Origin of the sequence: Streptomyces sp. NPDC051018 (assembly GCF_044456085.1) — a bacterium.
GTDB lineage: Bacteria > Actinomycetota > Actinomycetes > Streptomycetales > Streptomycetaceae > Streptomyces.
In genome coordinates this window covers 1-115,343 of sequence record NZ_JBITFN010000013.1, presented here as the reverse complement: position 1 = coordinate 115,343, position 115,343 = coordinate 1, and the positions used below count along the sequence as shown (strand labels likewise).

The 115,343-nt window shown below is 71.9% G+C and carries 87 protein-coding genes, 3 pseudogenes and 1 riboswitch (1 of these 91 running past the window's edge); of the genes and pseudogenes, 44 read left to right on the top strand and 46 right to left on the bottom strand.

Going from position 1 to position 115,343, the window contains the following annotated elements; genetic code table 11:
* The 5 genes in view from cysD to ACIBCM_RS22710 are tightly spaced (at most 12 nt apart) and all read right to left on the bottom strand, a layout consistent with a single transcriptional unit that may run on beyond the window.
* On the bottom strand, positions 1 to 136 hold the 5' end (the start) of the coding sequence (gene cysD / locus ACIBCM_RS22730; protein ID WP_399245928.1) for a sulfate adenylyltransferase subunit CysD. The gene continues 671 nt to the left of window position 1, outside the view; 136 of the gene's 807 nt are visible here — the first part of the coding sequence; it begins with the start codon at positions 134 to 136; its stop codon lies off the left edge, out of view.
* Complete coding sequence (locus ACIBCM_RS22725) at positions 117 to 812, bottom strand: hypothetical protein (RefSeq protein WP_399245926.1); 696 nt, start codon at positions 810 to 812, stop codon at positions 117 to 119. The genes cysD and ACIBCM_RS22725 overlap by 20 nt, the downstream gene beginning before the upstream one ends.
* Positions 809 to 2,152: an alkaline phosphatase family protein gene (locus tag ACIBCM_RS22720; RefSeq protein ID WP_399245924.1), complete on the bottom strand. Its 1,344-nt coding sequence runs from the start codon at positions 2,150 to 2,152 to the stop codon at positions 809 to 811. The genes ACIBCM_RS22725 and ACIBCM_RS22720 overlap by 4 nt, the downstream gene beginning before the upstream one ends.
* Positions 2,152 to 2,439: an acyl carrier protein gene (locus tag ACIBCM_RS22715; protein ID WP_399245922.1), complete on the bottom strand. Its 288-nt coding sequence runs from the start codon at positions 2,437 to 2,439 to the stop codon at positions 2,152 to 2,154. Before ACIBCM_RS22715 ends, ACIBCM_RS22720 begins: the two co-directional genes overlap by 1 nt.
* Before the next feature lie 12 nt (positions 2,440 to 2,451).
* A complete protein-coding gene (locus ACIBCM_RS22710; protein ID WP_399245920.1) occupies positions 2,452 to 3,972 on the bottom strand; it encodes an alkaline phosphatase family protein in 1,521 nt (506 codons plus the stop codon).
* Positions 3,973 to 4,116: 144 nt separating this feature from the next.
* On the opposite strand from ACIBCM_RS22710, the gene ACIBCM_RS22705 reads away from it, so the two are divergent.
* Genes ACIBCM_RS22705 through ACIBCM_RS22695 form a run of 3 tightly spaced genes read left to right on the top strand, consistent with a single transcriptional unit; the run spans position 4,117 to position 6,252 of the window.
* Complete coding sequence (locus ACIBCM_RS22705; RefSeq protein ID WP_399245918.1) at positions 4,117 to 4,800, top strand: HAD family hydrolase; 684 nt, start codon at positions 4,117 to 4,119, stop codon at positions 4,798 to 4,800.
* Positions 4,793 to 5,281 (top strand): type II 3-dehydroquinate dehydratase, encoded by a 489-nt coding sequence (locus ACIBCM_RS22700; RefSeq protein ID WP_399245916.1) that lies wholly within the window; start codon positions 4,793 to 4,795, stop codon positions 5,279 to 5,281. The genes ACIBCM_RS22705 and ACIBCM_RS22700 overlap by 8 nt, the downstream gene beginning before the upstream one ends.
* Positions 5,278 to 6,252, top strand: coding sequence for a PIG-L family deacetylase (locus tag ACIBCM_RS22695; protein WP_399245914.1), 975 nt, complete (start codon positions 5,278 to 5,280; stop codon positions 6,250 to 6,252). Before ACIBCM_RS22700 ends, ACIBCM_RS22695 begins: the two co-directional genes overlap by 4 nt.
* Here ACIBCM_RS22695 and ACIBCM_RS22690 read toward each other — a convergent pair.
* From ACIBCM_RS22690 to ACIBCM_RS22660, 7 genes are read right to left on the bottom strand one after another with little or no spacing between them, the layout of a single operon-like run.
* Entirely contained in the window at positions 6,228 to 7,082 is an 855-nt protein-coding gene (locus tag ACIBCM_RS22690; protein ID WP_399245912.1) for a glycosyltransferase family 2 protein, read from the bottom strand. The genes ACIBCM_RS22695 and ACIBCM_RS22690 overlap by 25 nt on opposite strands.
* Positions 7,076 to 8,248, bottom strand: coding sequence for a Gfo/Idh/MocA family protein (locus tag ACIBCM_RS22685; RefSeq protein WP_399245910.1), 1,173 nt, complete (start codon positions 8,246 to 8,248; stop codon positions 7,076 to 7,078). The genes ACIBCM_RS22690 and ACIBCM_RS22685 overlap by 7 nt, the downstream gene beginning before the upstream one ends.
* A 2-nt stretch (positions 8,249 to 8,250) precedes the next feature.
* On the bottom strand, positions 8,251 to 9,468 hold the full coding sequence (locus ACIBCM_RS22680) for a DegT/DnrJ/EryC1/StrS family aminotransferase (RefSeq protein WP_399245908.1): 1,218 nt from the start codon (positions 9,466 to 9,468) through the stop codon (positions 8,251 to 8,253).
* Positions 9,465 to 10,490, bottom strand: a complete 1,026-nt coding sequence (locus ACIBCM_RS22675; RefSeq protein ID WP_399245906.1) for an ROK family protein — start codon at positions 10,488 to 10,490, stop codon at positions 9,465 to 9,467. Before ACIBCM_RS22675 ends, ACIBCM_RS22680 begins: the two co-directional genes overlap by 4 nt.
* Entirely contained in the window at positions 10,487 to 11,245 is a 759-nt protein-coding gene (locus tag ACIBCM_RS22670; RefSeq protein WP_399245904.1) for an SDR family NAD(P)-dependent oxidoreductase, read from the bottom strand. Before ACIBCM_RS22670 ends, ACIBCM_RS22675 begins: the two co-directional genes overlap by 4 nt.
* A complete protein-coding gene (locus ACIBCM_RS22665; RefSeq protein WP_399245902.1) occupies positions 11,242 to 13,593 on the bottom strand; it encodes an AMP-binding protein in 2,352 nt (783 codons plus the stop codon). Before ACIBCM_RS22665 ends, ACIBCM_RS22670 begins: the two co-directional genes overlap by 4 nt.
* Complete coding sequence (locus ACIBCM_RS22660; protein ID WP_399245900.1) at positions 13,590 to 14,696, bottom strand: radical SAM protein; 1,107 nt, start codon at positions 14,694 to 14,696, stop codon at positions 13,590 to 13,592. Before ACIBCM_RS22660 ends, ACIBCM_RS22665 begins: the two co-directional genes overlap by 4 nt.
* A 274-nt stretch (positions 14,697 to 14,970) precedes the next feature.
* Here ACIBCM_RS22660 and ACIBCM_RS22655 point away from each other — a divergent pair, with 274 nt between their 5' ends.
* The 11 genes from ACIBCM_RS22655 to ACIBCM_RS22605 all read left to right on the top strand — a co-directional run bounded on the left by ACIBCM_RS22655 (position 14,971) and on the right by ACIBCM_RS22605 (position 28,438).
* Positions 14,971 to 16,332, top strand: coding sequence for a helix-turn-helix domain-containing protein (locus tag ACIBCM_RS22655; RefSeq protein ID WP_399245898.1), 1,362 nt, complete (start codon positions 14,971 to 14,973; stop codon positions 16,330 to 16,332).
* 496 nt (positions 16,333 to 16,828) lie between these two features.
* Positions 16,829 to 17,824 (top strand): methyltransferase, encoded by a 996-nt coding sequence (locus tag ACIBCM_RS22650; RefSeq protein WP_399245896.1) that lies wholly within the window; start codon positions 16,829 to 16,831, stop codon positions 17,822 to 17,824.
* A 5-nt stretch (positions 17,825 to 17,829) separates the two neighbouring features.
* On the top strand, positions 17,830 to 18,918 hold the full coding sequence (gene rfbB, locus ACIBCM_RS22645; protein WP_399245894.1) for a dTDP-glucose 4,6-dehydratase: 1,089 nt from the start codon (positions 17,830 to 17,832) through the stop codon (positions 18,916 to 18,918).
* Complete coding sequence (locus tag ACIBCM_RS22640) at positions 18,867 to 19,742, top strand: sugar nucleotidyltransferase (RefSeq protein ID WP_399245892.1); 876 nt, start codon at positions 18,867 to 18,869, stop codon at positions 19,740 to 19,742. Before rfbB ends, ACIBCM_RS22640 begins: the two co-directional genes overlap by 52 nt.
* A gap of 74 nt (positions 19,743 to 19,816) precedes the next feature.
* A complete protein-coding gene (gene rfbH / locus ACIBCM_RS22635; RefSeq protein ID WP_399245890.1) occupies positions 19,817 to 21,121 on the top strand; it encodes a lipopolysaccharide biosynthesis protein RfbH in 1,305 nt (434 codons plus the stop codon).
* Positions 21,122 to 21,183: 62 nt separating this feature from the next.
* On the top strand, positions 21,184 to 22,449 hold the full coding sequence (locus ACIBCM_RS22630) for a nucleotide disphospho-sugar-binding domain-containing protein (RefSeq protein ID WP_399245888.1): 1,266 nt from the start codon (positions 21,184 to 21,186) through the stop codon (positions 22,447 to 22,449).
* Complete coding sequence (locus ACIBCM_RS22625; RefSeq protein WP_399245886.1) at positions 22,446 to 23,876, top strand: NDP-hexose 2,3-dehydratase family protein; 1,431 nt, start codon at positions 22,446 to 22,448, stop codon at positions 23,874 to 23,876. Before ACIBCM_RS22630 ends, ACIBCM_RS22625 begins: the two co-directional genes overlap by 4 nt.
* On the top strand, positions 23,876 to 24,844 hold the full coding sequence (locus ACIBCM_RS22620) for a Gfo/Idh/MocA family protein (protein WP_399245884.1): 969 nt from the start codon (positions 23,876 to 23,878) through the stop codon (positions 24,842 to 24,844). Before ACIBCM_RS22625 ends, ACIBCM_RS22620 begins: the two co-directional genes overlap by 1 nt.
* Positions 24,841 to 26,112, top strand: a complete 1,272-nt coding sequence (locus tag ACIBCM_RS22615) for a DegT/DnrJ/EryC1/StrS family aminotransferase (RefSeq protein WP_399245882.1) — start codon at positions 24,841 to 24,843, stop codon at positions 26,110 to 26,112. Before ACIBCM_RS22620 ends, ACIBCM_RS22615 begins: the two co-directional genes overlap by 4 nt.
* Positions 26,109 to 27,107, top strand: a complete 999-nt coding sequence (locus ACIBCM_RS22610) for an NAD-dependent epimerase/dehydratase family protein (RefSeq protein ID WP_399245880.1) — start codon at positions 26,109 to 26,111, stop codon at positions 27,105 to 27,107. Before ACIBCM_RS22615 ends, ACIBCM_RS22610 begins: the two co-directional genes overlap by 4 nt.
* 113 nt (positions 27,108 to 27,220) lie before the next feature.
* Positions 27,221 to 28,438 (top strand): methyltransferase domain-containing protein, encoded by a 1,218-nt coding sequence (locus tag ACIBCM_RS22605; protein WP_399245878.1) that lies wholly within the window; start codon positions 27,221 to 27,223, stop codon positions 28,436 to 28,438.
* 183 nt (positions 28,439 to 28,621) lie between these two features.
* Here the strand turns inward: ACIBCM_RS22605 and ACIBCM_RS22600 are convergent, their stop codons facing one another.
* Genes ACIBCM_RS22600 through ACIBCM_RS22575 form a run of 6 tightly spaced genes read right to left on the bottom strand, consistent with a single transcriptional unit; the run spans position 28,622 to position 41,594 of the window.
* A complete protein-coding gene (locus tag ACIBCM_RS22600) occupies positions 28,622 to 29,749 on the bottom strand; it encodes a cytochrome P450 (protein WP_399245876.1) in 1,128 nt (375 codons plus the stop codon).
* Positions 29,746 to 30,729, bottom strand: a complete 984-nt coding sequence (locus ACIBCM_RS22595) for a methyltransferase (RefSeq protein ID WP_399245875.1) — start codon at positions 30,727 to 30,729, stop codon at positions 29,746 to 29,748. Before ACIBCM_RS22595 ends, ACIBCM_RS22600 begins: the two co-directional genes overlap by 4 nt.
* A gap of 2 nt (positions 30,730 to 30,731) precedes the next feature.
* Entirely contained in the window at positions 30,732 to 38,087 is a 7,356-nt protein-coding gene (locus tag ACIBCM_RS22590) for an amino acid adenylation domain-containing protein (RefSeq protein ID WP_399245873.1), read from the bottom strand.
* Complete coding sequence (locus tag ACIBCM_RS22585; protein ID WP_399245871.1) at positions 38,084 to 38,656, bottom strand: DUF6875 domain-containing protein; 573 nt, start codon at positions 38,654 to 38,656, stop codon at positions 38,084 to 38,086. Before ACIBCM_RS22585 ends, ACIBCM_RS22590 begins: the two co-directional genes overlap by 4 nt.
* On the bottom strand, positions 38,650 to 39,918 hold the full coding sequence (locus ACIBCM_RS22580; RefSeq protein ID WP_399245869.1) for an FAD-dependent oxidoreductase: 1,269 nt from the start codon (positions 39,916 to 39,918) through the stop codon (positions 38,650 to 38,652). The genes ACIBCM_RS22585 and ACIBCM_RS22580 overlap by 7 nt, the downstream gene beginning before the upstream one ends.
* Entirely contained in the window at positions 39,915 to 41,594 is a 1,680-nt protein-coding gene (locus tag ACIBCM_RS22575) for a non-ribosomal peptide synthetase (RefSeq protein WP_399246088.1), read from the bottom strand. The genes ACIBCM_RS22580 and ACIBCM_RS22575 overlap by 4 nt, the downstream gene beginning before the upstream one ends.
* Before the next feature lie 381 nt (positions 41,595 to 41,975).
* On the opposite strand from ACIBCM_RS22575, the gene ACIBCM_RS22570 reads away from it, so the two are divergent.
* Positions 41,976 to 42,974: a ParB N-terminal domain-containing protein gene (locus tag ACIBCM_RS22570; RefSeq protein WP_399245867.1), complete on the top strand. Its 999-nt coding sequence runs from the start codon at positions 41,976 to 41,978 to the stop codon at positions 42,972 to 42,974.
* On the opposite strand, the gene ACIBCM_RS22565 is transcribed toward ACIBCM_RS22570, so the two are convergent.
* Both ACIBCM_RS22565 and ACIBCM_RS22560 read right to left on the bottom strand, forming a co-directional pair.
* Complete coding sequence (locus tag ACIBCM_RS22565) at positions 42,882 to 44,237, bottom strand: MFS transporter (RefSeq protein WP_399245865.1); 1,356 nt, start codon at positions 44,235 to 44,237, stop codon at positions 42,882 to 42,884. The genes ACIBCM_RS22570 and ACIBCM_RS22565 overlap by 93 nt on opposite strands.
* A complete protein-coding gene (locus tag ACIBCM_RS22560; RefSeq protein WP_399245863.1) occupies positions 44,234 to 45,388 on the bottom strand; it encodes a sulfatase in 1,155 nt (384 codons plus the stop codon). The genes ACIBCM_RS22565 and ACIBCM_RS22560 overlap by 4 nt, the downstream gene beginning before the upstream one ends.
* Before the next feature lie 173 nt (positions 45,389 to 45,561).
* Here ACIBCM_RS22560 and ACIBCM_RS22555 point away from each other — a divergent pair, with 173 nt between their 5' ends.
* Genes ACIBCM_RS22555 through ACIBCM_RS22525 form a run of 7 tightly spaced genes read left to right on the top strand, consistent with a single transcriptional unit; the run spans position 45,562 to position 53,593 of the window.
* Complete coding sequence (locus tag ACIBCM_RS22555; protein WP_399245861.1) at positions 45,562 to 47,226, top strand: B12-binding domain-containing radical SAM protein; 1,665 nt, start codon at positions 45,562 to 45,564, stop codon at positions 47,224 to 47,226.
* 3 nt (positions 47,227 to 47,229) lie between these two features.
* Positions 47,230 to 48,264 carry a sulfotransferase family protein gene (locus tag ACIBCM_RS22550; RefSeq protein WP_399245859.1) on the top strand — a complete coding sequence of 345 codons (1,035 nt, stop codon included), beginning with the start codon at positions 47,230 to 47,232 and terminating at the stop codon, positions 48,262 to 48,264.
* Positions 48,261 to 49,004 (top strand): class I SAM-dependent methyltransferase, encoded by a 744-nt coding sequence (locus ACIBCM_RS22545; RefSeq protein WP_399245857.1) that lies wholly within the window; start codon positions 48,261 to 48,263, stop codon positions 49,002 to 49,004. Before ACIBCM_RS22550 ends, ACIBCM_RS22545 begins: the two co-directional genes overlap by 4 nt.
* Position 49,005: 1 nt before the next feature.
* A complete protein-coding gene (locus ACIBCM_RS22540; RefSeq protein WP_399245855.1) occupies positions 49,006 to 49,470 on the top strand; it encodes a rubrerythrin family protein in 465 nt (154 codons plus the stop codon).
* Positions 49,467 to 51,398, top strand: coding sequence for a methyltransferase domain-containing protein (locus ACIBCM_RS22535; RefSeq protein WP_399245853.1), 1,932 nt, complete (start codon positions 49,467 to 49,469; stop codon positions 51,396 to 51,398). The genes ACIBCM_RS22540 and ACIBCM_RS22535 overlap by 4 nt, the downstream gene beginning before the upstream one ends.
* 13 nt (positions 51,399 to 51,411) lie before the next feature.
* Positions 51,412 to 52,665, top strand: coding sequence for a sulfotransferase (locus tag ACIBCM_RS22530; RefSeq protein WP_399246086.1), 1,254 nt, complete (start codon positions 51,412 to 51,414; stop codon positions 52,663 to 52,665).
* Positions 52,666 to 52,714: 49 nt separating this feature from the next.
* Positions 52,715 to 53,593, top strand: a complete 879-nt coding sequence (locus ACIBCM_RS22525; RefSeq protein WP_399245851.1) for a dimethylarginine dimethylaminohydrolase family protein — start codon at positions 52,715 to 52,717, stop codon at positions 53,591 to 53,593.
* 19 nt (positions 53,594 to 53,612) lie between these two features.
* Here the strand turns inward: ACIBCM_RS22525 and ACIBCM_RS22520 are convergent, their stop codons facing one another.
* Complete coding sequence (locus ACIBCM_RS22520) at positions 53,613 to 54,023, bottom strand: DUF6027 family protein (protein WP_399245849.1); 411 nt, start codon at positions 54,021 to 54,023, stop codon at positions 53,613 to 53,615.
* A 75-nt stretch (positions 54,024 to 54,098) separates the two neighbouring features.
* On the opposite strand from ACIBCM_RS22520, the gene ACIBCM_RS22515 reads away from it, so the two are divergent.
* A complete protein-coding gene (locus ACIBCM_RS22515; RefSeq protein WP_399245847.1) occupies positions 54,099 to 54,230 on the top strand; it encodes a hypothetical protein in 132 nt (43 codons plus the stop codon).
* Between the two features lie 157 nt (positions 54,231 to 54,387).
* Here the strand turns inward: ACIBCM_RS22515 and ACIBCM_RS22510 are convergent.
* A pseudogene (locus ACIBCM_RS22510) lies at positions 54,388 to 54,486 on the bottom strand (hypothetical protein); the annotation flags it as partial.
* A 397-nt stretch (positions 54,487 to 54,883) separates the two neighbouring features.
* Here ACIBCM_RS22510 and ACIBCM_RS22505 point away from each other — a divergent pair.
* Positions 54,884 to 55,111, top strand: a complete 228-nt coding sequence (locus ACIBCM_RS22505; RefSeq protein ID WP_399245845.1) for an MbtH family protein — start codon at positions 54,884 to 54,886, stop codon at positions 55,109 to 55,111.
* A gap of 247 nt (positions 55,112 to 55,358) precedes the next feature.
* Here ACIBCM_RS22505 and ACIBCM_RS22500 read toward each other — a convergent pair.
* Positions 55,359 to 55,750, bottom strand: a pseudogene (locus tag ACIBCM_RS22500) (hypothetical protein).
* An 817-nt stretch (positions 55,751 to 56,567) separates the two neighbouring features.
* Positions 56,568 to 57,560 (bottom strand): ArsR/SmtB family transcription factor, encoded by a 993-nt coding sequence (locus ACIBCM_RS22495; RefSeq protein WP_399245843.1) that lies wholly within the window; start codon positions 57,558 to 57,560, stop codon positions 56,568 to 56,570.
* A 67-nt stretch (positions 57,561 to 57,627) separates the two neighbouring features.
* Between ACIBCM_RS22495 and ACIBCM_RS22490 the strand changes: the two genes are divergently transcribed.
* Positions 57,628 to 58,851 carry an MFS transporter gene (locus ACIBCM_RS22490; RefSeq protein ID WP_399245841.1) on the top strand — a complete coding sequence of 408 codons (1,224 nt, stop codon included), beginning with the start codon at positions 57,628 to 57,630 and terminating at the stop codon, positions 58,849 to 58,851.
* A gap of 173 nt (positions 58,852 to 59,024) precedes the next feature.
* On the opposite strand, the gene ACIBCM_RS22485 is transcribed toward ACIBCM_RS22490, so the two are convergent.
* The 6 genes from ACIBCM_RS22485 to ACIBCM_RS22460 all read right to left on the bottom strand — a co-directional run bounded on the left by ACIBCM_RS22485 (position 59,025) and on the right by ACIBCM_RS22460 (position 71,371).
* Positions 59,025 to 61,568 (bottom strand): DEAD/DEAH box helicase, encoded by a 2,544-nt coding sequence (locus tag ACIBCM_RS22485; protein WP_399246084.1) that lies wholly within the window; start codon positions 61,566 to 61,568, stop codon positions 59,025 to 59,027.
* A 50-nt stretch (positions 61,569 to 61,618) separates the two neighbouring features.
* Entirely contained in the window at positions 61,619 to 62,950 is a 1,332-nt protein-coding gene (brxD, locus tag ACIBCM_RS22480; protein WP_399245839.1) for a BREX system ATP-binding protein BrxD, read from the bottom strand.
* 593 nt (positions 62,951 to 63,543) lie between these two features.
* Positions 63,544 to 66,606, bottom strand: a complete 3,063-nt coding sequence (pglZ, locus tag ACIBCM_RS22475; protein WP_399245837.1) for a BREX-2 system phosphatase PglZ — start codon at positions 66,604 to 66,606, stop codon at positions 63,544 to 63,546.
* On the bottom strand, positions 66,603 to 70,526 hold the full coding sequence (locus tag ACIBCM_RS22470; protein ID WP_399245835.1) for a phage resistance protein: 3,924 nt from the start codon (positions 70,524 to 70,526) through the stop codon (positions 66,603 to 66,605). The genes pglZ and ACIBCM_RS22470 overlap by 4 nt, the downstream gene beginning before the upstream one ends.
* 213 nt (positions 70,527 to 70,739) lie before the next feature.
* On the bottom strand, positions 70,740 to 71,093 hold the full coding sequence (locus tag ACIBCM_RS22465; protein WP_399245834.1) for a hypothetical protein: 354 nt from the start codon (positions 71,091 to 71,093) through the stop codon (positions 70,740 to 70,742).
* A complete protein-coding gene (locus ACIBCM_RS22460) occupies positions 71,090 to 71,371 on the bottom strand; it encodes a hypothetical protein (RefSeq protein ID WP_399245832.1) in 282 nt (93 codons plus the stop codon). Before ACIBCM_RS22460 ends, ACIBCM_RS22465 begins: the two co-directional genes overlap by 4 nt.
* A 187-nt stretch (positions 71,372 to 71,558) precedes the next feature.
* Between ACIBCM_RS22460 and ACIBCM_RS22455 the strand changes: the two genes are divergently transcribed.
* Both ACIBCM_RS22455 and ACIBCM_RS22450 read left to right on the top strand, forming a co-directional pair.
* Positions 71,559 to 72,401, top strand: a complete 843-nt coding sequence (locus ACIBCM_RS22455; RefSeq protein WP_399245830.1) for a helix-turn-helix domain-containing protein — start codon at positions 71,559 to 71,561, stop codon at positions 72,399 to 72,401.
* Positions 72,383 to 72,592 (top strand): DUF397 domain-containing protein, encoded by a 210-nt coding sequence (locus tag ACIBCM_RS22450; protein ID WP_399245828.1) that lies wholly within the window; start codon positions 72,383 to 72,385, stop codon positions 72,590 to 72,592. The genes ACIBCM_RS22455 and ACIBCM_RS22450 overlap by 19 nt, the downstream gene beginning before the upstream one ends.
* Before the next feature lie 66 nt (positions 72,593 to 72,658).
* On the opposite strand, the gene pglX is transcribed toward ACIBCM_RS22450, so the two are convergent.
* The 4 genes from pglX to ACIBCM_RS22430 all read right to left on the bottom strand — a co-directional run bounded on the left by pglX (position 72,659) and on the right by ACIBCM_RS22430 (position 83,397).
* Entirely contained in the window at positions 72,659 to 76,279 is a 3,621-nt protein-coding gene (gene pglX / locus ACIBCM_RS22445) for a BREX-2 system adenine-specific DNA-methyltransferase PglX (protein WP_399245826.1), read from the bottom strand.
* The gene (pglW, locus tag ACIBCM_RS22440; RefSeq protein WP_399245824.1) at positions 76,276 to 81,018 is read right to left on the bottom strand and encodes a BREX system serine/threonine kinase PglW; all 4,743 of its coding nucleotides are present in this window, start codon (positions 81,016 to 81,018) and stop codon (positions 76,276 to 76,278) included. The genes pglX and pglW overlap by 4 nt, the downstream gene beginning before the upstream one ends.
* A 555-nt stretch (positions 81,019 to 81,573) precedes the next feature.
* Positions 81,574 to 81,951 (bottom strand): hypothetical protein, encoded by a 378-nt coding sequence (locus tag ACIBCM_RS22435; protein ID WP_399245822.1) that lies wholly within the window; start codon positions 81,949 to 81,951, stop codon positions 81,574 to 81,576.
* 408 nt (positions 81,952 to 82,359) lie between these two features.
* Complete coding sequence (locus ACIBCM_RS22430; protein ID WP_399245820.1) at positions 82,360 to 83,397, bottom strand: alcohol dehydrogenase catalytic domain-containing protein; 1,038 nt, start codon at positions 83,395 to 83,397, stop codon at positions 82,360 to 82,362.
* Positions 83,398 to 84,488: 1,091 nt separating this feature from the next.
* On the opposite strand from ACIBCM_RS22430, the gene ACIBCM_RS22425 reads away from it, so the two are divergent.
* Positions 84,489 to 85,022 carry a hypothetical protein gene (locus tag ACIBCM_RS22425; RefSeq protein WP_399245818.1) on the top strand — a complete coding sequence of 178 codons (534 nt, stop codon included), beginning with the start codon at positions 84,489 to 84,491 and terminating at the stop codon, positions 85,020 to 85,022.
* A gap of 27 nt (positions 85,023 to 85,049) precedes the next feature.
* On the opposite strand, the gene ACIBCM_RS22420 is transcribed toward ACIBCM_RS22425, so the two are convergent.
* On the bottom strand, positions 85,050 to 85,370 hold the full coding sequence (locus tag ACIBCM_RS22420; protein ID WP_399246082.1) for an IclR family transcriptional regulator C-terminal domain-containing protein: 321 nt from the start codon (positions 85,368 to 85,370) through the stop codon (positions 85,050 to 85,052).
* Positions 85,371 to 85,388: 18 nt separating this feature from the next.
* On the opposite strand from ACIBCM_RS22420, the gene ACIBCM_RS22415 reads away from it, so the two are divergent.
* The 3 genes from ACIBCM_RS22415 (at position 85,389) to benD (ending at position 87,779) form a co-directional block, all read left to right on the top strand.
* Entirely contained in the window at positions 85,389 to 85,682 is a 294-nt protein-coding gene (locus ACIBCM_RS22415) for a hypothetical protein (RefSeq protein WP_399245816.1), read from the top strand.
* A gap of 289 nt (positions 85,683 to 85,971) precedes the next feature.
* Entirely contained in the window at positions 85,972 to 87,006 is a 1,035-nt protein-coding gene (locus ACIBCM_RS22410; protein WP_399245814.1) for a 2-keto-3-deoxygluconate permease, read from the top strand.
* Positions 87,003 to 87,779: a benzoate diol dehydrogenase BenD gene (gene benD / locus ACIBCM_RS22405; RefSeq protein WP_399245812.1), complete on the top strand. Its 777-nt coding sequence runs from the start codon at positions 87,003 to 87,005 to the stop codon at positions 87,777 to 87,779. Before ACIBCM_RS22410 ends, benD begins: the two co-directional genes overlap by 4 nt.
* Positions 87,780 to 87,843: 64 nt before the next feature.
* On the opposite strand, the gene ACIBCM_RS22400 is transcribed toward benD, so the two are convergent.
* Positions 87,844 to 88,509 (bottom strand): TetR/AcrR family transcriptional regulator, encoded by a 666-nt coding sequence (locus ACIBCM_RS22400; protein WP_399245810.1) that lies wholly within the window; start codon positions 88,507 to 88,509, stop codon positions 87,844 to 87,846.
* A 51-nt stretch (positions 88,510 to 88,560) separates the two neighbouring features.
* Between ACIBCM_RS22400 and ACIBCM_RS22395 the strand changes: the two genes are divergently transcribed.
* Entirely contained in the window at positions 88,561 to 89,433 is an 873-nt protein-coding gene (locus tag ACIBCM_RS22395) for an SDR family oxidoreductase (protein ID WP_399245808.1), read from the top strand.
* Between the two features lie 553 nt (positions 89,434 to 89,986).
* Here the strand turns inward: ACIBCM_RS22395 and ACIBCM_RS22390 are convergent.
* Positions 89,987 to 90,454: a DUF2267 domain-containing protein gene (locus ACIBCM_RS22390; protein WP_399245806.1), complete on the bottom strand. Its 468-nt coding sequence runs from the start codon at positions 90,452 to 90,454 to the stop codon at positions 89,987 to 89,989.
* 330 nt (positions 90,455 to 90,784) lie between these two features.
* Positions 90,785 to 91,684 (bottom strand): SigB/SigF/SigG family RNA polymerase sigma factor, encoded by a 900-nt coding sequence (locus ACIBCM_RS22385; RefSeq protein ID WP_399245804.1) that lies wholly within the window; start codon positions 91,682 to 91,684, stop codon positions 90,785 to 90,787.
* 385 nt (positions 91,685 to 92,069) lie between these two features.
* On the opposite strand from ACIBCM_RS22385, the gene ACIBCM_RS22380 reads away from it, so the two are divergent.
* Complete coding sequence (locus tag ACIBCM_RS22380; protein ID WP_399245802.1) at positions 92,070 to 94,031, top strand: N-6 DNA methylase; 1,962 nt, start codon at positions 92,070 to 92,072, stop codon at positions 94,029 to 94,031.
* Between the two features lie 74 nt (positions 94,032 to 94,105).
* On the opposite strand, the gene ACIBCM_RS22375 is transcribed toward ACIBCM_RS22380, so the two are convergent.
* The 3 genes from ACIBCM_RS22375 to ACIBCM_RS22365 form a co-directional block, all read right to left on the bottom strand.
* Positions 94,106 to 94,378 (bottom strand): hypothetical protein, encoded by a 273-nt coding sequence (locus ACIBCM_RS22375; protein WP_399245800.1) that lies wholly within the window; start codon positions 94,376 to 94,378, stop codon positions 94,106 to 94,108.
* Between the two features lie 232 nt (positions 94,379 to 94,610).
* Complete coding sequence (locus ACIBCM_RS22370; RefSeq protein ID WP_399245798.1) at positions 94,611 to 95,528, bottom strand: S1 RNA-binding domain-containing protein; 918 nt, start codon at positions 95,526 to 95,528, stop codon at positions 94,611 to 94,613.
* Positions 95,474 to 95,929: an ATP-binding protein gene (locus ACIBCM_RS22365; RefSeq protein WP_399245796.1), complete on the bottom strand. Its 456-nt coding sequence runs from the start codon at positions 95,927 to 95,929 to the stop codon at positions 95,474 to 95,476. The genes ACIBCM_RS22370 and ACIBCM_RS22365 overlap by 55 nt, the downstream gene beginning before the upstream one ends.
* Positions 95,930 to 96,092: 163 nt before the next feature.
* On the opposite strand from ACIBCM_RS22365, the gene ACIBCM_RS22360 reads away from it, so the two are divergent.
* From ACIBCM_RS22360 to ACIBCM_RS22340, 5 genes are all read left to right on the top strand, one after another.
* Positions 96,093 to 96,947, top strand: a complete 855-nt coding sequence (locus tag ACIBCM_RS22360) for a Scr1 family TA system antitoxin-like transcriptional regulator (RefSeq protein ID WP_399245794.1) — start codon at positions 96,093 to 96,095, stop codon at positions 96,945 to 96,947.
* Entirely contained in the window at positions 96,944 to 97,129 is a 186-nt protein-coding gene (locus ACIBCM_RS22355) for a DUF397 domain-containing protein (protein ID WP_399245792.1), read from the top strand. Before ACIBCM_RS22360 ends, ACIBCM_RS22355 begins: the two co-directional genes overlap by 4 nt.
* A 183-nt stretch (positions 97,130 to 97,312) precedes the next feature.
* A complete protein-coding gene (locus ACIBCM_RS22350) occupies positions 97,313 to 98,281 on the top strand; it encodes an NAD(P)-dependent alcohol dehydrogenase (RefSeq protein WP_399245790.1) in 969 nt (322 codons plus the stop codon).
* A gap of 431 nt (positions 98,282 to 98,712) precedes the next feature.
* A riboswitch (cyclic di-AMP (ydaO/yuaA leader) is annotated at positions 98,713 to 98,871 on the top strand.
* A 4-nt stretch (positions 98,872 to 98,875) separates the two neighbouring features.
* A complete protein-coding gene (locus tag ACIBCM_RS22345) occupies positions 98,876 to 99,358 on the top strand; it encodes a transglycosylase SLT domain-containing protein (RefSeq protein WP_399245788.1) in 483 nt (160 codons plus the stop codon).
* A gap of 411 nt (positions 99,359 to 99,769) precedes the next feature.
* Positions 99,770 to 100,801 (top strand): DNA helicase, encoded by a 1,032-nt coding sequence (locus ACIBCM_RS22340; RefSeq protein ID WP_399245786.1) that lies wholly within the window; start codon positions 99,770 to 99,772, stop codon positions 100,799 to 100,801.
* A gap of 50 nt (positions 100,802 to 100,851) precedes the next feature.
* On the opposite strand, the gene ACIBCM_RS22335 is transcribed toward ACIBCM_RS22340, so the two are convergent.
* Positions 100,852 to 102,234 (bottom strand): MFS transporter, encoded by a 1,383-nt coding sequence (locus ACIBCM_RS22335; RefSeq protein WP_399245784.1) that lies wholly within the window; start codon positions 102,232 to 102,234, stop codon positions 100,852 to 100,854.
* 211 nt (positions 102,235 to 102,445) lie between these two features.
* Here ACIBCM_RS22335 and ACIBCM_RS22330 point away from each other — a divergent pair, with 211 nt between their 5' ends.
* Positions 102,446 to 103,408: a sugar-binding transcriptional regulator gene (locus ACIBCM_RS22330; RefSeq protein ID WP_399245781.1), complete on the top strand. Its 963-nt coding sequence runs from the start codon at positions 102,446 to 102,448 to the stop codon at positions 103,406 to 103,408.
* A gap of 82 nt (positions 103,409 to 103,490) precedes the next feature.
* Positions 103,491 to 104,126, top strand: coding sequence for a class II aldolase/adducin family protein (locus ACIBCM_RS22325; RefSeq protein WP_399245779.1), 636 nt, complete (start codon positions 103,491 to 103,493; stop codon positions 104,124 to 104,126).
* Positions 104,127 to 104,636: 510 nt separating this feature from the next.
* On the opposite strand, the gene ACIBCM_RS22320 is transcribed toward ACIBCM_RS22325, so the two are convergent.
* The 4 genes from ACIBCM_RS22320 to ACIBCM_RS22305 form a co-directional block, all read right to left on the bottom strand.
* Entirely contained in the window at positions 104,637 to 105,647 is a 1,011-nt protein-coding gene (locus tag ACIBCM_RS22320) for an NAD(P)-dependent oxidoreductase (protein WP_399245777.1), read from the bottom strand.
* Positions 105,644 to 107,353, bottom strand: coding sequence for an FGGY family carbohydrate kinase (locus ACIBCM_RS22315; RefSeq protein WP_399245776.1), 1,710 nt, complete (start codon positions 107,351 to 107,353; stop codon positions 105,644 to 105,646). The genes ACIBCM_RS22320 and ACIBCM_RS22315 overlap by 4 nt, the downstream gene beginning before the upstream one ends.
* Positions 107,354 to 108,012: 659 nt before the next feature.
* Entirely contained in the window at positions 108,013 to 109,059 is a 1,047-nt protein-coding gene (locus tag ACIBCM_RS22310; protein WP_399245775.1) for an MBL fold metallo-hydrolase, read from the bottom strand.
* Positions 109,060 to 109,242: 183 nt separating this feature from the next.
* The gene (locus ACIBCM_RS22305; RefSeq protein WP_399245773.1) at positions 109,243 to 110,277 is read right to left on the bottom strand and encodes a LysR family transcriptional regulator; all 1,035 of its coding nucleotides are present in this window, start codon (positions 110,275 to 110,277) and stop codon (positions 109,243 to 109,245) included.
* Between the two features lie 348 nt (positions 110,278 to 110,625).
* Between ACIBCM_RS22305 and ACIBCM_RS22300 the strand changes: the two genes are divergently transcribed.
* The 4 genes and pseudogenes from ACIBCM_RS22300 (at position 110,626) to ACIBCM_RS22285 (ending at position 115,112) form a co-directional block, all read left to right on the top strand.
* A complete protein-coding gene (locus ACIBCM_RS22300) occupies positions 110,626 to 111,369 on the top strand; it encodes an IclR family transcriptional regulator (protein ID WP_399245771.1) in 744 nt (247 codons plus the stop codon).
* Positions 111,370 to 111,819: 450 nt separating this feature from the next.
* A pseudogene (locus tag ACIBCM_RS22295) lies at positions 111,820 to 112,443 on the top strand (acyl-CoA dehydrogenase family protein); the annotation flags it as partial.
* A gap of 185 nt (positions 112,444 to 112,628) precedes the next feature.
* A complete protein-coding gene (locus tag ACIBCM_RS22290; RefSeq protein WP_399246080.1) occupies positions 112,629 to 113,000 on the top strand; it encodes an acyl-CoA dehydrogenase family protein in 372 nt (123 codons plus the stop codon).
* 372 nt (positions 113,001 to 113,372) lie between these two features.
* Complete coding sequence (locus tag ACIBCM_RS22285) at positions 113,373 to 115,112, top strand: citryl-CoA lyase (protein ID WP_399245769.1); 1,740 nt, start codon at positions 113,373 to 113,375, stop codon at positions 115,110 to 115,112.
* The last annotated feature ends 231 nt before the right edge of the window (positions 115,113 to 115,343 follow it).

The following is a 115,343-nucleotide window of genomic DNA, read 5'->3' as shown; positions in this document are numbered from 1 at the left end:
CCTTGCGGATGGCCCAGAGCAGGCTGGTGGAGTCCTTACCCATCGACCAGAGCAGGGCGGGGCGTTCGAAACGCTGGTGCACCTCGCGCAGGATGTGGACGGTCTCGTTCTCGAGTTCACGCAATGCCTGGTGCACCGGCTGTTCCCTCCAGTGAGGTGGTGGTGAGCGGGCTGCCGTCGGCCGGGTGGAGTCCCACCACCAGCGGGTGGCAGCCCCGGAACCGGCCGGGGAATCGGCCGTTGGGGTGGGTGAGACCGACGGCCGCGTAGACCTCCGGGGCCTCGGGGCCGGCGGGCAGGGCGGGCAGCCGGGGAGCCCGGCCGTCGGCACCGAGCAGGCGGACGTCGCGGACGATCCAGTCGAAGCGCTCGCCGCTGCGGTCGGTGAACTCCAGCCGCAGGAAGGTCCGGCCGCCGGTGGAGCGCCGGCGGTACCAGCGCAGCGGGCGAACTGCCACGAGCCCGGCGCTGCGCTCCCCCGCGAAGGCGGTCCCGACGTCCGGGTCGGCCACGGCGGCCAGCAGCGCGGACTGTTCCGCGGGGCCGAGTCCGGGTCCCGCCGACCGGGGGGTCCCGTGCACGGAGCGGTCCTCCGGCCGTACGGCGGGGCCCGCCGCCGGTCCCAGGGCGAGCAGTACGGGCCGGTGCATCGCGTACACGGGGTCGCCGCCCGTGACCTGCCCGGCGGCGACCGGCTCGGGCCGGATCCACCGCCGGTCGGCCCCCACGCCCGCCACGCAGGCCCCGCCCTCGGTGTCGAGGGTGACCGCGAGCGGCACGATCTCCCGCACGGGTGCCGGTGCCGTGGTCATACGGCCTCCAGGGCGCGGCCGGGCAGGTCCGGCAGGGGGTCGCGGCCCAGCATCCGCAGCAGGGTCGGCGCCACGTCCAGGGGCCGCCCGGTTGCCGCGGTTCCGGTGCCGAAGGATCCGCCGAGGCCGCCCCAGTACGACTCCCGGCGGTGCCAGCCGCTCTGCAGGGTGCGGTGCACCTGGGCCGACCAGTGGGTGTCGCCCAGCGGCAGATAGCGCCAGTCGTGGGGGACGAGGATCAGGTCGGGCGCCCGGTCGGCGGCGGGTCCGCGGTGGACGTCCTCGCGGCGCAGCACGTCGGCGAAGAGGGGTGCTCCGGTCAGCGGGTTGATGTGGGCGAGCAGGGCCTCGCGCACCCGGTCGGCGACGGCCTCGCGGCGGTGGGGCTCCACCGTGCCGTGCTTGTAGCGCCCGGCGGTGTTCAGGTTGACGCCCTGGGTGCCCTGGACCGCCTCGAACGCCTCGGTGGCGCTCCAGTCGGGGCGGCCGTCGGGCCCGTGGGTGAGCAGTCCGGCGGCGGCGAGCACCTCGTTGACGGAGCAGTACGCGCGCAGCGGGCCGAAGCCGATCTCGGAGAACGCCAGTACCTCGGTGTGCTCGTCGGCCCGGTCGAGGAAGCCGCCGAGTACGTCGTCGGCGAGGCGGTAGGCCCGTCGTACCGCCTGGTCCTCCTCGGGCACGGGGCTGCCCGGCTCCAGTTCCTGCCAGTAGACGTGGGAGAGCCGGTCGATGGCGGTGAGGTTGAGCACGAGCAGGTCGGGGCGCTCGCCCTGGCCGCCGTCGAACAGGTGGAGGGCGGCGTCGGCGCGCGACCGGTCGGCGTCGAGCACCTTGCCGGTGAACTCCCGCCGGTCCTGGCCGGTGAACCAGATGTTCACGTCGTGGGCCGGGCGGATGCCCTTTCTGCCGAGGCGGACGGGAAGGTCCCGCGGGTGGCAGGCGTGCAGGGTGCGGCGCATCGGGTAGGCGACGCAGGTGCCGTTGAGGGGGCGGACGGGGTGGGTGCCGAAGACATTGACGACCGCGGTGCGCAGGTCGGCGAGTTCGGGCCGCCGCCACAGCAGCGGGCGGCGGGGTGAGGAGCTGTCGAGCACGGCCGGTTCGTAGTCGGGGCTGTGCGCGTCCCAGTACGAGAAGACGCCGTGCTCGGCCGGGCCGTAGCCGGTGAAGGCGCTGATCAGGCCCGGGGGTTCATAGGGCACCTGTTCGGAGTGCATGGCGCCCCAGGCGCCCTCGGTCCGCAGCCTCGCGAACGCCGGCAGGTGCTCCGGGCCCCAGCGGTCGAGGAGTTCGGGCGCCGCCCCCTCGGTGACGAGGACGACGGCGCGGCGCCGGGGCATCAGGCGGCTCCGGCGCTCGGCGCACCCCCGGCGCGGGCCAGGCGCTCCTCGACGTAGTCGCCCAGGACGTTCAGCGAGTCGACGAGGAGCACGCTGAGGTCCTCGTCGTCTATCTGTATGCCGAACTCGTTCTCGACCCAGATGAGCAGTTCCAGGCCGGCCACCGAGTCGATGTCCAGCGCCTGGCGGAGGCCCTCCTCGGGCAGGGTGGCCGGGTCGCGGTCCAGGCGCAGGGCCTCGACGACCACCTTGCGCAGTCGGTCCTTGGTCTCGGCTGTCGCGGTCATGGCACGGTCCTCTCAGAGATAACCCATGGCGCTCAGGGTCCGGGCGGTCAGATCGTCCTCACGCAGGCTGCGTGCGGTGTCCTTCGGGTGCGGCTCGGGTGCGCCCGGATCGGGCAGGGAGGGCAGCGGTCCGTTGCCCGCGTCGAGCAGTTCGGGCAGGGGACGGCCGTGCACGGCGGCCGGGTGGCGCAGGCCGAGGTCGTGCAGCAGCGTCGGGGCGAGGTCGCACAGGGCGGCGGGCTCGTCCCGGCGGCCGGCCGGGACGCGCGGCGAGCGGTAGGACCACAGGCCCGCGTAGCGGTGCATCCCGGTCTGTTCGCTGGGGCGCCAGACTCCGCCGGACAGGCCGGGGTCGGCGAGCACTCCCTCGTCGGCGGGCACGAGCAGCAGGTCGGGTGCCGTGTGGGACATCGCGCCGGGATAGGCCTCCGCGCGGGGCAGCACGGCGGCGAACACCGGGCGGCCGGAGTCCGGGGCCCGCAGGGTGAGGAAGAGATCGGTCAACTCGGCGGTCAGGGCGCCCGTTTCGCCCTCGCGGACGACACCCCGGCGCTGACGGCCGGCGAGGTTGAGGTTGACTCCGTAGCAGCCGGGGGTGGGCATGTAGGCGCGGGTTCGGCCGAAGTCGACAGTGCGGCCGTCGGCGTCGAACCAGCCCGCGTGGCCGCCCTCGCCGGGCCGGGTGGCGAGCAGTCCGGCCTCCTCCAGCACGCTGTTGACGCCGAGGTTGAGCCGTCCCCGGCCGAGGCCGTGGTCGGAGACGAGCATGACCGGGGTGTCGTCCCCGACGATGGCCAGGATCTGTCCGATCACGGCGTCGACGGCCCGGTGGATCAGCTCGACGGCCTCGCCCCACTCGGCCTGTTCGGGGGTGGCGTGGCGTGGATGGCAGTCGTCGGCGAAGTGCAGGTAGTGGTGGCAGATCCGGTCGATCTCGGTGATCACCGCCATCACGACATCGGTCTCGTGACGCTCCATCAGGTAAGCGATGGAGCGGCCGCGGGCCGCGACATTGGCCAGTGCCTTGTCCAGATAGCCGTGGTCGCCCTGGAACATCGCCATGATGTCGGGCATGAACGGCGCTCCGGCCCTGGACAGTTCGCCGAGGAGCGTGGGCGGGCTGCTGAAGCGCAGGGTCCGCTCGAGCGGCCAGGTGACCTGGTAGCCGGGGAGGTCGCGCGGTGGGTGCGACATCGGCACGTTGATGATCCCGGCGCTCCAGCCCTGCCGGGCCAGCCACTCCCACACAGTGCTGCACCCGAAGTCGCCGGTGCCGGTGAGCCGGTCGCCGTAGTCGGTCTCCTGGGTGCCGAAGAACTGGTAGACGCCGTGGCCCCCGGGCCGGCGGGCCGTGACGAAGGTGCTCCATCCCGGTGCGGTGTGGGCGGGCCAGGTCGTCGTGGTGGTGCCGTACATGCTCTGTCCGAGCAGCGTGGCCAGGTGGGGCAGCAGCCCCCGCGCGATGAGCGGTTCCATCATCGCCAGGCTTCCGCCGTCGATCCCCAGGATCAGTGCCTTGGGGCGTGCGGTCACGGTGCCTCCTCCCCTCGGAGGCCACCTCGTGATGTGGGCGGCCGCTCCGGTGTTCGAGACTAGACAGGGGCCTTAACTGGAGTCAATATGAGTCAGCATTCGGCAACTATAGTCGTAAGAACCTGGTTGGTGAACGGAGCACTCATGACACCGTCGACCACCCCTTGGAGCGCCGTCGTCTTCGACCTGGACGGCGTACTGCTGGACACCACCGAGAACATGCGGCACGCGTTCGACGCGGTCTGGGCGGCGGCGGGCCGGGCGGGACCGGCGCCGTTCAGTGAATTCCTGGAGCACATGGGCGCCCCGCTCCACGTCATCCTGGGGACGTTCGGACTGCCCGCCGACTACGCCCCGGTGTACGCCGCGGCCAGCACCGCCCGCCTCGATCTCGTCCGGCCGTACGACGGCGTCGTCGCGGTGCTGCGGGCGCTGCGCGCGGCGGGCGTCCCGGTGGCCGTCGCCACCGGCAAGTCGCACCGGCGGGCCCTGGAGGCGCTGCGCGCCGGCGGGCTGTACGAGCTGCCGGACGTCGTCGTCGGCAGTGACCAGGTCCGCCTGCCCAAGCCCGACGCCGAGATCCTGCACACCGCGCTGTCGCTGCTGCCGGGCTCGCCGGTCCCCGCCGACCGGGCCGTGTTCATCGGCGACAGCGTGCTCGACCTGCGCTGCGGGGGTGCCGCGGGCGTGCCGACGATCGCCGCCGGCTGGGGCCAGAGCACCCGGGAGACCCTGCTGGCCGAGCACCCCGGCGCGTACGCCGAGGGCCCGCAGGACCTGCTCGCGCTGCTGCTGCCCGCCGCGAACCGGGAGGTCTCCGTTGGCTGACCACACCGAACGCGGAGAACGCGGCGGACGCGGAGAGCTGTTGCTGCTCAATGGGCCCAACCTGGGCCGGCTGGGCACCCGCAAGCCGGAGATCTACGGCACCACCACACTCGTCGAGATCGAGCGGGACGTGGAGAAGACCGTGGCCGCGGCGGGCTACACCCTGCGCTGTGTCCAGGACGAGAGCGAGGGCGCCCTGGTACGGGCCGTCCACGAGGCCGGGGACTGTGCCGGGGCGATCGTCAACCCCGGTGCCCTGATGATCGCCGGGTGGAGCCTGCGGGACGCCCTGGAGAGCTACCCGGGACCCTGGATCGAGGTGCACCTCAGCAACGTCTTCGCCCGCGAACCCTTCCGCCACAACTCGGTGATCTCGCCGCTCGCCTCGGGCGTCCTGTGCGGGCTGGGCGCGTACGGGTACCACCTCGCCGCCCTGGCCGTGCTGAACCTGCTCGCCCGCGACGCCGGACCGGCCGGGTGAACCGGCTGCTGCTCGCACCGCACCCCGACGACGCGGTGTGGTCCTGCGGCGGCATGCTGACACGGTGGTGCGCGGAGGGCGAACTGACCGTCGTGACCGTCTTCGACGGTGACACGGCCCACTCGGGGGACGCGGACACCGCGCGGCGGCGTGCGGAGGACGCCGCCGCGCTGGGCCGCTGGCCACTGCGCTCCGTGACGCTGGGGCTGCCCGAGGCGGCGCTGAGGCACGACGCCGAGGGCCGCCCCCTCTACGCGGGCCCCCTCGCCCTGCGCCGCGCCCCACACCCTCTGGACGCCACGCTCATCGGCCGCCTCGCCGCGCTGCTGCGCCCCCTGACCGCGGGCCGCGACGAGATACTCCTCCCCCTCGCCGTACGCACCCACGTCGACCACCAGCTGGTCCGCAGTGCCACCGAAGCGGCCCTCACGGCGGGCGGGGCCGGGGCGAGGGCCCGCGCGACGGGACCCGGCGTGACACGACCCGGCGCGGGAGGGCACGCCGCGGCGGAACCCGGCGCGGAAGGGCCCGGCCCCGCGGGTGCCCGCACCACGGAACCCCGGGTCGGACAGCCCATCGCCGCAGGGCCCGGCGCCGCGGGCACCCACACCGCGGAACCCGGTGCCACGCGGCCCGGCGCCACGCGGCCCGCAGCCGTGGGGGCCGGTGCCACGCGGCCCGGCGTCACAGGGGTCGGCACCACGGGGGCCCGCGCCGCGCAGACCGGGGCCGAGGGACCCCGGGTGCGTTACTACGCGGAGTTTCCGTATGCGCCGCCGTCGCCGGGGGGTGGGTACCGGGAGCACTTCGAGGGTGCCGAGTTCGGTGACTGGTTGCGCGGGGCGCTGGTGTACGAGTCCCAGGTGCGGGGGATGTTCGGCGGCGCCGCCGCCTTCGCTCGCGCGCTGGCGCGCAGGACGGGCCCGCCGCGCCGGTGTACGTGGAACTACTGGACGCAGGCCGCCACATAGGCCCGTACGCCGCCGCCCTCACCCAGCAGCAGCGGCAGCCGCCGCACCGACGGCAGATCGTGCAGGGCGCCGAACCGGCGGAGGTTCGCCTCGTGTTGCTCCCAGCGGTCCGGGCGGGCGTGGGTGAGGTGCACCCCCGCCCCCGCCGCCGGGACGGCGATCCGCGCTCCCGCGCCGCACAGCCGCACGCCCAGCTCCAGGTCCTCGCACCCCCAGCCCACCCCGAACTCCTCGTCGAATCCACCGACTTCCCCGAAGAGCGCCCGGGGCAGCGAGGTGTTGGCGCCCACACAGGCCGCCCAGGGGGCGACGGGCGGCACCTGTCCCACGTCCATGGCGTGGATCAGCGTCTCCAGTGTGTTCCGGACCAGCCGCCCCTCCTCCCCGGCGACCACCCGGGCCGCCGCGGCCGCCAACTCCCCGGCGCCCGCGCCCCCGTACCGGTCCAGCCACCTCCGGGCGCCCGGGAACTCCCGGAGCGGCCCGTGCGCCAGCACCCGCTCCCCACCGTTCTCCTGATGAGCCGTCAGGTGACCGGGCGCCGTAAGGATGTCGTCGTCGAGGAAAAGCAGCCTGTCGCCCCGCGCCGCCCGGGCGCCCGCGTTGCGCGCTGCGGCGCGTCCGCTCGCCGGCCCGGCGACCACGCGCGGCTTCGGCCCGGTGCCGGCCTCGCTCCGCAGCCGGTCCAGCAGCTCCCGGGTGCCGTCGGTGGAGCCGTCGTCCACCACCAGCACCTCGTACGGCCCCGGACAGCGCTGCGCGGCCAGCGCGGTGAGGGTCGCACGCAGCGGGGCCGCCTTGTTCCGGGTGGGGATCACCACGCTCAGCACCGGGTTCCCCCCGTCGTCCGGGCCGGGGTACCCGGCAGCAGGGGGCGGCCGGCGATCCGGTAGGCGTCCTCGAGCAGGCCCAGCACCTCGGCGGTGCCCCGCAGTTCGACCCGCCAGGGGGCGGACCTGCGGACCATGGCCAGGGTCGCGTCGAGCTGGTCGTCGTACTCCTTGCCCGGCACCGTCTCCACGGACCACTCGGTGCTCCGGCTGCCCCGCCACACCCGCAGGACCGGCCGGGTGACGCGGTTGGGGCTGAATCCGAACGTGGTCACCAGCTCCAGACGGCAGCGCTCGCCGTCGGCCGTCGTGCCGCGCACCTCGATCGTGGTGGTGTCGACGGTGACCTCACTGGCCCAGGCCGCGCGCAGGGACAGCACCGACCCGTCGCGGTAGTGGGCGCGGAGCCGGCCGTCGGTCTCCACGTCGAACACGCCGGTGTCCGGGTCCTGCCCGCCGGCCGCCGGACTGTCGCCCCGCCAGCGCGCGGCGCCGCGCGCAGCGTCCGGGGCGGGTTCCCGGAGTTCGGCGGTGAGGCCGGTGCGCTGGGAGCCCGGCAGCAGCCCCTGGGCGACCTCGGCCAGATGCCAGCCGAGGTCGAGCAGCGCTCCCCCGCCGGCCTCGTCGCGCCGGGTGAACCAGGAGCCCGGCCGGGGCACCCCGGCGGCCCGCAGCCACTCCGCGCGCACCTGGACGGGACCCGCGCACATCTGGCGTACGAGGTACTGGAGTCTGGCCACGTCGAGCCTCCGTGGCGAGGGCCGGCTGATCTGGAAGGGGGCCCCGGTGGCCCACGACCGCGCGTTCAGCCGGTCCAGCTCTGCCGTGGACAGGCACAGCGGCTTCTCGATCAGGGTGGCGACTCCGGCGTCCAGGGCGGCTCCGGCGGTCCGCTCGTGGAGGTGGTTGGGCGTCCCCACCACCGCCAGGTCGAGATCCCGCGCCAGCAGGTCGGGCAGCCGCGCCGCGATCGTGTCCGGCGGCAGTCCGGCCGCGGCGGCCGCGCCCGCGGAACCCGCTGAACCGGTGGATCCGGCGGACGCGGTGAGCAGTGGATCGTGCACCCCCACCACCTCGAAGTGCGGATGCGCGCGCAGTCTCGGCAGCCACACCTTTGCGTTGATCCAGCCGAAGCCGACCAGTCCGGTCCGCAGGACGCGGCCCACGGCTAACGCCCGGCCTCGTCCACGGCCGCCGCGATCACGGCGGCGACCCCGCGTACGACGCCGGGTTCGGCGAGCAGGATCCGGTGGTGCAGCCACAGCCCCCGGCTGCCGATGAGTTCGGCCTCGGGACAGCGCTCGGCGAGCTCCTCCACGGTGGCCTGTTCGGTGGGGCCCGTCCAGAAGCCGGCGGTGCGGTAGACGGGCGGGAAGTTGACGCAGGCGGGCACGTTGCGCTGCTTGAGCAGGCCGACGAGCCGGTCACGGGCCGCGGTGTCGAAGCGCTCGGCGTCCAGCGTGAGCAGATACATGTAGTACGGGTTGACGGTGACCCGGGGGTCGCGCTCCTGCGGCGCGACACCCTCGACCGGGGCCAGCAACTCGTCCAGCAGGGCGGCGCGTTCGCCCCGGGTCACCGTCTGTCCCGCCAGCCGGGTCAGCTGGGTGCGCAGGACGGCTCCGGAGAACTCGTTCATCCGCGCGTTCATTCCACCGGTCAGGTGCTGGTAGGTGGTGTCCTCCCGCGGCCTGCCCACGGTGTGCAGCAGATACGCGCGGTCGTACGACTCCCGGTCGGGGAAGGTCAGGGCACCGCCCTCGCCGGCGGTCATGAGTTTGCCGTTCTGGAAGCTGTAGCAGGCGATGGAGGCGTCGGCGCCGACCAGGACGCCGTCCCGGGCCGCGCCCTGGGCGTGCGCGGCGTCCTGGACGACCACGGCACCGAACTCGTCGGCGACCTTGTGCAGCGCGGCGAGATCCGCGACATGGCCGGCCATGTGGACCGGCATGATCACCCGGGTGCGCTCCGTGGCCACCGCACGCACCGATTCCCCGGTCAGACACTGGTGACCCGGGTCCACGTCGGCCGGCACGGGGACGGCGCCGGTGTTCTGCACGGCGAGTGAGGTGCTGACGAAGGTGAACGCGGGCACGATCACCTCGTCGCCGGGGCCGATGCCGTGTACCCGCAGGGCGAGTTCCAGGGCGTCGGTCCCGCTGTTCACCGCAAGGGCGTGGGGAGCGCCGTTGTAGTCGGCGAACTCCCGCTCGAACGAGGTGACTTCGGTGCCGCCTGCCCTCCACCACTGCCCCTGTTCGAGGGCCCGCAGCAGCGCGGTGCGTTCTCCGTCGTCGTACTGCGGCCACGCGGGCAGGTCGGCGGGACCGAGGGAGGGTGCGGGCTCCGTACCGGGGACGGGCGCGAACTCGTCGTTGATCGTCATGGGATGGGGTCTCCTTCTGTGGGGCGGGGACCGGCCTCCCGGCGGACCGGCCCGGCGGTCGGCCGGTGCCGGTCCCGGCCGGTGGCCGCACGGGATTCGGCCAGCAGCAGCGCGCCCTGGAGGGAGGCGCCGGCGCCGTGCACGGCCGGCGTCACCTCGGGCAGTGTGCTGCCGTGACGGATGCGATGGCGCAGCCGCGCGGTGAGCGCGGCGGCCAGGCCCACGGGCGCGGCACCGAGTCCACCGCCGAGCACCACCGCGGCGAACGGCAGCAGTTCGCCGATTCCGGCGACGGCCAGGGCGCAGGCGTCGGCGGCCGCGGCGAGTGCGGCGGTACGGCCGTCGGCCGTGGTGGCGCGGTGCAGCGCGGGGCCGGAGGCGTACGCCTGCAGACAGCCTCGCCGCCCGCAGTCGCAGGGACGCCCGTCGTCCGGGCGCACCACGAGGTGTCCCGCCTCGCAGGGCATGAGCTCGTCGAGGCGGGGCACGGGGGCCCCGGCGTTCCTCGGCGGCAGCCAGGCTCCGCCCACGCCGGTGCCGAGGCCGAGGTAGAGCAGTCCTTCGGTGCGGGGCCGGGCGAGTGCTTCGGCGTAGCCGGCGAGCAGGGCGTCGTCGTGGACGGCGAGTGAGTCTCCCCAGTGGTGGGCCAGTTGGGCGGGCAGCGGCCGGCCCCGCCAGGAAGGACGGCCCGGCCAGCGGCTGATCCGGCCGTGGGCGTCGAGCGTGGCCGGCAGGGCCACCACCGTGGTGCGGGGACGGGCGGCGCCCACGGTCCGCAGCGCGCGGTCGGCCGCCGCGGCCAGCTGCCCGAGATCGTCGTCCGGTGCGGCGTCCGGGGCCCATTCCACCCGGACGACCCCGCTGTCCACGCTGCCGCCGACGACTCCCGCGCCGGTCCGGCGAGCGCGTACGGCCGCCTTGGTGCCGCCGATGTCGACGGCCAGCACGACGTCGGGCCGGGCGGTGCGCGGCGGCGGGATCGGCTCGGGGGCCGGGTCCGGAAGGGGAACGGGGTCCCTCACCACCGTGCCCCGCCGTCCGCGCAGAGGGTCTGACCGGTGATGTACGAGGCCCCCGGCCCGGCGAGGAAGGCGACGGTGTCCGCGATCTCCGCCGCCTCGCCCAGCCTGCGCGCCGCCGTACGGGCGGCCGCCCGGTCGTCCTCCTCCGCGGAGTACACCCCGTCGGCGCCGGGTCGGGCCCGGATCGCGCCGGGGGCGACGACGTTCACGGTCACCCCGAACGGCCCGAGTTCCCAGGCGGCCGACGCCGCCCAGCCGGACAACGCGGCCTTGGTCGCGGCGTATCCCGGCTGCCCCGGCATGCCGGCCGTGCCCGCCCGCGAGCCGAACAGCACGATCCGGCCGTACCGGGCGCGCACCATCCGTTTGGCGGCGGCGGAGGCGAGTTGTTGCACGGAGCCGGTGTTCAGCCGCCACAGGCGGTGTTCCGCCGCGCTGTCGTAGGCACCGCTCAGCACCGGCCGACGAGCGGTGGCGCCGTGAGCGCACACCAGGATGTCCGGGGCGGGCCCCAGTTCCCCGACCCGGCCGAGGAGCGAGGCGGTCTCCTCCGCGTCCGCCAGGTCGGCCCGCAGAAACCTGGTTCCGGTCGCGGTGCCGAGCGGTTCGGTGCGTTCCGAGGGCGTGCGGTGGACGCCGACGACGGTCGCGCCCCGCGCGGCGAGCGCGCGGCAGACGGCTTCACCGAGATGGCCGGTGGCCCCGGTGACGAGGGCGACCCTGCCGTCCAGTTCGGTGGAGTGGTGATCGCTCATGAGGTCCCTCCGTGGCGGCCCGGCGGGGTACGGCCCGGCCCGGCGACGATCAGCGTGACGGCCGGGCTGCCGAGGTGCACCGTGCGGTGCACGGCGAATCCGGCGGCCCCCAGACCCGCGGTCAGCGTGGCCTCGGTGGGCCACGCCGATCCGCCGTGGGTGAGCCAGTCGAGCCGGATCTCCTGGGGCAGCCCGCCCGGGGCGTCGAGGAACACGTCGTCGATGAGCAGACGTCCGCCCGGGGCCAGCCGCGCGGCCAGGGCCCGCAGGTCACTGCCCGCCCCGGGCAGGTGTACGGCGTTGCAGACGACGACGAGGTCGAACAGTTCGCCGTCGGCCGGTGCCGGTACCTCCCCGGGTCCGCCCGGCTGCCCGGCACCGTGCGCGGACTGCTCCGCGAGGGTGCCGACGCGCAGCAGCCGTCCGGTCCTGGGGCCGCCGTGCGCGTGCACGTACCGGCCGGGTCCGCAGGTGATCTCCAGCAACCGTCCGGCGCGGGGGCCCGCCAGCCGGATCCCGATCCGGCTGCGGCTGTGCGCCGCCGGGGTGTGCATGGCCCGCTGGTACACCTCGCGCAGCGCGTCGTCGGGCCCCTCGGTGTCGAACGCGCGTCCCGCCGGTCCGCTCCGCGCGAGGGCGGCGAGCTGTTCCCGCGTGACCCAGGACCGGGAGAGCCGCTCCTCGAGCGTGAGAATGGCCATCACCCCGGCGTCACCGGAACCCGGCGCCGAAGCGTCCGGCCCGGCCGCGACGCCCCGGTCCGAAGCCACCGGAGGCGCCTGAGGCGCCGCGGTCGCCGGAACCACCGGTGGCACCGGAACCACCGGTGCCGCCGGATCCGTCGCAGCCGCCCGCAGCAGACCCGCGCTCTCGGCGACCTGGAGCAGCTGCTCGCAGACGTCCGCGTCGAGCCCCAGCTCCCCTGCGATACGGGCGGAGTCGGCGGGCCCCTGCCCGAGCAGTTCCACGACTCCCAGGTTGAGCAGCGCGAAGAGCAGTTCGCTGCGCTTGTGCGCCTGCGCGCACGCCACGAGTGCGGACTCGTCACCCAGGACGAGACGCCGCGCGGGCAACGGCTTGCCCGACCCTCCGCGCGGCAGTTCCCCGACCGCCCGGATGCGGTCCGGCACCTTGTACGGGGCGAGGTGGGCCTGCGCGTGGGTCCGCAGGACTTCGCCGTCGGCGCCGGTGCCGCGCAGGCTCACCACCTCGGCGCGCAGCCGGGTGGTGGGCCCGGTGGCCGTTCGCACGGCCACCGAGGTGATCCGCGCGTCCAGCACGTCCTCGTGGGACCGCAGTACGCTCTCCACCTCCTCGGGCGCGACCCACCGGTCGCCCCGGCGCACGGCCCGGCTCCGGCGGCCCAGGATCCTCAGCCCGTCATCCGGGTGGTAGCACACCACGTCCCCGGTGTCCCGCCAGCTCGGGTCCGGGTCCTCGGCCAGGGTGACGTGCAGCTCGCCCGCGGTTCCGTGCGGGACGGGAGCGCCGTCCTCCCCGACGATCCGGAAGCCGACCCCGTCCAGCGGGTGCCCGACCCGTCCGGCGGGTGCCCCGGCCGGGGCGCTGAACAGCGAACCGGTCTCCGAGGAACCGTAGTCACGGGCGAGCCCGATCCCGAAGGCGGCCCGGAACGCGTCGTCCAGGTCCTGGTCGACGGCGCCCGCGCCGACCATGGCCAGCCGCAGCGCGGATCCGGTGAGCGGGTTCCGGCTCGCGCGGGCGCTGAGCAGCCGGGCCACGGCGGGGACGAGGGGAAGCACGGTGGCGCCCTCCTCGATCTCCCGCAGCACGGCGCCGAGCGCGGCCGGCGGGTGAGCCCGGACGGTGGCCCCCGCCTCCAGGGAGGCGTGCAGCCAGCCCAGGGCGTACGCGTGCCACAGCGGAAGCGGCAGCAGCACCCGGTCCTCGGAGGTCAGACCCGCCCACGTCAGGTGCCGGCGGCCCTCCGCGTGCAGCGAGCCCACGGTGCGGGCCACGAGTTTGGGGGTTCCGGTGGTGCCGGAGCTGGGCAGCAGGACGGTGCGCGGACGGTACGCCGGTCCGTCCGCCGTACGCCGTGGCGCCACGGTCGCGGAGAACCCCGCTCCCCCGGTGTGCAGAATCCGTCCGCCGCCCGCCCGCGCGAGCCAGCGTTCGTGTTCGGCGGCGGGTGCGGCGGGATCGACGAGCAGCGGGACGGCGCCGGACCGGAGCACCTGCCGGTAGGTCTCGATCCAGTCGGCCCCGCCCCCTCCCGCGAGCGCCACGACCTCGCCGGGGGCGCAGTCGCCGCCGTGGGCCCCGGCAGCGACCGGCGTCGGCGGCCCGGCCGGATCGCAGGTCCCGGTGTCCGTCGTCCCGGTCACTTCCGCCCGGCCTGTTCTGCCAGGTAGCGCTCCTTGCCCTCGGCTATCAGCCGGCGGATCCCGGCCGGCGCGTAGGTCGGGGCGGAGCACAGTTCGTCGAGGGTGATCTCGTCGTCGAAGTACATGCTGAGGGTGTCCCAGGGGGTGAAGCAGCCCTTGCAGGCGTCGAGCCGGGGCCGGGGCGACAGCAGTGCCTGGTAGAGGCCGGTCTCACCGACCCGGCTCAGGGTGTCCTCCCAGTCGTCCTCCAGGAGGTTGCCCATGTTGGAGAACCAGATGTTCGGGCAGGGCGTCACGACGCCGTCGCTGAAGGTGGAGATCACCATGCGCGGGAGGTGGCAGCGGAAGGTGCGTCCGCCCTCCCGGTAGAAGCTCAGCAGGCGGTCGGTATAGGCGCGCGGCGGCAGCACGGCGGCGAACTCGTCGTAACGGGCCGCGAACTCCTCGATGTGGTGGACCTGGTCGGGTCGCACGGCGAACTGCCCGGAGTCGGGGCCGCGGACCGGGAAGGGGAAGAAGACAGGCGGCACGGGACGGTCCGCGAGCCAGGCGGCGAAGGCGGGGAGCTCGCCGACGCTGCGGTCGTTGAGCACTCCGTAGACCTCGACATCGAGACCGCTGTCGAGGATGGCGTCGATCCTCTCGACCACTTTGGCGTGCAGCTTCGCCGAGGCGACCCGGTGGGAGTTGCCGGAGTGCAGATGGCTGTCGAGCGAGACCTGGAGCACCACGTTGCCCCACTCGGCGAACGCGGCCAGGTGCGCGTCCCGCACCAGCACCCCGTTGGTCTGGATGACCAGCACCTCGTGCTCGGCGGCCTGTTCGCGCAGGAAGTCCATGACGCCGGCCACGAGGAAGATCTCGCCGCCGGTCACCTTCAGCAGCGGGACCCGGAAGGTGGAGTCGATGCGCCGGTCGATGAGGGGGAGCTGCTTGCCCAGCAGGCTGTCCGGCTCGTAGCTGTCGCGGGTCGGCGGCCGGAAGATCAGCTGCTCGGAGTGGGCCTGCTTCAGATTGCTCTGACCGGTGAGGCAGTACGTGCAGCTCAGATTGCATGAGTCCTCGTTCACCACGAGGTCGTTGCCGATGAGCCCGTCGATCATGTCCCGCCCCTTCGGTAGAGCCTGGGACGCCGATATTGACATCAGTCATTGACTACAGTCAATGCCGGGTAAGGAATGACTACCCAGCGCACGCGGGATCCGGAATAATGACCCCTGATCGAATCCCGCCAGGTGGCAACTGGAGTTACGCTTCACGACAAGTGGCATCAAGGGAACCGGGGGACCAGGGCCTGCGACCGGAAGGCCGGGGTGACCAGACCGCCGCCGGCCGGTCCCGGCGTTGTGTGAACGAGGTGAGTGAAGGTTGGGCACAGTGAGGAATCAGCACCCGGACTTCGGTCGGCGCCTGCGAGCGCGCCGCCGGGAACTGGGTATCTCCCAGCAGCAGTTGGCCGGCGACGTCGTGACGTCCAGCTATGTCTCACTGCTGGAGTCGGGCAAGCGCGCCCCGACCCTGGACGTCATCATCCACCTCGCCGACCGGTTGCAGATGCCGGTCGAGGAACTGGTCGGACAGAGCATCGCGGGCGCCATCGGCGCAGAGGCCTCCGCGTCCGGCACCGTTCACGCCAGTGTGTCCACGACTGTCCACGACATCCCCCCCAGGGCGAACGGAGCGGCGGCCGCGCGGCAGTCCGCGGCGCCCGCCCCGGCAGCGGCGGAACTCCGGCCGCCCCTGCAGATCCTCGCCGACAACGCGCTTCTGAGCAATGACTACGCACGGGCCATCGAGTTGCTGCGTACGCTCTACGACCGGCTCCGGGCCGAAGGCGATCTGACCAAGAGCGTGGAGACAGGATTCCAGCTGCAACGACTGCTCCAGACCCAGGGGGAGCACGAGCAGCGGCTCGATCTCCTGGAGGAGCTGATGGAGACCGCCGCCGACGGGGCGTCGCAGGTGGCGGTCGTGGCACTGTCCACGGAACTGGGCACCGCGCTGCGCGACACGGGCCATCTCGTGCGGGCGAGAACCACCCTGGAGCAGGCCACCGGACTCCTCCGGCCCACCGGTCTGCACGGCAGCTCCGAGCATGTGCGGCTGCTGGGCGCGCTCGTCTCCGTCCTGTGCGAACTGAGCGCCACCGAAGCGGTCCCCGACCTGGTCACCGAGATGCTGGCGCTGGCGGAGAACGCGGACACCCCGGGCATACTGGGCCGCTCCCAGTGGGTCGCCGCGATGGCCTACGACCAGCTCGGCCGCGGCGAGGAGGCGCGCACCTACGCGGCCAGGGCGCGCGAGAACCTGCCGCCCGCCACGATGACGCTGCGCGACTGGCTGCGCTTCTGCCGGTCGACCACGAGCATCCTGCTGAACACCGGCCATCTCGAAGAGGCCCACAACTGGCTGATCGGCGCCGAACACACCACGTCGCTGATGAACGTGCCGGCCGAGACGGCCGCGCTGACCGCGCTGCGCGCCCGGCACCAGGCGGCGCTCGGTCACCACGAGCGCGCCCTGGAGCTCTACTCGGAGCTGACCACCGACAACTCCCCGCTGTCCGGGCTTCAGCTGGCCCGGGTCTGCCTCGCCAAGGCGGAGGTGCTGCACGCCCTGAACCGGACGGCGGAGGCGCTGGAGGCCCTGCGTGCCGCCGCCGCGATCTGCGAGGAGAACGGGGCGTACCAGCTCGCCCTGCAGATGTGGCGCCGGATGGACGAGATCCGTCCGTCCTGAGGGTCCGGGGTCCGGGCCACTCCCGGGCTCCAGGCCGAAAGGGGTGAAGCGGCAATCCGCTTCACCCCTTCCGCATGCGGTGGTGACTACCTGGAGGACCCGGCCGGCACGGGTGCCGCCGAAGCCAGCCAGGGCCAGTCCTGCCCGGAGCGCCCCCCGCGAGCCCTCCAAGGCCAGTCCTGGTCCTCACTCGCGCCCGTACAGAGACCGCCGGTCCAGAGCCTGGCTCCGGTGTGGACGACATCCGGCTTCACCGCTCCCGTTCCGGCTCCCGTGACGATGCGGGAGTCCGTCGCAGCCCGGACGAGTGCGGGGGAACCCAGTAGTTCGGGATTCATCTGCCTGACACTCCTTACCTAGAGGTTCAGTCAAGCGAGACATTACTATAGTCATGACAGGCGGCATAGATGTTGCAAAGGGGGAGCCGTTGTCCCACACTTCGGGGAGCCCGACTTGACTATCGTCAGCATCCATCCCATCGAGAGGGAGGGCCGTCGTGGCCGATCAGGATCCCCTTTCCCCCCTGCGGTCCGCGCGCAAGATCCTCGCCGCCGTCGAGGCGGCGGAGGAGGTCGGTCTGCTGCACGCCGTGGCGCACGGCCCGGCCACGGCCGACGAGCTCACCGAGCGGCTCCGGCTGCACCGGGAGCCGCTCCTCGCCCTGCTGCGGATACTGGGCTGGCACGGCGTCCTCGGCGAGCGGGACGGCGGATGGCAGCTCACCGAGCCCTACCGTGATCTGCTGACCGGACCGCCCGGCCGGAGCGCCCGCCCCCTGCTGCGCATCGAGCGCTGGGCCGCCGAGGACCATCTCAACGCCGCCGGAGTGACCGCGGCCCTGCGGGGCCGGCGCCGCCCCACGGAGATCCCCGACGCGGAACTGCCCGCCCTCGCCGACGCCATGCTCACCGGGGCCCGCGCCTGCGCCCCGCACCTGGCCCGCCTGCCCGAGCTGCGCCACCGCACCGGCCTGGCCGACATAGCGGGCGGCAGCGGGGGCTACTCCATCACCCTGTGCCGCATGTTCCCCGGCCTGACCGCCACGGTCTACGACCGCGCGCCGATGCTGGAACACGCCGCACCGGCCGTCAAAGAGGCCGATCTCACCGACCGCGTACGGCTGGTCCCGTGGGATCTGCACACCGATCCGCTCGGCGGTCCGGGCGAGACACCGGGCGGCGCGCACGACGCGGCGCTGCTCTCCCATGTCCTGCATCTTCTCGACAGGCGGGAGCGGGTGCGGCTGCTGGCCCGCGTTCGCCGCATCCTCCCCGGGGGCGGACTGCTGATGATCCACGACTTCCTGTACGAGGAGCCGCCGGCCGGCTCGGCGCTGGCCGCCTCCGCCGTCGACTGGCTCTCGCTCGGCGCGGCCTACCACCCGGACACCGCCGCGCTCGCCGGTGAACTCGCCGAGGCGGGCTTCACCCTCCGGCGCACGGTACCGCTGAGCGCCCTGGGCACCACCATCGCCGTCGGCGAGCGGAACTGAAGGCCGTGCACATACTCGTGACCGGCGGAGCCGGATTCATCGGCAGCGCCTTCACCCGCGCCCTTCTCTCCGACGCCTACCCCGCGTTCGCCGGAGCGGCCGTGACGGTGCTGGACAAACTGACCTACGCCGGGAATCCGGCCAATCTCGCGCCCGTGGCGAACCACCCGCGCTTCCGCCTCGTGCCCGGTGACATCGCCGATGCCCCGCTCGTACGCGAGGTGCTCACCCCGGGCACCGTGGTGGTCAACTTCGCGGCGGAGACTCATGTCGACCGGTCCATCGCGGACTCGGGTTCCTTCGTGCACACCAATGTGACGGGCACCCACGTCCTGTTGGAGACCTCGCTCGAACGGGGCGCCGACCGCTTTCTCCAGGTGTCGACCGACGAGGTGTACGGATCCATCGACTCCGGCTCCTGGACCGAGCGGTCCCCGTTGTGCCCCAACTCGCCCTACGCGGCGTCCAAGGCCGCGGCCGACCTGCTCGCGCTCTCGTACTTCCGCACCCACCGGCTGGACGTCCGTATCACCCGCTGCAGCAACAACTACGGTCCGCACCAGCATCCGGAGAAGCTCATCCCGCGCTTCACCACCCTGCTGCTGGCCGGCCACACCGTCCCGCTGTACGGCGACGGCAGGCATGTACGCGACTGGCTGCACGTGGAGGACCACTGCCGCGGTATCCAACTGGCCCTGGACCGGGGCAGGCCCGGCGAGGTCTATCACATCGGCGGCGGTACCGAGCTGACCAACCGCCGCCTCACCCGCAAGCTGCTGGACGCGTGCGGCGCCGACTGGGGCGCGGTCCGTCATGTCACCGACCGCAAGGGGCACGACCGGCGCTACTCCCTGGACGACGGACGGCTGCGGGCCCTCGGCTACCGGCCGCGGGTGGACTTCGCCGAGGGGCTGCGGGCCACCGTCGACTGGTATCGCGCCCATCCCGGCTGGTGGACCGAGACCGCGGACGGTGCCCCGCCGGCCGGCGGACGGCCGCTCCCGGGCGGCGACCTGGACAGCGGCGAGAGGAGGAACACCCCGTGCGCGGCATCATCCTCGCAGGAGGCTCGGCTACCCGGCTTCGCCCGCTGACCCTGGTCTCGTCGAAGCAGCTCCTGCCGGTCTACGACAAACCCATGATCTACTACCCGCTGTCCCTGCTGATCGAGCTCGGGCTCCGGGAGATCCTGGTGATCTCCACACCGGAACACCGTGACCAGTACACGCGGCTGCTGGGCGACGGCAGCCGGCTCGGCATCCGCCTGGAGTACACGGTCCAGGACGCTCCCCGGGGGCTGGCCCACGCGTTGTTGCTGGCACGGCCGTTCATCGGCGGCCGGCGGATCTGTCTGGCGCTCGGCGACAACCTGTTCCACGGTCCGGATCCGCCCGGGCGGCTGCGCGAGAGCCTTGGCCGCCACCGGGGCTGCACCCTGTTCAGCCGCAAGGTCACGGAGCCGGAGCAGTACGGAGTGGCCACCGTGGACGCGCACGGCCGGGTGGTCGCTCTGGAGGAGAAGCCGACGCGGCCCCGCTCCGACCTGGCCGTGACCGGTCTGTACTTCTACGACAACGACGCCCTGGACAAGGCGGCGGCGCTGACTCCCTCACGCCGCGGAGAGCTGGAGATCACCGATCTCAACCGCTGTTACGTCCGTGAGGGGCGGGCTTCCCTGGTGGAACTGGGCGACGACTGGGCGTGGTTCGACACGGGCACGCCCGACAGCCTGCTCGACGCCGCCCAGTACATCCGTACGCACCAGCAGTTGCGCGGCCGGCCCATCGGCAGTCCCGAGGACGCCGCGTTCCGGGCCGGGCTGATCAGTCGCGAGGAACTGGTCCGGCAGTCCGGTCCGGTCCCCGCCCCCTCCTCCGCCGGCCCCCGGCGCGGTCTGCTCAGCGAGCACCGGCCGTGACCGGGGCGGGGACGGGGACAGGGACCCCGAGGGGCAGGGGCAGCAGCGGGGACGACCAGAGGAAGGGAGCCACCGTGGACGAGCGCAGAGCACGGATCCTGGCCGAGGTGCGCCGGCTCCACCAGGAGGAACGGCCGGAGGCGGAATTCCAGCCGGGCGTCACGGAGATCTGGCCCTCGGGCGCCGTACTGGACGAGAACGACCGGGTCGCGCTGGTGGAGGCGGCGCTCGGCCTGCGGATCGCGGCAGGCGCCGACTCGCGCAGATTCGAGGCCTCGTTCGCGCGCCGGCTGGGTCTGCGCAAGGCACACCTGACGAACTCGGGTTCCTCGGCCAACCTGCTCGCGCTGACCGCCCTGACCTCCCCGGCGCTCCAGGACCGCAGACTGCGGCCCGGCGACGAGGTGATCACCGTCGCCGCGGGCTTCCCCACCACGGTCAATCCGATCATCCAGAACGGTCTGGTGCCGGTCTTCGTCGACATCGAGCTCGGCACCTACAACACGACGGCGGAGCGGATCGCCCGGGCCATCGGGCCGCGCACCCGCGCCATCTCCATGGCGCACTCGCTCGGCAACCCCTTCGAGGCAGCCGAGATCGCCGAACTGGCCGACGCCCACGACCTGTTCCTGGTGGAGGACAACTGCGACGCGGTGGGGTCCACCTACCGCGGCCGGCTCACCGGCACCTTCGGGGATCTGTCGACCGTCAGCTTCTATCCGGCACACCATCTGACGATGGGCGAGGGCGGCTGTGTCCTCACCTCCAACCTGGCGCTGGCCCGGGTGGTCGAGTCGCTGCGGGACTGGGGGCGGGACTGCTGGTGCGAGCCCGGCGAGAACGACCGGTGCCTCAAACGCTTTACGTACCAGATGGGCACCCTGCCGGAGGGCTACGACCACAAATACATCTTCTCCCACGTCGGGTACAACCTGAAGGCGACCGACCTCCAGGCCGCTCTGGGGCTGAGCCAGCTGGCCCGGCTCGACGAGTTCGGCGCCGCCCGGCGCCGCAACTGGCGCCGGCTGCGCGAGGGCCTCGACGGGCTGCCGCATCTGCTGCTGCCCGAGCCGACTCCGGGCAGCGACCCGAGCTGGTTCGGCTTCGTGCTGACGATCGACCCCGGAGCGCCCTTCACCACGGCGGAACTGGTGGCGTTCCTCGAGCGGCGCCGGATCGGCACCCGGCGGCTGTTCGCCGGGAACCTCGTCAGGCATCCGGCCTACCAGGACGTACGCCACAGAGTGTCCGGTGAGCTGACCAACAGCGACCTCGTCACCAGTCAGACCATCTGGACCGGGGTCTACCCGGCTCTCACCACCGAGATGCTCGACTACGTCGTCGCCTCGATCAAGGAGTTCGTCGCGGCCCGCTGCTGACGGACAACGGACCGCCCCGGCCCCGCGGCCCGGTCGCCGCCACCCCCGGATTGGAGCACGCAGTGCGCGTACTGTTCGTCGTCTTTCCCCACACCTCCCATATGCACGGGGTCGTACCGCTGGCCTGGGCCCTGCACAACGCCGGGCACGACGTCCGGGTCGCCCTGCACCGGGACGCGCTGTCCCTTGCCACGGACGCCGGGCTGACCGCGGTGGCCGTCGGCACCCGCGAGCACCTCTCGGAGATCGTCGCGGCGAACCCGGACCCGAGCAGGCTGCCCAGGCTGAGCGGTTCCATGGCGCTGGACCTCACAGCGGGGCCGGGCCGGCTCCAGGCCCTGTGGATGCACTACACCGCGATGCTCTCGGGCTACCGTCCCGTCCTCCCCGACCTGGTGGACCTCGCCCGCCGCTGGAAACCGGACCTGGTGCTGTGGGATCCGCTGTGCGTGCCCGCGGCGGTGGCCGCCGAGGTGACGGGAGCCGCGCAGGCGCGCCTGTTGTGGGGCCACGACAACATCGGCTGGCTGCGCGGCAAACAGCTGGAGCAGCGTGCGGGAGCCGCCGGCGGCCGGGCGGCCCGGCCGCGCCGGGACCCGGTGGAGAGCCTGATGCGGCCGATGCTGGAGCCGTACGGTCTGAAGTTCCAGGAGGAACTGCTCCTCGGCCAGTGGAGCGTGGACCCGACCCCGAGCGGCATGCGGCTGCCGGCCCCGGCGCACTACGTGCCGATGCGCTGGGTGCCGTTCAACGGCGGTGCGGGCACGCCCGCCTGGCTGGACGAGCCGCCGCGCGGGCCCCGGGTCGCCCTGTCGCTCGGGGTGGGCGGCAGGGGCCGGCAGCTCTTCGAGGAGACGGGCGTCTCCTTCCACGACGTGGTCGCGGCCGTCGCCGGGCTGGGCGCCGAGGTCGTGGCGACCGGGCATCCGGGGCAGCCCGGGCCCGTGGGGGACCTTCCCGAGGGTGTGCGGGTGGTCGACTACATGCCGCTCAACCAGTTGCTGCCCACGTGTGCCGCGCTGGTCCACCACGGGGGTGCGGGCACGTACGCCGCGGCCGTGGCACATCGCGTTCCGCAGCTGGTCACTCCGGTGCCGTTCTGGTCGGAGGGCGAGGTGGCCCGGTACGTGACGGAGAAGGGCGCCGGACTCTCCCTGGACATCGCGGAGTTCGGGCTGAGCTCGCTGTGCGAACGGCTGGAGCGGATCCTCACGGAGCCGTCCTTCGGGGACGGCGCGGAACTGCTGGCCAAGGAGGCGCGGGAGGCACCGGGGCCCGCCGAACTGGTGCCGGTCCTGGAGGAACTGACCGTACGGCACCGGCGATGAGCGCCGCCGTGACGGCCGTACCGTACGGTGTCCCGCCGGGGGCCGCTCCCCGGCCGCGCCTGGACCCGTCCGTCGCGGAGCGGCTCGCCCGGTCCGCCGCCGCCCGGGAGGGTGCGCACATCGCGACGGCGGAGATCCCGGACTGGCTCCGCGAGCGGGCGCGGGCGCACAGCTTCCGGGTGCGGCGGATCCCCTTCGACGCCCTTCAGGGCTGGGCGTTCGAGGAGACCACCGGCAACCTCGTGCACCGCAGCGGACGCTTCTTCGCCGTCGAGGGGCTGGCGGTGTCCACCGGCCCCGACGGCACCGGCGCGGACACCACCGACGGCGGGCGCGGCGGGCGGTGGCAGCAGCCGGTGATCGTCCAGCCGGAGGTGGGGATCCTCGGGCTGCTGTGCCGGGAGATCGCCGGTGTGTGGCACTTCCTGCTACAGGCCAAGATGGAGCCGGGGAACATCGGCCCCCTACAGCTCTCCCCGACCGTGCAGGCCACCCGCAGCAACTTCACCAAGGTGCACCGGGGCGGTGGCGTGCGGTACGTCGAGTTCTTCACCGACTCGGGACGGGGGAGGGTGATCGCCGACGTGCTCCAGTCCGAGCACGGCTCCTGGTTCCACCACAAGGCCAACCGCAACCTGGTGGTAGAGGTGCAGGAGGACGTGCCGGAGCACGACGACTTCCGCTGGCTGACGCTCGGTCAGATCCACGCACTGCTGGCCCGTGACCACGTGGTGAACATGGACGCCCGCACGGTGCTGTCCTGCCTGCCCTTCGCCGACCCGCACCCGGACGCCCTGCACCGGGACGTGGAACTGGTCTCCTGGCTCACCGGGCTGCGCTCCGCGCCCGGGCTGCGGGCCGAACGGATGCCGCTGGCATCGGTATGTGACTGGCGCCGTCTGGCCGACCGGATCGAACACCGGGAAGGCCGCTGGTTCCAGGTGGTGGCCGTCGACGTCCGGGCGGACAACCGGGAGGTCGGACACTGGACGCAGCCGCTGTTCGCGCCGGTGGGCACGGGTGTGACGGCCTTCGTGCTGCGCCGATTCGGCGGAGTACCGCATCTGCTGGTCCGGGCCGCGCAGGAGGCCGGCTGCCGGGACACAGTGGAACTGGGCCCCACCCTCCAGTGCACACCCGGCAACCACGACACACCGCCGCCCTTCCTGGACCTGGTGCTGGGGGCCGGCCCGGACCGGATCGTCTACGAGGCGCACCACAGTGAGGAGGGCGGCCGGTTCCTGCGCGCCGCGACCCGCTGCCTGGTCGTCGAGGCGACGGAGGAGGAGGCGCCGCTGAGCGCCCCCGAGAACTTCCGCTGGGTCACACCCGGTCAGCTCACCGCCCTGGTGCGCCACGGTCACTACGTCAATGTGCAGGCCCGCACCCTGCTCGCCTGCCTCAACAGTTCGCTGAGGCAGGACTGATGGACACCGTACGGTTCGGAGTCCTCGGCTGCGCCGGCATCGCCCGGCGCCGGATGCTGCCGGCCATGGCCGCCGACCCCGGGATCACCGTCACGGCTCTCGCCTCGCGCCGCCCGGCGACCGCGGACTCCTGGGCCGCCGAGTACGGGTGCGCCCCGGAGTACGACTACCCGGCCCTGCTGGACCGTGGCGACGTCGACGCGGTGTACGTGCCGCTGCCGGCGGCGCTGCACGCCCGGTGGACCGAGGCCGCGCTGCGGGCGGGGAAGCACGTCCTGTGCGAGAAGCCGCTGACCACCGACGCCGGACGGACCGGTGAGCTGCTCGCACTGGCCCGCGTCCGGGGTCTGGTCCTGGCCGAGAACGTGATGTTCGTCCACCATCCGCAGCACGAGACCGTACGCCGTCTCGTGGCCGACGGCGCGATCGGCGAACCGCGCTCGCTGCACGCCGCTTTCGAGGTGCCGCCCCTGCCGGAGGACGACATCCGGCACCGCCCGGACCTGGGTGGCGGTGCCCTGTTCGACGTCGGTGTCTACCCGGTACGGGCTGCGCTGCACCTGCTGGGCGGACCCCTGACCGTGGTGACCGCCGAACTCACCCACTCCCCCGTCCACGGGGTGGACATGGGGGGCGGGGCCGTGCTGGCCGGCCCGGGCGGGGTCACGGCCGAGCTCTCCTTCGGTCTGGACCGCCCCTACCGCTCCCAGTACGTGCTGCACGGCAGTACGGGCCGCCTCACGGTCGACCGTGCCTTCACGCCGCCCGCCGGACACCGTCCGCGGATCCTTCTGGCGGACGGCTCGGGCGAACGCGTCCTGGACCTCGCGGCGCACGACCAGGTGGCCGCCGCTCTGGCGGCCTTCACCGCCGCCGTCCGCACGGGCCGCGGCCCCGACCCCGTAGTCCTCGACGAGGCGGTGCTCCTGCGGGACATCCGCCTGACCTCATCACGGAGGCCGATGTGATCAATGTGTTCCAGCCGAGCCTGGGCCAGGAGGAACTGAGTGCCGTGGCGGAGGTGTTCGCCGACAACTGGCTCGGTCACGGGCCCCGCACCGGGCGCTTCGAAGCGGAGTTCGCGGCGCATCTCGGGGTGCCGGCGGAGCAGTTGATCTTCATCTCGTCCGGGACGGCGGGTCTCTACCTCAGTACGGAGCTGCTGGGGCTCGGGCCGGGGGACGAGGTGGTGATGCCCACGATCAGTTTCGTCTCGGCCGGCAACGCCGTGGCCGCGACCGGCGCCCGTCCGGTCTTCTGCGATGTGGACCCGCACACCCTCAACCCGACCGCGGAGCACGTCGAACGGATGCTGACCGACCGCACCCGGGCCGTGCTGGTGCTGCACTACGGAGGACATCCCGGGGACATAGCCGCGATCGCGCGGCTGTGCGAGGAGCGGGGCGTACCGCTGATCGAGGACAGTGCGTGTTCGGTCGCCTCCCGGGCCGGCGGCCGGGCGTGCGGCACCTTCGGCGCGCTGTCCGTGTGGAGCTTCGACGCGATGAAGCTGCTGTCCACCGGAGACGGCGGCATGCTCTACGTCGCCGACCCGGAGCTGGCCGCCCGGGCCCGCCGTCTGGCGTACCACGGCCTGACCCATGTCAGCGGCCTGAGCGCGGCACAGAGCGCCCGGGCCGCCGGAACGAAGGACGCCACGGCCGCGGAGACGGCAGAGGCCATGGAGACGGAGGCGTCCGCTCCGCTCGGGTCCGGTGTCCACGGGCCCGGGGCCCGGGTGCCGGTGCGCTGGTGGGAGCTCGACGTGCGGGACTTCGGCCGGCGCGTGGTGGGCAACGACCTCACCGCGGCGATCGGCAGCGTGCAACTGCGCAGGCTGGACGGATTCCTGGCCCGGCGCCGGGCGATCTCGGCGGCCTACGACCGGCTGCTGGCGGGGCTCGACGGCGTACGGCTGCCTCCCTCCCCGCCCGCGGGGCACACCTCCTCCCCCTACTTCTACTGGGTGCAGCTGGCCCCCGGCGTACGGGACGCCGTCGCCTCCGACCTGCTGGAGCGCGGCATCTACACCACCTTCCGCTATCCGCCGCTGCACCGCGTGCCCGCGTACGGGCCCTGCGACCAGTTCCTGCCGGGCGGCGAGCACGCCTCCGACACCACCCTTCTGCTGCCCCTGCACCAGGGGCTCGACAACGCGGACGTCCTCCGGGTCGCGACCGAGTTCCGTGCCTCGGTCGAGGCCCGCCGCCCGGTCCGGGCCGGGGACGCCGCATGACCGGGTCACCGGCCGGACGGTGGTCCGGGCGGACCGTGGTGGTCACGGGCGCCGCCGGCTTCATCGGCTCGCACTTCGTCGAGGCGCTCCTGGCCCGGGGCGCGTACGTCGTCGGCCTGTACCGGCGGGACAACCGCGGGGTGCTGTCCCAGCTGCCCGTCTCGGACCGGCTGCGGACCGTCCGGCTCGACCTGGTCGACGAGGCGGCGCTGAACGGCGTCCTCGCCGGCACACCCGGCGGCACGGCGACCCTGGTCCACTGCGCCGCCCTCACCGGCGACCTCGTGTACCGGCGGGCCCGTCCTGCCACGGTCCTCGACGCGAATGTGCGCACGGTGTCGAACGTGCTCGGCTGTGCCCTGCGGCACGGCGTCCGCGACACCGTGCTGCTCAGCTCCGGCGAGGTCTACCTCAGGGCGACCGAGCGGCCCACCCGCGAGGAGGACGACTTCCGTACGTCCCTGCCCTACGCCCCGGACGGCTACTACCTGTCGAAGAACTTCGCGGAGATCCTCGCCGGGACGTACCGCGAGGAGCACGGGATGAACATCTTCTGTCCCCGGCTCACCAGCGTCTACGGTCCGCGGGACGACTTCGGGGCGGACACCGCCCGGGTGGTGCCGCGCATGTTCGCCAGGGCCGCGGCGGGCGAGGCCATCGAGATCTGGGGCGACGGCAGCCAGACCCGCACGTATCTGTACGTCACCGATCTGGTCGAGGCGACGATCCAGATGGTCGAGCGGGGCACCCACCACACCGTGAACATGGGCAGCGCGGAGACGGTCACACCGGTCCGGCTGGCGCGGCTGGTCTGCGCCGCGCTGGGCCGCCCGGAGCGGATCACCTTCGACCGCGGCCGGTCGGGCGGACGGTCCCATCGCACCTTCGACCTGCGGAAGATGGGCGAGGTGACCGACTTCCGGCCGCGCGGACTGCGGGAGGGACTGCGGCAGACCGCCGACTGGTACCGGAAGCACGGGGCGGCGCCCGTGTGAGGGCGGTCATATGCGTTCCGGCGCGTACGCACCTCCCGTCGGCGACGGATCGAACTCACCACATCGGACAGGGACCGGCCGAGGTCCGGACCCTCGACAGAAAGCTGCCTGACATGTCACATTGCCGTATATGCGGTGGCCCGGTACGGGAGTTCTTCGACTTCGGGCGCCAGCCGGTGTCGGACGTGTTCCCCCGGCCCGAGGAGATCGGCACGGAGCACTTCTACCGTCTCGCCGTCGGGTTCTGCGACACCTGCACGATGGTGCAGCAGTCGCAGGAGGTGTCGCGGGACCGTATGTTCCCCGCCGACTACCCCTACCGGTCCTCGGGTTCCGCGCTGATGCGCCGCCACTTCGAGGCGACCGCCCTGCACTATCTGGAGACGGAACTGCGCGGGGACGATCCGTTCTACGTGGAGATCGGCTGCAACGACGGCATCATGCTCGGCTCGGTCCGGGCGGCGGGCGTACGGCATCTGGGGGTGGATCCCGCCGAGGACGCGGCGCGGGTGGCCGGAGCCGGGGGAAGCCGGGTGCACGTGGGATTCTTCGAGGAGTCGACCGGGCACCGGATCCGGGAGACGGAGGGAGCCGCGCGGCTCGTCTTCTCCGCCAACACGATCAGCCACATCGCGTACGCCGACTCGGTCTTCGCGGGTGTGCGCGCTCTGCTCGCCGAGGGCGGTGTCTTCGTCTTCGAGGACCGCTACCTCGGCGACATCGTCCACCACACCTACTTCGACCAGATCTACGACGAGCACTTCTACCTGTTCTCGGTGCGCTCGGTGCAGGCCATGGCCGAGACCTACGGCTTCGACCTGGTGGATGTCGAGCATCTCCCGGTCCACGGCGGCACCATGCGGTACACGACGGCCCGGGCGGGTGAGCGCACCCCACGGGAGTCCGTGCCCCGGCTGCTGGCCGCCGAGCGCGAACTCAAGCTCGCCGAGTGGTCCACGTACGAGAGCTTCGCCGCGAAGATCGAGTCCAACTGCCGGGAACTCATCTCGCTGCTCGTGGACTTGAGGGAGCAGGGCAAGCGCGTGCTGGGCTACGGGGCGACGTGCAAGAGCGCGACGGTCACCAACTACTGCGGTATCGGGCCCGATCTGGTGTCCTTCGTCTGCGACTCCACGCGGGAGAAGCAGCACCGGGTGACGCCTGGTGCCCACATCCCGATCCGCCCGCCGGAGTCCTTCGCCTCGCCGTACCCGGACTACGCGGTGCTCTTCGCCTGGAACCACGCGGAGGAGATCATGGCGAAGGAGCAGGAGTTCAGAGCCGCGGGCGGCCGGTGGATCCTCTACGCGCCCGACGTCCGCGTCGTCTGAGCGGTCCGGCGCCGTCGCCCGGGGTCCTCACAGGTCGCCCGGTGTGTTCGGACCCGTCCCGGAGAGCCGTTCCCGGACGTGTTCGCGGAGCCGTTCGCCGGCGGCGGGCTTCGTGGACCTGGGGCGTCGCGCCATGAGCTCTGCCTTCCCTTGTGCCACCGGAGCCCGATACCGGCGGTGAGGTCATCGGCTCACGGGGGTGAAGGTGACCGGGAGGGCCTGGGGGCCGCGGAACGTCGGGGCGTAGCCCCAGTCGACCTCCTCGCCCGGGATGTCCAGGGTCAGGTCCGGCAGGCGGCCGAACAACGTGGTGATCGCGATCTCCGTCTCCAGCTTCACCAGATGGCTGCCCAGGCAGGTGTGCGTGCCGTGGCCGAACGCCAGGTGCGGGCGGGCGTCCCGGGTGAGGTCCAGGGCGCCGGGGTCGGGGAACCGGTCCGGGTCGCGGTTCGCCGCCGCCAGCGACAGCAGCACCACGTCGCCCTCCGCCACCCGGGCGTCCGCGATCGTCATGTCCTCGACCGCGTACCGGTACTCCGCCACATGCGACGGCGAGTCCAGGCGCAGCAGCTCGTTGACCGCCTGGGACCAGTCGATGTCGCCGCCGAGCAGGGCGGCTCGCCGGCCGGGGTGGGCGAGCAGGCGCAGGACGGTGGTACCGAGGAACTGGATCGTGGTGATGTGACCGGCGCCGATCAGCGTCATGACCATCACCTCCAGCTCGTCCCCGGTCAGCGCGCCCGACTCGATCAGCCGCGTCGGCAGGTCGTCCCCCGGGTGCGCGCGTTTGTAGGCCACCAGCTTCCGGACGTAGTCCAGCACCTCGGCCAGTTTCACCTCGTCACGCGGCTGCTGGAACTTCGCGCGGTACCACATGTCCAGCACGTCGGCGGCGGGTGCGCGCTCGGCTTCCGGGATGCCGAGCAGGTCGTGCATGACGGCGACCGGGACCTGTCGGGTGTACTCGGCGACGAGGTCCGCGCGCCCCCGCCCGGCGAACGACTCGACGGCGTGCGCGCAGGTCCGGGCGGTGCGTTCGCGCAGGCGGGACACCGCGGCGGGGGTGAACGCCGAGGCGACGAGACGGCGCAGCCTGGCGTGTCCGGGTTCGTCCAGATTGGACAGACCGGGCGGGTGCGGGTCGGGGTTGACCGGGGCGCCGCTGCCCAGGCGGCGGTCCGCCAGGCAGGCGCGGACGTCGTCGTACCGGGTCACCAGCCACATCCGGCCCGGGATGTGCGGGCCGCCGACGGGGCAGACCGGGTCGTGCTCGCGCAACCAGGCGTAGCCCGGGTACGGGTCGGCGGTCACGACGGCCGGCCGGCGATCAGCAGCTTCTCCAGCGGGGACGCGGCGAGCGGCACGACCCGCGTCTCGGTGAGCCCGGCCTCGCCCAGCCATGCCGCGAGGTCGGCGTAGCGGTGCAGGCCGCCGCCCTGGCCCTGCCACAGGGTCAGGTCGAACGTGCCGAGGAACCCTCCCGCGGCCGGGCCCAGCCCGGCCGGTGGTTCCCGGTCCTGGTCGAGGATGGCGATGCTCCCCGTGGGGGACAGCGATTTCGCCGCGCGCCGGAGCAACTCGCGGCATTCCTCGGGTTGGTGGGCGTGCACGACGTTGAACAGCAGCACCAGGTCGTACCCGGAACCCAGGTCGTCGGTGAGGTAGTCGCCCGCCCGCGCCGTCACCCGGTCCGGCGGGGCGTCTTCGCGGAGGGCGGCGATCGTCTCAGGCAGATCGAAGACGGTGGCCCGCACGTCCGGGCGACGGCGGCACAGTTCGACGGTGTGGTCGCCGTGGCCTCCCCCGATGTCCAGGACGGTGGCCGCGGGAGGCAGCGCGGCGGCGATGCCGTCGGCCAGGTCCGCGGCGGCGGCGGCGAACATCCGGCGCAGGCGGGCCGCGGTGGCGGGGCGCTCGCGCAGCCAGGTGTAGAAGCCGCGGCGGGGCGTGCCGGTGCGGATGGTGTCCTCGACGTCGGCCCAGTACTCGAACAGCACCTCGTGCCAGAACAGTTCGACGTCGACCGGACCGGGCGTGGCGGCGATCGTGACCCCGTCGTGGTCGTCGTCATGCCGCAGGTAGCCGAAGGTCACCAGGACATTCACCAGGCTGCGCACCCCGGCCGGGTCACCGCCGATCGTGGTGGCCAGCTTCTCGACCGGCAGCGGGCCGGCTTCCAGCGCGGTGAACACCCCGAGCCGGACACCGGCGATCATGGCCCGGTACCCGGCCGCGCCGAGCCGGTCCAGTACCGGAGCCGGGACACCAGGGGATTCTTCGGACAAGGGCATGATCATCCACTTCCGGAAAGCACGCCGGCACCGGTGAGGAAGTCCAGGTGCCTGCGCAGCATTCGCTCGTTGGCCGGGGGGAACGCCACCCCCGCCTCGGCCGCGGCGGCCCAGGTGCGGGAGCAGTCGAACCGCGGGTGCGGGCGGGGGCGTTCGGGCAGGGAGAAGGCGAGCGGGGCGAAGGGCCCGGCCGGATCGGCGAGCATCCGCTCCCGCCATACGTGGTACGGCACCACCTCGGCCGGGTGACCGGTGGAGGTGAGGGCGGCGGCGACGGCGGCACGGGTGAGGCCGCCGTCGCCGTGGTAGTGGTGGTCCCGGCAGAGGTGGTCCGGGGCCTGTGAGAGCGCGACGATCGCTGCGGCCACCGTGTCCACGGGCACCATGTCCAGCACGTCGGCGGTGTCCGGGACGGCGCCCACGGCGACGCATCCGGCGAGCCAGCGGCTGAACGCGGAGCCCGGGTCGGCGGCGCCGGTGGCCGTGTCGCCGACGATGGCCGCGATGCGGTGGATCGAGACGGACAGGCCGTGGCCGCGGGCGGCGCCGGCCATGGCGTCGGCCACCCATTTGCTGAGGTCGTAGCCGCTGGTGAGGCCGCTCGGGTCGGTGGGAGCGTCGGCCTCGGTGACGACGCGGCCGACGTAGGCGTCACCGAGGAAGACGCCGAGGGTGGAGATCAGGTGCAGCGGGGCGCCGCTGTCGCCGGCCAGGCGCAGGAGTGCGGCGGTGGCGTCGATGTGGGCGGGTTTGAGGGCGTGGTAGGACGTGGCGAAGTGCGGTACGGCGGCGTTGTGGTAGATCGCGTCCACGGTCGTGAGGGTGTCGTGATCCTCCGTGGACAGACCGAGGCCGGGTGCGGACAGGTCGCCGGGGACCGGGATCACGCGGTCGGTGACCGGCAGCCGGTCGATCGAGCCCTGGCGGACGAGGCAGTGGATCCGGGCGTCGGTCCGGGCCAGGAGCTGGTCGAGGAGATGGCGGCCGAGGAAGCCGGTGGCGCCGGTGAGCAGGATCCGGCGCGGCGTGGCCGCCGGGGGGACGCCGGGCGGGTGGCCGGTACGGAGACGGATGTCGGGCGGGGGGACGGCGTCGGCGCGCAACCGGTCGACCGTGGGCAGGTCCGCCGGGCCACCGTCGTCGATGGCTGCCGCGAACGCCGCCACGGTGGAGGCGGTGAACAGTGTGCGCATCGGCACGGTGACGCCGAGGCGGTCGCGGACGGCGGCGAGGACGTGGGCGGCGATGAGCGAGTGCCCGCCGATGGCGAAGAAGTCCGCGGTGCGGTCCAGTTCCACGTCGGACCGGTCGAGAACGGTGGCCCAGATGGCGGCGACGGCCCGCTCGGTGGCGGTCCGGGGCGGATCCGCCGGGGCAGTGTGGTCGGCGGGGTTGGCGGGGGGTTCGGGGAGGGCGGTGCTGTCGACCTTGCCGGTGCTTGTGGTGGGAAGGGTGTCGAGGACGACCACGGTGTCCGGCACGAGATGCGCGGGCAGGCGGTCGGCGCAGAAGGCGCGCAGGACGGGAGCGTCCGGGACGGCGGCCCGCGAGTCGGGGGTGGTCGGATCGGGTGCGTTCGGGGTGGGTGTGGTCGGGGCCGGGGCGCCGACGTAGCCGATGAGGCGGTCGCCCCTGGCCACCACCACGGCCTCCGTGACGGCCGGGTGCGCGGCGAGTACGGCCGCCACCTCCCCCGGCTCCACCCGGTTGCCGCGGATCTTGATCTGGTCGTCGGCCCGGCCGACGAAGTCGAGTGTGCCGTGCGGGCTGAGCCGGGCGAGGTCGCCGGTCCGGTACATACGGGCGCCTGGGTGGGCGCCGTACGGGTCGGCCGGGAACGCCGCGGCGGTCGCGGCCGGGTTCCCCCGGTACCCCCGGGCGGGCGCCAGCCCTCCGATGTAGACCTCACCGACCACGCCGACGGGCACCCGGCGCAGAGCCCGGTCGAGGAGGTGGACGCGGACGTTCGGCAGCGGGCGGCCGATCGGCAGCCGGGTGGGGTGCTCGCGGCCGTCGACGGTGCGATGGCTGGTCGCGCAGACGGTGGCTTCCGTCGGGCCGTAGTGGTTGTGGAGGGGAACGCCGTGCTTCGCCCACGCGCGGACGGTCCCCGCCGGGACGATGTCGCCGCCGACCATCATGATCTCCAACGGGAGGCGTTCCCCGGCGAGATCGGCCACCCAGCGCTGCCAGAGGGGAGCCGCCGTGTCCACCGCGGACAGCCGGTGCTCGACGCAGAGCCCGAGGAGGTCCCGCCCGGTGAGGCTGCCCGGGTCGGGGTGGATGACCAGGGTGGCCCCGGCCGCGAGCACCGGGAAGATGTCGCCGAACGCGGCGTCGAAGTGCGGGGGCGGGACCATGAGGAGGCGGTGCGCGGCGGTGAGGCCGTGTTCGGCGATGAACGCGGTGGTGAGGTTGAGGAGAGTGTCGTGCTGGACTTCGACGCCCTTGGGTTCGCCGGTGGAGCCGGAGGTGTGGACGACGTAGGCGAGCTGGGACGGGTGGATGGGCGTGGGTTCGTGGTGGCCGGTGGCCCGGAGGGCGTCGCGGGTCAGGACGGTCTTCGCACCGCAGGCGGTGATCAGGGCGTGTTGGCGGGAGGGCGGCTGGGCGGGGTCGATGGGGATGAAGCAGCCGCCCGCCTTGAGCACGCCGAGGATCGCGATGATCGCGTCGGCGCTGGACGGGATGGTGATCGCGACCGGGTCCTCGCTCCGGATGCCGGCCTCGCGCAGCTGGCGGGCGACGGCTGAGGATCTCCGGTCCAGGTCGCGGTAGGTGAGGGGCGTGGCGGCGAGGTCGAGGACGGCGGTGGCGTCAGGGGTCCGGGCGGTCTGGGCCGCGATCAGGTCCACCACCGTCGTGGCGGCCGGTCGGGTGTGGACGGCCGGGCCGGTGGACGGCGTGTCCGGTCCACCGGGGGAGCCTGGATCGGACCGGGTGCCGAGGGCGGTGTGGACGGCGCTGTCGGCCGGGGACAACAGGTCCAGGTGGGACAGCGGAAGACCGGGGTGGCGGACCACGGCCTCCATGACCGCCAGCACCTGGTCGGCGATCCCGGTGATCGTGTCCGCCCCGTACCGGTCGGTGCGGTAGTCGATGAGGGCGGGCCAGTCGTCCTCGCGTTCCCTGATGTGGAGGGTGAGGTCGAAACGGCTGGTGGCGCGGTCGATCGGCAGCGGGGTGGTGGTCAGGCCGGTGAAGGTGACGGGGGCCGTCTCGCGGTTGAGGACCAGCATGGTCCGGAACAGGGGGTGGTCCTCCCGTGGGGTGGGGACCGTGGTGAGGATGTCGGCCAGGGAGACGTCGGCGTGGTCCATCGCGTCGGCCACCACCCCGGCGGCGTCGGCGAGCAGGTCGCGGGGGGTGGCTCGGCGGTTCGTGCGGAGCCGGAGCGGGAGCGTCGTGACGAACATGCCGATCACGTCGTCCCACCCGGTCGGGCGGGTGCCGACCGGGGCGCCGACGACGAGGTCGTCACCACCGTCCCGGGTGGCGGAGACGATGGCGAAGACGGCGAGGAGACCGGCGAAGGTGGTGGCCCGCTCGCCCCGGCACCAGGCGGCGAAGCGGCGGGCGAGCCCGGCCGGGACGGTGAACCGGTGGGTGGCACCGGGGACGGCGCCCATGCGGCGGGGGTGGGCCGGGTCCGGGCCGGATTCCGGGTGCGGCGATCCGCCCGTCGTGGGGGTCGGGGCCGTGCCGTACGGGTGGTCCGGCGGGGGTCCGGAGGCAGGCGGGGCGTCGCGGAGTGCTTCGGCCCAGAACTCGGTGGTCCGCTGCTGTGGACCCACGGCCGCCGGCGCGGGGACCGGTGGTCCCGGTGCGCCGGTCCTCGTGCCGGGCGCGGCCCCCGGCCCCTGGACATCCGTGGCAGCGGACAGAGGCGGGGAGATCGGATCCACGGAGGTCAGGGACTTCAGCAGGATCGACATCGAGGTGTCGTCGCAGATGATGTGGTGAGCGGTGACCGTCAGGAGATGGGTCGTGGGGGCGGTTCTGATCAGATGGGCCCGCACCAACGGGCGCCGGGTCAGGTCGAAGGGGTGGTCGGCGTCCCGGGCGGCCAGGCGTTCGGCCTCCGGCCACGGGTCCGCGTGAGCGCTCAGATCGGTGGTACGCCAGGCCCTCGCCCGCAACTCGTCCGTGTAGGGCTCCGCGCTCAGCCGCGGGGTGTCGTCATGGACGACGACCGCCGATCGCAGAACGGGATGGGCGGCCAGGGTGTGGGCGAACCTGGCGCGCAGGTCCGCCTCGTCGAGCGCACCCTCCAACCGGAACGCGGCGTGCACGACGTAGGCGCCGTCGTCCCGGCCCGCCTGGTGGATGATCCACAGTCCGTGCTGCGGGCCGGACAGCCGTGTTGGTGGAGCGGGCACCGGCTCCGGCATGTCTGGGGTGTCTGGGGTGTCCGGGATCTCCGGAGTGTCGGGACTGCCCTGGTCCGCCTTGATCGCGGCGGCCAGGGCGGCGACGGTGGGGTTGGCCAACAGGGTTCTGATCGTCACCTCCACGCCGGCCGACGCCCGGATCTGGGCGACGGCCTTCACCGCCGCCAGGGAATGGCCGCCGGAGAGGAAGAAGTCGTCGTCGCGGTTCACCGGGCGACCCAGCAGGCCCGCGAAGATCTCCGCGATCGCGGTCTCCAGACCCCGGTGGGGATCAGCGGCGGCGACATCCGCCGCCGGTGGGGGCAGAGCGCGTACGTTCAGCTTTCCGGAGCTGGTCAGCGGGAACGCGTCCACGGACACCATCGCCGACGGCACCAGATAGGCGGGAAGGACACGGCTCAGCCGCTCCCGCACCCTCCGCCAGCCGGGCCGCCCGGCGGCCGGGATCACATAGGCCACCAGGCGGTCACCGTCACCGGCCACGCGGGCGTCGGCGACCTCCGGATCCGCCCGCAGCGCCGCCTCCACCTCGGCCGGTTCCACCCGGTGACCACGCACCTTGAGCTGCGCGTCCACCCGCCCTACGAACTCCACGACACCGCCCGGCCGGCGCCGCGCCAGATCGCCCGTCGCGTACATGCGCGCGCCGGGGACCGGCGAGAACGGGTCGGCGACGAACCTCGTCGCCGTCCGGCCGGGCGCGCCGAGATAGCCGCGCGCCAGCGGGAAACCACCCAGGTACACCTCACCGACCACGTCGTCGTCGACCGGGCGCAGGCCCGCGTTCAGCAGATACACGCCCACGCCGTCGAGCGGGCCGCCGATGCCGAACCGGCTGCCCTGGCGCACCCGCTCGGCGGTCGACCAGATCGTCGTCTCGGTCGGGCCGTACGTGTTCCACAGCTCGGCCCCGCCCAGCGACCCGGCCAGCTCCGGCGTCAGCACCTCCCCGATCGACACCCGGACCCGCACGCACTCCGGCACGCCCCCGGCCGCCACCAGCACCGCCCACACCGACGGGGTGACCTGGACGACCGTGACCGCCTCGGCCGTCAGACGCCGCGCCAGCGCGGGACCGTCCACGACGATCTCCGGCGGTACCGGCGCCACCCGGGCGCCCACCGTCAGCGGCCCCACCAGTTCCCACACCGAGATGTCGAAGGCCGGGGAGATCACGGCCGCCACCACGTCCCCGGCGCCCAGCCCCACCAACGCCGTCGACCGGGCCAGCATCCCGGCCACCGCGCGGTGCGGCACGCCCACCGCCTTCGGGCGGCCGGTCGACCCGGACGTGTGGAACACGTACGCCAGTGACTCGGGTGCGATGCCGGGATCGACGCGCTCGAACTCCTCCGGCAGGTCCGGGATCTCGGTCAGCACGACGCGGGCGGCCTCGGTGACGGCCCGGCGCCTCGGCTCGGGCCACGACGGTTCCACCGGCACGTACACCGCGCCCGCCCGCCAGATCCCGAGGATTGCCACCACCAGGTCCGTGCCGCGCGGCAGGTCCACCGCGACCCACGCCTCCGGCCCGGCGCCCTTCGCCCGCAGCACCGAGGCCAGCGCCGCCGAACGGCGGTCCAGTTCGGCGTAGGACAACTCACCCACCGCGAGGCCGTCCGCGCCGAACCGGATCAGCTCCAGCACGGTCGACGGCGCCGGAGCACCGCCCGGCCCGGCGACCGGCGCGGCCACCACCGAAGGCTCCGCCGTCAATGCGGTCAGTGCCGACAACCGGCGATCGGGGTCGGCGCACGCACGGTCCAGCAAGGCCAGCAGCCGCCCGGCGAGGCCGTCGACCGTCGCACCGTCGAACAGGTCCGTGTCGTGCTCGGTGACCACGGCCATCTCCGCGCCGCCGGACTCCACCATCATGGTGAGGTCGACCTTGGCCGTGCCCGTGTCCGGCAGCATCCGGTCGGCCCGCACGCCGGGGAGCACGACCTCGGGCGGGTCCTGCATCACGAGGTGCGCCTGGCACAGCGGAGCGTGGCTCGGGTCGCGGGAGGCGCCGACCGCCTCGACAATCCGGTCGAACGGGACGTCCGCGCCGCCCAGTCCCGCCGCGACCGCGCGGCGGACCCGGGCCACCAGCTCGCGGAACGTCGGATCGCCGCCGATCCCCACCCGCAACGGCACCGGGTTCACAAACATTCCGACGACGCCGGCGAACTCAGGACCCGGCCGCCCGGACCACAGGGTGGCGACCACCACGTCGTCCTGACCCGCCGTCGTGCCCAGCGTGGCGGCGTACGCGGCCTGAAGCACGACGAACCGGGTGGCGCGCGTGGCGCGGGCGAGCGCGTCGACCCGCGCGGTGAGACTCTCGGGGACGGCGTGGCGGCGCAACTCCCCCCGGAAGGCGCGCATCCTCGGGCGGGGCCGGTCGGTGGGCAGGGTGAGCAGATCCGGCGCACCGTCCAGCTCGGACACCCGTCGGGACGGGTCGTGGCCGACGACGTCCGGCGGCGCTCCGGGATCCGGCAGTGGCCGGGCCGGGTCGGCGTACAGGGCGCTGAGCTCCCCGCACAGCACCGACAGTGACATACCGTCGACGACCGCGTGATGCGTATTGATCACCAGTATGTGGTCGGTCGGCGTGATCCGGCCCAGACGGATCCGGAACAACGGCCCCGTACGCAGGTCGAACGGCTCCCGTGCGGCCCCCGCCGCGAACGCCTCGGCGGCCGCGTCTGCGTCTGCGTCTGCGGATGGCACCGTCCGCACCACGACATCCGCGGCGCCCACCGGACCCACCCGTCCGACGGGCTCGCCGTCGTCCTCGTCGAAGGTGGTGCGCAGCGCCGGGTGCCGGGCCACCACCAGATCCGCCGCGCGCTGGAGCGCGTCCACCGACACGGGACCGGCCAACCGGAACATCGCCGGGTTGTTGTGCAGGGGTGCGCCATCGGCGATCGCATCGAGGAACCACAGCCGCCGGGCCCCGGGCGGGAGCGGGAAGGTCATCGGTACGCTCCCCGGTCTCCGAACCGGCGCCGGTACGCCGCCAGATGCTCCGGGTCGCCCCGCAGGAACGGCGTGTCGGCGGCCACCATGTGCCGCACCGCCAGCAAGGGCAGCGGGCTGCGCATCGGCCGGAAGTCCGCGTTCCACAGCCCGGGCGCGGACGGCGGTCCCGGGTGGAACTCACCGATCATCAGGCCGCGTTCCACGAACCCTGGCTTCAGCTCCCGCTGGGTGCGGTCGATCTCCGCGGGCGTGACGTCCGGCAGCACCACCAGGACCGTCCGGTATCTGGCCTGCGGCCCCTCACGCGGCGGCAGGTCGGGGAACCAGTCGCGGTAGGCGGTCATCACCGCCCGCAGGTCCGGCCGTCCGGGGTGTACGGCGAGGAAGAACCCGCCCCTCTCCAGCGAGACGGCCGTGTACGGGCAGACGTCGCCGCCCCGCCCCAGATCCGGGTGCGGTCGGCACAGGTAGGACCGCGCCCACGCCAGCACCACCTCGGCGGCGGCGGGCAGGTCCGGGTGATCCGGCTCGAACAGTGTGATGTCACCCGCCGGGTGGCTCAGCATCTCCCGCTCCGCTTCCGCCGCGCCGCAGCGAGCAACGCGACCGTGCCGAGCCCGGCGAGTCCACCGAGGAGGCGGTCCTGGCGGCGGGCCCGGGCGAGCGCGTCGCCGTACGGGAGGCTGCTGTGGCTGATCATCGCGTACAGCGTCCGCCACCCCGGTACCAGGCGGCCGAGCGCGAAGTCGATCCGCTTGCGGGCCAGGAACACCGGTGACCGCACCCGGTCGCGCAGCTCCACGAAGTTGCGCGCGGACAACTCGGCGAGCACGTCGGTGTGCGGGCGGCGGCGGGCCTCGAACGCGGCGAGCGCCTCGCCCGGGGCGTGCTCGGCGAGACACGCGTCGAGCACCGCGCAGTCCTCGAACGCGGCGTTCATCCCCTGGCCGTAGAACGGGAACACGGCGTGCGCGGCGTCGCCGACGAGGACGACGCGGTCGTGCTGCCACGGCGCGGTGCGCACCGACACCAGGCTGCCCGGCTCGTGCGCGAGGAACTGTGTGACCAGGTCCGGCACCAGATCGGTCAGATCGCCGAACTCCTCGGCCAGGAACGCCCCGGCCCGCGCCGGGTCGCGCAGCCCCGAGAACCCGGTGTCGCCGTCGAACGGCAGGAACACGGTGCCGGTCAGCGATCCGTCCGGGTTGGGGTGTGCCACCACCAGTCCCCGCCTGCTCGGCCATATGTGCAACGCCTCCGGCCGGTCGACGGCCGGGATGGTGAACTCCCGGTAGCCCCAGTCCAGGTGCGTCTGGTGGAACTCGGCGCGCACCCGGCGGTGCAGGTGCGCGCGTACGGTCGAGTACGCGCCGTCCGCGCCCACGACGAGATCCGCAGAGAACGTCCGGGCCGGGGTCCGCACCTCGCCGCCGGCCAAGCCGGTGACGCGGTGCCCGAACCACAGCCGCACCCGGGGAACCGATTCGGCGGCGTCGAGCAGGGCGATGTTGAGGTCGTGGCGGCGGACCGAGTGCAGCACCTCGGTGTCGTCCGCTCCGTAGGGCTGGTAGGTGACCCGGCCACTGTGGTGGACGATCCGCCCGCGCATGGGAACCGCTGTGGCCAGGGCCTCCTTGAGGAGGCCGATGTCGCGCAACGCCGCCCGTCCGCGTTCGGACAGCCCGACGCTGATCGACGCGGCCTCCGGGCCCCTCGTGTCGCGCGGGTCGCCGCGCCGCTCCACCACGTCCACCCGGTGGCCGCGGCGGGCCAGCCGGATCGCCAGCATGGTTCCGGCCATACCGGCCCCGACGATGACGACGTTCATATCCGGCCCCTGGCTGGGTCCCCCGAGGCCACCGAGGCCCCTGAGGCCACCGGGTCCATCGCGGACAGGGCTTTGGCGAGATCGGCGGGTGTGGAGGCGTCGAACACGGTGGCCACGGACGCGTCCACGGCCAGTTCGACCCGGATCCGGCTGACCAGCGCGGTGGCCATGAGCGAGGTGCCGCCGAGGGCGAAGAAGTCGTCGTCCGGCGCGACCGGATCCACCGACAGCACCTCGGCGAACAACCGGACGAGGTCGTCGGTGAGCCCGCCCGACGCCCGCGGCGCCGGCTCGGCGAACCCGGCCCGGTCCAGTTTTCCGTTGGGGGTCAGCGGGAAGTGCCCGACCACCTCGATCATGTCCGGGACGAGGTGGGCCGGCAGCCGCTCGGCGAGGTACGCGCGCAGGTCCGGCACGCTCGCCCCGCGCGGCACCACATAGCCCACCAGGTAGGCGCCGAGCGGTCCGGAGTGGGCGACGACCGCCGCCCGCGCCACCGCCGGGTGAGCGCCGAGCGCGGCCTCCACCTCGGCCGGTTCGACCCGGTGGCCGCGGATCTTCACCTGATCGTCGGCCCGGCCGAGGAACAGCAGGTCACCGTTCGGCAGCACGCGGACCAGGTCGCCGGTGCGGAACATGCGCGACCCGGGCGGACCCCACGGGTCGGCGACGAACCGCTGCGCGGTCGGCCCGGGGCAGCCCAGATAGCCGCGCGCGACCCCGGCGCCGCCGATGTACAGTTCGCCCTCGGCTGCCGGGGCGCACCTCTCGTCCAGCACCCGCAGTCCGGTGCCGGGGATCGCCGCCCCGATCGGCACCACCGGGCCGCCGGTGAGCGGCGCGCTCATGGTGGCGCACGCGGTCGTCTCGGTCGGTCCGTAGGCATTGATCATCCGGCGGCCGGGGGACCATCGGGCGACGAGGTCCGGGCCCAGCGCCTCCCCCGCGACGATCAGGCAGGCGACCGAGGGCAGCGCCATGTCCGGCTGGGTGGCGAGCGCGCTCGGTGGCATGCACACATGGGTGACGCCGTGCTCGGCGACGAACCGGGCGAACGGTTCGCCGGGCGGAAGGCCCTCGGGCGGCGCGAGAACGAGCGTGGCCCCGGTGAGCAGCGCCATGCACAGGTCGGCGACGGCCACGTCGAAACCGACCGACGCGTACTGCAGCACCCGGGCACCCGGTCCGGCACCGAAGCGTTCCCGTTGCGCCGCGACGAGATGGGCGATCCCCGCATGGGGAACGACCACGCCCTTGGGCTTTCCGGTCGAGCCGGAGGTGTAGATGACGTAGGCGGCGCACGCCGGATCGGTGTCCGCCACCGGGGCGGCGGACACCGCCGCGGCCTCCAGCGCCCGCAGCTCCCCCGGCGTCAGCACCAGGGCGGGACGGGCGTCGTCGAGCACGGCGGCGACCCGGTCCGGCGGTTGGGCGGAGTCGACCGGCAGGTACGCGGCCCCCGCGGCGAGCACGGCGACGACGGCCACCACCATGTCCGCGCCGCGCGGGATCGCGACGGCGACGATGTCGTCCGGCCCGACCCCACGGTCCCGCAGCGCGCCCGCCACCGCGGAGGCGCGGGCGTCGAGCTCACCGTAGGAGAGCGTGCCGTCAGCGGCGACGACCGCGATCGACTCGGGGGCCCGGGCGACCTGGCGCCGGAACATCCCCACCATCGTCTCGGCCGGCAAGGGATTCACCGTATCCACCGGTGAGAGATTCACCGTATCTAATCGCGTGTCCACTGCGGTTTCACACTCCGTGACCCACGGAAATCTATTAGGGGAACGAGGGGAACTCTGTCTCATGACGCGGATCGGTGTCAACGCGGATGGTGTCAACGAGTTCGACGAGGTTTTTATCCCGGCGCTCACCCGATGCGCCGACCGCAATGGCAATGATGAGAACTTGTTCATGGAAATTCCGTCCCGCCGGGCTGTTCGGCGCCATAACCTCGCCAGTATCTTGTAGCCGCTTCCCGAGCCCTGATCAGTTACGCGCTGCCGGGCGTGACCACGTCGTGCTCGGAAATGGGTTGGCCATCTGGAGGAGTTCGGATGAGCGGGACATCGCTGGGTACGCGAATGAGGGACACTCCCCCGACGTTCGTGCCGGTCGACCAGGTGAACGAAACGCGTCTGGTGCGGGTCGCCGGCTCCAGTCCCGACCACGTGAGCGCGCTCGCGCAGTGCCCGGACGACCTCCCGCCGATCCTCGTGCACCGGCCGACCATGCAGGTGATCGATGGTGTGCACCGCCTGCGCGCCGCCAAGCTGCGCGGGGACGCCACCATCGGTGTGCGGTTCGTCGACGGCACCGAGGAGGACGCGTTCATACTGGCCGTGAGCGTCAACGTGAGCCAGGGGCTGCCGCTGACGCTGGCCGACCGCACCGCCGCCGCCGCCCGGATCCTCTCGTCGCATCCGCACCTTTCGGACCGCCTGATCGCGTCGACCGCCGGATTGTCCACCAAGACGGTGGCCGCGATCCGGCAGTGTTCAACCGGGGAAATGACTCAGTTGAACACCCGCCTCGGCCGGGACGGGAAAGTGCGGCCACTCGATGCCTCCCATGGACGCACGATTGCGAGTCGGGCGATTTCGAACAATCCAGATCTTTCGTTGCGGGAGATCGCCCGAATCGCCGGAATATCGGTCGGCACCGCCCGGGATGTCCGGGAAAGAATGCGCCGCGGTGAGGATCCCGTTCCGCCGCGGCATCGCCTTTCCTCCGGACACCGCTCGGGAAACACGAAAAATACAGAAAACAACGCAGCGGGCAACGACACCCGCGGTCCCAGCGGCACGCCCCGCGCCGAACGGGGCCGGTTCCTGCTCGCGCTGCGCGCCGATCCGTCGTTGCGGTTCTCCGAGACCGGCCGCGCGCTCCTGCGGCTGCTCGACGCCAACACCCTCGACGCCGCGCAGTGGGACCGCCTCGCCGCCGCCGTCCCCCAGCGCTGGTCACCCGTCGTTGCCGACCTCGCCACGGACTGCGCGGCCGACTGGTCGTCGCTCGCCTGCCGGGTCCGCGACCAGGTCCGCGTCAGCGCGTGAGTCCGGCGCGCACGCCACGGCGATCGCCGCCGCCATCTCGACCACCGCGAACAGCGCGACCACCGGAAGCAGCGACGACGAACCGCCGGTGATCGCGACCGCGACCAGCGGCCAGAAGCTGGAGATCGTGACGCCCACCTGGTAGGTCACGGCGATCGCGGAGAACCGCACCATGGTCGGGAACAGGTCCACCAGGAACGCCGCCAGACCACCGTAGATCGCGCCGTGCGCGATGGTCAGCGCGGGGATGAACACCAGGGCGACCAGCGTCGGATCGCCCGAGGACAGCCAGGCGCCCGCCGGGACCAGCGCCACCACCGCGACCGCGTAGCCGAAGATCATGACCCGCCGGCGGCCGAACCGATCGGACAGCGCGCCGAACACCGGCAGTGTCACGCACTCTCCCAGGGCCGCGATGATCAGCCCGGTCAGCACGGTCGACCGCACCTCGGGCCCGGCCTTGGCCGCGTGCGCCACCAGGAACACGGTGAACATCGCGATCACCGACCCGGTGCCGAGCGACGCGAGAATGCCGATCACCACACGGCGCGGCCACCGCCGCAGCACCATGATCACCGGCACCCGGGCGGCGCGGTTCTCCGCCCGGGCACGCATGAACTCCGGTGTCTCCTCGACCCCCAGCCGGACCCAGATACCGATGCCGACCAGAACGATCGATGCGAGGAACGGCAGCCGCCACCCCCAGGTCAGGAAGTCCTCCTCGGGCAGCTTGGAGATCAGCACGAAGGTCAGGTTGCTGCCGAACAACGCCACCGCGAAGCCCATCGCGGGCCAGCTGCTGAAGAAGCCCCGGCGTCCGGGCGGGCCGTGTTCGGTGCTGAGCAGCACCGCGCTTCCCCATTCGCCGCCGATGCCGATGCCCTGCGCGACGCGCAACGTCACCAACAGGACCGGCGCGAGGACACCGGCCGTGTCATAGGTGGGCAGCAGGCCGACGCCGAAGGTGGCGATGCCCATGACGAGGAGCGTCCACACCATCATCGACTTGCGGCCCACCCGGTCGCCGAAGTGGCCGAACAGCAGGCCGCCCAGCGGGCGCGCGACGAACCCCGCCGCGTAGGTGGCGAACGACGCGAGCACACCGCCGGCGGCGGACGATCCCGGGAAGAACAGCGGGCCGAACACCAGCGCGGACGCCGTCGCGTACAGATAGAAGTCGTACCACTCGATGGCGGTGCCGATCGTGCTCGCGATCAGCACGCGGCGGGCCGAACGAGGCGCCGAGGTCACCCCCGGTCTCACGCGTCCTCATCGGATACGAGGACCCGCCCGCCGAGCTCGTGGGGATCGGCGGCGAGGTCGTAGGCCCACACCTGCCGCCCGTCCGCCTCCCAGATCACCTTCCGCGCGTCCGCCCGCACCGCGTGCAGCGCCTTCAGGTCCGGGTACTCGTCCGAGGCGGCGGCCCGCTCCTCGGGGAAGTAGGTCTCCGAGTACGCCTCGCGGGACGCCCCGGTGCCGTCCGCGAAGAACTCGGTCAGCGAGGCACCGTCCGACGACCGCGGGTCCAGCCCGAGATGGTCGAGCACCGTCGGCATGATGTCGACCAGCCGCACCTGGCTGTCCACGCTCATCCCCACCGGCACCCCGGGGCCGCTGATGATCAACGGCACATGCTGGGTCGCGTCGAACAGCAGGCAGCCGTGGCCCTCCTCGTACGGGTGGCCGAGGTCGCCGGCGTGGTCGTTGGGGTACCACCCGGCCAGGTCCTCGCCGTGATCGGAGAAACACACCACCAGCATCGATTCGATGTCATGGCCCATCTCGGCGATGCGGCGCAGCAGGAGCTGGACGTAGTGGTCGGTGTAGGCGACCTCGCCTTCGTACGGGTTCGCCACCTCGACGCCGACGTCCTCCGGCGGCTCGTACGGCCAGTGCGCGTCGAAGAAGTGCGCGAACAGGAAGAACGGGCCGGTGCCGTCCAGCGACTCGAGCCAGCTGGTGGCGCGTTCGACCACCAGCGGCGCGCGCTTGAGCGCCAGCCCGCGCAGCTTCACATCGCCGACCGACAGCGGGTCCCGGCCGTCCGGCAGCAGCGGGATCTCGTCGTCGTAGAATCCGAACCCGCGGTCCATCCCGTACCACTTGTTCATGCCGGGGCAGGACACCACCGCGCCGGTCGTGTACCCGGCCTCCGACAGGCACTCCGCCAGCGTCGGCACCCGCTTGTCCAGCGCTTCGCGGAACAGGTGCCTGACCCCGTGGCGGGGCGGCTGGAGCCCGGTGAACACCGTGGCGTGGCTGACCGGCGTCAGGGGGCACGACGAGATCGCCTGAGTGAAGCTGACCCCGCTCGCGCGCAGCCGCTCCACGCCGGGGTACTTCCCCGAGTAGGCCACGTCGGCGCGCACGGTGTCCAGGGAGATGAACAGGATGTTCGGCTGTGTGGTCACCGGGATTCCTCTGTATTCCTCTGTCGACGCCAGCGGCCCCGAAGGCTAGCAACGGGCTCCCCGCGTACGACATCGCCGAACAGCGCGGCATGAACACCCGTGCTGAACAGCACATCCCGCCCCTACAGTTACCTGGCGGGGCGTCCACGAGCACGACGCGAGGGAGAATTCACATGGCGCGCAAGTTATCCCTGGCCCTGGAGCTGTATGCCGACGCGAACGGCACCGTCGACCAGCGCTACATCGAGCAGATGCGCAACCAGGACGCCGAACCGGTGGCGACCGATCCGGCGCTGCCGAGGTTCACCCTCGTCGTCGGGCCCTCGCCGTTCACCATGCCGCGCGGCTGGGAGTTCTTCCTCACCTCACCCTACGAAGGCGCGACATACATCTCGACCGTGCTGCACAACGCCGGGTACCCGGTGCGCATCGTCGACGTCCGCTACACCCCGAACCCGCTGAAGGCGGCGTACGACCAGATCGTCGAAGGCACCGATGTGCTCGGTGTGTGCACGTTCGAGGACAACTTCCCGTTCTGCCGCGCGCTGATGGCGATGGTCCGCGAGTCGCATCCGGACATACCGATCATCTGCGGCGGCTCGCTGGTCACCTCCGTTCCGTCGGTGTTCATGTCGGACACCGACTGCGACATCGCGGTGATCAGCGAGGGCGAGCTCACCATCCTGGAGCTGATGGAGAGTTACGCCCGCGGCTCCTGGCAGCAGGATCTCCCGGCCATCAAGGGCATCTGCTACCGGGACGAGAAGGGAAAAGCGCGCCGCACGCCGCCGCGCGGCCAGATGATGGATCTCGACGCGCTGCCCCGGATGCGGCTCGACCTGTGGCCTCAGTCGCGGTCGCCGCTCGGCATGCAGCCGCAGGTGATCTCGTCCTACAGCCGCGGCTGCAAGATGGACTGCTCGTTCTGCTACCGCACCACCCCGCAGGTGCGGGCGAAGTCGCCGGAGAAGATGGACCGCGACCTCGACTGGCTGAAGACCCAGTACGGCGTGGAGTTCTGCTTCTTCGTCGACCTCACGTTCAGCTCGCACCGCGGCCAGACCATCGAGATGTGCGACGTGATCTCCCAGCACGATCTGCGGTGGACCTGTCTGACCCGGTGCGCCGACATGGACGTACCGCGTATCAACGCGATGCGGGACGCGGGTGCGGACATCATCCTGTACGGCGTGGAGTCGCTGGGCTCCGAGGTGTTGCGCGAGGCCCGCAAGGGCAGCAGCGAGAACCTGACCGTCCGCGCAATGCGCACCACGTTCGACGGCGGCGTGCGGTTCGGCTCGCTGCTCATCGTCGGTCTGCCGAACGAGACCGAGGAGTCCCTGTCGCACATGGTGCAGTTCGCCGAGCAGTACAACCATGTGACCCGGGTGAAGTACCTGTCGGCCATGCCCGGCACGACGGTGTACCAGGACGCGAGGCGCAACAAGGTGATCCGCTCCGAGATCGACCACCTCAACTGGCTGTCGATCGAACAGGCCCTGCACGAGGACGAGTTCCTGAATGTGAGCGGGCTGCCCGAGCAGGTCTGCCGGGACGCCTACAAGCGGGTGTACGACGCCTATCAGCCCGGCCCGGTGATGGACTTCCGGCACTGGCCGGAGCACTTCCAGTACTTCCACCCGCAGCCGGCCGACGGCACCGACCGGTCGACGTCGTACGCCGGGACACGCTGGCGCGCGGACTGGAGTTCCGCCGCCGCGCCGCTGGTTCCCGGCTCCGAGCGGTACACACTGGACAAGGTGGCCGATCCTGAGGTGGCCGCGGCCGGGAGCACTCTGCTGGACTGCGGCGCGAAGAAGCTCTCGGTCGGGGTCTGACCGGTGTCCACCACTCAGGACGGCCCGATCCTCATCATCGGGACCGAGCGCTCCGGGTCGAACCTGCTGCGGCTGGTGCTCGACGCGCACTCGCGGATCGCGGTCCCGCACCCGCCGCACTTCATGCGGTACCTGTCCGGCATCCCGTACGACGGTGATGTCGACGCGATGGTGGGCGACGCGATGTGGTTGCTGCGCAACCACATCCACCCGTGGCCGCATGTGATCGACCGGGCCGCGGTGACGGAGGCTGCCATGAGAGGAACGGCGCCGTCGCTGTTCGGGGTGGTGTCGGCGTTCTACGACCAGTACCGCGTCGCGGAGGGCGCGGCCCGGTGGGGGTGCAAGAGCACGTTCATGGTCGAGCACGTCGACGAGGTGCTCGCCGAACTCCCCCACGCGCGGTTCCTGTGGCTGGTGCGCGATCCCCGCGATGTGGCCGCGTCGGCGAAGCGGGCCGTGTTCGGCCACTGCCACCCGTACCGGATGGCGCTGCGGTGGGCGGCCGAACAGGAGCTCGCCCGCGCGGCCCTTCAGCGGTGGGGGCCGGGCGTGGTGCACCTGGTGCGGTACGAGGACCTGGTGTCCGCGCCCGGCCGGGAGATCCGGGCGATCTGCGACTTCATCGGTGAGGAGGTCGAGCCCGCGATGCTGGCGCACCACCTGAGTGGCAACGCCCGGGTGACCGCGTCGCTGTCGGCTTCCTGGCGCACGGCGGGCGACCCGATCACCACGGCCCGGATCGGCGCCCACCGCCGGGGGCTCTCCGACCGGGAGCGGCGGCAGGTGGAGAGCGTGACCGCGCGGGCGATGGAGACGCTTCACTATCCGTTCGACGTGGCCTCGCCGGCCGAACCGGCCCCCGGTCCGCTCGGCGTCGTACTGCGCGGCTTCGCGGTGCGGCTGGCGGTCGAGGCCCGATCGCTGTGCACCGACCGCAACCACTTCCGGCGCTGGCGGCGCGACGCGGGCGTCCGCCGGCTGCGCCGCCGCAGGGCGCCGGGCCGCACCCTGGTTCCGGCAGGAGAGAGCAGATGAACGAAACGGGAAGCGTCCGCACGCACTTCGCCGACCGCGCGAGCACCTACGACCGTTCCAGTTCATGGTGCACCGACGACGCGCTCGGCGAGCTGATGCTGTCCACGGCCGCGCCCCGGCCTGCCGACGCGGTCCTCGACGTGGCGTGCGGCACCGGACTGGTGTCGAGGCTGTTCGCCGGACGGGTGCGGCGGCTGGTCGGCGTGGACATCACGCCGGAGATGGCCGAGCAGGCGCGCGGCATGCTCGACGATCTGGTGATCGCCCCGGCGGAGGAGCTGCCGTTCGCCGACGGCACGTTCGACATCGTGGTGTGCCGTCAGGGGATCCAGTTCATGACGCTGCCCGACGCGGTGCGGGAGATGGTGCGGGTGACCCGGCCGGGTGGGCGGATCGTGCTGACCCATCTGTGCGCCTACGGGGACGACGACCGCGACGAGTACTTCGAGATCCTGCGGCTGCGCAACCCGGCCCGGCGGCACTTCTTCCGGCCCGGCGACGTCGAGGCCCTGCTCACCGGCGCGGGGTGCGACCCGGTGCGGTCGCAGCGGTACGTGTCGGTGGAGGACGTGGACGTGTGGTCGGACAACGGAGCGATCGGCGAAGACGCGCGGGAGGCCATCCGGGACCGCTACAGGAAGGCGTCACCCGCGTTCCGCGCACGGCACGCGGTGGCCGAGGCGGACGGGCGGATCACCGACCACATGCTGTTCGTCGTCGCTTCGGGAACGAGGGTCTGACATGGAATCCGACAGGGAACCGGACCAGTCCCTCGCCGACGGCGTGCGAGCCGCGTTCCTCGCCGAGGCAGCCACCGCGGCGCGGTACACCTACTTCGCACAGGTCGCCGGGATCGAGGGCCACACCGAGGCGGCCCGGGTGTTCGGCGAGCTCGCCGAGAGTGTGGCCTGCGCCGCCCACGGGCACCTGGACGTGCTGCGCGACCTGCTGGGCGGCGACGATCCGGGCACCGGCAGCGCGCTCGGCGACACCCGCCGCAACCTCGCCGCGGCGATCAGCGGCGACCTCGGGGAGGCCACCGAGCGCTACCCCGGCCTGGCCGCGCGGGCGCACACGGACGGCGTGGCCGATCTGGCGAGCTGGCTGGAGACGCTGTGCGCGTTGAAGAAGACGCACGTGGACCGGCTGGAGCAGGCCCTCACCGAACTGACCGAGCCGCGGTTCGCCGGGAACGGAGCGCCATGACCACCGACTACACCGCCGAGGCGATCACCGTCTACTCCGGGCTGGAGGCGGTGCGCCGCAACCCGTCGATGTACGTCGGGTCGACCGGCTCGGACGGCGCCCACCACCTGGTGCTCGAACTGGTCGACAACGCCGTGGACGAGGCCGCCGCCGGGCACTGCGGCGCGATCTCGGTGGAGCTGCACGACGACGGCTCCTGCTCGGTCACGGACGACGGCCGGGGCATCCCCACCGACCCGCACCCGGAGGCCGGGATCCCCGCGTGTGAGCTTGTGCTCACCACGCTGCACTCGGGCGGCAAGTTCGACCACTCCTCGTACGCGACCTCGGCCGGGCTGCACGGCGTCGGCCTGGCCTGCGTGAACGCGTTGTCCCAGTGGTTACGGCTGGACGTGTGGCGCGACGGCGCACACCACAGCGAGTCGTTCGCCAGGGGCTCGGTCGAGACCCCGCTCAAGCGGGTCGGCGACAGCGGCCGCCGCGGCACCCGGGTGTGGTTCCGCCCGGACCCGGAGATCTTCTCCTCCTGCGCGCTCGACGCGGACCTGCTGCACGCCCGGCTGCTCGACATCGCGTATCTGCACCCGGGCCTGCGGGTCGAACTCACCGACCACCGCACCGGGCGGCACGAGTCGCTGTGCGAGACGACCGGGGTGCGGGGCCTGCTCGCGTACCGCGCCCGCGACGCCGAGAAGGTGCACGCCGAGCCGGCCACCGTCACCTGGGCCGGGGACGGGTGCGTGATCGACGCCGCCGTCCAGTGGACCGAGGGGTACGCGGAGCAGATCTTCAGCTACGTCAACACCATCCGCACCGACCTGGGCGGGTCGCATGTGGACGCCCTGCGCGGCGCGCTGGCCGGGGTGGTGGCCGAGCACCTCGGCCCGTCCGCGGACAAGATGACCGTGGTCGACATCCTGGAGGGGCTGACCGCGGTGATCGCGATCCGGATCCCGGACGCGCGGTTCGACGGCCAGACCAAACGCACCCTGCGCAACGACGACGCGGGCGCCCGTGTGTTCGACGTCGTCACCGAGCAGGCGCGGCGGGCCCTGGCGGCCGACCCGGAGCTGGCCCGCCGTATCGCCGAGAGGGCCGTCGACGCGAGCCGGGCCCGGCTCGCCGCGCGGCTGGCCGGGCGGACGGCCCGCTCCCGGACCCGGGCCGTCGAGGTCGACTACGCGGTCTACCAGCGTCAGTTCGGGATCCGCTCGAAGGACTGGCACGACTCGTGCGCCTGGCTCACCGACGAGGACCTGCTCGCCAAGCACGCGGAGCTGTGCGCGGTGCCGCCGGACGCGCGGATGCTGGACGTGTGCTGCGGCAGCGGTGTCGTCGGCGGCGCGTTCCGCGGCCGGGTCGGCGAGATGGTCGGGCTGGACCTCACCCCGGAGATGGCCGCGCTCGCCGGCACCCGGCTGGACGTCGTACACCAGGGCACCGTCTACGACCTGCCGTTCCCCGACGCCAGTTTCGACCTCGTGGTCACCCGGGAGGTGCTGCATCTGCTGCCCCAGCCGGAGCGGCCGGTGTCGGAGATCTTCCGTGTGCTGCGGCCGGGCGGGCAGTTCATCGTCGGGCAGATCGTGCCGTACGCGGACGTGGACGCGTTCTGGATGTTCCGTGTGTTCAAGAAGAAGCAGCCACTGCTGTACCAGATGTTCCGTGAGGAGGACTTCCGGGCGTTGCTCACCGGCGGCGGGTTCACCGACGTGCGGATGGAGGAGTACTTCCTGTGGGAGTCGATCGACCGGTGGATCGACACCCACGAGACGACACCGGCGAACCGGCAGGAGATCTACCGCCTCTACTACGACGCGCCGCGCGAGGTGCGCGCCGTACACCCGTTCGAGGTGCTGCCGGACGGCTCGGTGCGCGACCGGTGGCGGTGGTGCGTGTACTCGGTGCGGAAGCCCGGCCATGCCTAGCCGCACCCCGGCCATGCCCGGCCGCACCGTGGATCGCCCGGTCGCCGAGGTCGTGCGCGGGCTGGAGGTGCTGCGGCCGCTCCGGGGCACGCCGGTGCCGCACTTCCGCGCGAAGGTGCGCGATCTCGTCGTCCTCGCGTCGAGTTCGCGGGGCGGGTCGAGCATGCTCACCGAGCTGCTGCGGTCCTCACCGCACCTGCTGCACCTGCGCGGTGAGCTGAATCCGCTGCTGCGGCTGGTCGGCCTCGACCACCCGCACAGCGGCACCGGATCCGACGTGCTGGACGCGGCGCACTGGCACGGGCTTGAGCCACGGTCCCGGGCGTTGTTCGAGGCGGAACTGGCACTGGACGCGGGCTCTCCCGGCACCGGCGTGGAGAACCTGGCGGTGGACGCGGCGTGGCGGCTGGTCGTGCAGTGGCCGGGGCTGGACCTCGATCCCGTCGAACTGGTGCGGACCGCCGAGGCGGTGCTGGACCGTGATCTCCCCCGGTTCGCGCGGGCGCTGATCGGCAGGGCCGGCGTGAACCCGTGGTACTACGACCTTCCCGGGCAGTCACCGGGACCACGACCGGCCGGACCGCCCGGTGACGTGCTGCTCGAAGAGCCGCCCTTCGTCCTCCCCCGCCCGTGGCGGCCCGCGGACGAACACGATCTCGCCACCAAGCCACTGGTGATCAAGACACCGGGCAACGCCTACCGGCTCGGCTTCCTGCGGGCGGTGTTCCCCAACGCGCGCCTGCGGGTGCTGCATCTGACCAGGAACCCGGCCGCGTCGATCAACGGCCTGGTCGACGGGTGGCTGCACCACGGGTTCCACGCCTACCGGCTGGACGAACCGCTGCGCATCGCCGGATACGCCGACGTGCGGCCGGCCGACCGGCACTGGTGGAAGTTCGACCTGCCACCCCGCTGGCCCGCGTACACCGACGCCGCCCTGCCCCGGGTCTGCGCCCACCAGTGGTTGTCGAGTCACCGTGCGGTGCTCGCGCACGGGGCGGATCACACGGTGCGATTCGAGGACCTGATCAGCGGCCCGCACGCCCGCGCGGACGCTGTCGAGCGGATCGCGGACTGGCTGGGGATCCCGTTCGACGGGCCGCTGAAGCGGGCCGCGACCGACGGCATCGCCGCCACGGTGGCCACCGCCGCACCACGCCCCGGCCGGTGGCGGGCGCGGGAGCAGGAGATCCGGTCCGCGCTGAGCGCCGACGTACTCGCGATGGCGGAGAGGCTTGGCCATGCCCGTGACGACCACTGGATCTGAGCTGAGCACCCACGGCGGCCCGGGGTGGGTCCCCCGGGTGGCGTCGCATATGGACGAAGTCGCGGCCGGGGCTGTGTGGGCGCCGTGCGGGTACCGGTCGGAGACGGCCGCGCTGCGGTCGGTGCTGCTGGTCCGCCCGCCGGACAGCATCGCCGCGGTACGAAGGCCGGGGGCCTCGCTCATGCTCGGGCCGGTGGATCTCCCGGCGATGCGGGCGCAGTACGACGCGCTGGCGGACCGTCTGCGGGAGGCCGGGGTCGAGGTACATCTGACGTCCCCCGCGGCGACGCCGAACGTGGTGTTCGCGCGAGACCTGTTCTGGATGACCCCGGCCGGGGCGGTGCTGGCGCGGATGGCGTCGGCGCAGCGGGCCGGCGAGGAACGGCATGCCGCGCTCGCGCTGGCCGGGGCCGGGTTCCCGATCCTGCGTACGGTGTCCGGCACCGCCCTGTTCGAGGGCGCCGACGCGCTGTGGATCGACCCGTCGACGGTGATCGTCGGAACCGGGTTCCGCACGAACGCGGCCGGCGCGGCCGAGGTCGCCTCGGCGGTCGCGGAACTGGGGGCGCGGGTGGTGACGGTGCCGCTGGCGCCGGGCGTACAGCATCTGCTGGGGACGGTGGTGTTCCTCGACCCGTCCACCGCCGTCGTCCACCGGGCGGCGTGCCCACCGGAGTTGGCGGCGCTGCTCGCCGAGTACGGCTATCGGGTGATCGCGCTGCCGCCGGACGAGGAACTGCTGGTGCGGCGCGGGATGAACCTGCTGGTGCTCGCGCCGGGGCGGGTGCTGATGCCCGCGGGCTGCCCGGGGATCCGGCGGACGCTGGAGCGGGCGGGTACGGCCGTCGACGAGATCGGCATCGGCGAGTATCTGCGGGCGGCCGGCGGGATCGGCTGTGTGACCGGGGTGGTGCGCCGTGAGCACTGAGAGCCGGTCACGTGGCCGCTTACTGAGCCGGGTACACCGTGGGGTCGTCCAGCGGCACCTTCAGCCAGGAGATCATCTGCCGGAGCTGGTGGTACGCCGCGAGCCGCTGCTCGTCGCAGTCGGCCTCCTCCGCGGCCGCGATCGGCTCCCACAGGCGCGGCACCATCACCGGCCCGAGTTCGAGCAGGCCGCCGCTGCCGCCGGTGGCCCACTTCGCCAGCACGTACCGGACGATCGCGCCGACCGGGATGTCCAGGTTCCGGGACATGCCGCGCACGGTCTCCAGCGGGTCGAGGAGCCCGTAGTCGACCACCTCGGCCTTGAAGTTGGCATGCGGGTCGTCCGGTGGCCAGCACCGTTCCCACTGGCGCAGCCGAACCGCCGGCGTACCGGTCGCGTCGTAGGCCAGGTCATCCATGTCGCCATCCATACCGCCACCCTAAGGGCGGCACCGAGCTTGTCCGACCGGGCAAGGATGAACACCGGATTCAGGAAAGGAGAACCAGTGAACGAGAACCCCCGTGAGGAGCAAGTCGCCCTCGTTCCGGCCGACTCGGTCGCCGCGACCAGCGGCACCGCCACGGCCGACGACGAGGCGATCCGTCAGCAGCTGCGCAGCCTCGGCTACCGCATCTGACCAACCGCCCCGGCCCTCCCTCACGGGCGGGCCGGGGCGTCCCCGCGAAGGTGACCGAGCAGGCCCGCCACGCACTCGCCGAGGGGCCGTGGCGGTCGGTACGCGGCCGCAGCCGGGGTGCCGCGGGTGGCTCGTACGGTTCGTCCACCCCATGTGTCCCGGTCATTCCGGTTGTCCCGGTGATCTGACCGGCGTTCGCCTTGGCGTACAGTCCCTTCGCCCTCGCGCCGCACGCACACCTCCAGCGGCGGTCCACCCGCACTTCCCGGTGGCCGGTCCCGGCCGCCGGGCACCTCGTCGCGGGCTGCCCGGCATGGTGCGATCACCGGTACCGGCACGATGACACCGTGCCGGGCCGTCATCATCGCCGGCGCCCCGGCCCGCCGGACGTTCTCGCCCCGGTCGCATGCGCCGGAACCCGAGTCCGGGGAACAGGCCGCGTCGCGGAACATCCCCGTCCAACACCCGCGCCGCCCCGGGCACCGCGGCTGCCACGGACTTGCCCGAGCTGGGCAGACCGGTGAACCAGACGGTCCTCCCGCCACGCGGACGACCCGGCACCGGACCCCCTTCCGTCGGGGGTCACCGTGCTTTGGGGCGGGAGTATTCACCACCCGGCGGCCCGTTGTAGGGTGCGGCGACTGGGAGGCGACATGGCTGAGACGACCAACCCGTTCGACGACGAGAACGGTGTGTTCCTGGTGCTGCGCAACGACGAGGACCAGCACTCGCTGTGGCCGGAGTTCGCTCCGGTGCCCGCCGGGTGGCACGTGGTGCACGGCCCGGACGGCCGGGCGGCGTGCCTGGCCCACGTCGAGGAGAACTGGACCGACCTGCGTCCGGCCTCCCTGCGCCGCGCCATGGACAGCCCGACCGGGTGAGCCACCGGAGGGCTACACGGTCTTCACCGTGGCGACGGTGATGGACCGCATCGTCACCCGCACCGCACTCCACGTCCGCCCGCCGTCGAAGGACGCCTCGACGGTGAGTGTGCGCGACGCTGATCTCCGCGGTTGAACGTCAGGTGGTGCGCCCGCACGGCATATCCACCGGTGAGAACCAGCGGATACGGAGAGCCGAGCGCGATCACATCCGCCAGGAGCCGCGTGTGCAGCTCCGGCATGTCCGTCACGCGGCTGCCCGGGTGCGGGAAGCGAGCTGGGGGAAGGTGTCTTCCCATACGGCGCGCACGGTGCGGCCGACGAGGGTGCGCAACACCGGCCACAGCTCGAGAAGCAGATCCTGGTTGAGGTAGCGGGGCAGATCGTCGCGCAAGGCCTCGTGCAGGACCGTGCGGTACAGCCCCATCCGCTGGCGCGGTTTGCCCAGGTCGTATGAGGTCATTCCGGACCAGGCGAGGTGCAGCGGCAGCTCCACGACCCCCTGGGCGGCCCATGCAGTTCATCCAGCGACTCCGGTAGACGCCGTCGGAACTTCTCTCGGTACAGCGCGAGGTCCTCGGCGTCCGAGCGCGGGATGCCGCTCGGCGCGGGTACGGGGTGCTGTGGGCTGGAGGGCATGACTCCATTATGGCGGCCGAAGAAGCGGCGAGGGTCATGATGCGCCGGCCTGGGTCTGGAGTGAGCGATAGCGGGCTCGTGCGGGTGTTGGCTATGACGCTTGTTTGACGCCCTGGGCGCCTTCACACGGGGCAGTGAGCCGAAAGACTGGATCTGACCTGGTCTTTTCGGTTTGCTCCTTCAGGCAGAACCTTCCCGCTGACGCACCATGTGGAGTGCGCGGTGATTCCGGAACCGACGGCCGAGGGCTCCAGACCTCGGTCTCATGTATGCGCGGGATGTGCACCAGCCCCTGCTGTGCCCTGCTCCGGACGCCGGGCTGAGCGCGGGGAGGAGGAGATGTCGGTCACGGCACGTACGCGGTGTTTGCGATGCCCGCAGCCGGTCGTCCGGTCCATGAATCGAACAGGAGAGCAGATGGCCCCCGAAACGAGTGCACAGTACACATGTGCCTGCGGACAGCCCTGATGTCCAACGATTCTTGTGGTGCGCAGGAAACGGGCTGCAGACCGGACACCTGTGCATGTCCCCCGCGTGCACGGCACGTGGAGCGTGCGTAGTCCCACGCACGCGAAAGCACACACAGGAGAAACAGCAATGAACTTTCTGACCGACCTGCTCGCCGGTGTCATCCACTTCGTGGGCTGGCTCGTCTGAGTTCTCCAAGGGTGCCGCCCGCGTTCCGGCGCGGGCGGCACCCTCGCGGCTTTCGGCGTCCCACTCTCGTGGGCCCGCGGACCGGGGGTCCGGCAGAACCCGGGGGTTGAACAACGCCCGTCCCGCGGGGCACCCTCGCCGCGCCCGGCGGGGGCCGGGGTCACCGGCGTGTCCCGGTCACCGCTTCCGGCCCCGACGCCTCCAGGAGCACTTCCCCGGCCGCCGTCCGGACGTACAGCACCGAGCGCCCGGCCCGCCGCCGCTCCAGCAGCCCCGCGTCCAGCAGCACCCGCAGATGCCGGCCCACCGACCCCAGCCCCTGCCCGGTCACGGCGACGAGCTGGGTCGTACTCATGGGCGTCCCCAGCAGTACCAGCAATCCGGCCCGCGCGGTCCCGATGAGTGCCCCGAGCCCCGCTGGGACGGGGCGCCGGCCGTGGTCCTCGGCGAGCACCCCGAGACACGGGTAGACGACGGCGTACCGCTCCCTGTCCTCCCAGGACACCCACCCGGTCCTCGGCGTCACCGGCATGAACAGCAGCTCGGCCCCGGGTGCGATCTCCCGCGGCGGATAGGCGTTCCGGTTGATCTGGAACCGGCTCTCCCCGAGCCAGCGCGTCCCGGGACGCAGCGAGTCCAGCACGGCCGCCCAGCCGCCCTGGCTCACCCACGCGGTCCGCGCGACCATGTCGGCCTCCAGAACGCGTCGCCGACGCTCCCAGTACGGCCGTACGGTCTCCTCCCAGACGTAGGTGAGGAGCGCGGCGGCCCGCTCGGGCGGGTCGGCGCGCTCCAGGGCGGCGGGGAGCGGGCCCGGGCTGGACACGCGGAGGTCGGCCCGCGCCTGCTCGGCCCCGGCCGCCCGCACCCGCGCGACGGTCCCCTCGAAGCTCTCCCCGGCGCACGAGGTGGGGCAGAGGAAATCGGCGATCCAGGACGTGCCGAGTCCGGCCCGGACGATCAGCGCGGTCACCGGGTCGTCCGCGAGGAGCGCGCGGTAGCCGGGCAGGTGCGCCCGCAGCCAGGCGTCTTCGCCCGGATGGGCACCGGTCCCCGCGTGCAGCAGTTTCAGGCTCGCGAAGGTCTCGGCGAACGGCGAGAGCACGAACCGGCTGCGGGCAAGGGTGTCCGTGTCGATCTGCCACAAGCCCATGCGTACGACCTTTCGCGTGTCAGCGAAACATTAAACACACCCCGGGCCCGCTCACAGACTTCGACGTATGCGCAGCTACCGCACCCTGTTCCGGACCCCGGAGTTCACCCCGTTCCTCCTCTCCTTCGCCGCCTCCGGAGCCGCCCAGACCATCGGCGGCCTCGCCATCGGCACGCTGGTCTTCCGGGCCACCGGCTCCCCCTTCCTGTCGGCGATGAGCATGTTCGGCCCGCATCTGTCGCAGTTGCTGGGAGGCGTGTTCCTGCTCTCGGGATCGGACCGCCTGCCCCCGCGCGCGGTCCTGACCGCCCTCGCCCTCGCCTTCGCCTTCGGTACGGCGGTGCTGGCGCTGCCCGGCCTGCCGCTCCCGGCGGTCTTCGCCGTCGTACTCCTTCAGGGTCTGGTCGCGTCGCTGGGCGGGGGAGCACGCGGGGGACTGCTGAACGAGATCCTGTCCAAGGACGGCTATGTCCTGGGCCGTTCGGTGTACAACATGCTCTGGGGCCTGATGCAGATGGCCGGTTTCGCCACCGGCGGCGCGCTGCTGATGCTCCTGTCCCCGGGAACCTGCCTGCTCCTCGCGTCCGGGCTGTACCTGGTGTCGGCCCTCGTCACCCGCCTGGGCCTCAAGGCCCGCCCCCCGCGCTCCGCCGGCCGCCCGTCCGTCTCGGCGACCTGGCGCACCAACGCCCTGCTGTGGTCCTCACGCCCCCGCCGTCTGACGTATCTGTTCCTCTGGGTCCCCAACGGCCTGGTGGTCGGCAGTGCTTCGCTCTCCATCTCCTACGCCCCCGGGGCCGCGGGCACGCTGTACGCGTGCGGGGCGCTGGGCATGTTCATGGGTGACCTGGTGGTGGGCCGCCTGGTGCCGCCCGCGGTGCGCAGCCGCCTCACGGTCCCGCTGCGCCTGCTGCTGGCGACTCCGTATCTGTTCTTCGTCCTGCGGCCGGGAGTGGTCCCGGCGGCCGTGGCCGTCGCCGTCGCCTCCGTCGGCTACGCCGCCGGCCTGGTCCTTCAGGAACGCCTGATATCCCTCACTCCGGACGACCTCGTGGGCCAGGCCCTCGGCCTGCACGCCACCGGTATGACCGCCCTCCAGGGCATCGGTGCCCTCCTCGCGGGCACGGTGGCCCAACTGACGTCCCCCGCCACGGCGATGACGCTGCTGGCGGCCGGTTCGATCACCGTGACGCTGGCCCTCGCGGCAGTGGGCGGCCGCGGGGAACGACGGCCGGCCACCCCGGGTACGGGTCAGGGCGCCCCGCCGGAGCCCGCCGCCACGGACCGCTAGCGCTGTGACCGGGAGGGTTGTGCCGGGTTCCGTCGCCCGTACGGACGGCACGGTCCAGCCGACGGCCCGGGGTCCGGGAAGGCTCAGGCTCCAGGGAAGCCCCAGGCTCCGGTGAAAGCCCAGGGCCCGGGGAAAGCCCATGGCCCCGTGAAGACTCAGGATCCGGTGAAGACTCAGGGTCCCGTGTGGAAACGAACCGGCTCCCGCAGAGCCACCGTCGCCCCCTCGAAGTCGGCCAGTCGTGCCGCGAGGGTGGCCACCGCCAGGCGTTCGGGCAGGGCGGCCGAGAACTTCAGGCCCCGGACCGCACGGGGGTCGATGTCCGGGAGTACGAGGGCCCCGCCTTCGCCGGCCGCGGCGAGGGCGGTGCGCCAGAGTTCGGGGGTCAGGTCCTCACGGAGGCGGAGATGGCAGTCGGCCGGACGCTGGACCGGGTCGGCGATCGACGGGAGGGTGGCGGCGAGGGTCGCGTTGGCGCGGTAGCCCGCCCAGGTCCACCAGCGGACATCGCCTCCGACGCGGGTCACCAGGGTGCCGCCGGGGTGAGCCGTGCCGGGGGCCTCGTCCTCCCGCCATTCCGTCAGACACGCACGCGCGCGCCGGGTGAGCGAGACCGGCGGGTCCGCTCCGAGGAGTACCTCGCGCATCGCCCGGGTCAGGGTGTGCGACAGCCCGGCGAGGGAACTGCCCGTCCATTTGGCGAGCCCCCCTCCGTCGGCGGGCTCGACGAAGACCCGGCGGCGGCCCCAGTCGATGAACGTCACCTGCCAGCTGCGCCCGGCGAGCAGCAGCCGGCGCGGCCCCGGCCGTTCCTCCGTCAGTACGGACGGGTCGGTCTGCCCGATCTCCTTCCGGCCCGACAGAACGGTGAACTGCGGGGGCGCGGTGAAGGAGGCGGTCAGCTCGATGAAGTGGCGGCGGCCGAAGCGGCGTTCGGCCTCGGGGCCGATGAAGAGCATTCCGCCGTCCTCGTCGAGGAATCCCTCACCCGTCAGATGCCTCAGGATCGGGGCGGCCGAGCGGTCGAAGGGAGCGAGCCCGTTCCAGAGCCCGGGCCAGAGCCGGTCGCCGATCCGGTGCTGCTGGAGGGTGGCGGCGAGCAGTTGCTGTGCCACGAGATGGCGGGGCTCCGGCGGCGGGGTCACCGGCTCCACCCAGCCGCGTCCCCAGAGCACCAGGAGGGCGGCCGCCTGGAGCAGGGTTTCCTGGTCGGTGGCGAGGATCAGGCAGTTGCGGGTGCTGCCCGGCCGTCGGCCGGTGCGCCCGATGCGCTGGAGGAACGAGGCCACGGTACGGGGCGAGTCGATCTGGACGACCCTGTCCAGATCGCCCACGTCGATGCCCAGTTCCAGGGTGGACGTGGAGACGATGACGCAGTCGCGCGCCTCCGTGAAAGCCTGCTCGGACCGGGCTCTCTCGTCGGCTGACAGAGAGGCGTGCGAGAGGAACACGGTCACCTCGCGCGCCCGCAGCGCCGCGCCCAGTTCCTCCACCTGGCGCCTGGACTCGCAGAACACCAGCCGCTTCTCCCCCCGGTGCAGAGCGGCGATCAGCCGGGCGGCGTTGCCCAGCGAGCCCACGTAGTCCAGCTCCACATCCCCGGGAGGCGGCGCGGGCACGGGTGCGGCACCGGGCAGGAGGGCGGGGGTGTCGGGCAGGGGGGCGGGGGTGTCGGGCAGGGGGGCGGGGGTGTCGGGCAGGAGGGGGGCGGGGGTGTCGGGCAGGAGGGGGGCGGGGGTGTCGGGCAGGAGGGCGGGGGTGTCGGGCCCCGGACCAGGCGCGGTGCCCGGCGCCGTGCCCGAAGTGGAGTCGGGCACGGAGTCGGTGGCGTGTGGTACGGCACCGGCGTCCGGCAGGGGTCCGGCATCCGGCGCCGGGGCGAGGTCGTCCGGTACGGGGCCGGTGCCCGACGCCGGGACGAGGTCGGCGTCCGGTACGGGGCCGGTGCCCGACGCCGGGACGAGGTCGGCGTCCGGTACGGGGCCGGTGCCCGACGCCGGGGCAAGCTCGGGCGCGACCACCTGTCCGGGGCGCTCCCTCGCACGGGCCCCCTGGAGCCAGGTGAGCAGTTGCCGGGGATTCCCGACGGTCGCGGAGAGCCCGATGCGCTGGATGGAGCGCCCGGTGACCTGCTCCAGCCGTTCCAGTACGGCCAGCAGATGCCAGCCGCGGTCGTCGCCCGCGAAGGCGTGCACCTCGTCCACCACGACGGCCCGGACTCCGCCAAGCAGCCGCGCGTGATCCGTCTTCACCCCGATGAGCATGGCCTCCAGTGACTCGGGGGTGGTCAGCAGGATGTCCGGGCCCTGGAGGCGGATGCGCCGCCGCTGCGACTCCTTCGTGTCGCCGTGCCACAGCTCCGCCCGGCGCCCCAGCCACTGCGCGTACGAGTCGACTCGGGTCACCAGGTTGTTCAAGAGGGCCTTGAGGGGACACAGATAGAGGACGGAGGTGCCGGACCAGCGCCCCTCGGACATGGCCGAGAGGATCGGCAGACACGCGGCCTCGGTCTTCCCGCCCGCGGTGGGCGCCAGCAGTACGGCGTCCTCGCCGTCCATCACGGGCTGGATCGCGGCCCGCTGGAGCGGTCGCAGATCGGGCCAGCCGAGGGTGTTGACCACATGGTGGAGGACGACGGGGTCGAGACGGTCCACGGGGTCCGCCGGTGACGGTGGCACAGGGCCTCCCTGGAGGTCCACGGGGTCCGCCGGGGTCATCGGGCCGGAGGGGTCCGGGGACCCGCCGTCGTACTGATCGGGGCCGTCCATCACAGGTCCAGATCGATGTCGCCGGCCGACACGGCGGTGGCGAGATTCCGTTCGACGTCGGTGAGTTCGCTGCTCGTCACCGTGAGACGGTAGTGCTGCCGGGGGTCGAAGTCCTCGAACTGGTCGATCCGGTCCAGGACGTCCCCGACCAGTTTCTTCAGGAAGAGCCGGGGGGCGACTCCGGTCTTCCCGCCGAGGGCACCGCCGACCGCACGGGCGAGGTCGGCGATATACGCGTCGTCCGCGAGGACCTTGATCCGGTCGGGGGCGGCGGCTCCCTCCGCGTACAGATCGCGGATGGTCGTCCCCAGGCCGGTCAGCGACTCCAGGGTGAAACCGGGCAGACGGAGCTGGACGGCACGGGGATTGTCGAATCGCGGATCGGTGGTGAAGTCCGTGGCGAGGCGCTGGGCGAGCGGGGCGAGGCGCTGCACTCCCTGCGGCCCGTCGTAGAAGGCGGGAGTGCCGGTGATCACCAGATAGAGGCCGGGGAAGCGTCCCGAGTGCACTTCGTCGATGAGCTGCCGCAGTGCGTTCAGCGCCTTGTCGCGGGCGTCGGACCGTACCCGCTGGAGGGTCTCCACCTCGTCCAGGACGACGAACAGCCCCCGGTGTCCGGAGTCCCGCAGCACGGTCAGCAGCCCTTGCAGAAAACCCAGCGCCCCGAAGTGGTCGAGGTCGCCGCGCACTCCCGCGGCCCGCCGGGCGGCCGCCGCCACATGGGGCTGCCCGCCGAGCCAGGCGAGGACCGCGGCCGCCGTCGGCTCGTCCCCGTCCGTGAAGGCGGAGCGGTAGCCGCGCAGGGCGGTCGCGAAGGAAGGGGCGTGCCGGGACACCTCGGCGAGCCGGGCGACCAGCAGCTTCGCCACCTCCTCCGGCAGCTCGTCCTCCCCCGCCCCGGCCGCGAGGGCGTCCTCCTCCAGCGCGTAGAACCAGGCGTCGACGACCGGCCGGAGGGCGCTCGGCGGGAAGCTGGCGGTGGTCAGCCGCTCGGTGAGACGCCGGTACACCGTTTCCAGCCGGTGCAGCGGGGTCTCGGTCTCCGAGATCTGGATCTCGGCCACGGCGAGCCCCCGCCGCTTGGCGCGTTCGCCCAGCCACCGGGTGAAGAAGGTCTTGCCCGATCCGTACTCGCCCCGTACGGCCTTGAACACCGAGGCCCCGGAGGCGACCGCGTCCAGCTCCGCGCCGAGGGCGGTCTCGTACCGGTTCAGGCCGGTGGCCAGCAGGTCGAGTCCGCTCTCGGGGACCGCGCCGCGGCGCAGGGCGTCGAGAACGGTACGGCGGCGGGTGGCGGAGACGGTGGTGGCGGCGGGGCGGGGCTCGGTCACCGCCCCATCCTCCCATCCGGCCCCGTCCGCGAGTCCGGGCCTTGCCCGGGCCGCCTGTGCGCCTCTTGGGCCCCTAAGACCCCTTGCGCCTCTTACGGCGGCGAGGCCGGGATGGGCGTCCCGGACCCCGGCGGGACCTGATGGGCCCCGGCGCTGTGTGCCGACGGCGACATGGATCGGTCCAGCCCTCTCGTCGGGGCTCCGCCCCGAACCCCGCGCCTCAAACGCCGGCGAGGCTGAAACTACGCACCCCCACCCCGAACACCGAGCCCGGGAATGCACACCCCCAACCCAAACACCGACGCCCAAGGTCTGCGCCCCAACCCGAACAGCGAAGCCGAAAGCGTGCGACCCGCCCCGAAGGGCGAGGCTGGAGAACGCACCTCCACCCCGACCACCGAGACTTGAGTCGCACACCACCACGCACCGACCGGGACACGCATCAATCCAGCCCCCTCGTCGGGGCTCCGCCCCGAACCCCGCGCCTCAAACGCCGGCGAGGCTGAAACTACGCACCCCCACCCCGAACACCGACGCCCAAAGCGTGCGCCCCAACCCAAACAGCGAGGGCGAAAGCGTGCGGCCCGGACCTGTCAGTCCAGTTCGAACTGGGTACGCAGGAGGGAGAGATGCAGCCGGAGCGTACGCCCGTCGGGCAGGGTCTCCAGCACCTGCACGCCGTCGTGGTTGAGGAGCTGGCGCAGGACCGCGGCGAAGCCGCCCGCCCGGGTGACCGGGTAGTCGACGCGCTGGGCCAGCGCCGTCACCGGGAGGGTGCCCCCGGCGGCGAGGAGGGCGCGGACCGCCTTCTCGACGCGGTCCATCGGCGGTTTGCGGGCGAGCAGTCCCACCTGGTCCCGCAGGATGTCCGAGGCGAAGAACGCGCCGATCAGGGCGTCCTCCGGCGCGGCCACGACCGGCGCGGGCGGGGCCGAGCCTCTCGGTGCCGAACCTCCCGGGGCCGCGCCCCCCGGTGCCGAGCCCCCGGGGCCCACCGGCACGACGTCGACGTCGTCCACGTCGAAGAGCGAGTCGTGTGTCTCGGCGAGTGCGGCCTGGGCCTTCTTCACCCGCGTACGGCCCGGCTTCTCCGAGACCGCGGCGGCGGAGCCGGCGGGCGCCTGAGCGGGGACGGGCTTACGGGTGCCCGGGTCGTCCGGCAGCCACCAGTCCGGGCTGGGGTCGCCCAGTTCGCGCCAGCCCGCCGGGGGTGCGGCGCCGAAGGGGAGGAAGGCGAGGACCGGAATGGTGAACTCGGCGGGGGCCGCCCCGCCGTGGTAGCCCGCCTTGCGGGCCGTGTAACGCGAATCCGCGTCCCACAGCGCGACGATCGAGCCACCGGGTGCGGGCCAGACCACACGCGGTCCGCTGAGCGCGATCTCGGCCGCGCCCAGGGACCCGCCGGGGGCCCGGTGGCGGGCGGAGTCCGGCCGGTCCGCCTCCACCCTGTCACCATGCCGGTCGACGACATGGCCGTGGTCGCTGGTCAGGATCACCGCCATACCCTGTGCGGCGGCGACCCTGAGCAGATCGCGCAGCCGCCCGATCTCGTCCACGCGCCAGGCCCCGTCGCCGAGTTTCTGCTCCTTGCCGAGACGGTCGTCGATGGTGTTGAGGACGACGGCGACATGGGTCCGTTCGTCGTCGAGCGCCTCGGTGAGCGCCGGGGCGAAGGTGTCCCCGGAGCCCTCGGCCCGCAGGTCGTCCTTGTGGAACACGGCGGCCGGAGCGCCACCCCAGAAGGCGTGGGCGGGAAACAGCCTCCGCTCGTCCGCCTGCGTCCCGTTCAGCAGTCTTCCACCGAACAGGGAGGTGCGGCAGACGGCCGTCAGGGTGGGCAGTGCCGCGGCCATCGCGCGGCGGGCCGGGTGGCCGTCCTTCACCGGGTCGAACTCGGCCCAGCCGGCCCGGAGTTCCTCACCGAGTTCGGTGGCGATGGCCGCGCTCATACCGTCGAGGACGAGCAGCAGCACCCGCCGCCCGCTCCCGTCCCGTACGACGGGCGCCACGACCCGGTCGAGGAAGGTCTCGACGGTGAGCATCGAGCCGGGCGGGGTGCCGGCCGCGGTCCAGTTGGCGAGGGTACGGGCGAAGGCGCGGTCGATCCCGTGCCGTTCGCGGCGCACCCGGGTGCCGAGCGCCCCGTAAGCGGACCTCAGCTCCGGGTCCGGGTCGCCGCCCGCCTCGATGTGCTCCAGGGCCCGGTCCACCCAGCCGATCTCCGCGATCTGGCGGTCCATGGCGGCGGCCATGGTGTCGGAGCCGGTCTCGGGGTTGTCGGCCAGCCACCGGGTGAGGCGCTGGGCCATCCGGGCGCGCTCCACCCGGGCCCGGGTCTCCGGTCCGTCGGCGCGCCGGTGTCCGCCGAGGGCGCGGACCGCTTCCGCCACGGCGGCGGGCCGCCCGGTGGCGAGCGCCCGCCCGACGGCGGCGAACCTGGCCTCCAGGCCCGCGGCCAGTACCGGGCTGGCCTCCGCTGCGGCTTCGGCTCCGAACTGGCGGACCAGCAGGGACGCCCGCTCCAGGGCGGTGTCGCTCAGCCGCCGGGCCGCCCGTACCTCGTCCTTGTCGCCCACCGTGCCACGGGCCGCGGTGGCGAGGAGGGCGCAGACGTACTCCTCCGCGGCCCGGGCGAACCGCGACACCAGGACGTCCAGCTCCTCACCGGCCGCCGGGGGCCGCTCCCCGAACCAGCGCTCGGCGCGGCCCCTGGCCCGGTAGGCGGCGGCGTCCGGTTCGGCGTGCAGCCACAGAGCGGCGCAGACCAGGCCGAAGGCCACCGCGTCCGCGCCGTGTTCGGCGTCGACCAGGGCCAGGAGGACCCGTCCGGCGGGACCGGCCTGGTCCTCCTCGCCCAGGAACGCGGCGAGACCCGCGCGTTCGGGGCCGCGCAGTTCCAGCAGGCGCTCCGGGCCGCCGGGGCTCTGGGACCAGGCGAGCAGGGTGTGGGGGTCGAGGCTGTCTCCGGCCGGGGCGCGGCCCGTGCCCGCGGCCTCGGTGTCGTATCTGCCGAGGCGCAGCCGCCGCAGGGTCAGCGCGGCGAGCGCGGTACGCCGGGAGAGCATGCCGCCCGCCAGCGGTGGCCAGCCGCCCGGCGGGGTGGCGCCGAGCAGGGCTTCCGCGGCCCAGTTGGCGTCCTTGAGGCGCGGGTCGACCTGCTCGGCGCCGAACGCCTCGCGGACGACGTCCCAGCTGTCGACGTTCTCGATACGGGGTTTGTGGGCCCGCGCGAGGATCGCCGGGTCGAGTTCGTTCTGTTCCCGGTCGGTGAGGATGACGAGAACCGCCGGTCCGGACGCGCCGGCCGGTGCCGCCGGGCCGCCCTCACCGGTCTCCTCGGCCCCGAGGCGCCCAACGGGTCCGAGGTGCCCAACGTGCCCAAGACGCCCTACATGTTCGAGGCGCCCCCACTGTCCCAGGTGCCCGAGGAGGAGTTCGTGGACGGCGAGCGGGGACGGCGCGGCCGCGATCCGCGCGGTGAGCCCGTCGCCCCACACGGGCTCGGCGGGGCCGTCCCACTGGGGCGCCGAGCGCAGCAGGACGACCCGCCGCCGTCCGGCGCCCGCCAGGGATCCGGCCAGTGAGCGCTGGGAGGACAGGTACTGGGTGACGGTGGCGAGGTTCAGCCGTACGGCGACGGAGGCGGGCGCGTTCATCGGTCGACGACCTGCCAGGTGATCTCGATGGTCGCGTCGGGCTCCCGGGCGATCAGCTCGGCGAGTTCCGCGCCGAGTTCGGCGGCGGCGCGGGCGGCGGTGGTGCGTCCTCCGCCGGAGCGGGGCGCCCGGCGGGTGGCGGTCGCGGTCCCGGCTCCGGCCCCGGGGCCGTCGGACGGCTCGGGCCGGTGCCACTCGATACGGGGGTCGCTGGATCCGCCGTTCAGCGGCAGGTCCCCGGCCCTGGGGGCGGGCGGGGCGGGCTCCGGTGACGGCCGGGCGGCGGTCTCGGCGCGCTTCAGGAGGGCGACGACCTCGGCCCTGGTGCGTTCCAGGGCCGCCGCGAGGTCACCGCTGCGCTGGTCGGCGCGGGCCGTGTTGCGCAGGGATTCGAGGAGGGCGTCCCCCTCGGGGCCCTTGCCCGAGGCGAGGCCCAGGATCTCCCAGGGAGCCGCGCCGAGCGCCTGGGCCACCCTGCCCGCCTGCTTGACGGACGTCCCGTAACGGTCGGCGCCGACCGGGCCGAGGTCGAAGCCCGCCAGGGCCTCCACGGTCCTCTTCGCCCCGGCCGCACCCTGACCGGCTCCCTGCGTGAGGGCCTTGAGCAGGGCGACGGCCCTCCGCGCGAGGGCCAGGCGCCCGGTCCCGTCCGTCTCGTCCAGGCCGAGGAACCCGGCGTGCTCCTCCAGTCTGCGCACCAGTTCGGCGGCGGGCTCCTGGTGGGCCGCCGCCCGTTCCCCGATCTGGCGGGCGAACTGGTTGACGATACGTCCTCGCCGCAGCGCGGGCGCCGGGGCGCCGAAGATCGCCTGGAAGCGCTCCCGGGCCGACTCCCAGTCCTCCTCGGAGGGCAGCGGCTGGTTGCGCAGCGCGTCGCGGTCCTTGACCTGGGACAGCTCGGGTGCCGGGTCGAGCGGCATGCCCTCGCGCACCCACACCCGGTCGTCCATCTCGGCGAAGGAGGCGACGACGAGCCGGGCGAGGAAGTCGGGCAGACCGCGCGGGGCGGGCCGGTCGGTCCAGTCGGTGAGGGTGATCAGGGTGAGGTCGCCGGTGACGCCCTTCTCCCGGGCGAGCTGCCGGAAGTGGTCGGCCCAGTAGGGCGACAGCTCGAAGTACGCCTCCTTCTGCCGCCCGAGCAGCAGCGGTCCGGCCAGCCTGCGCATCAGCGCCCGGTCCCCGGCGGGAATCTCGGTGCGGTGGTCACGGGCCTCGGCGGCGGTACGGATGTGGGCGAACACCTTGCGGGCGTCACCGGGTTTGACGGTGGTGCCGGTGTTCTCGGGGTCGAGGTCGGGATGGTCCGGGTACTGGGAGGCGAGGAGCTTGCCGGCGATGTGCCGGATGCCGTCGTGCAGGGACTGGCCGAAGGAGAGGGTGAGGCCGTCCACGTCGCGCAGGGACACCAGGTGGTCGCCGAAGCCGAGTTCCACGTCGGCGGGCTTCTTCTCGGCGAGCCCGTACGCCTGCTTGAAGGCCGCCTTGACGTTCTTGAGCAGCGACTCGCGCTGGGTCTCCAGCAGACCCTTGGCCCTGGCCCGGTTGTCGGCGTTGAGGTGGCCCGCGTACTGGGTGTCGAAGCGCCCGCCGTCCGCGAGCGCCCGGTCGATGACGACGAGCCGGCGGAAGTCGCCGTACCGCTGGGCGGAGAGGTGGGTGGGCAGCCAGGCCACCGTACGGGACCGCTCGCCCTGCTGCTTCTGGCGCAGCCGCCGCACCCGCTCGGCGTCCTCGACGGCGCCGTACTCGCTGTCGTCGAAGGGCAGGTCGACGGCGATGCGCCAGCGGCCGTCCTCCTGCGGCATCAGATCGTGGTCGGGCAGCTCGTCCTCGTCCGCGATGTTCCCGAAGATCACTTCGAGCGCCCGGTCGGTGCCGCGCCAGACGAAGTTCAGCTCGTCGACCAGCCGGCCCTGCTCGATGCCGAGTTCCTCCGCGAGCAGCCGCTTGGCGAGCGCCAGCCGGTTGCCCGGGTTGTCGTTGACGTTGGCGTTGGCGATGACGGAGTCGACGTCGACGCCGGACAGCTCCAGCCGGACGCCCGGATTGGCCTCCGTCCCGGTCTCCTTGATCTCCGGGAAACGTCCCGCCCACTCGGCGACCTTGTTCTTCAGGATGCCGTACTCGCGGCCGGGGATCGGGGCGACCACCGAGCCGTAGTTGAGCGCGGAGAGCCGCCGGATCGTCAGATCCGCGAGGGCGGGCACGCTCGGCGCGAGCGCGGACAGCAGCAGCGTGCCGATGATCCGGTTGTCCCCGGTGAACGTCTTCACCCGCCCCCGCAGCGCCCGGTCGGTGATGCTGTCGGGGCGGTGCGTGTACTGCTCGACGTCCTCCTCCGACACGTTGTACGTGGCCAGCAGATACGGGCGCAGCTTGGTCCGGTACAGCTTGTCCGCCGCCTCGAAGACGACCTTCAGACTGTCCGTGAACGGTTTGTCGCCCCCGGCGGTGATCAGCGGGTACAGATCGCCGACCGGGATGAGGTCGCCCAGGCGCAACTGGTCGCGGTGGTCCGCGAGGAGCTGACCCATGAGCTTCATACCGGTCCGGTTGCGCTGGAGCGCGGACGACACCTGGACCAGGGTGTCCATGAACGCGGGCGAGAACGGATACGTCAGCCGGAAGCTCTCCTCGTCCGCGCCGACCCCGTCGGCGCCCCGGTCGGAGCCGAGGAGCGTGTCCCACACCTCCTGACGGACCTTCCGGGTCTTCTCGAACTCGGCCGTGATCAGCGCCGCCGCCTCCCCGTCCCGGGGCCTGAGCAGCCGGGCGTGGGCGACCTGGGGGAGGTTACGGTCCTCCAGGGTGATCTTGTCGAAGCGGCCGGACGCCTGGTTGAGGGTGTCCTGGATGGACGACTCGGCCGCGCCGGACAGTTCCTCGCCGACGAGTTCGCGCAGATCGCGCTGGCGGGCGATGAAGGAGACGACGGGTATGGCCCGGCGGGCGTCCGCGCCCTCCACGAAGTTGGTGATCTTGCCCGCCTCGCGGCCCACGAACTTCTGGTCGTGGATGAGAGTGGCCAGCCACAGGATCAGCTCGTCGAGGAAGAGGATCAGGCCGTCGTACCCCAGCTCCTTGGCATGGGCGGCGATCACGGACAGGCCGGCGTCGAGCGAGATGAAGCCGTGCTCGCTCTCGGCGGCGTTCTGCGCGAACCCGGGCAGCAGATGCGTACTGGCGTCCTGGACGAGCCGGGCCCGCAGCTCCGCCGGGGACGACGGGCTGACCAGATTGAGCGCCTGTCCCGTCTCGTGGATCTCCTCCGCCGCGAGCGCGGTGTCGAGCAGCGCGGGGCTCCACGCAAAGGACTCGCCCCACTCGTCGTCCTCGTCCTCGTCCGCCCCGCCGGTCCCCGGGGCGAGTCCTCTGATGACCGCCTCGTCGCCCATGCGCTCACGCATGGCGGTGATGTCCGCGAAGAGGGCGTCCGTGCGGTAGACCCTGGGGGTCGGGGCGTCGGGGTGGAGCTTCTTGACGTGACTGACGTACGTCCCGAGGACCCGCTGCTCCAGCGCCTTCGCCCCGAGCATGTGGTACGGCACGAGCAGGAACCTCTTCCCGTCCGCGCCGAGCCACTCGTGCCTGGTGAGCACCGGGTCGAAGTCGCCCCGGCCCCGGGCGGCCGGGCTGCCGCTGAGCAGCGCGTGCAGTACGGCCATGAAGTGCGACTTACCCGAACCGAACGAGCCGTGCAGATACGCCGCCTTGGACGTATGGCCGTCCACCGCCGCCTTGATCAGCCCGAGCGCCTCGTCGAAGTTCTCCAGCAGCCGTTCCGTCACCACGTAGTCCCGGAGCGCGCCTTCGGCACCCTCCGGGGTCGTGGCCTCCGAGAGCTGGAGAACAAAGTCGGAGGTCGAGATCGACTCCTTGATGTCGATGACATCGCGGAGCAGGGGCGGCTGCTGGGCCATCGCGCGTCTCGCTCACCTTCTGACGGCGTCGGCCGTCGCTGTCCGGTCGGTACGGTGTCGGGGCCGGCGTGCGGTCCGGTCGGTGTTTCCCGTGACATTCTCCGACACCGGCACGGATTACGGGACCGTCGGGCACCACTCTCCCGCCCCTCAGCATGGCAGCGGCCCCCGACAGTCCGCCCGGAGTGGGCGTGCACCTGGCCCCGGGGCCGTTCAGCCCTGGTTCAGCCCTCTTCTGGTCCGGCTGTTCGCGTTCGCCTCCGCGACCCGGACGCTCAACACCTCCAGCACGGTGACCGGTTCGATGTGCTCCGGGTCGGCGTCCCACTCCCGGCCGCCTTGGAGGGGGCGCAGCTGGACGTACGGGCCGACCCCGCCCATCACCACCCCGATCCGGCCGAGCCGGGTGTCCCGTACGGCCTTTCCGACCTCGGGACGCTCCCCCTCCGGGGCCGCGCCCGCCCTGGTCCGCCCGGTCTGCCCGGTCGCCCCGGGTGCCTGGTGCTCCTCGCGCTCCGCGTCCGGCTCGTCCGGCCCGTCCGGTCCGGGTCGCCCGGTCCCGGTCACCGCGCGGCTCCCTTCGCGATGATCGCCGCCAGGAGCTGCGCGGTGCGGGCGGAGCACGGCCCGATGTGCACGAGCGTGTCCGGTCCCGCGTCCGGCCAGGGCGTACGGACCTCCACGGCGAGTGACACGACACCGCCCCGCCGGAGCGCCGAGACGAGCGTGTCCCGCGCTTGCAGGGCCTCCTCGATCGCGGACCGGAGGGAGGTGATGGGGGTGGGGTCGGGCCTTGCCGTGCTGGTGGCGGGGGTGTCGGCGGCGGCTCGTCGCGCTTCGTTCACGGTGGGGGCTCCTCTGACTTTCTCGGGATTCCGCTGCCCCGACGGCACGGCGTGGATTACCGTGCGTAGTCCGGACGTCACGAGGATGAATCCGGAGCAGTTCGCCGACGCCGTGGGTACGCGGTCGCCTCCCCGTCGCCGGGCGTTACTTCCACACCTTCCACCGACACCACGGAGGGGAGCCGACATGCCGCCGAGGCGGGTCATCACCGGTCGCAGCCAGGAGCCGCGCCAGCGTTTCGCTGAGGAGTTGCGTCTCTTACGCACCGGACGCGGAACGAGCCTGCGACAGCTCGGGGAGCGACTGGGCTGGGACTGGTCGCTGTTCGGGAAAATGGAGAAGGGCGACACGATCGGCAGCCCCGAGGTCGTCCAGGCCCTGGACACGTTCTACGGGACGCCGGGTCTGCTGCTGGCCCTGTGGGAACTCGCGGCCGGGGACAAGTCCCAGTTCCGCGAACGCTACCGCCGGTACATGAGCCTGGAGGCGGAGGCGGTGAGCTTGTGGCACTTCGCCGTGAGTGTGCTGCCGGGGCTGCTTCAGACTCCGGGGTACGCGCGTGAACTGCTCGCAGCAGGGGGATCCAAGGGCGACGAACTGACCCAGCAGGTCGAGGCGCGCATGGGTCGCCAGGAGCTGCTGGAGGGTGATGACGCGCCACCTTTCCGGACGATCCTGTCGGAAGCGGCGTTGCGGACGGCGTTGCGGGACACGACCGAGTGGCGGAAGCAGTTGGAACGCTTGGCCGAAATGGCCGAGCGTTCGGATCTCACGATTCAGGTGTTGCCACAGAGTGCGGGGCTGCACGGCTTGTCGACCACGGATGTGTGGTTCCTCAGGCTTCCGGATGCCCGCACGGTTGCATACACGGAGCATGGATACGGTGGCGAACTCATCGAGGAGCACGCTGTGGTGGAGCGCATGCAGCGTGCGTACGATGCGATGCGCGACCTGGCACTCTCCCCAGCCGAGTCGCAGAAACTCATCCTGCGTATGTTGGAGGAACTGCCATGCGACCCATCGATGTAACTGCCCTGAGCTGGCGCAAGAGCAGCCACAGCAATCAGGATGGTGGCGCTTGCGTTGAGGTCTCGGACGACGTCACCGCCGCTGTACCCGTGCGAGACAGCAAGAACCCGTCCGGTCCCGTGCTCGTCTTCCCGGCGGATGGCTGGTCGTACTTCATAACGGCGGTCAAGAACGACCATCTGAGCGCCTGAACCGAACGGCCCCCGTGATGGACTCACGTCCCGCACTCACGGGGGCCGTCGCTGTTGTCGGAGGCGCTACTTCTTGGCGGTACGCCGTCCACGGGTGGCGGCGACCGGGCGCCAGGCGCGCAGGTCGTCATCGGTCAGGCCGTGCTGGCCCTGGACCATCTGCCGGTCACCCTTGAAGTACGCGGCGGGTGACGTGCCGAAGTTCGCGTCGAACTCGTCGTGCCACTGGTCGAGCCAGGGCTGAAGCTCCAGCAGCCCGGCGAGCAACGGCGTCAGCTCCTCAGCGGTCAGCGCCTCGTGCGTGGCGATATACGCGGCCAGTGCGTACGCCTGCTCCTGATGGTCCCAGCCGGCCCAGCCGAACAGTTCGGGCGTGGCCACGTTGGTCTGCCCGTACGAGATGAACCGCTCCTTGGGCACATCCAGTTTCCCGCGCGCCCGCCAGTAGGACGGCCGCAGGAAGTCGGCCGAGGTGTACTTCGGCGGTACAGGGATGGCGTCCCGGATCTTCCGCTTGGCGGGCTCGTCCGGAGCGGCGTCCTCCTGCCGCTGGAGGTCCCAGACGTGCTCCCAGTCCTGGCGCTTCTTCAGCCCGGCGGGCTTGTAGCGCAGGGCGGCGAGGAATGGCACATGCTCGTCGGTCATCAACTCGGCGACAACGGCGGGCAGTTCCTTCCGGGGTGCGTAGATCTTGGCGACGGAGACGAAGTCCTCGTCACGGGACAGCGCGTCCGTGAGCCGCGAGAGCGTGACGAGCACGGGCATGTCGTTCTCGTCGAACCAGTGATCCCGGCTCTCAACCCGGTCCAGCAGCCAAGACCGGAGTGCCTTCTCCTGAAGCGAGTCCCACCCTTCGGTGGCCCACCGCCGCTTGTACTCCGGCCGCTCGATCATGCCGATGGCCCTGGACGACTCGATGGCATCTATTCGCTTCTGGACCACTTCACGGTAGGCGGTGGGCCAGTGGCCAGGGATCTCGGTGATGGGGGTGGACCCGTGCCGCTTAAACCACTCGCCACTGGCCTCGCCTGCGGCAACGCGCCTTGCGAGCACGATCTCGAAGGCACGCTCACCGAGGGCGAGTTCGGGGATGTCAGGGGATCCCGGGTCCTCGGAGACACGCAAGTCTTCAGGGTGCAGCTTGTAGAGCGAATAGACCTGCCAGTCCAACTCTTCTTGAAGGGCGATCATCCGAGCACGCACCGAAAGCCAAGTCACCCGGCCGGCACGAAGGGTAACTGCGTCGGGAGCAGCCTCGGAAGCTAGGACGGAAGGACTATTGAGAGTGAGTCTCTGAGAACAGAGGTCAAGCTCGGCAGCGAGAGAAGTGGGATATTCAACAGGGAGGGGGAATTCTTCAAGATTGGTCCCGGTGAACTCATACCGCTCTTCCCAGGCTTCACTTTGAATTCCACGCCCAAGGCCACTTCCGCCTTTCCCCTGACTAACTTGCTTGAGCCACAAACCGGCCGTAGAGCTGTTAAGCAATCCTGTCAGGCGCGAGTACTCCTCTTCACTCGCCCCTTCATTGAGCTTAACCATGGGGGCATGGCGGTTGAAGATCCTCCCACTTCGACTCAGCGCAAAGTGATTATGGGTCGCCACGAACGGAAACACGATCGAAAGCGGGGTGGCAAACTTCTCCCGATACACCTCTCTATATTCGTACCACCTGAATCCAGGAATTGTTTTGACGATTTTCCCAAAGCGCTTACGATTGCGCAAGAGTTGCCGATTCGGCCACAGGAAGGAAGCACTCCCGCCCAACTGATCCTCTGCTACAACATTCCAGTTTTCATCGTAGGGCCAAACTGTGGTAATTCCAGGAACCACTGTATGGTCGCGCACTGCTTCGCCGGTCACCATAGCAAGTTCATGCTCCACCCTCTGGCGACGTGCGGTTGCATGATCGGGCAGAAAGTATGCTCCATCCTCGCCAGAAATGGCCCCAAAGCCAATTCGGAGCGAAAGCTGTGGGCGCAGACGGCCCGCCATGACCATCTCCATTTGGGTGATCATCTCTCGCCCCCCAGCACCCAGAATCCAAGGGTGATCTTTAAAGAACTCTTCGCGAGGAAGGTCATCCACGGATACCCATTGGCTCGTCGATCCAGGTGCATCTACTTGCTTCACGATCGCATTCCAAACCAAGCCGTCCTGACCATTCTCTGGCATTGTGGGCTCGGCTTGCACGCTTCTTACCGTTCGGATGGTTGCCGATCGCGCACTCCCTTCTCGGCACCTACCGATGAGAATCACCGTCGGAGTGCCGTGGCCAGGGATATAGGCTCCGGAAGTGTCGACAATCTCTGTGAGTTCCGCGCGGTCACGAAAGTAACTCTCGACCAGTTTTGCACCAAACTCGCGCTTCATGAAAGAGTTAGCCGTGATCTGGCCCACCGTGCCGCCGTTGAATCCGCTGATATCGGCACATTTTGCCAGTTCGAAAAAACGCTCAGCGAATGGAACCGAAAGCGCATACTCCATGGAGCAACTCTTGTACAGTCCTCGATACAACTCGTTGAGCCTTTTGTCCTTCACCGTAATGTAAGGCGGGTTCCCCACCACCACGTGATACCGCCCCTGCTCCAAAATCCCAGGGTGCTCGTGCACGTCCTCCGTGGCATAGGCGAACGACGCCAGGTCGTCGCCCTCCCCCTCCTCGTCCCCACCCAGCGTCAGCTCCAACTGCCGGGCCTTGATCAGCGAGTCCCCCACCGCCAGGTGAATCGGCCATTCATACCTCGCGGCCTCCCCCATCGTCCGCACCCCACTCGCCGCCATCGCCGCAACCAGCAGCCGGAACCGGGCGATCGCCACCGCGAACGGGTTCAGGTCCACCCCATGCACCGAGTCCAGCGCCGCCCGGACCCGCTCGTGAAGGTCACGACCGGGCTGGCCCTCGCCCCACAGCCGCACCAGCCTCCGGAACGCACCGAGCACGAAGTGACCGGACCCGCATGTCGGGTCGATCATCTTCAGTCCCTCGTAGCCGAACTCCCGCACCGCCGGGTTCATCGTGCGGTCGAGGATGAACTCCTCCACGAACTCCGGGGTCTGGAGCAGGGCGTACGTCTTCCGGGCCGCCTCGCTCAGGTCCTGGTAGAGGTCGCCGAGGAAGCGGGTGTCCCAGCCCTCCGTACCGTCCTCGTTCAGCTCGTCCGTGAAGTCGTGGACCAGGACGCCCGTCTCGTCGCGCTCGCGCCAGAACGCGATCAGCTCCCGGGCGCCGTCGTGGGACAGGGGTATCTGGAACAGCGGGTTGTGCTTCCGGTCGAAGAGCAGACGGCCCGCCTGCCCCTCCCCCAGTTCCGCGAAGGACCGCTCCAGCCAGCCCCGGAACGTGGGGTCCTCGGCGGTCGACAGGTACTCCTCGTACCGGGCGAGGGCGAGGTCCCGGCGGTCGGCCTCCGGTGCCGTCACGTACGGCTCGGGAATCAGCCGGTTGTCCTCGCAGAAGCGGACGAAGACCGTGCCCAGCACCCAGGCGACGGCGACCTGGGTGACCCGCTCGTCCAGCCACGAGTTCCACGTTGCTGCCGTACGGCCCAGCTTGCGGGCCCGCTCATACTCGGCGCGCAGCCGGTCACCGACCTCGCCGACGGCTTTCACCTGCTTCGACAGATCCGTCTCGACCGCCTTGACCTGCTGCTTCAGGTCGTCCAACAGGGTCTTGCGGTCGATCACTTGACGTCTCCCTCGCCGTTGTCCGTGTCATCCGTGCTGTCCGTCGTCTCAGTACTGCCCGCGCGGACGGGACCGCCGCCCCGGTGCCGGTTGTCGACCCAGGAGTCGGGCAGTTCGATCCATTCGCCGAGGCCCGCCTGATACGCCACGGCGGTCTGGCCCAGCTTCGGCTCGCGGGACGGGTCGGCCTGCGGAACCAGCAGCCACAGCCCCCGCCCGCCCTGCCGGGCGGCCTCCGCGAGCCGGCCCAGGACGCCCATCGCGTCGTACCGGGCGAACACGGCCGCCTCCGTCAGCAGGACCGGGCCGGAGCCCGTGCCCGCGTCCAGCAGTTCCCGGACCCGGGGCTCCACCGCGCCCCACGCGGTCCGCGCGTACTCCGCGAACTTCATCGCGCCGCGTGAGCCCGGCTCCGCCGCGTCGGCCTTGAGCAGGGTTTCCCAGGTCGGCTTCGAGCCCTCGGGGGCGAGGGCGTGCATGGCCTCCAGGAACAGCTCCGTCATCGAGACCACCTGGGTGCCGATGCGGTCGGCGCCCAGTGCCCGTACGGCGTCCCGGGAACGGTTGCGGTGCACGGTCAGCACCCGGTAGCCGTCCCGGCGGGCGGAGGCGGTGAGGCGTTCCTCGGCGCGGGCCGCGCCCGCCAGCAGCGGGTCGTCCGAGTAGCGGGTGACGGCGCCGACATCGGTGGTCTGGCGCCAGGCTCCGGTGGTGAGATAGCTGGAGGCGCTGTCCATCCGGGTGGGGAGGTAGCGCGGGGTCCGGGTGTCCTCGCGGGTGGAGAGGGTGAGGTCGAAGCCGGCCTCGCGCAGCGCCTTGGTCAGGGGGGCGTCGGTCGGCAGCTCGTGGGTGGCGGTGCCGCGCGGGTCGCGCAGGACCAGTTCGGGGAAGCGGGCGCGCACCCGCTCGTGTATGTCGTCGGCGGTGACGCCTGGCTGCCGTCCTTCCGGCACACCGGGGATCAGCCGCACCAGGCCGGCCTGGGTGAGCCGCAGTGCCCGTACGAGCGGGAGGTCACGGCGGTAGATCTCCAGGCGGGGGGTGGCGGCGGCGTTGAGGGAGGCGGCGGCGGCCAGTTCCACCAGACGGCGTTCGTCCCACTCGACCGCGCCGGGCGCCGGGGGCAGTGCGCCCAGCTCGCCGAGGACGGTCGTCGCGGTGGGCAGGGTGTCCAGTTCGGCGAGCCGGTCCGCCCGGCGGCCCAGCCGCATCGCGTAGTCGAGGAGGCCCGGAGCGGTCGGGGTGTCGGGGGCGTCGCTCTCCCGGACGTCCAGGGCCAGCAGCCCGGCGCCCAGGGCCTCTTCGGTGGCCTTGCGGTTCGGCTGGTGCCGGAACTCGGCCTCGGCCGGTTCCAGTTGCTCCACCTCCACCACGGCCCGTACGGCGGCCAGCGCCATCGCCCTGCGCTGCTCGCGTTCGGAGAGCTGGGTTCCCCGTCGTACGGCGAGCGCGTCGGCGATCTCCGCGGCGGACGCGACCCGGCCGAGGCCCAGCAGGAGTTCGATGATCTCCTGGCGCAGGGCCTGCACGGCGGGGTGCTTCTTCCAGCGCTTGCGCTCCTCCTTCAGCAGGTGCGGGATACGCCCGGCCGAGAGGGCGAGGGCGTCCGCGACGTCCTTCTGCCTGGGCCAGACCCCGATGCCGGGCAGCTCGCCCCGGTCGTCGGGCAGCCGCAGCAGCAGCCGGACCATGTCGACCTTGTTGCGGTTGGCGCCGTTGTTGTTCAGTTCCGGTACGAAGATCGTGGCGAGGGTGTCCAGGCTGACCGTGCGCAGGGCGGAGCCGAGCGCGGAGCCGGTGAGGCCGCCCGCGCCCTCGGTGGCGGCGAGCCTGCCGAGTACGGCCGACTCGGCGGCGGAGAGCTGGGCCAGCTCCTCCTTCGCCTCGGCCCGGCCCCTCGGCGTCAGTGGTGACACCGGTGTCTCGCGCAGCCGGTCGCCCCACTCGCGCTGGCGGCGCTGTACCTCGCTCCGGGTCTTGGCGCCCAGGCCGGGGGCGTTGAGGAGTTTGCGGCGGCTGTAGTCGAGGAGCTGCCCGACGGTGTTGACACCCAGGCCGTAGAGGAAGGACTCGGCGGCCGGGGTGAGACCGGCGGCGGAGAGATGGGTGTCGCGGCCCGCCTGTGCGGCGAGCAGTTCCCGCTGCCGCTCGGCGGTGACCGGCTCGGCGTCCGCGATGCCCTTCCCGCCGGGCTGTCCCGGCTGCCCGGCGCCCGGGGACGCGGCCGTCTCGGGGTGGCGGGTGCGGTGGCTGGATCGGTGGCTCGACGGTACGGAACGCGCGGCGTCCAGGAAGATCTTCTTCCAGGCGTCCCGCATCGGCTTCAGCTCGGGGAAGCGGCGCCCGGCGTCCCGGTGCAGGGCCTTGTGGAAGAAGGCGACCAGACCGTCGCTGACGGCGGGGTCGAAGGCGTCGGCGGCGATCGTCGGGAAGGGGTGCTTCTTCGCGTCCGTCATCCGGGGCGGGACCGAGCCGTCGCCCCACTTGGGCAGTTCGCCCGAGGCCATCTGGTGCAGGGTGACGGCGACCGCGTACCGCTCGGCGTGGGCGTCGTAGGCGGTACGGGTCAGGGTGCCGATGAACGGGTCGAGATAGCCCTCGGTGCCCGCCTCGTAGTCCTTCGCCGGGTAGCCCGCGAGGGAGAAGTCGATGAGGACCAGCTCGCGGGTGCGGTTGGGGCGTACGCGGATGGCTATGTTGTCGGGCTTGATGTCCCGGTGCCAGACGCTCTCGCCCTCCAGGAAGTCGACAGCGCCGAAGAGGTAGTCGCCGTACGCCTCCAGTTCGTCGATGAGGAGGCGGCCCCGCTCGCGCAGCTGGCGGGCGACGGTCTCCTCGCGGCGGCGGGTGCGGGCGGTGCCCGGTTCGGTGCCGCCCGTGGGATGCGCGGCGGGAGCCTCCTCGCGTTCGTCGCCCACGTACTCCAGGGCGAGGACCGTGCGTCCCGCGATGTTCAGGGGTTCGGGCTCCACGAGGCGGATGACGCGGGAGTCCGGGCGCAGCCCGCCCATCACCCGGGCCTCGTGGACCAGGATCTGGCCCCGGCTGTCGGAGAGGGCGACCTTGAGCACGGCCAGCGGTCGTGCCCGGTGGGCCTCGGCCTCCAGATCACGGACGAGGAAGGCCCGGCTGGTCGAGCCGGTGCCCAGCCGGCGGCGGACCTCCCAGCGCCCGGCCAGCACATCGCCCGCGACGGCTTCCAGCGGGTCCTTCTCCGGGGCCTGGGGAGCGGGGGCCGCGGCCGGGGTGGTGAGGGAGTCCTCGACGAGTTCCAGCATCTCCAGGAACTCGTCCACCGAGGAGAGCCGCTGCGCGGGGCGGTAGGCGGTGGCCGCCTGCACCAGGTCGTCGATGTCCTCGGAGAGTCCGTCCACCAGGGAGCTGGGGCGCAGTCCCTCGCCTGCCTCCAGCCGGGCCAGCAGCTCCGCCTGGCTCGCCGCGGGTGCCTTGCCGGTGACCAGAAGATAGGTGAGAACACCCAGGCCGTACACGTCCAGCGAGACCGGGTCGGCGTTGAGCGCGGTCAACTCGGGGGCGAAGTACGGGTCGGAGCCCTCGGAGAGATGGATGGCCGAGAGCGCCGTCGGGGCGAATCGGGGTCCCCCGCTCTCACCGGTGCCGCCGGTACCGGTGGCGGTGCCGCGCTGGGTGGCGATCTGCCAGTCGGAGACCTGGAGGTGCGGGGCCGGCCAGGCCGCGTCCTCCCCGGCGGGGCCCGGGCCGCCCCGGGGCTGCGGCACCACATGGACGGACCGGGCGGCCAGTGCCCGGTGGTGGATACGGCTGGAGTGCGCGGACCGCATGGTCTCGGCGAGCTGCCGGACGAGCGCCATCCGGCCGAGGATGTCCAGCTTCTCCCCGTACTGGAGCAGATACTCGTCCAGGCGGAGGGTCGCCGGGTGGTAGTCGAAGATCAGCGCGGGGCCCGCGGAGTGCCCGGAGGGGTCGTACTGCCGGAGCTGGACGGCGCCGGGGTGGCGGAAGCGGCGCAGCACGGCCGCCTCCCGCCGGGCGGCGTTCTCCACGGACTGCCGTATCGAGGCGTCCGATCCGCGTTCGCGCAGATAGATGCGGACGCGGGCGGACTCGGGGAGTTCGGTGTGCCGGGCCAGGTAATCCGCCCAGGTCTGGCCGGAGTCGAAGGACTTGCGCTCCAACTGGTACGGGCCCACCCGGTACTCGGCGTCGCTGCGGCGGATGCCGATCCGCTCCAGGGCGGCCTTGGCCTCGCGGGAGCCGACGGCGGTGATGCGCCGGCGCTCGTCGCGCGGCGGCCGCTTCAGCATCTCGATCAGCTCGGGGACCGTGTGGACGCCGTGCTCGTCGTGGGCGGGGAGCCGTACGCGCAGTGCCGCGTCGGTGAAGCAGACGGCCTCGGCGACCCACACCCGCTTGCCGTGCTGCCCGAGCAGACCGGCCAGTTCCTTGGCCTTCTTGTTGACCAGGTGCAGCGGATTGCCGTGCGGGCGGCGGCGGCCCCCTGGGGTGATCTGCACCCAGGTGCCGTTCTCGCTGGTGACCGAGCCGTGCCAGTCCTTGAGCTCGATCATGTACACGCCCGCGGGGGCGATGACGAGGAGGTCGACCTCGCGGACGTGACCGGTGTTCGCGGTGAAGGTGAAGTTCGACCAGGCACGCCACGGGTCGGAGTCGGGCAACTGCTCCCTGATGGCTTCCAGGCCGCGGCGCTCGTGATCGAACTCGGACTCGGTGACCGTCGTCCACCGGCCTTCCCGCATGTACCCGTCCCCCGCTTCACTTCCGCCGCCGTGGTGCACAGAGCCGCCCGTCGCGGATACGAGACGGCCGGGGCCCTCCCCGGATCTTAACTGCGGCCTCCGGCATCCGGGCAGCCGCGACGAAAGGGACGGGCGGGGACGGGGCGGAAGGAAGGGTGCGGGGTGGCAGGAGAGGGGCGGGAGATGAAGGGTGGAAGAAGAGGTGTGCGTGCGGCCGCCCGTGCACCAACGCCTCATGACACCCGCTCACCGGTCCCGGGGCGGGTAACTGACTGGCCCCGAGGGCCGGATAGGGGGCGAACTGCTCGGTCACCGCCGCCGCCACGGCTGACGCGCCGAGGATGCCGTCGACCTCGATGACGCGGATGACGAGACGGCGGGCGCCGTGTGCCGCGTCCTCGGCGACCGGGCGGTCCCGGGCGACGCGGTTGGCCTGGGCGCGGGCGGGGTCGCTCACCGGGACGTCGAGGGCGCCCGCGCGGGGCAGGGTACGGAGTTGGTGCTGCCGGAAGTCCTCGGTGGGGACGAGGACGACCATCCGCCGGGGCGAGTCGATCAGCGGCGCGACCAAATCGGGTCGCAGGCCCCGGCTTTCGGAGACGGCTGGTCTTCGGTGAACAGCGCCCGCAGGTCGTCCAGCGCCCACGCGAACCGGACCGGGAAACCCGCCGGCGTCTCGGAGGCCATCTCCTCCGGGCTCCGCTCCACCCGGACATGGCCGAGGGTCGGGCCCTGTACCGGCTCACCCAGGGCGACCCGGCGCGCGATCCGGCGGTCCTGATGTCCGCGGGAGTCGTGGCAGTCGTAGTGATAGGCCGTCAGACCGTGCTCGGCGGCGATGCGTTCGGCCACCGTCGACGTGCCCGACCACTGTGCGCCGCCGATCCACAGCATGCGGTGGAGGCTGCCGTACGGGTCCCGGATGTCTGGCATGGACGCCCTCCGGTCGGAGGGCGGCGGTCTCCGCCGCCCGGAACTGATTGTCCGGGTTTGCCATTTGGAACATTGCCGTCTTGTTGTCATCGCACGGCTGACAGAAAGTGGAAGAAGAGGAGGGGTACGGGGACCAGGGGCCGACGAGGAGGGGCTCCGGCAGGTGAGGGGTGCGTCCCGCGCTCGCGCTACCGGCCGCGTACCGCCGTACCGCCGTACGGTCTCGTTGACGCGGCGATGACCCACCGGGGCCTGACGGCCCGTAGGCGTACCGCCTCGGCAGACGAGTCCGGCGCATGGGGTGGACCGCTGCCGGGCCCCGACGGCGCGGCGGAGACGGGGTGCGGGCGGTGCCGGCCGGATGCAAGCGGTGCCGGCCGGACGCACGCGGTACGCACTGTGCGTATGTCAGGGGCGCACCATCACCTTGAGATTGGCGCGGGTGTCCATCCTCCGGTAGGCGTCGGCGACCTCGTCGAGCGTGACCTCGGCGTCGAACACCCGGCCCGGTTCGATACGGCCCTCCAGGACGTCCGGGACGGCCTCTTCGATATAGGCGCGTACCGGTGCCGGTCCGCCGGTCAGGCCCGCGTTCTTCCCGAACAGCGAGCCGAAGCCCACCGGGGCCTCCTCGTACTGCGGCACCCCGACCCGGGAGATGATCCCGCCGGGGCGCACGATGCGGTACGCCTGCTCGTACGCGGGCATCAGCCCCACCGCCTCCAGCACGACATGGGATCCCTCGCCGCCGGTCAGCTCCCTCACCCGGGCGACGCCCTCCTCGCCCCGCTCGGCCACCACCTCGCCGGCGCCCCAGGCGCGGCCCAGATCGGTGCGGTCCTTGTGGCGGCCCATGAGGATGATCCGTTCGGCGCCCCTGCGCGCGGAGGCCAGCACGGCCGAGAGGCCCACGGCACCGTCGCCGATCACCGTGACCGTCTTCCCCTCGGACACTCCGCCCATATGGGCCGCGTGGTATCCGGTGAGGTACACATCGCTCAGGGCCAGCAGGGACGGCAGCAGCGCCGCGTCCGGGTCCGGGGGGAGCCTGACCAGGGTGCCGGCGGCCTGGGGGACCCGGATGGCCTCGGCCTGTGCGCCGTCCATCCCGCCCACTCCGTAGAAGCCGCCGTGCGGGCAGGCCGTCTGGAAGCCGTCACGGCAGATCGCGCAGGTGTTGTCCGCGAACGCGAACGGTGAGACGACGAAATCGCCCTTCTTCAGACCGGTGACCTCGGGGCCGGTCTCCTCGACGATCCCGAGGAACTCGTGTCCCATCGGCACGCCCTCGTCCGTCTTGTCCATGGAGTGGTAGGGGTGCAGGTCCGATCCGCAGACGCAGGCCAGGGTGATGCGTACGAGGGCGTCCGTGGGTTCCACTATCCGGGGCTCGGGAGCCTCCTCGACCCGGACATCACCGGGGCCGTACATATATGTAGCTCGCATTGAAATCATGCCTCTCGATCCGGGGACTCCTTCCAACATCCATCAGATCCCCGCACGACGCTCGGCGGCGGGCTCGGGGCCCCCGGAACCCGGGGTCGAGAAGGCCCCCGGGTTCCGTGCGCGTGCCGCCGCCCCGACGGCCCGACGCGCCCGGCCGGATCGCGGCCACCGACGCTGCCGCGGCTCTCCGGCGCGGGCTCCGGGCACGTGACCGCATGCTCGGCACACGCGACCGCGGGCTCCGGGCACGTGACCCGCGGGCTCCGGGCGCGCGAACGCCGGGCGCCTCCGGTGCCGTCCCGCCCCCGTCCCGTACGAGCGCTACCGTTCTGTCCAGCGCGATCGGCCCGGCGCATCCTTTTACGGCAGCCGTTCGGGGAGTTCCCGACACCTGTTCGAGAACGACCGAAATCCTTCCGGAGAAGGTTCCCCGAGTAAATCCTTGGGACTACTCGGCCTCATCATCCCTGCGCCCTGGGCAGGATTCACCGAGGAATTCTTGCGACCCCGACACTCTCCCCGTATCGTCGCCGTGCACCCCGACCAGGCCCGGTAACAGGCGTTTTCAAGGTCGGACGGAAACTCCGATGCACCGGACAACGGCACCCCAGGAACCCCAGGACAATGAATCCAACGCACGTGAAGCCGCGGCCATCGGTCACCGCGAGGAACGGTGGTCTGAGAGTTCCTCGCCATTCGGCAAGGGCAAGTGAATAGCGTCCCACGCCGTGTCCCGTGCGACAGAGGGCGGGAATTCAAGCACGTGACAACGGAATAACGGTAGGGGTCCGGACTGTGACGGGCCGGGGCGACGGGGCCGCCCCGGATGCCCGGCGACCAGCCGGCCAGGGACGTCCGGCGACCACCGGCAGCGGGCACAGGCTCCGGGGCGCCCCGTGCACGACGGGCGAGCCCCGGGGACAGCCGGCCCGCCCCGCGCACGACCGGCGCCCGGCGCATCACCGGCGCCCCGCGTACGACCGGAACTCCGGGACACGCCCACTCGCACCGGGCGTGCTCCGGACCGGAGAACTGCTCCTCGGGAGGCGGGCATCCTTTACCTCATCATCGCCAGCGACATCCTCTTCTGGGTGCTCCTCCTGGCCGGACTGGCCGCCCGCTACGCCGCCGGCCGGCGACGCCTGGGCGGCCTTCTGCTGCTCTGCGTCCCGCTCATCGACGTCGTCCTGCTGATCGCCACCGTGATCAGCGTGCGCAACGGCGACGAGCCCACCGTCTGGCACGGCCTCTCAGCCGCCTATCTGGGCATCACCGTGGTGTACGGGCACCGGACGATGCGCTGGGCCGACGCGAAGTTCGCCCGGCGCTTCGAGAGCGCCCCCGCGCCCGTACGCCGGACGCTCTACGGCACGGAGGCGATCGTCGCGGCCTGGAAGGGCTGGCTGACGTTCCTGCTCGCCTTCGCCATCAGCGCCGCGCTGATTCTCCTGCTGGTCGCGGTGGCCGGGGGCACCGACCGGGGCGCGCCGTTCATGGTGTGGCTCAATCCGCTGAGCAAGATCGCCCTGTACAGCCTGATCGGCCCGGTCGTCACCACCATCTGGCCGGGCTCCCCGCCCGGGGAGGACGCGGAGGCGGGCGCCCGGGGTGTCCGGGAGCCGTAGCCTCCTTGAGCGGGATGAGCCGAGGGTTCAGTCGCGCCGTAGCCCCGACGCCGCCTCCGTCAGACCCTGGCGGACGGCCAGCAGACTCGCCTCGTCACCGCGGTCCAGGGGCACGGTCGCGCACAGGGCGATCCGTTCGTGCCAGGAACGGCCGGGAAGGGGTACGGAGACGCCGGCCAGGCCGACCTCGACGCCCTGGCGGTTGGTGGCGTAACCCTGCTCGCGGATCGTGCGGAGTTCGTCGACGAGGGTGCTCACCCGGTCCAGGGTCCAGGGTGTGACCTTGGTGAGCACCTCGCCCGGGTAGAGCGAGCGGACCTGGTCGTCCGTGAGCTGGGAGAGCAGCAGCTTGCCCGCCGAGATGGCGTGGGCCGGGCGGAAGTAGCCGGGGCGCAGGCTCGCGCGGATGGCGCGGTCGGGCTCCTTGCCGTCGAAGAACAGGATCTGTGTGCCGATCAGAGCGGCGACGTGGACGGTCTCGCCGGTACGGCGTACGGCGTCGTCGATGACGGGCCGCAGCCGCTCGTGGTCGTCGTGGTCGAGGCCCCGGGGGCGGGCGAGTTCGACCAGGACCGGGCCGGGATAGTAGCCGCGGCCGCGCGGGCCGAGGATGAGGATGTCGCGGTTCCGCAGGGTGTTCAGGATGCGGTAGGCCCGTGAAACGGGAGCAGCCGAGATGGCGGGCGACCGTGGTGACGTTCACGCTGTCCGTCGACGCGAACAGGGTCATGACGCGCAGCCCCGCGTCGAGGGACGAAAGGTGCTGGCCCACGGGCTCGCTCATGACCGTACTCCGGTGTCCTATGGCGAAACAAAACAGCCGCCGGGTGCCGATGAGGGTGCTTTTTGTTTCGCAGAGGGAGATTACGTCAGGTCCGGCCTTCCGGGCCCTTCGGGGCCCATGGCGTACTGATCGGCAGTTTTCCGCCCCGAGGAGGAGTGCGCAGGCATGCAGATACCGATCAAGGCGTCCCTGGACCGGATTCCCGGCGGGACCATGGTGGTCCCGCTGTTCATCGGAGCCACCGTCCATACGTTCTGGCCCGGCACGGGCGAGTACTTCGGCTCGTTCACCGGGGCGCTGTTCACGGGCGCGCTGCCGCTGACCGCCGCGTTCTTCCTGTGTCTGGGCACGACGCTGGAGTTCAAGTCGACCGGGCAGATCCTGGTCAAGGGCGGTTCCCTGCTGGCGGCGAAGCTGATCAGCGCGGCCGTGGTCGGTGTCATCGCGGCCCAGTTCCTGGACGAGGCACCGATCGCCTCCGGGATGTTCGCCGGGCTGTCGGTACTGGCGCTGGTCGCGTCGATGAACGACACCAACGGCACGATGTTCATCACGCTCATGCAGCAGTTCGGGCGGCCGAAGGACGCCGCCGCGTACGGCGTGATGTCGATCGAGTCGGGGCCGTTCTTCACCATGGTCACGCTCGGTGTCGCGGGCCTGGCCGCCTTCCCGTGGCAGGCGATGCTGGGCGCGGTCCTCCCGATGATCGTGGGCCCGATCATCGGCAACCTCGACCGCGGGATACGCGACTGGCTCGCACCGGTCTGCCCCGGCCTCATCCCCATCATCGCCTTCGCGCTCGGCAACACCATCGACCTCGGCGCCGTGTGGAAGGCGGGCCTCCTCGGCCTCGGTCTCGGCGTCTTCGTCTTCCTGTGGACGGGGCTGCTCCTCGTCCTCGTCGACCGGTTCACCGGCGGCACCGGTGTGGCGGGCATCGCCGCGGCCACCACGGCGGGCAACGCCGTGACCGTCCCGGCGATCGTCGCCGGTGCCAATCCGGCGTACGCGGCCGCCGCGCCGCCCGCGACCGTGCTGGTCGCCGCGTGCGTCGTCGTCACCGCCGTCCTCGCCCCCTTCGGCACCGCCTTCATGGCCAGACGTGCCGCGAAGAACGCCGGAAAACACGACGGAGGGGACTCCGCTCCCCCGCTGTCCGGCCGCGTCGGGGCCCTCCAGGCCGGAGGGACCGCGAAGTGAACCGCTTCACCGGAAAAGTCGTCGCCGTCACCGCCGCCGCCCAGGGCATCGGCGAGGGGGTCGCGCGGGCGATGGCCGCCGAGGGCGCGCACGTCGTGCTCGCGGACCGCTCCCCGCTGGTCACGGCCGTGCACGAAGCCATCACGGCGGAAGGCGGCGAGGCCCGTGCCTTCCAGGCCGACCTGGAGTCGTATGCCGCGGCGAGGGAACTCGTCGCGTACACCGTCGCCGAGTTCGGGCACGTCGACATCCTGGTCAATCTCGTCGGCGGAACCATCTGGCGCAAGCCGTACGAGCACTACGGCGAGGAGGAGATCGAGGCGGAGATCCGCCGCTCCCTCTTCCCGACGCTCTGGGGCTGCCGGGCCGTACTCCCCCACATGATCGAGCGGGGGCGCGGGGTCATCGTCAACGTCTCCTCCAACGCCACGCGCAGCGTCAATCGCGTCCCGTACGCCGCCGCCAAGGGCGGGGTCAACGCGATCACGGCCTCGCTGGCCTTCGAGGCCGCCGCCAAGGGCGTCCGTGTCTGCGCCACCGCACCGGGCGGCACCGAGGCGCCGCCGAGGCGGATCCCCCGGCATCCCGGCACGATGACGGCCCAGGAGGAGATCTGGCACCAGGAGACCGTCGACCAGACCACCGAGGGCACGTTCCTCAAGCGGTACGGCACCATGGCCGAGCAGGTGGCCCCCATCCTCTTCCTCGCCTCGGACGACGCCTCCTACATCACCGGCACCACACTGCCGGTCGCGGGAGGTGACCTGGGGTAGCGGCGGCCGGGGGCGGGGTCCGGGCGAGGGTCCGGGGTCCGGACCGGGCGAGGGCGCTTCCGCCTCACCGCCGGTGCGGGCCGGGCCGGACACGGGTATCCGTGACCAGGCGGACGAGGGTGTCGACGAGCTCGTCGGAGGTGGCGTTCAGGCTGTCGCGGTGGAGGTGGCCGGTGAGTTCCATGTCCGCGATGCCGTGGGCGCCGGTGAGCAGAAGGGCGCCGTAATGCCCGGCGTTCCGCTCGCCGACGAGGTCGGCGACGATGGCCAGGAACTCGGCCTGGAAGCGTCCGGCGGCGCGGGCACGGTCCGTGGCAGGGTCGCCGTCCGGTGCGCACAGCCGGCTCCGGACGCGGTCGAGTCCGTCGCCGAGTTCTTCGGGGCGGTGCCCGTGGCGCCGGAACAGAATCTGGTAGAGGTGGGGCTGGTCGCGGCCGACGTCGATGAGAGTGCGCAGGGCGCCGCGCGTCCTGTCGGCGGCCGACAGGGCCGGATCGGTCCGCAGGGCATGGACCTGGTCGGCGATGCGTTCCCAGCGCTCGGTCGCGATGGCTGTCAGCAGGCTGTCCTTACCCGTGAAATGCCGGTACGGCGCTCCCCGTGTCACACCCGCCCGGGTGCCCACTTCGCGCAGTGTGACGGCTTCCGGTCCGCCGAGGTCGAGCAGATCGGCGGCCGCGTCGAGCAGAGCGCGGCGGGTGAGGGCTGCGGACTCCGCGCGAGTGACCATGGCCCCGATCATACAGTTGACGGTGTCATCTCGACTGGTAGCCTCATCAAGATGACAATGTCATCTGACTTTCGGAAGCTGATCGTCGTCACGGGAGCCTCGACGGGCATGGGCGAGTCGGCCGCTCGTGAACTGGCCCGCCGGGGATTCCACGTCCTGGCCGGTGTGCGACGGGACCGGGACGCCGACGCCGTCCGCGCGAACGGCATCGAGCCGGTCATCCTCGACATCACCAGGCCCGAGCACGTGGAAGCACTCGCCGCGCGCATCGCCGACGACCCGCGCGCCCTGCACGCACTCGTCAACAACGCCGGCATCCAGGTCAACGGCCCCGTCGAAACCCTGCCGATCACACAATGGCGGCGGGTGTTCGAGGTCAACCTGTTCGGCCACATCGCCGTCACCCAGGCCCTCTTGCCCGCGCTGCTGCTCAGCAGGGGCCGCGTGATCAACATCAGCTCGGTAGGCGGCAAGGTCGCCATGGCCACCTACGGCGCATACGCCGGCGCCAAGTTCGCCCTGGAGGCCGTCAGCGACTCCCTGCGCCGGGAGGTCGAGCCGCTGGGGGTACAGGTGGTCGTGGTCGAGCCCGGCGGCGTCCGCACCCGGATCGCCTCCCGTGGAATCGCGACGGCGAACGACCTGGCCGCCATGATGACGCCGGACCAGGTCGAGCGCTACGGCAGCCTCGTCCAGGCGAACAACACACTGATGGACCGGGGCACTTCCTCAGGCCTGACAGCGGATGCCGCCGCCCGGGTCATCGCCAAGGCCGTCACCGCCCGCAGACCGCGCACTCGCTACACCGCGGGCCGGGACGCCGCCCTGGTCACCCGACTGGCCCGGGTCCTGTCCGACCGCGCGCTCGACCGTATCCTCGCCGCCAACCTGCGCCGCCACCGCCCGAAGGCCGCGATCACCTGACGAGGCATACCCTCCCGCCCGGCCCGCCGCCCGACTACGAGCCCGCACCCGGCCATCTCCGACACGCGATGGTGCGACCGGCGTGCCGAAGCAGAGTCTCAAGGCCGCATCCGGCACCCGTACTTGGCGCATCGACCCAAAGCTGCCAAGGGACAGGGGGCCAAGCAGGCAAGGATCAGAGACCGTCCACCGGTTCGGGCACGACGGTTCGTTGTCAAGCCGGACGGTCCATGGAGATACGGTCGTTCTTCCGCGCGGCGGACACCGGCCGTGTGACCAGTGCGTGTACGGCGCCCCGAGGCGGGGCGCCGTACACGCACTGGTCACGCTCACGGTCCACTCCACAAACACCCGCGACGCCCGCACCCGTTCACGTACGACTGTGTACGCGTCCGGCCGCGTCCCTGTACGGCCGCGTCCCTGTACGGCCGTATCCCTGTACGGCGGTGGCGCGGCGGACGCGTTCCTCCGCAGGCCGTCGGCCGTCGGGCCCGAGGTACGGCGCTTGTCGCTCACGGCGTGATGCCGGGGCGGCCCCGGGCCGTACCCTGCGCTATCGCGGGGACGGGGACGACGCGGGCCGCGGGTGGACGAGCCGGGCCTGGCCGAACAGCAGGGCGTAGCCGTCGGGGAGCCCGGTCAGAACACGGGCCAGGAGGTCGGGTCCCGCGAGCCGGGCGACGGTGGTCAGAACCGTCCCCGTGTCCCAGCGGGCGGTGGCCCGGGTGGCGCCGGGGGTGTGGCGGGCGATGTCCGCGACCAGTTCGCCTCCGCTGAGGGAACGGTCCGCGGCACTGCGGGCGGTGAGTTGGCGTGCGGCCGACGGGGGGAGCGCGCTCGCGAGCTCGGCGCGGTCGCCCGCGCCGAGCTGCTGCCCGAACGCCGCCAGGACGGTCCGGATGACGACGGTGGCCCGCTCCCGGGTGGGGTAGCGGCCCTCGTAGCGAATGGTCTCGATGAACTGATTGTCGGTGAGGGCCCGTACCGGTCTCGCCGGTTCGGGCCGCTGCTGCTGGATCACAGTGGGTACGCCTCTCTACTGTCCACTGGTGTGTGGGTGTGGCGGTCGGGCGGGTGCTCGGGGCCGCCTGGGTTCAGGTCTCATCGCCCCGGGCCTGAGGGTGGCCGGTCGGTCGGTCCGGACGGATGCTGATGGATCCGCACGGGTGCCGGTGGGTCCGGGCGGTAGCCGGTGGATCCCGACGGATTCCGGTGGGTCCGGACGTATGCCGGTCGGTCCGTCCTGGTACAGGGTACGTAACGGGGCGTGTTGACGCGGGTGACCGCGCGGGGCGGCCCGCGGCGAGCGGCCGACCCCTGGCCCAAGCCCCGGCCCTGGTCCCGGGCAGCCTCAGCGTTCGGCCAGCAGCCCGGACCTCAGCCGGGTGAGGGTGCGGTTCAGCAGACGGGAGACATGCATCTGGGAGATGCCGAGCTCGCCGCCGATCTGCGACTGGGTCATCTCCTTTCCGAACCTCATCTCCAGCAGCAGCCGTTCCCGGTCGTCCAGCTTGCCCAGCAGGGGCGCGAGGGAGTGCAGATCCTCGACCAGCTCCATCGCCGGGTCCACATCCCCCAGCATGTCCGCGTACACGCGCCCGGCGCCCGGCGAAGAGGCCTCCTCGGCATCGGTGTTGGGGGTGTCCAGGGAGCCCGCGGTGTAGCCGTTGGCGGCCACCATGCCCTCGGTGACCTCCTCCTCGCTCATCCCGAGCAGTTCGGCCAGCTCGTTCACCGTCGGATCGCGGTCCAGCACCCCGGCCAGCTCGTCCCGCGCCCTGGCCAGTTCCGTACGCAGCTCCTGGAGCCGGCGGGGCACATGCACCGCCCAGCTCGTGTCCCGGAAGAATCGTTTGATCTCACCCACGATGTAAGGAACCGCGAACGAGGTGAACTCCACCTCGCGGCTCAGGTCGAACCGGTCGATCGCCTTGATCAGCCCGATCGTGCCGACCTGGACGATGTCCTCCATCTCGCCGCTGCCCCGGTTGCGGAACCGCCGTGCCGCGAACCGCACCAGGGAGAGGTTCATCTCGATCAGCGTGTTGCGGGCGTACTGATATTCCCGGGTCCCCTCCTCCAGCGTCCGCAGCCGGTCGAAGAACACCTTCGAGAGACTCTTCGCGTCCCTCGGCGCCACCTTGCCCGCGTCCTCCACCCGGGGCAGCCCGCACACCACCTCCGCCTCACTCCAACCGATCGTTCCCGGCTCGACACGGTCACGCTGCGCGGCAATCGCTGCGCTCGGCATGTTGGGCTCCCTCCACTGGCACGGACACTGAGCGGGTGTGACGGTGCGTCTGCCCCGGTGACGTGATCTCAATCCTCGGACTCCGGATTCGCCGAGGGAAGGTGGCGCGCGTCACCCCGTACGGGCCGCGCGTGCGCGTCACCCCGCACGGCGCGCGATCTCCACGAGCCCAGGGGCCAAGGGGCCCTGGACACGGGCGTACTCCCCTGCTCCGGCGAACCCCGGCCCGGCCGGCATCGGACCCGGACTTCGGCCGTCTCCCTGACTCGCCGCCCCCACTTGAAGTGATCTTGCTGACACGCTCAGCGGGGGACCGTCGGCTCGTATACAGCGTCAACACATTCTGCACATCAACGCTGTGCATCGACCGTATACGGTGGTTTGCATGGCTGACACAGACATGGCTCCGGCCTCACCGGGCCCCCTGGTCTCGGGGTCGGAGATCGCGCGCCTCGCCGGGGTCACACGCGCGGCCGTCTCCAACTGGCGGCGGCGGTACGAGGACTTCCCGCAGCCGGCGGGCGGCGGGGCGGGCAGGCCGCTGTTCGTCCTGGAAGCCGTGCGGGCCTGGCTGGAGAAGCAGGACAAGGGCCAGGAGATCTCGGGGAAGGTCAGGCTCTGGCAGTCGCTGCGAGCGGCCTACGGCGAGGAGATGGTCACCGGTCTCGACGCGCTCGCCCGCTATCTCGCCACCGGGGAGAGGGACGACTCCCTGCCCGGGGAGGCCGTACGCCTCGCGGACGAACTCACCGCGGAGGAAACCTCAGGGGATTCCACGAGGGCATCCGCCGGGAATCCGTCCTCGGCCCTGCTGACCCATCTGGTGCAGCGGCTCACGGACTCCACCCGGCGGTCCGGCTCGGACCAGGTCACCTCCGAGCGAGTGGCGCGGGCCGTACGCCACTTCGCCGGACCGGTGGCGGCCGATGCCACCGTCTTCGACCCGGCCTGCGGCATCGGTACGCTCCTGCTCTCGGTCGGAGCCGCGGAACCGGGAGAACCAGGAGAACCGGCGGTCCCGTCGGCCGCAGGACCCGTGCAAGGCACAACAGGCGGCACAGGACGGGGCCCGGCAGCCGATCCGGAGGGCGGCCCGGAGCCCGACCCGGCAGAACGCCCGGACCCCGGCCGGAAGCACGGTTCCCAACGGGCTCCCGGACATGGCCCGGACGAGGAGCAGAACCCGGACCGGCACCCGGACCGCGCTCCGGACCCCGCCCCCGGCCCGGAGCAGACCCCCGGCCCGGCCCCCCGCCGTATAGGCCAGGAGTCCGACCCCCACAGCGCCTCCCTGGCCCGGCTGCGGGCCGGACTCGCCGGCCGGACCGGCGTCACGGTGACCACCGGTGACTCGCTCCGCGCGGACGGGTGGCCGAAGCTCAGGGCGGACCTCGTCGTATGCGACCCGCCGACGGGAGGCGGCGACTGGGGCCGTGAGTCCCTGCTCCTGGACTCCCGCTGGGAGTTCGGCACCCCGCCCCGGGCCGAGGGCGAACTGGCCTGGCTCCAGCACGGTTACGCGCACACCGCACCCGGCGGGCGGCTCATCATGGTCATGCCCGCGTCGGTCGCGTACCGCAAGGCCGGGCGCCGGATGCGCGCCGAACTGGTCCGGCGCGGTCTGCTCACCCAGATCGTCGCCCTGCCCGCCGGGGTCGCAGCCTCCCACTCCCTGCCGGTCCATCTGTGGCAGCTGCGGCGCCCGCGCACCCCGGGTGGCTCCCTGACCTCCGTACGACTGATCGACCTGACCGCGAACGATCCCGACGGCCCGCTGGATCCGGCCCCGGGCCAGGTCACCGACGTTCCGCTGATCGATCTCCTGGACGACAGCGTCGACCTCACCCCGGGGCGCCACACGGCGGCCCCCCACCGCGACTACCCGGCGGAGTACGCACGGCTACGCGAGCGGCTGGCGGAACAGCTCACCCGGCTCCGCACCCTGCTCCCCGAACTCGCCGAAGGGCCGGGCCCCGGTTCGCTGGACGGATCGATGGTGAGCGTCGCCGAACTGGCGCGGGCCGGTCTCGTCGACTACGGCGGTCCGCAGCCGGTGTCCGTGAGCGACCAGCTCGACACCGACTATCTGCGCGGCTTCCTGCTCAGTACGGCGAACACCCGGCGGTCCACGAGCACCGGCGGGACCTACCGGGCCGACGGCCGGGGCGCCCGCGTCCCCCAGCTCGACATCGGGGAACAGCGCCGGTACGGACAGGTCTTCCGCGCCCTCCAGGAGTTCGAGGAGGCCCTGCGCGCGGTGTCCGAACTCAGCCGGGAGACCGCCTCCCTGGCCCGGGACGGCCTCGGCAACGGGGCGCTGTCACCCCGTACGGCTCCCGTGACCTGAGCGCCGCGGGCCTTGGCCGCCACCCCGCCCCGTACCCACCGCCCCCGAGATCCGGGCCTGTCGGGTTGGCGGCATCAGTTCCCGCCGGAGCGCTGGAGCATCAGTCGGTAGTGCTCGGGGTCGGCGAGGATGATCTCGGTGGCGCGCCGGTGATCGCCTTGAAGGGCTTCGGGACAGTCAGAGGACTCCAGCGAGATCCAGAGGGCGAGTTCCTGGCGTGTCCCGGGATCGTCGCAGGCCAGGAACGCGGCCAGGACCGCGTTCCGAAAGGTGGCTCGCAGTTCGGGCGGCGCGTCCTGGGCCGCTCTGCTCTCCGGGGTGGGTGTCCCGTTCATCAAGTCGGCCATGGATCTGGCCCTCGGCTCCGCCCTTCTGGTGGGCGCCGCGAGTTCCGGCCCGGGTGGCTCGAACCGGGTGGCGCGGATTCCGGGCCGGCAGTAGGGGACGTACAAGCCGATCTTCCGTGGGCTCGCGAATCCTGAACAGTGGTCGCGACGAACCCACAAGGTCAGGAGAGCAGTCCCGGAACGAAGACGGTGGTTCAGAGCTTGCCTCAGGTTGTGGCGAGACCTGAAGAGGTCACTTGAGTGCCGTGGAAGCCTGTCGTCGGGAGAAGGCCACCCTGCGTCGCTCCCGGTCGATCTCCGTGACGACGACCGTGATCTCGTCGCCGACTTGGACGACCTGCTCCGGAGCCTCGACGGGTGTCCAGGCGAGCTCGTGCAGATGGACCAGCCCCTCGATGTCGTTGTCGACCTGGACGAAGACGCCGAACGGGACCAGCTTGGTGACCCGTCCCCGCAGCTTCTGCCCCACCGCGGCGCCGTCGGCGAACCTCTGGAATGGGTCCGGCCGCATCGCTCGCAGGGACAGCCTGGCTTCTCCGTTCGTTGTGTCGAACTGGAGGAACTCGCACGTAACGCGCTGTCCCACCTGAACGACATCCGAAACTGCCTCGAACCATCGCCAGGACAGTTCGGGGATCGTGATGAAGCCGACGCCTGGGAATACCGGGTGGTCCGGGCCGTCGTCCAGCGCCACGAACACGCCGAACCGCTCGATTGACGCGATGTGGCCCGACAGTGCTTCCCCGGCGCGGAGGGCTTTCAGGAATTCCCAGAGTTCGGCGTTCTCCGTGGCGGCCGTGGACAGCCAGGCTCGACCGTGCTCCTGGTCGACGGCGGTCACCTCGGCTGTGATGCGGTCGCCGACCTCGACCGCCGCTGCGGAAAAGTTGCGCCAGGACAAGTCCAACGGCCCCACGAACCCCAGCGGACGTGCGGCGAAGCCGTCCAGGGTCACCGCCACACCTCGTCGAGACACCTCTGCCACGATCCCGCTGCAGACATCACCGACCTGGATCGCGGCCACAAACTCCCGGGAACTCCTCTTGTCCGACGCACCGCCCATGCCGTCCAGCCTCCCACGGGAAACCGTCCCTTTCAGTCCGCGCCGGAGTCCAGCTCCGCCCACACCGTCTTGCTGCTCGGCGGGCACGGTGTGCTCCCCCACCGGTCCGCCAGCGCCCCGACCAGGAGCAGCCCACGGCCCGACTCCCCACCGTCCTCGGGCAGCTCCTCCCCTGGCGCCTCCTCCGGCGGTACGAGCGGCAGATCGCCCCGGGCGTCGGTGACTTCCAGCCGGAGCGCGCCGAAGGCCGTGTCGTAGGTGAGCGTGAGCCGGAAACCCCGGTCCCGTACGCGGGCGTGGAGCGCCGCGTTGGCCGCCAGTTCGGCGACGACGACCTCGGCGCGGTCGGTGACAGCGGCCGGGATTCCCCAGCGGCGCAGTTCCCCGACCGTGAGCTGCCGGGCTAGGCGGGCACCCCGGCGAGTGGTGGGCAGCCGCCGGGAGAACACACGTACGGTGAGCGCGCTCTGGGGCGCGGTGAAGTACATGGCGGCCACGATGGCGGCGGCTTCAGACCCTCCACCAGCACCGGACCCCGTACGCGCGGGCCGCGTACGGAGTTTTTCCATGGACAGTACGCCTGCCGTCCCCTCACTCTGGGTGAGTTCGGCTCGGGGGTGCGGCCCCGCAAGGCTCCGGAAGGTGTGGCGTATGACCATCGATGAGACCGAGACCACGGCGGGCGACTGGGAACGGGAACCCACCCCCTCGGACAGCTTGCGCACCTTCGGAGCCGTCGTCCAGGCGTTACGCGAACACGCCGGCCTCAGCCGCGCCGAATTCGGCCTCCGCGTCCGCTTCTCCAAGCACACCGTGGAGTCGGTGGAACTGGGCCGCCGCATGCCCGACGAGGCGTTCGTCGAACGCGCCGAACAGGCCCTGGGCAACACGGGCGCGCTACGGAGGGCGGCCAGACACCTGACCAGGGGCGAACCGGGGCTGGCCGCCTGGTTCCGGCGGTGGGCGAAGCTGGAGAAGGTGGCGGTGAGCCTCAGCACGTACGAGTGCAGGCTGGTGCCGGGGTTGTTGCAGTCGGAGGGGTACGCGCGGGCGGCGTTCGACAGCCGCGTTCCACCGCTGTCCGACGACCAAATGGAGGCTCAGGTGACCGCCCGGCTGAAGCGACAACAGCTCATCCGGGAACGTCCCAACACCTCATTCAGTTTCGTGGTGGACGAGCACATCGTGCAGCGTCGGCTTGGTGGTGTCGAAGTCACTCGCCAGTTGTTGGATCACATGCTGGCCTTCACCTCACTCCGAAACGTGTCGTTTCAGATCATGCCGACAGCGTGCCACTCTCATGCCGGTCTGGATGGCCCACTGGCCTTGTTGGAAACTCCCGACGGAAGACACCTTGCGTACTCCGAGGGTCAAGAGAGCGGCCGATTGATCGCTGACCCAAAAGAGGCCGCCGTCCTGCATCGGCGGTATGCAACACTCCGCTCACAGGCCCTCAACCCCTTGGAGTCCGTGGGCCTGCTGGAGCGGATCAGAGGAGCACGATGAGCGACACCGAACCAGTCTGGTTCAAGTCCCTTTACAGCGGCACCGCCGGCGACAATTGCGTCGAGGTCGCCACCATAGAAGGGGCTGTTCTTGTCCGGGACTCGAAGGACCTGGCGCGCCCACACGTCACCGTCAACCCCCAAGGGTGGGCGCAGTTCATCGAGTACGCCGCACAACACTGAAGCCGTACGCCTGCACAACGTCAGCCGACCCCGGCCCGAACCAACGGAACGGGCCGGACCGGCGGGCGAGGAGGGCACCACCCGGCCTCTGACATATGGGGGACATCTAGGGGACCCGGAGGCTGGTCAGAGGTTCGATCCGGCGCGATGCTCTGGGGCAGCATCCGAACCAGGGGGGACCCCATGAAGGCCATCGTCCATGACTTGTACGGCTCCGCGGACGGCTTAGAGCTGCGCGACATCGACCGCCCCGTTCCCCGGGACAGCGAAGTGCTGGTCCAGGTGCGCGCCGCCGGGGTGGATCCGAGCATCCTGCACCTCATGACGGGCAAGCCCTATATGGCCCGCCTCGCCTTCGGGTTCCGCAAGCCCAAGAACCCCGTTCGCGGCTGGGACCTCGCCGGGGTGGTCGAGACGGTCGGTGCGAAGGTGACGGGCTTCAAGCCGGGTGACGAGGTCTTCGGCAGCGGCGACGGATCGCTGGCCGAGTACGCCTGCGCCAGGGCCGACAAGCTCGCGCCCAAGCCCGGCAACCTCACCTTCGAGCAGGCCGCGGCTCTCCCCGTCTCCGGGGTCACCGCCCACCAGGGCCTCAGCGGCAGGGCGCGCCCGAGGCCGGGGCAGAAAGTACTGGTCATCGGCGCCTCCGGCGGCATCGGGACCTACGCCGTCCAGCTCGCCGCCTCGTACGGAGCCGAGGTCACCGCCGTCTGCGGCCCCGGCAAGGCCGACTTCGTCCGGACCCTGGGCGCCACCGACGTCCTCGACTACACCACCCAGGAGATCACCGACGGCGGGCACCGGTTCGACGTCATCCTCGACACCGCCGGCAACCGCCCGCTGTCCCTGCTGCGCCGCGCACTCGCCCCCAAGGGCGTCCTGGTCATGGCCGGAGGCGAAGGCGGCGGCGACTGGGTGGGCGGCCTGGGCCGCCAGCTCCACGGCTACGCGCTCTCGCCGTTCCTGGGCCAGACGCTGAGCTCCCTGATCGCGCTGGTGCGCCACAAGGACCTGATGATCCTCAAGAAGCTCGCCGAGGACGGCACGATCGCACCGGTCGTCGACCGCGCCTACCCGCTGACCGAAGCCGTCGCCGCGATCAAGCACCTGGAGACGGGCCATCCCCGGGGCAAGATCGTCGTGACCGTATGAGCCGTGCCCGTATGAACCGGGCGATCGCGGCCAGGGCCGGGGCACGGAGGACGCCGTACGCGGGGCACGATGAGAGGCCCTACCCCTTCTGGGAACTATGGAGCCCCTCACACCCAATGGATGAAATGTCCCATTTGGCTGCTTTCTCGCCAATAAACCTAAACGCCCTTCGCTATGGCGTCTTTTGAATAACGACTCCATAAGTGACAAGCGTCACCCGGAGACCCGAAACGATCAATTCACTCCCCGGCCATCCCATCGCCATGAAAAGCGAGTTGGGCCCCTCCGCCGGATCATGGAAATCCGGCACCCGAAAGCCAGACCCGGAAATGGGTTTCGAAAAGGAAACCGCGCCTTGTCTCCCTCGCCCGGTCTCGTCTACGGTCATCGTCGACTCGGGACGGAACGCCTCATCCTGCCGCCGTCCCGCACAGAGCCGACCGACTACTCACTCACGGCAGGAGCGGGGGAACCAGGTAAGTCGCCGGTACCGCAAGGGACCGGCTAGGGGTGAATCCGCGCCTTCGGGTGCGGTAGGGCATCTCCAGCCCGAATCCGACAGCTCACCTCGCAGGCGACGGAGAGGAACTCAATATGTCTGCCCAGGTAAAGCTGTCCCGTTTCGGAACCCGCTCGCTCACCAGGGGTCTTGTCGCGCTCGGCGCGGCCGGCGCCGTGCTGGCGCTCCCGCTGGCCGGTGCCGCCACGGCCCACGCCGCCCCCGCCGCCACGACGGCGACCCAGGCCACGACGTACCCCGACAACCTCGACGGCTGGATCAGGGAAGCGCTGTCCGTCATGGCCGATCACGGAATTCCCGGCAGCTATGAGGGAATTCACCGGAACATCATGCGCGAGTCCTCCGGAAACCCGCTGGCGATCAACAACTGGGACTCCAACGCCGTGGCCGGAACGCCGTCCAAGGGCCTTCTCCAGGTGATTGACCCGACCTTCCGGGCCTACCACGTTCCGGGTACGTCCACCGACAGCTACGACCCGGTCGCCAATATCGCCGCAGCCTGCAACTACGCGGCCGACCGGTACGGATCGATCGACAATGTCTTCGGGCCGTACTGACACTGCCTGAACTCCATACGCGAGAACGCCCCCGGGATCCCGGGGGCGTTCTCGCGTATGGAGGCCGATATGCCCCCGCACCCTGCGACAGCAGACGGAAGACAGGACGGAGGAGGAGACCGGGAGCGGAAGGACCCGCGAACCCGGCGGGGTCGGGCGTCCACAGGATCGGGGTAACTGCCGCCAACGAGAGGCGTGTTGACAATGTCAACACGCCTCTCTACGTTGTGGGCCGGTTCTTTCCTGCTTCCGTTGAGCAGCCGTGCGGGGCTTGTTCCGGGGGCATGTCATGCGACACAGGGGGGTGTGAGTCATGGGTGAAGCCACGGCGGACGGGCGGGGTGCTCCCGGGCTCGGGGGAGGCGTTGCGCGAGCTGTACGCGGATCTGCGCCGGGAGGCCGTACGGGGGGTTGTCTCCGAACTCACCTTCCGGGCACGGGCCCAGGCCATCGGGTTGGGGGAAGCCGAACAGATACGGCTGCGGGCCGAGCTCGCTCACCGGCACTCCGGCCGTCCTGCTCACCCGGTCCCGGCTGCTGTGCCAGTCCCTCGCGCCCCTGGTACGGGCGCTGGGCACCGAGGACGCGGGGGTGACGGTGGCGACGGCGCACTCCTGGCTCGCCCGCTGGTACGGGGAGGTCGCCCCGAGAACCGACGACGGCTGGTACGACTGGCCGGCGTTCTACGAACGGGCGGCCCTTCGCGAGGCGCCCGGCGCGCTGAGTCTGGTCGTGGACGAGGGCCAGGATCTGCCGCCCGCCTTCTACCGGCTGTGCCGGCTGCTCGGGGCGGAGGTGACCGTGTTCGCCGACGAGTGCCAGCGGCTCACCGACACCCGGTCGACCCTGGGGGAGATCGAACGGGGTCTCGGCGCCTGCGCCCGGCACGGCCTCGGCGGAAACCACCGCAACACCCGTCAGATCGCCGAGCTGGCCGCCCGCTTCCACACGGGCGCCATATCTCCCGCGCTGCCCGGGCGGATCGGGCCGCGTCCCCGGCTGCACCGGCTGACCGGCCCCGGGGCCGTGACCGATCTGCTGGTCTCCCTGGCGCGGGAGAGGCCGGGAGACAGCATCGGGGTCGTCGTCAACTCGACCCGTACGCAGTTCGAGCTCATCACCCTGCTGGAGCGGCGGGCTCCGGAGCTGAGGCCGCAGATGTACACCGCCCAGGCCGCCCACGGCAGATACCGCACGCTTGATCTGTCCCGCCCCGGCCCGGTCGTCGTCCACCGGGCCGGCGCCAAGGGGCTCGGCTTCGACACGGTCGTCGTCCCCGACACGGAGACGGACGCGGCGGCGGACCCCACCTCCGCGTCGCTGCGGATGGCGTACTACGTCCTGACCACCCGCGCCCGCCGCAACCTCCACCTGGCCTTCACGGGCACGACGGAGCCACCGACACTGGCGGACATCCCGGGGGACGTCCTGGTCCGGGGGTGAGGCGGGGGGGGGTTCGGCCCGGGGTGAGGGGTGGGGCCGGGCGGCGGCGGTCAGCCGGTGGTGGCCCGTTCGGGGGCCGGGCGGGCGCTGTCGGGTGCCGCGGCCGGCAGGGGCTCCGGTACGGCTCCGGGGGCGGGGGTTCCGAGGGCTCCGGGGTCTGGGGCTCCGGGGGCTCCGGAATCCGGTTCCTTCAGGAAGAAGGTGAGGACCAGGCCGATGAGATAGACGGAGGCGAGGACCCAGACCGTGCCCTCGATGCCGAGCGGGCCGACCAGACCCGCGACGGCCGAGCCGGCGAACTGGCTGAGCCCGGCACCCAGGTTGAGGATGGCGACCGCGGCGGCGACATGACGCGGGGCGAGCAGCGGCATGATCGCGGACAGGGGGACGAACGCCCCCAGCGCCAGGCCGTAGACGACGGCGACGGCCAGGGTGACTCCGAAGCTGGGGCCGACCGCCTCGGGCACGTAGTAGAGGGCCAGCACGGTCACGAAACAGCCGAGCCCGCCCGCCCAGGCGACCGTGTTGACGCCCCCGATCCAGTCGGCCACATAGCCGGACAGCAGATTGGCGGCGACGTTGGCGAGGAGCATCGTGCCCCAGATGGTCTGCCACTGGGCGGTGGAGAAGCCGATGTCGTTGACCATATGGGTCGTCAGGAACACGACGAAGGCATAGAAGGACAGCGTGTTGATCAGCCGGACCACGCCACCGACGCCCACCCGGGGGTGGGTCTTGACGATGGTGAGCGCGTTGAGCATCCTCGCCACCGACTCCTTCGTCGACGCCGGGGGGCCGGTGACCGCACGGGCACGGACGAGGAAGGCGATCAGAGCGCCGCCCGCGGCGACGAAGACGAGCGAGAGCCAGAGGGTGGCCATCTCGCCGATCAGGGGGATGACCGCGCCGGCGAAGTAGGAACTGATGACGCCGAGGCCCATGGTGGAGGCGAACCAGTACCAGCTGACGGCACGGCTGAGCTTGTTCTCCGGGGTCTCCATGGCGATCCAGACCAGGAAGCCGTACGCGAAGAAGGGGTACCCCAGTCCGCGGACTCCGAAGGTGAGGAGCATCAGCGGATAGTTCCCCGCGGCCACGCCGACGGTCAGGAACAGAACCTCGAAGACGGCCCAGATCCCGAGGCCCAGCAGCATGACCCGGCGGGGGCCCCATGCCTCGGCGAGGGCGCCGGAGAGCCAGGCGGCGACGGCGACCACCAGGCCGTACACCGTCCACAGCAGGGCGACCTCACTGCCGGAGAAGCCGCGTGACTCCAGGTAGGGGGAGAGGAAGCCGACTTCGATGCCGTCGCCGACCATGAAGAGCATGACGGCGAGATAGCCGAAGGCGAGCGGCCGGACGATCCCCTGCCGTTCGAGGAATCCGGGGCGGGGCGCGGCGGCTTCGCCCGTGGGAGGGGGCGGGGTGGTCATGTGTCCTCCGGCGTACACAGCGGATGCGTGAACATCTGATCAATAATCGAACCAAAGTGCATGTAATATGAGTGGCCACCCCTCGGCTGTCAAGCCTCGGCCGGGTACCCGGCCACACGTCGGCGCGCGGTGGCCCGGGAGCCCTGGGAGGGCCGCCCCCGCCCCCTTGACCGGCGGACGGACCCGGGGGCAGGATCCGAACGGAGGATCAATGGAGAGAACAAATGGTCAGAAGCAACCGCCCCTGGGCAAGATCGCGCGGCTGTACTACGAGCACGGTCTGACCCACCAGGAGATCGCCGACCTGTGCGGGCTCTCCCGGATCAAGGTCACCCGGCTCCTGGCGGAGGCCCGGCGGGTCGGCATCGTGGAGATCACGGTGCACAGCGACGACCATCTGTTCGTGGGCCTGGAGTCGGCCCTCGCGGACGCCTACCCGCTGCGCCAGGCGTGGGTGGGCCCGGCGTTCGAGGACGGGACCCGGGCCCTCCACTCGCTGGGGGCGGTGGCCGCCGAGTGCGTCGGGACCTTCCTGGAGGACGGCACGACCGTCGCCGTGGGCCTGTCGGGGTCGGTCGCCGCGATTCCCGGGCATCTGCGCCGGCCCGCGGCCCGCGATCTGAGCTTCGTTCCGCTCACCGGCAGCCGGGGCGGCGTCTCCCGGGCGGGCGGCTCCCTCGAACTGGCCCTCGCCTTTGCCGCCGCCGTGGACGGGCACGCCTATCAGCTGCCCGCGCCCCTGCTGGCGCGCAATCCCCAGGCGGCGCGGGTGTGGCGCGAGGACCCCGCCGTCCAGGAGACGCTGGAGCGCGCCGTATCGGCGGATGTGCTGATCGCGGGCATCGGCGGTACGGGGGTGGACGCCGGTCTGCTCGTCCAGAGCCTCAGCCCCGCCGAACTGGACGGTATCCGCGGGCGGGGAGCGGTCGGCGACATCTCCGGCCGCTTCTTCGACGCGGACGGCGCCGCGGTGCCCGGCGAGGTGGACGAGCGCCTCATCGGCCCGGGCCTCGGTCAACTGCGGGCGGTACCCGTCCGTATCGGGGTGGCCCGCGGCGCCTCCAAGCGGCAGGCCCTGGAGGTCGCGCTGCGCCAGGGCCTGATCAACGTTCTGGTGACCGATGTCACCACCGCCGAGGAACTGCTGGCGAGCGCCGGCACAAGCACCTCTTGAGCACCGTCATGAGCATGCACGCATGGCACATACGGGCATGCGAGCACGCGGACGTTCAGGTATTCGGACGAAAGGACACGATGTGAAGCCGGTTCATACCCGGGAGGACCTGTACGAACGGCTGGCCGAGGTCGGCCGGACCGCCGTGGAACGCGGACTGGTCCTCGCCAGCGGGGGAAACCTCTCGGCCCGGCTGCCCGGCGCCGACGAGTTCGTCGTCACGGGCGCGAGCACCTGGCTGGACCGTCTGGAGCCCGCCGACTTCACCATGATGAACCTGGCCGGTGAGCGGACCGGCGGCGCGGCCAAGCCGTCCAGCGAGTGGAAGCTCCACCAGCGCACCTACCAGGTCCGCCCCGACGTCAACTGCGTGGTCCACCTCCACCCCCAGCACGCGGTCCTCCTCGACGCGGTCGGGGAACGCATCCGGCTGATCACCCTCGACCACGCCCATTACGTACGGTCCGTCGGCACCGTCCCCTACCACCCCAACGGCTCGGACGAACTCGCCGACGCCTCAGCCGAGCAGGCCCGCGACCACAACTGCATGGTCCTCTCCCACCACGGCTGCTCCTCCCTCGGCGAGACCATCGGCATGGCCTTCCGCCGCGCCATGAACCTGGAGGAGGCGGCGGTGGCAACGTACCGCGCCCTCACCCTGGGCAATACGACGGCGACGTTCCCCCCGGAGGCCCTGGCCTCCCTCCACCACGCCTGACCGTCCCACCGCACGAACACGCGTGGGTGGGCACCCTGTGGGGACGGGGTGCCCACCCACGGCCACGCCTCGCCAGCCGCCCGACCGAACCCGGGCAGCACTAACCAGCCCCACCCGGGCAGCCTGGGGGGATACCCACCTCCAGCCCGCACGAACAGACCCAGGCAGCACTAACCAGCCCGACCTGGGCAGCCCGGTGGAAGCCCATCTCCGGCCCGCACGCACGAACCCTGGCGGCAACAACCAGCCCCGCCAAGACGGACCGGGCCCCGGGAAACCCAGAACAGCCCCACCCGGGCAGCGAAAATCAGCCCCGCCGGCGTTTGAGGCGCGGGGGCCCGGGGGCAGCGCCCCCGCAAGTGCCCGCACCACCACAGGGGCACCCACACCAAACCGGCCCGGCCCAGGGCAACGGAGCCGACCGGAGATCGCCCAACCCCGAGGGCAACGGGCCCCCGGGGCAACGGTGCCCAGACCCGGCCCCGCACCGGAACCTCGCACCGGAACCCCTCAGCCCCCCGTCCGCACCTCCCCGTTGGCCACCGCCTCCACCCGATCCCCCGCCACCCACGCCCGCAGTGCCCGCTCCGCGATCCGGGAGTGCTCGGTGATGACGTCGTCGGACGCCCCTCCGATATGCGGGGTGAGCGTCACATTGTCGAGCCGGAACAGTTCGGAGTCCGCCGGCGGCGGCTCGGTCCAGAAGACATCGAGACCCGCACCGGCGATCCGCCTCTCCCTCAGCGCGGCCATCAGCGCCTCCTCCTCGACGACGGCCGCCCGCCCGGCGTTGACGAGGTAGGCGTCGGGACGCATCAGAGCGATCTGCGGGGCACCGATGAGCCCCACGGTCGAGTCGTTGAGCGGCACATGCACGGTGACGACGTCGGCACGGCCCATGAGGTCGTCGAGGCCGACGATCTCGGCGTCGTCACCGAGCGCGCCGGGCTCCAGGAAGGGGTCGTACACCAGCACCTTCATGCCGAAGGCGAGCGCCCGGCGCATCACCCGGCGCCCGATCGCGCCTCCCCCGACGACGCCGAGCGTCCGCCCGCCCAGACCGATCCCGCGGAAGCGGGCGTACGGCTCGAAGACGTCGTCGGCGCTCCAGTTCCCGGCCCGCATCCACTGCTCGGACGCGCCGGTGTGACGGACCGTGGACAGGATCAGCGTGAAGGCGAGATCGGCGGTGATCTCGGCGTTGCGCGCCGGAGTGGTGGCCACCGGTATGCCGCGGCGGGTACAGGCGGCCAGATCGACGTTGACCGGGCTGGCCCGGCAGGTGACCACGAACTTCAGGGCGGGGGCGGCGTCCAGGGCCGCCTGATCGACCTGATCCACCTCGCAGACCACCGCGTCGGCCACCGCGAGCCGGTCCACGACCCCGGGCCTCGCGAGGGTGGAGCCCTCCATGGAGGGCTCCACGACCTCGACGTCGAACAGGTCGGCCAGCCGGGCGGCGGCGGCCGGGTCGAACGGCGCGGTGATGAGCAGCCGCGTACGGGACGACGCACTGGTCACAGGGACTCCATTCCATCGGCGCCGGGCGCCGACTGTGAGCTGTCGAAAACGCCGGAGGTACCCGCGGCGTCGGAAGTACCGGAGGAACCGGAACCGGCGGACGTACCGGAACCGGAACCGGCGGACGTACCGGAACCGGAACCGGAACCGTTACGGGACGCGGGCCCCGCGGAAGCGCCAGAAGCGGCGGACGCCGAACCCCCGGTCATCGACCGCAGTTCACGCAGCGCCGGCCAGACGGGCCGCAGCGCGTCCCTGGCGGCGGCGAAGGCACGGGCCTGTCCGTCGTGCAGATCCCGTACGGCTGGTTCGGGCGCGAAGGTGTCCACGGAACCGGCCAGGGCGGTGAGCGCCGTACCGAGATCACCGGTCACCCCGCCCGTCACCATGGCGAGCGCGGCCACTCCGCGGGCCCCCAGCTCGGGGGCGCCGGAGCGGGCCACCGGCCGCCCGGTGATGTCGGCGAGCACCTGGCACATCAGATCCGAGGAGGCCGAACCGCCCGCGATCCGCAGAACGCGCCCGTCCGCCGGTTCCCCGAGGCATTCACGCACGGTGAACGCGATTCCCTCGTAGACGGCGCGCAGCAGCTGTCCCGGGGTCGTACGGACGCTCATGCCGACCCAGGAGGCGGAGGCCGTACGGTCGACGAACGGGGCCCGTTCGCCGTTGGGCGAGCCGTACGGGAGATAGAGGACTCCACCGGCGCCCGGCCCGGCGTCCCGCGCCTGCCGCTCCACCTCCGCCCAGTCGCCGGACTGCTGTCCGGTCACCGAGCGGACCCAGTCGAGGTTGGGCGCGCCCGCCATCGGGGCCAGGCATTCGAGGACCGGCCCGCCCGGCCCGGTGGCCAGCGTGATCAGCCCCTCGGCGGCGCTGCCTCCGCTCTCCTGACGGACCGTCGCGGCGAAGGCCGTGGTGCCGACGATGAGATAGGCGTCACCGGGCCGCACGGCGCCCAGCCCGACTCCCGCGGCGGCGGCGTCGACCAGCCCGGCGGCCACCGGAACGCCCACGGGCAGACCGGTGGCGTCCGCGGCCTCGGCTCCGACCGTACCGGCCGCCGACTCCGGCGGGCGTACGGGCGCGAGCAGCCGCCGGAAGCGCTGATGGCCCAGCGCCTCGGTCAAGGCGTCGGAGTAGGTCCCGGTGGACACGTCCAGATAGGTACGGGAGGCCTCGGACGCGTCGGTGGCGACCTCACCCGTCAGCCGGAAGCGGATCCAGTCCTTGCAGTTCAGCTGATGGACGGCCCGCGCCAGCCGTTCGGGACGGTCCTCCTCCAGTTGTTCCAGGAGCACCGGCAGGGCCCCGGGGAACAGGGACGAGCCGGTGACACCCCGTACGAGGGCACCGCGGCCGTCCCGTTCCCACTCGGCGACCCGGGCGGCGGCCGAGCCGTCCATCCAGATGGCCGCGGGGCCGCACGGCCGGCCACCGGCGTCCACCAGCCACGCCCCGTCGCCCTGACCGGTCACTCCGACCGCCGCGATCTCCACGCCGTCACCGGCCTGCCGCAGGGCCGAACGCACGGTGTCGCAGACCGCGGACCACACCTCGTCCATGTCCTGCTCCACCCGGTCACCGTGGTGGGCGACCCGCAACGGCACCCGCGCCCGGCCGAGCTGCTCCCCGTCAGGGGCGAGGACGACGGCTTTGACCGCGGTCGTGCCGGCGTCGATGCCGACCACTGCCTGCCGAGTCACTGAGGAACCTCCACAACCGATCTCCTGAACATTGGTTCATCGAACGATCCAAAGTGCAGCAACCTAGGCGCGCGCATCGCCGCAGTCAACCGGCTCGATGGGGGGCCGACCCGCGGGTACGCCGGGCCCGCGCGGCCTGCCGGAGGGGATTCGGCGATACGGGGAACCGAGAGGGACGGACCGAAAGGCCAGGAGGTCGGAGGTCATGGACCCGGAAACGCGGGAAGCGCCACAGACGCAGGAGGGATCCCGGGCGCGGGGCTCACGGCGCGGGGCTCACGGCGTGTGACGCCTGGCGCGGGGCTCATGGCGCGGCGCCGTGATCTACCGGGCGCCTCCCGGAGCCGGCGCGGGGGCCCGTACGCAGAAGGGGGCGCGTACACAGCACACGGCAGCCGTACGGACGACCGTACGCCGCCCACGGCACCGGAACACACGGAAGGCCGGGGCGGCTCCGCCCCGGCCCTGCCCCCGCACCCCGTCAGCCGTACCCGCGCCTCCGCATGTACGCCACCTCCGGGCCCACGCGCACCGCCAGGCGCCCGACCCGGCGCTCACGGGTACACACACCACGCTCCCCCGCACACACCACACTCGCGTCCGGGCACCGGACCTCACGCGATGGGCACCGGCGGCACCCGCGCACCCCGGCGCCGGGCTCAGGCGGCGGCCAGGCTCCAGCTCACCGGCGCACCCTCGGCGCGGTGGGCCTCGCCGCGCATCTCCAGCAGCCTGAAATGGGCCAGCGTCTCCGCCAGCGCGAAGCGGCGGTTGGTGGGGCTGAACGAGTCCCAGGGGCGGGACCAGGAGAGCTGCCCGGCCAGTGTCCACGCGGTGACGCCGGGGCCGTCCCCGAGCAGGGAGTGGAGCTCCTTCAGCCGCTGGGCGTGATGTTCGGCCATCACCGCGACCCGCCGGGACAGTCCGCGGAAGCGGTACTCGTGGGCGGGCAGAACCTCGTCCACGGACAGCCGGTCCAGCCGCTCCAGCGACAAGAGGAAGTCGGACAGCGGATCCCCCTGCCCCTGACGCACCACCGCGATCTGCGGGGTGATGCGCGGCAGCACATGGTCCCCGGAGAACAGCAGCCGCTGCCCCTCCTCGTAGAAGCAGGTGTGCCCGGGGGTGTGACCCGGCGTCCATACGGCCCGAAGCTCCCGGCCGCCCGCGGGGATCGTCATTCCGTCCTCCAGCAGGAGGTCCGGCATCGGCGGGCGGAGGTGCCGTTCCAGCTCCAGACCGCCGGCCGCCGAACGCGCCATGCCCTCCGGAGCCCCGTGCCGGCGGAGGTGATCGCCGATGGCCCCCGCCCACAACTCGACGCTGTCCGGTATGGACTTCAGCTCCGCCGCGTCCAGGGAGTGCATCGCCACCCGCGCGTCGGACGCCTCCCGGATCCGGCCCGCGAGCCCGAAATGGTCACCGTGGTAATGGGTCACGAGGACGGTCCGTACCTCTGCCACGCTGTAGCCGAACGAGGTGATGCCCCGGGTCAGCGCCAGCCAGGACTCCTCCGCGTCCCACCCGGCGTCGACGAGCACCAGACCGTCGGCCGCTTCGAGGGCGTACACCAGGACGTAGCGCAGCGGATTGTCGGGGATGGGCACGGGGATCGACCACAGCCCGTCGGCCACTCGTTCCACCGGCGGCAGGACACCGTCCTGCCACGCCTGCCACTGCTCGCGGCCGGTGATCTCGATGCTCACGGGGCTCCTCTCGTCAGGACTCGCACCGACGGGCGTGTCCGCCGCTCACAGTCCCCACTCCTACTTCCAAGCAAAGATCGGCTGTTTACTTTTTCGCCTACGATTGAGACATGTCAAGCTTCTCATGACGACAAAAAGGAACTTACCCCGATCCACGACAACGAAATACCGGCGAACAGTTATTTACTCAGAGGAGTCGCCACTCTGGTCGTCGCGCTCGTCGCCACTCTGGTCGTCCCTGCCGCCGTCCCCGTCGCCGCGCCCCTTGCTGTCCCCCGTGCCGCCCCCCGCGCTGTCCCTCTTCCCGGCCACCCCGCCCCCGGAAGGCGGCCGACCGTGCTCCAGTCCGCTCTGGGCCAGATCGAAGAACGCCTGCGCGGCCGGGGACAGCGGGTCCCCGCGGTGCAGGAGGTAACAGGCGCGGGGAACCGTGAAGTCGAGCGGTCTCACGATCGCTCCCAGCCGCTCGGCGGCCCGCGCCTCGGATTCGGGGAGCAGCGTGGCCCCGACTCCGGCCAGGACGAGCGGAATGATGGCGTCACGGTGCGCGGTCTCCACGACGACGCTGAGCGGGGGGAGTTCGCGGTCGGCCAGTTCGGCGGCGAACCAGGCGCGCAGCCCGGCCTGTTGGGCGAGCCCCATCAGCACCGGGCGTCCGACGAGTTCCGCGAGCCCCAGCCGCCCGTCGGGGAGCGGCCCCGTGCCCGGCGGGAACACGGCGAACGACTCGCTGAGCGGCAGTCGCACCGAGCGGTACTTGGGGTAGGCCGCCGCATGGGTGTGCAGCAGCAGTTCCGCCTCGCCCCGGCGCAGACGGTCGAGTCCGTCCTCGTCGGGTGCGGCGTCGTGGACGCGCAGCCGGACGCCGGGGTAGCGCGCGCTGAACCGGGTGATCAGGGGCACCGCCGGGTCGACCCCGAGCGCGGGTCCGACCGCGAGATCCAGCACACCGGTGGTGAGGCGGTCGACCTGCTCGACGGCGGCCCGTACACCGTCGAAGGCGCGCAGTGTCCGCCGGGCGGGGCCGACCAGGGCACGGCCCGCGGGGGTCAGGGTCAGGGTGCGGCCGCGCTCGATGAGGGGGGTGCGCAGCTCCCGTTCCAGCTCCTTGATCGCCTGGGAGACCGAGGGCTGGGACAGATGCATACGCCGCGCTGCCTCGGAGATGCTGCCGGCCTCGACGACCGCGATGAAGTAGGCCAGATGGCGACGATCCACAGGCAACACCTATCACAGGCCGGGGCGTCTCAAGGGTGCGCTGATACCGCGTCCGGTCCATCCGACCCCGGTCGCCCCGGCGGGCCGGACGCGCGCGAAGGGGCCCGCGCCACCGGGGCCGGCAGGTCGGGAAGGAGGGCGAGCGGGCCGGGCGCCCGCGCGGATGCCCGCCCGCGGAACCCATCCCATAGGGGTTAACTATGCATGCTATAGACAACTCAAGGATTTACTGATGCCGCTGTGCGGCATAGCGTGCCGGTGGACGGGTTGCGCGGGACCGGGCGCGTTGCACAGGGCCCGGTCCGCAGCCATCGCTGCCCGAGAGGAGCCGGGGAATCGAGGACGGACATGCAAGGTGTGCAGCGGGCGCTGTCCCTGCTGGAGTTGGTCTCCGAACACCAGCCGGTCGGTGTCGGTGATCTGTCCCGGTCCTCGGGACTGCCGAAGTCGACCGTGCAGCGCACTCTCGGTGCGCTGGCCGACGCGGGCTGGATCCGTCCCGTCGGTGCCGAGTACACCCGCTGGGAGCTGACCTTACGGATGCTGGAACTCGGCAGGCGAGCCGCCCGGCAGGGCGATCTGCGCGAAGCCGCGCTCGGCCCGATGCGGGAACTGCGCGATCTCACGGACGAGACCGCGACCCTCCAGGTCCCGGACGGGCAGCACCGCATGGTGCTGATCGAGCGGGTGGACTCCCAGCAGCCGGTACGTACGTTCAACCGGCTGGGCGCCGTCTCCCCGATGCCCGTGACCTCGGCCCGGCTCGCCCTGCTCGCGCTGCTTCCCGAGGAGGAGGTGGACCGGGTGCTCGCGGTGCCCGTACCCCGGCTGACCCGGCTGACCGTGGTGGAACCCGCGGCGATCCGGGCCGCGATCGAACAGGCACGGGCCGACGGTTACGCGGTGAACGTGGGCCAGAACCGGCCCGGCGTCTGCGCGGTGGGCGCGGCCGTCGTGGACAAGTCGGGGGTGCCGGTCGCCGGAGTGGGCGTCTCGGTTCCGGAGAGCAGGTTCGACCGGGGCCGGGTGCCCTGGTGGGGCAGCCGGGTCCGCGCCACGGCCCAGGAGATCAGCGCGGCGCTCACGGACTGACCCCGGCCCGGCTCCCCCGGCTCCGGGAGTTCCCGTACGCCCCCCGTACGCACCTGAGACAACCGCCCCCTACGCCCCCGACTCCACCGGCTCCACGCATCCCACCTCGCCGACTCCACCGAACCGCCCCCGGGCCGCCCGAACCCGCGGACCCGGCACCTGCCTCCCGTACACCGCCCGTACACCGCCCCGACTTCGACTCCGCCTACGGCTCCGGCCCGGCTCCGGCTCCGGCTCCGGCGAGTGACCTCCCAACGGCCTCCGGATCACCCCCCGGAGCCTCCGACCCCACTGACACCCGACCGAACACCCCGGCAATCACCCGCACCCAGGCCCCCCTACCGACCGCCACCACGACTCCGGCGGCCATGACATCCCGACCCCAGCGGAACCACGCGCCGTCCGCAGGCGCGATGACCCGGCCCTTTCGGGCGGACAAGGAATCCTCCGGTGACCACAGGCAATGACACCCCGGCGACCGTCCCGTTCCTCACCGAGGACCGGCTCGCGATACAGGCGATGGCACGGGAGTTTGTCGCCAGGGAGGTCCTGCCCGTGGCGAACGAGCTGGACCCGGTGGCGGGCGAGATCCCGATGGAACTGCGCCACAAAATGGCCGAGCTGGGCTTCTTCGGCATCCTCATTCCCGAGGAGTACGGCGGACTCGGCCTCGGTGTCTCGGAGTACGCCCTCGTGGTCGAGGAACTGGCCCGCGGCTGGATGAGCGTGGCCAGTCTGATCGCCAGGGGGCAGCAGTTCGCCCACGGTTTCGACGCCGACCAGCGCGCCGCGTATCTGCCGAGGATGGCGCGCGGCGAGTTCCTGAGCGCCTTCGCCCTGTCCGAGGCGGAGGCGGGTTCGGATGTGGCGAACCTCCGCTGCCGGGCGGAACCGGAGGCGGACGGCGGCTGGCGTATCACCGGGCAGAAGATGTGGTGCACCTTCGCCGACGGTTCCGACTACCTCCAGGTCTTCGCCCGCACCCGCCCCCTCGATCCCGAGCACCGGTCCCGCGGCATCACCTGCTTCCTGATGCCCAAGGAGCGCGGCACGCTGCCCGCCGGTGTGACCGGTACGCCCGTCCGCAAGATCGGCTACCACGGCTGGAAGACCTGGGAGCTGTCCTTCGAGAACGCGCGGGTGGAGCCGGGAATGATCGTCGGCGAGGAGGGCCAGGGGTTCCGGGTCGCGATGGGCGACCTGGTCATCGCCCGTATCCACACCGCCGCGCGGGCCATCGGCCTCGCCCGGGGGGGGCGCTGGAGGACTCGATCGCGTATGCCGCCCAGCGCGTGCAGTTCGGCCGGCCGATCGCCGACAAGCAGGCCATCCGTTTCAAGATCGCGGACATGGCGACCCGGATCGAGGCGTCCCGCGCGCTGCTGCACCGTATCTGCACCGACTACGACGCCGGGCAGCCGTCCAATCTCCAGGCGTCCATGGTCAAACTGCACGCCACGGAGATGGCCGAACACGTCACCAGCGAAGGCATCCAGATCCACGGCGGTGCGGGGTACACCACGGACTTCGCCGTCGAGCGGCACTGGCGCGACGCACGGCTCACCAAGATCTTCGAAGGCACCTCCGAGATCCAGCTCAAGATCATCTCTGACACGCTGCTCGGTCGCTGACACGGACCCCGGCCCGGTTCGCCGGCCGGGCCTCGGACGGTACGGAAGCCCGCTCCCGGGATCGGCCCGGCGGCAGCGCCTCGGACCGGACCGGGGCCGTATCCCGCGCGCGGAAAGGCCCCACCGCGAACCGGTCCGGACACCGGAATTCGAGCCGGGCCCGAGGCCGCACCTGCGAGCGACGACAGGGCCGGCGGAACGGTCACCCGGCTCCCGCGGACCGGCGCCGGCCCGGACCCTCACAGCAGTGGCCACCACCGCCACGGCCACCAGGGGCAGCCACCACAGCGGCGCCTTCCGCACCGAAGGGAACTACCACGGACGGCACGCACCACAGGAACGGCAACCGCCACCACGACAAGGAGTCACCTCATGGGAAGTCTGGACGGCCGTGTGGCCGTGGTCACCGGCGCGGGCCGGGGACTGGGCCGCGAACACGCCCTGCTCCTCGCCGCCGAAGGCGCCAAGGTCGTCGTCAACGACCCGGGAGTCGCCGGTGACGGCCGCAACACCGACGAGTCCCCCGCCCACCAGGTCGTCGCGGAAATCCGTGCCGCCGGAGGCGAGGCCGTCGCCGACACCGGGCCGGCCGACGACTTCGCCGCGGCCAAGAACATGATCGACCTGGCCGTCGCGACCTTCGGCGACCTTCACATCCTGGTCAACAACGCGGGCATCCTGCGGGACGCCACCATCTGCAAGATGACGGAGGACGACTGGGACGCGGTCGTCTCGGTCCATATGAAGGGCCACTTCGCCCCGTTGCACCACGCCGCCAACCACTGGCGGGCTCGGACCAGGGCGGGCCACACCGTACGCGCCAGCGTGATCAACACCTCCTCCACCTCCGGTCTGCGCGGCAACCCCGGACAGTTCAACTACGCCGCCGCCAAGGCCGGGATCGCCGCCATGACCCTCGTCGCCGCCCGCGAACTGGAGCGCTACGGCGTCCGCGTCAACGCCATCGCCCCCGTCGCCCGTACCCGTATGACCCTGTCCACGCCCGGTCTCGGCGACAAGATCACCCACTCCGGCCCCGGCTTCGATCCCTTCGACCCCGCCAACGTCTCCCCGGTCGTCGCCTACCTCGCCGACGTTGCCCTACACAGCGATCGAGTCGCATCTCCCAATTGGCGGTCGAGTCGTCGCGGGGCTCCGGGCGGCCAAGCCTTTCCAGCCATCTCACGGCGCAGCCATGCCAGCCATACCCAGAGCCCCTGGGTCCCGCTGATCTTACGAGTGACCAGTTCGAACCCACGACAAGAAAGTAGGGCAGTCATGTACACCACCCGGATCGGCTTCTCGAAGCCCGACTCGATCAATATCTACGGCTACGACCTGTGCTCGGAGGTCATCGGCCACACAAGCCTGGCCGACCTGGTCTTCCTCGGCGCGCAGGGCCGGATGCCGAGCGGGAACGAGTCGAAGATGCTCAACGCGCTGATGGTCGGTGTCGCCGAGCACGGATTCACCCCCAGCTCGCTGGCCACCCGGCTCACCTGGCTGGGTGCTCCGGAGGCCACCCAGGCGGCCGTCGCGGCGGGGCTCCTCGGGGCGGGCAGCGTCTACCTCGGTGCGAGTGAGCACACGGCCCGGATGCTCCAGGAAGCCACCGCCGACGCGGCCGACAAGCGCAATGCCGCCCCCGCCCTCGGCCCTGACACCGACCAGCAGCAGGACCAGGGCCCGGATCTGGACCTGGGGGCGACGGCGCGCGGAATCCTCGACACCTACGAGAAGTCCGGCGAGAAGGTGCCCGGCTTCGGCCACCCCACCCATCGCCCGCGCGACCCCCGCACCGCCCGCTTCTACGAACTCGCCGAGGAGTACGGGGTGCTCGGCGTCCACGGCCGTCTGCTCCAGGCCGTACACGCGGAGCTGGAACGCCGCCGGGGCAAGATGATCACCCTCAACGGCGCGGGTGCCTTCGGCGCCCTTCTCTCCGACATCGGTTTCACCTGGCAGTTGGTCCGGCCCGTCGTCACCGCCGCACGCGCCGTCGGCCTGGTCGGGCACATCGCCGAGGAAGCCGAACGCGGCACCGCGCGGAGCATGGCCCAGCAGTTGTACGTCCAGGTCGAGCGCGACACGGACTACCGGCCGCAGCGCTGATCCCGGCTCAGCGAACCCATACGTCCGGACCCCGTACATCCGGACCTCGCGCTTCCGGGAATCCGTGCTTCCGGACCTCGCGCACACTCCGCCTCCACCACACCCGGCTCCCCCACCGACGAAAGGCACACACCAGATGACCCTCGATCGTCTCCGTCCGCGTCGTTCCTGTCTGGCGGTCCCCGGCTCCAACCCCCGCTTCCTGGAGAAAGCCCAGAGCCTGCCCGCCGA

Bases quoted from the DNA above. Each gene is read 5' to 3' on its own strand.
- ACIBCM_RS22555 (WP_399245861.1), top strand. From the start codon at position 45,562: ATGGCGCGCAAGTTATCCCTGGCCCTGGAGCTGTATGCCGACGCGAAC.
- ACIBCM_RS22620 (WP_399245884.1), top strand. From the start codon at position 23,876: ATGGACACCGTACGGTTCGGAGTCCTCGGCTGCGCCGGCATCGCCCGG.
- ACIBCM_RS22535 (WP_399245853.1), top strand. From the start codon at position 49,467: ATGACCACCGACTACACCGCCGAGGCGATCACCGTCTACTCCGGGCTG.
- ACIBCM_RS22545 (WP_399245857.1), top strand. From the start codon at position 48,261: ATGAACGAAACGGGAAGCGTCCGCACGCACTTCGCCGACCGCGCGAGC.
- ACIBCM_RS22330 (WP_399245781.1), top strand. From the start codon at position 102,446: ATGGAGAGAACAAATGGTCAGAAGCAACCGCCCCTGGGCAAGATCGCG.
- ACIBCM_RS22505 (WP_399245845.1), top strand. From the start codon at position 54,884: ATGGCTGAGACGACCAACCCGTTCGACGACGAGAACGGTGTGTTCCTG.
- ACIBCM_RS22350 (WP_399245790.1), top strand. From the start codon at position 97,313: ATGAAGGCCATCGTCCATGACTTGTACGGCTCCGCGGACGGCTTAGAG.
- ACIBCM_RS22430 (WP_399245820.1), bottom strand. From the start codon at position 83,397: ATGCGAGCTACATATATGTACGGCCCCGGTGATGTCCGGGTCGAGGAG.
- ACIBCM_RS22625 (WP_399245886.1), top strand. From the start codon at position 22,446: ATGAGCGCCGCCGTGACGGCCGTACCGTACGGTGTCCCGCCGGGGGCC.
- ACIBCM_RS22610 (WP_399245880.1), top strand. From the start codon at position 26,109: ATGACCGGGTCACCGGCCGGACGGTGGTCCGGGCGGACCGTGGTGGTC.
- ACIBCM_RS22660 (WP_399245900.1), bottom strand. From the start codon at position 14,696: ATGATCGACGGGCTCATCGGCAACGACCTCGTGGTGAACGAGGACTCA.
- ACIBCM_RS22380 (WP_399245802.1), top strand. From the start codon at position 92,070: ATGGCTGACACAGACATGGCTCCGGCCTCACCGGGCCCCCTGGTCTCG.
- ACIBCM_RS22375 (WP_399245800.1), bottom strand. From the start codon at position 94,378: ATGGCCGACTTGATGAACGGGACACCCACCCCGGAGAGCAGAGCGGCC.
- pglW (WP_399245824.1), bottom strand. From the start codon at position 81,018: ATGCGGGAAGGCCGGTGGACGACGGTCACCGAGTCCGAGTTCGATCAC.
- ACIBCM_RS22590 (WP_399245873.1), bottom strand. From the start codon at position 38,087: ATGACCTTCCCGCTCCCGCCCGGGGCCCGGCGGCTGTGGTTCCTCGAT.
- ACIBCM_RS22470 (WP_399245835.1), bottom strand. From the start codon at position 70,526: ATGGCCCAGCAGCCGCCCCTGCTCCGCGATGTCATCGACATCAAGGAG.
- ACIBCM_RS22605 (WP_399245878.1), top strand. From the start codon at position 27,221: ATGTCACATTGCCGTATATGCGGTGGCCCGGTACGGGAGTTCTTCGAC.
- ACIBCM_RS22540 (WP_399245855.1), top strand. From the start codon at position 49,006: ATGGAATCCGACAGGGAACCGGACCAGTCCCTCGCCGACGGCGTGCGA.
- ACIBCM_RS22395 (WP_399245808.1), top strand. From the start codon at position 88,561: ATGACAATGTCATCTGACTTTCGGAAGCTGATCGTCGTCACGGGAGCC.
- ACIBCM_RS22485 (WP_399246084.1), bottom strand. From the start codon at position 61,568: ATGACCCCGGCGGACCCCGTGGACCTCCAGGGAGGCCCTGTGCCACCG.
- ACIBCM_RS22715 (WP_399245922.1), bottom strand. From the start codon at position 2,439: ATGACCGCGACAGCCGAGACCAAGGACCGACTGCGCAAGGTGGTCGTC.
- ACIBCM_RS22400 (WP_399245810.1), bottom strand. From the start codon at position 88,509: ATGGTCACTCGCGCGGAGTCCGCAGCCCTCACCCGCCGCGCTCTGCTC.
- ACIBCM_RS22570 (WP_399245867.1), top strand. From the start codon at position 41,976: ATGAGCGGGACATCGCTGGGTACGCGAATGAGGGACACTCCCCCGACG.
- ACIBCM_RS22360 (WP_399245794.1), top strand. From the start codon at position 96,093: ATGACCATCGATGAGACCGAGACCACGGCGGGCGACTGGGAACGGGAA.
- ACIBCM_RS22355 (WP_399245792.1), top strand. From the start codon at position 96,944: ATGAGCGACACCGAACCAGTCTGGTTCAAGTCCCTTTACAGCGGCACC.
- ACIBCM_RS22520 (WP_399245849.1), bottom strand. From the start codon at position 54,023: ATGGATGGCGACATGGATGACCTGGCCTACGACGCGACCGGTACGCCG.
- ACIBCM_RS22435 (WP_399245822.1), bottom strand. From the start codon at position 81,951: ATGCCAGACATCCGGGACCCGTACGGCAGCCTCCACCGCATGCTGTGG.
- ACIBCM_RS22595 (WP_399245875.1), bottom strand. From the start codon at position 30,729: ATGCCCTTGTCCGAAGAATCCCCTGGTGTCCCGGCTCCGGTACTGGAC.
- ACIBCM_RS22530 (WP_399246086.1), top strand. From the start codon at position 51,412: ATGCCCGGCCGCACCGTGGATCGCCCGGTCGCCGAGGTCGTGCGCGGG.
- ACIBCM_RS22705 (WP_399245918.1), top strand. From the start codon at position 4,117: ATGACACCGTCGACCACCCCTTGGAGCGCCGTCGTCTTCGACCTGGAC.
- ACIBCM_RS22525 (WP_399245851.1), top strand. From the start codon at position 52,715: ATGGACGAAGTCGCGGCCGGGGCTGTGTGGGCGCCGTGCGGGTACCGG.
- ACIBCM_RS22385 (WP_399245804.1), bottom strand. From the start codon at position 91,684: ATGCCGAGCGCAGCGATTGCCGCGCAGCGTGACCGTGTCGAGCCGGGA.
- ACIBCM_RS22680 (WP_399245908.1), bottom strand. From the start codon at position 9,468: ATGACGATCAACGACGAGTTCGCGCCCGTCCCCGGTACGGAGCCCGCA.
- pglZ (WP_399245837.1), bottom strand. From the start codon at position 66,606: ATGAACGCGCCCGCCTCCGTCGCCGTACGGCTGAACCTCGCCACCGTC.
- ACIBCM_RS22575 (WP_399246088.1), bottom strand. From the start codon at position 41,594: ATGGTGGGGATGTTCCGGCGCCAGGTCGCCCGGGCCCCCGAGTCGATC.
- ACIBCM_RS22410 (WP_399245814.1), top strand. From the start codon at position 85,972: ATGCAGATACCGATCAAGGCGTCCCTGGACCGGATTCCCGGCGGGACC.
- ACIBCM_RS22490 (WP_399245841.1), top strand. From the start codon at position 57,628: ATGCGCAGCTACCGCACCCTGTTCCGGACCCCGGAGTTCACCCCGTTC.
- ACIBCM_RS22495 (WP_399245843.1), bottom strand. From the start codon at position 57,560: ATGGGCTTGTGGCAGATCGACACGGACACCCTTGCCCGCAGCCGGTTC.
- ACIBCM_RS22720 (WP_399245924.1), bottom strand. From the start codon at position 2,152: ATGCCCCGGCGCCGCGCCGTCGTCCTCGTCACCGAGGGGGCGGCGCCC.
- ACIBCM_RS22365 (WP_399245796.1), bottom strand. From the start codon at position 95,929: ATGTACTTCACCGCGCCCCAGAGCGCGCTCACCGTACGTGTGTTCTCC.
- ACIBCM_RS22585 (WP_399245871.1), bottom strand. From the start codon at position 38,656: ATGCTGAGCCACCCGGCGGGTGACATCACACTGTTCGAGCCGGATCAC.
- ACIBCM_RS22345 (WP_399245788.1), top strand. From the start codon at position 98,876: ATGTCTGCCCAGGTAAAGCTGTCCCGTTTCGGAACCCGCTCGCTCACC.
- ACIBCM_RS22580 (WP_399245869.1), bottom strand. From the start codon at position 39,918: ATGAACGTCGTCATCGTCGGGGCCGGTATGGCCGGAACCATGCTGGCG.
- ACIBCM_RS22670 (WP_399245904.1), bottom strand. From the start codon at position 11,245: ATGAGCGATCACCACTCCACCGAACTGGACGGCAGGGTCGCCCTCGTC.
- ACIBCM_RS22285 (WP_399245769.1), top strand. From the start codon at position 113,373: ATGGGAAGTCTGGACGGCCGTGTGGCCGTGGTCACCGGCGCGGGCCGG.
- ACIBCM_RS22335 (WP_399245784.1), bottom strand. From the start codon at position 102,234: ATGACCACCCCGCCCCCTCCCACGGGCGAAGCCGCCGCGCCCCGCCCC.
- ACIBCM_RS22450 (WP_399245828.1), top strand. From the start codon at position 72,383: ATGCGACCCATCGATGTAACTGCCCTGAGCTGGCGCAAGAGCAGCCAC.
- ACIBCM_RS22725 (WP_399245926.1), bottom strand. From the start codon at position 812: ATGACCACGGCACCGGCACCCGTGCGGGAGATCGTGCCGCTCGCGGTC.
- ACIBCM_RS22455 (WP_399245830.1), top strand. From the start codon at position 71,559: ATGCCGCCGAGGCGGGTCATCACCGGTCGCAGCCAGGAGCCGCGCCAG.
- ACIBCM_RS22300 (WP_399245771.1), top strand. From the start codon at position 110,626: ATGCAAGGTGTGCAGCGGGCGCTGTCCCTGCTGGAGTTGGTCTCCGAA.